Here is a 112576-nt window from a genome sequence, read left to right as displayed (position 1 = left end):
CCCCGGGCCCGACTGCCAGGTCCGCCACAGGGACAAGGCACAGGGACAACACTAGGGGGACGAACGCCGCCCCCTGAATTCAGCGCGGGGGTTTCGCCGGCTGCTCGTAGTGGTCGGCGACCACCCGCGCCATCGCGCCGGCCGGGTCCGCCGCGACGTCCTTCGCCGCGAAGAACACGTGTCCGCGCACTTCCGGGTGTGCGTGGGCGAGGGTGAGGTGCCGGGACAACTCGGCCGGGTCCTGCCAGGCGGCGCCCTGCGTGGGATCGCCCGCCCGGTACAGTGCCTCCCCCACGTACAGCTTGGTCCGGCTCCCCTTCGCCACCTCCGCCCACCAGGGCACCAGTTCTGCGTAGTCGGCGGCGGCGAAACCGATGTTCCAGTACAGCTGCGGTACGAGGTAGTCGATCCAGCCCTCGCGCACCCATTTCCGGGTGTCCGCGTACAGGTCGTCGTACGTCTCGGCGCCCGCCTGCGTGTCCGAGCCGCGCGGGTCGGTCGAGGCGTTGCGCCACACGCCGAAGGGGCTGATTCCGAACTGGGTGGCGGGCCGGATCGCCTTGATGCCGGCGGCCGTCTCCCGGACCAGCGCGTCGATGTTGTCCCGCCGCCACGCGGCCCGGCCGGCGAAGCCACTGCCGTACCGGTCGTAGGCCGCGTCGTCGTCGAAGGACTGGCCCGCGACCGGGTACGGGTAGAAGTAGTCGTCGAAGTGGACGCCGTCCACGGGGTACTTGCGCACCGCGTCGAGCATCGCCTTCTGTACGAAGGCCCGGACCTCGGGCAGGCCCGGGTTGTAGTAGAGCCTGCCGCCGTAGGGCACCACCCAGTCGGGGTGCTTGCGGGCCGGGTGCGAGGCGACGAGCCGGGCCGGGTCGTCGTGGGTGGCGACCCGGTAGGGGTTGAACCAGGCGTGCAGTTCCAGGCCGCGGGCGTGCGCCTCCTTCACGGCCGTACCGAGCGGGTCCCAGCCGGGATCCCTGCCCTGGGTTCCGGTCAGATACTGCGACCACGGTTCGTAGGGCGAGGGCCACAGCGCGTCGGCCGTCGGCCGGACCTGCAGGAACACCGTGTTGAGCCGGCGGTGCACCGCCGCATCGAGGAGGACGGCCAGTTCGCTGCGCTGCCGGGCCGCGCTCAGCCCGGTGCGCGAGGGCCAGTCACGGTTCAGCACGGTCGCCATCCACATGCCGCGCATCTCCGTGACGGTGCGCCGGCGCGGCCCTGCGGTCCCCTTGCCCGGACGTGGTCCGCCGGTGCCCGGGGGTGGCGCGCCGGTGGCGGCGCCCGGCCCCTGACCCACGGCCGCCGCACCGCGCGTCGCCGTCAGCGTCGACAGCGCGGCGACGGTGAACACCCGCCGTGACACTCGGCCCATCCGGCACTCCCCTACGCCATGGATCCGTGTGATCACGGACCGTCTCCGCGCACAGCATGCCCGACCCGGGTGATCGATCATCGTCGGCGCGGGGGTAACGTGCACGATCGGAGCAGGCATCACGACCAAGGGCCGCCTGCCACCGCCGTAGATCAGCGAAAGGGACGATGTGAGCGGCATTTCGGCAGACATTGCGCGCGTCGGAGTGGTGGGGTGCGGCCAGATGGGTGCGGGCATCGCCGAGGTGTGTGCCAGGGCCGGCCTGGACGTCAAGGTCGCCGAGACCACCGGCGAGGCCCTGGAGATCGGCCGCACCCGGCTGTTCAACTCCCTGGCCAAGGCGGCCGAGCGCGGCAAGATCACCGAGGAGGAGCAGGAGGCCACGCAGGCGCGGCTGAGCTTCACCACCGACCTCGGCGAGTTCGCGGACCGCGACCTCGTGATCGAGGCGGTTGTGGAGAACGAGCAGGTCAAGACCGAGATCTTCCAGGTGCTCGACCAGGTGGTGACCCGGCCGGACGCCATTTTGGCCTCCAACACCTCCTCGATCCCGCTGGTGAAGCTCGCGGTCGCCACCGCGCGCCCGGACCACGTCATCGGCATCCACTTCTTCAACCCGGCCCCGGTGCAGAACTTGGTCGAGCTGATCCCCGCGCTGACCACCTCCGAGGGCACCCTCAGCCGGGCGCAGCTCTTCACCGAGAAGGTGCTCGGGAAGCACGCGATCCGCGCCCAGGACCGCTCCGGCTTCGTCGTCAACGCGCTGCTGATCCCGTACCTGCTCTCCGCCATCCGGATGTTCGAGTCGGGCATCGCCAGCCGCGAGGACATCGACAACGGCATGGAGCTCGGCTGCGCCCACCCCATGGGCCCGCTGAAGCTGTCCGACCTGATCGGCCTCGACACGGTCGCCTCGGTGGCGCACTCGATGTACGAGGAGTACAAGGAGCCGCTGTACGCCGCTCCCCCGCTGCTGCAGCGCATGGTGGACGCCGGCCGGCTGGGCCGGAAGAGCGGGTCGGGCTTTTACACCTACCCCTGACCTGCGCGAACGAACACCGCAAGGGAAGAACTCAGCAGAACACCGAAGGCCGCCACACGTGATCCAGGTGGCGGCCTTCGGTGATCGTCAAGAGTCTTCAAACGCCCGATCGCCTGTGGCCTCCGCCGTAGCGGGCGCCGTGCACGTACAGCTCCGCCGACTCCTGCACCCGCTCTGCCGGCAGTGCGGCGAGCAGTGACCCCATGGCTCGAAGATCGTTTGCAGCACATGAACAAAGTAGCTCTCGCTGCCACGGCCGCCCTGTTTGCCGGCGCCTTCCTCATGGGCGCCGCCCCCGTGTACGCGGCAGACGCCGCGCCCACCCCTGGCCCGTCAGCAAGCCCCGTCCCGAATCCGATTCACGCTTGTCCTGCGAACGTGTTGGAGGTCCTCTTCGGCTGCCGAAAGAACTAGGAGAAGTACCGGCCGACGAACCGTGCCGACCTGCGAGCAGGCGTTGCAAGACGCGCGGTCAGTGAGGCCGAACTGAGCAGCCTGCCGCTCCCCCGCTGCTGCAGCGCATGGTGGACGCCGGCCGGCTGGGCCGGAAGAGCGGGCCGGGTTCTGCACCTGCCCCTGATCGCCACCTGTCCCGGATCACCGCCTACGTCTGATTACACAGCGTTTGCCGTTTTGCTCACGCGGGCCCGGCACCGTCGGACGGTGCCGGGCCCGCGTGTTTCACACGCCGTGTGCGTGGCGGACCCGCATATGCCCCTCGCACACTCTCCCCACGCGCCCACCAGGCGAGTTGACTCATCATGCGCATGCAAGGGATGTGAGACGACTACGGAAAGGAGCGGATCTGTGACCGCCGATCCCGAGCATCCCGTCCTCCCTGGGGAACTCGCAGAGTTACGGCGCCGCCTCGATGTGGCCTACGCACGCGTCGAGGGCGGGCTGGCGCTGCTCAGCCATCGCACCGAGGAGACGGCCAAGGAACTGGACGAGCTGCACACCCGCATCATTTCGCTGGAGCACGCACGCTGGCCGCTGCCCGCGGTCGCCGCCCTGACAGCCGTCGGCGCACTCGTCGCGACCGTCTGGCAGGTTCTGGCGCACTAGGCGGCCGAGGGCCGAGGAGCAGGACACCGGTGGGGGAATCGATCAGGGCTGGGTGTCCTGCCCGAGCCTGAGATGATGCAGCAGGAGTAACGCGGCCGCCATGTTCGCGGCCGGGACCTCACCGCGGGCGACCATGTCGGGAACGAGTTTGAGGGGAACCCAGTCCCGGCGGTCGGACTCGAAGTCGTCCACGGGATGTCCGACGTACTCGCCCTCGTCCGACCAGTAGATGTGATGCCGGGCGTCGGTGAGGCCGTTGGACGGCTCCACGCTCATGAGGTGGTGCAGGGGCCCCGGCCGCCAGCCGGTCTCCTCCTCCAGTTCCCGGGCGGCCGCACGGGCGATGTCCTCGCCGTCCTCGACGACCCCCGCCGCCAGTTCCCACCCCCAGCTGTCGGTGATGAAGCGGTGGCGCCACAGGAGGAGTACCTCGTTGGCCTCGTTCACCACCGTGGCCACGGCGACGGGCCGCAGCCGTATGAGGAAGTGGTCGAGGTGCCGGCCGTCGGGCAGCTCGACATCTGCGAGATTGACGCTGAACCAGCGGTTTGCATACACAGTTTGTTCGTTCCGCTTCGTCCACTGCACGGTTCTGCCACCTTCCGTCGAGTAAGTGGCAATATCGCAGCCGGGGCGACCTGACAGGAGGCGCACAGCGAGCCGCTCACGGCACAGCGGTGGGCGCAGTGGTCCGCGCAGGGGTACGCAAAAGCTTGCCCGAGCAGCGGTTTCGGGGTCGGTCAGCCCGCCGTCACAGCGGTACGCGCAGTGCCCCGTCGATCAGTTCGGCCGCCTCGGCCGTGCCCGCGCAGCCGCTGCGCACCAGGTACTCGCGCACCGCGCGGAGTCTGTCCCGCAGCCGCTGGGACTCCATCCCGCGGGCCTGCTCGGCCATCTGGACCGCGGTGGCCACCGCCTTGTCGGCGTTGCCCTGGCGCAGCTCGATGGTGCTGAGCATCGCCAGCCGGTGCACCCGGCCCCGGTCGTGCGCGGGATTGCCCACGGCGGCCGCGGCGTGCTCCTCGGCGGCCGCCAGCTCGCCGAGGCTCAGCAGCGCCTCCGCCACCTGGACGTTGACCAGGCCCGGCTGTACATAGCCGGTCTCGTCGGGTTCGTATCCGCGGCGGATGTGTTCTGCGGCTGTCTCGGCCCGCCGGATGCAGGACAGCGCGCTCGTGCCGTCGCCGAGGTGGGCGTACGCCTTGGCCTGCATCGCGTACAGGTCCGAGGCGAGCGCGGGGGTGATGTGCTTGCCGGCGGCGCGGAGTGCGGCCTCGGCGAAGGCCACCGCCTGGCGGTACTCCCTCATGAACAGCGACTGGTTGACCAGCAGCGCGATGACATACGCCCCGAGTCCTCGGTCGCCACTTGCCTTGGCGAGCCTGAGCGCCTGGTGGAAGTAGCGCTGGGCCAGGCCGTGCGCGTCGGAGTCGTACGCGCAGATGCCCGCGATGGCCACCAACCCGCCGGTGGCACGGTGCAGTTGGCGACCGGTGGCGTCGGTGTAGCCGCCGCGCAGCAGCGGTGCGGCCTCCGCGTTGAGGAAGCCGACGATGCGACTGCGGGTCGCTATGCCGCCCGCCTTGCGGTACATCTGCTCGTAGTGGGTGCGGGCGGCGCGGAGCATCGCGATGTCGGCCGGGGTGACCCGGTGCCGGCCGCCGCGGGAGACGTCCACGTCCTCGGGCGGGTTCTCCCACTCCCACACGGGCATGACGGCGGGGGTGCCGGTGACGGCGGGCGCGCCGAGTATGTGCGGACGCTGCTGCTCGTCGGAGCGCCACAGGGCGGTGGCGCGTTCGACGAAGCCGGACAGCGAGGTGCCGTGCGGGACGGCCGGCTCACCGGGCACGCCGAGGCCGATGTCGTCGAGCGTGACGGGCCGGTGCAGCCGGGTGGCGAGCACCTCGCAGATCAGGTCGGGAACCTGGCCGCGCGGCCGCTGTCCCTTCAACCACCGGGCCACGGCGGTGTGTTCGTAGCGGAGCGCGAGTCCGCGCTTGCGGCCCGCCTGGTTGACGTGGGCGGCGAGACCCGCGTGCGAGATCCCGGCCTCGTCCAGGATCGCGTCGAGCAGTGTGTTGGGCTGCATGTCGGGCCCCCCGGTGGCTCGGTGCCGACAGCGTAGTGCGTTCCGCTTCACACGGGGTGTGAACGGAGTACGCGAATCCGGGCTGTGCGCGCGCTGTCGCGGAGAGTTTCCCGCCGGTTGACTGAAATGCCTCGTAAGAGGCCGGCCGGGCCGCCGGCTCCCCCTCGTACAGTGCGGCGGCCCGCTTCCGCGCCGTCCGCCCAGCTGCCTGCCCGACACTCCGTGGCGGGGCGGGCGGCGCCGCCGGTGACGCCGGCAGCCGACACCCCCTACCGGTGCTTGGTCGGCTGTGGGTGCGTTGTGGCCGGTCGCGCAGTTCCCGGCGCCCCTGGTGAGCGTACGTGGGCCGACAGGCTTCGGTCGTTGCGCAGAACCAGCACCGCTACGTCGTCGGCGGGACGTTCTCCGGTGTGGCGCCGGAGTCGGGTGAAAACGGTGCGGAGCAGTGTCTGCGGGGACGCGGTGCGGTCCCGGACCGCCTCGGCCAGGACGGCCGGCAGCGGAAAGAACCCGCCATGGGTGTCCCGTGCGTCCTCCACGCCGTCGGTGTACAGGACCAGCGCGTCGCCGGACGGCAGGCGGCCCACGCGCGCGGCGGTCAGGTCGGCCGGCAGCGGGAACGGGCCCAGGGGTGGCAGCGGGTCGGCGCGGGCGAGGGGCTCGACGCCGTGGGCGCTCACCAGATACGGCCAGGGGTGCCCGCAGTTGAGGGCGTGCACCTCGCCGTCGGCGTGGATCTCCAGGAGCAGGACGGTGACGAACTCCTCGGCGACCGGGCTGTCGGGTTCCCGGCCGGTCGAGGGATGCTCGGCGCGAGCCCGTTCGCGCAGGTGCCGGGCCAGCGCCCGCTCCAGCCGACGCAGCACGCCGGCGAGTTCGGCCTCGTCGTGCACGGCCTCGCGGAAGCTGCCGAGCACCGCGGCGACGGTGCCGAGGGCGGCCAGTCCGTGCCCGCGGACGTCGCCCATCACGACCCGTACGCCGTGCTCGGTCGCGGTCACCTCGTACAGGTCGCCGCCGACGGCGGCACCGCGGTCCGCCGACAGCTGGGCGGCGGCCAGGCTCAGCCCGTCGACGCGCGGCGGCAGCGGCCGCAGCAGCACGCTCTGCGCGGCACCCGCGACCGCGCGCGCCTGCCGCAGCTCGCGCAGCAGCGCCCGGCGGACATGGAGCACGAGTCCGGTGCCGACGGCGAAGAACACTGCGCTGGTGACGATCCGCGCCTCGAGGCCGGTCTGCTGCGCCAGTGGGCAGGCCAGCTTGAAGGTGACCGCCATCGCGCCCCAGGCCGTGGGCGGCCCAAGACCGAGGGCACGGCGCAGCGGCCGGAGGTCGGGTTGTTTGCCGTGCAGCGAGCGGCCGGGGCCGCGGCCGCCGGGCCGCACCCATGCCGGAAGTCCCCGCCGGGCGGGTACCCGGGAGTCCTTGCGGGACCACGCCCCGTGCGGAGCCCCAGCCCTGATGCGGATCATGCCCATGGCCCCCCAAAGGCCCTGACAGCGCAGACCGGCCCCGAGAGGCCGGTCCGATTCTGCCGACCGCATCCCCGCATCGGGACGGATCAACAGGAGCTGCCACCCGAACGAGTGAGGGATCTTCGGACAGCCCGCATTTATGCAGTTCAGTTCCGGGAAAACGCGCCCCTGAGAGGGGCACGGGGAACTGCGCGACCAGCCACGGACCACCCGCGGCCGAAGGACTCGGCGCAGTCCCCCGCCTTCCCGTACTGGTCAGCCGCGCAGCACCGCCCCTGTTCGCTCGGCGGCCAGCGCCACCGCCGCGTCCCGCGCCGCCGACGCCTCGTCCACCGTCAGCGTCCGGTCGGGCGCGCGGAAGCGCAGCGCGTACGCCAGCGACTTGCGGCCCTCGCCGAGCTGCTCGGCGTTCTCGTAGACGTCGAACAGGCGGATGGACTCCAGCAGTTCACCGGCGCCCTCGCGCAGCGCGGCCTCCACCTCCGCGTGCGGGACCGGCTTGTCGACGACGAGCGCCACGTCCTGCGTGGCGACCGGGTAGGTGGAGATGCGCGGCGCCTGCGGGGCGCCGTTGCCCACCGTCTCCAGGGCGTCCAGGTTCAGCTCCATGGCGCAGGTGCGCTCGGGCAGGCCGAGTGCCTTCAGCACACGCGGGTGCAGTTCGCCCGCGTGGCCCACGACCTGCTCGGTGCCGTCCACGACGATCGCGAGCTCGGCGCAGCGGCCGGGGTGCCACGGGCCGTACTGGCCCTTGCGGACGCTCAGCTCGGCACCGGCCTCGCGGGCGACGGCGCGCCCCGCGTCGACGGCGTCGGCCCAGTCCGACGGGCGGCCCTTGCCCCACCAGCCGGCCTGCTCGCGGGCGCCCGCGAGCACGACCGCGACATGGCGCGGCTGCTCGGGCAGCGCGGAGTTCAGCTCCGCGATCTCCTCGTCGGTGGGACGCCGGTCGACGGGCAGGTGGACGGCGCCCCGCCGCTCCGCGCGGGGGTGGAACACCAGACCGGTCTCGAACAGGGCCAGATCGTGCGAGCCACGGCCGTCATTGCGCCGCAGGGCGCCCAGCAGACCCGGCAGCAGCGTCGTCCGCAGCGCGGGCTCCTCGTCGCTGAGCGGGTTGACCAGCTTCACGACGCGGCGGGCCGGGTCGTCGGCCTCCAGGCCGAGCTGGTCGAAGACCTGCTCGCTGACGAACGGGTAGTTCGGCGCCTCGACGTAGCCCGCGCCGGCCAGCGCCCGGCCGACCCGGCGGTGCAGCCGCTGGCGGTGGGTCAGACCGCGGCCCGAAGGGAGCTTGGGCAGTGTGGAGGGCAGGTTCTCGTAGCCCTCCAGCCGGATGACCTCTTCGGCGAGGTCGTTGGGATCGGCCAGGTCGGGACGCCAGGACGGGACGGTGACGACCAGCTCATCCTGCCCGTAGACGTCGCAGCCGACCTCCTGGAGCCGGCGTACGACCGTCTCGCGGCCGTAGTCGACGCCCGCGACCTTGTCCGGGTGGTTGGCCGGGATGGTGATGGTGTGCGGCGCGGAGGGCGCGACGACCTCGGTGACGCCCGCCTCGGCCGTGCCGCCCGCGAGCAGCACCAGCAGGTCCACCGTGCGCTGGGCGGCGGCGGCCGCGGCCTGCGGGTCGACCCCGCGCTCGAAGCGGCGGGACGCCTCGGACAGCAGCTTGTGGCGGCGGCTGGTACGGGCGACGGACACGGCGTTGAAGTGGGCCGCCTCGATCACCACGTCGGTGGTCGCGTTCGTGCCGTTCTCGGTGTCCGCGTGGTCAGCGATCTCCGTGTTGGCGCCGCCCATCACGCCGGCCAGGCCGATGGGGCCGCGGTCGTCGGTGATGACCAGGTCCTCGGCGTGCAGCTTGCGCTCGACGCCGTCGAGGGTGACGAGCTTCTCGCCCTCCGCGGCCCGGCGCACCCCGATGGTGCCCTGGACCAGCTTGCGGTCGTAGGCGTGCAGCGGCTGGCCGAGCTCCATCATGACGTAGTTGGTGATGTCGACGGCGAGCGAGATCGGGCGCATGCCGACCTTCTGCAGCCGGCGCTGGAGCCAGATCGGGGAGCGGGCCTCGGGGCGCAGGCCGGTGACCGTGCGGGCGGTGAAGCGGTCGCAGCCGAGCGGGTCGGAGACCTGGACCGGGTAGCCGTAGGCGTTCGGCGCCGGTACGTCGATCAGGGCCGGGTCGCGCAGCGGCAGGCCGTAGGCGATGGCGGTCTCGCGCGCGACGCCGCGGATGGACAGGCAGTCGCCGCGGTTGGCGGTGACGGCGATGTCCAGGACCTCGTCGACCAGCTCCAGCAGCTCGATGGCGTCCTTGCCGACCTCGGTCTCCGGCGGCAGCACGATGATGCCGTGGGTGCCGTCGTCGCCCATGCCCAGCTCGTCGCTGGAGCAGATCATGCCGTGGGACGTCTTGCCGTAGGTCTGGCGGGCGGAGATCGAGAAGCCGCCGGGCAGCGTGGCGCCGGGGAGGACCACGACGACCTTGTCGCCGACCGCGAAGTTGCGGGCGCCGCAGACGATCTCCTGGGGCTCGCCGGTGCCGTTGGCCCGGCCGACGTCGACGGTGCAGAAGCGGATCGGCTTCTTGAAGCCCTCCAGCTCCTCGATGGTCAGCACCTGGCCGACGACCAGCGGGCCCTTGAGGTCGGCGCCGAGCTGCTCGACGGTCTCCACCTCCAGGCCGGCCGAAATGAGCTTGGCCTGGACGTCGCGCCCGGACTCAGTCGCCGGCAGGTCGACGTACTCCCGCAGCCAAGAAAGCGGGACCCGCATCAGATCTCCATCCCGAACGGCCGGGTGAACCGGACGTCACCCTCGACCATGTCTCGCATGTCCTCGACGTTGTGGCGGAACATCAGCATCCGCTCGATGCCGAACCCGAAGGCGAAGCCGCTGTACTTCTCCGGGTCGACACCGCAGGCGGTGAGCACCCGCGGGTTGACCATGCCGCAGCCGCCGAGCTCGATCCAGCCCTCGGACGAGCAGGTGCGGCAGGGCCGGTCGGGGTTGCCGACGGACTCGCCCTTGCAGACGTAGCAGAGCATGTCCATCTCGGCGCTCGGCTCGGTGAAGGGGAAGAAGTTGGGCCGCAGCCGGGTCTTCATGCCCTCGCCGAACAGCGACTGGACCATGTGGTCCAGGGTGCCCTTGAGGTCGGCCATGGTCAGGCCCTCGTCGACGGCGAGCAGCTCGACCTGGTGGAAGACCGGGGTGTGGGTGGCGTCCAGCTCGTCGGTGCGGTACACGCGGCCCGGGCAGATGACGTAGACCGGCAGCTCGCGGTCGAGCAGGGAGCGGATCTGCACCGGCGAGGTGTGCGTGCGCAGCACGACGCCGGACTCGGTCCCGCCGCCCTCGCCCTGCACGAAGAAGGTGTCGGCCTCGCCGCGCGCCGGGTGGTCCGGGCCGATGTTGAGGGCGTCGAAGTTGAACCACTCGGCCTCGACCTCGGGGCCCTCGGCGACCTCGTAGCCCATGGCCACGAAGACGTCCTCGATACGCTCCGACAGGGTCGTCAGCGGGTGGCGGGCGCCGGCCGGCACCCGGTCGTACGGCAGCGTGACGTCGACGTCCTCCTCCACCAGCACGCGGGCGTCCCGCTCGGCCTCCAGCTCGGTCTGGCGGGCGGCGAGGGCCTTGTTCACGGCGCCGCGGGCCATGCCGACGCGCTTGCCCGCGTCGGCCTTGGCGTGCGGCGGCAGGGCGCCGATCTCGCGGTTGGCGAGGGCCAGCGGGGAGGCCGGGCCGGTGTGGGCGACCTTGGCCTCGTGGAGCGCGTCGAGGGAGTCCGCGGCGGCGAAGGCGGCGAGCGCCTCGTCCCGCATGCGCTCGATCTCTTCCGGTTTCAACGCCTCGACCTCAACAGGGTCGTACGACTTATTCGGTGCCGACATCTCTTCCCGTGCTTCCGATTGGCTGGCTGACGGTCCCCGTCACCGACTCGTGGACGAATCGTCTGGCGTTTTGGGACGCAAGGGTGCCAAAGGCCGAGTCTAACGGGGCTGGGGAAAGCGAATGCGCCCGTGGGTCCCCGGCCGGTGGCTACAGCAGGTGCGCCGGGGTGCCCACGGGCAGGGTAAATCGGAACTCCGCGCCGCCACCGGGGGCGCGGCCGACCGTGATGGCGCCGCCGTGGGCCTCGACGATGCCCTTGACGATGTAGAGCCCGAGGCCGGTGCCACCGCGCTTGCTGCCCCGCCAGAAGCGGGTGAAGACGCGGTTCATGGACTCCTCCGGGATGCCGGGCCCTTCGTCGCTCACCGTGACCGACGTGGCTGTGTTCTCGTCGTCCTCCCCTTCCCGGGGGGACACCGAGGGCGAGACGTCAATCGTGACGGTTCCCTCGCCGTGGCGCACGGCATTTTCGATGAGGTTGCTCAGTACCTGGTCGATCTTGTCGGGGTCGGCCCACAGCGCGGGCAGGGGCTGCTCGATGCGCACCAGAAAGCGGTCGGCGGGCTGTCCGGCGGCGACGTAGGCCTGGATGTGCCGGCCGACCGCCGCGCCCATGTCGATGGGCTGGCGGCGCACCTCCAGGCGCCCGGAGTCGATGCGGGAGATGTCCAGCAGCTCGGCGATGAGCCGGGTGACCCGGTCCGCGTCGGCGTCGACGGTCTCCAGCATCAGCCGCTTCTGGTCGTCGGTGAACCTCTCCCACTTGGCGAGCAGGGTGGCGGTGAAGCCCTTGACCGAGGTGAGCGGGGAGCGCAGCTCGTGGGCCACGGTGGCGATCAGTTCGGCGTGGCTGCGCTCGGTGCGGCGGCGGGCCTCGGTGTCGCGCAGGGAGACGACGACGCGGCGCACGGGTCCGGTGGGGTGGGTACGGAGGTAGCGCGCGGACACCAGCACCTCCCGTCCGCCGTGCAGCAGGAGGTTCCGCTCGGGCTGGCCGACGCGGATGGCAAGACCTCCGTAGGGGTCGGTCAGCTGCCACCAGCGCCGCCCCTCCAGGTCCTCTAAGGGCAGGGCCTTCTCCAGGCGCTGTCCGAGGGCGGCCTCGGCGGGGACGTCGGTGATGCGGGCGGCCGCGGCGTTGAAGCAGATGACGCGGCCCTGCTCGTCGGCGATCACCAGACCGTCGGGCAGGTCGTCGGGGTCTATGCCGAGCTCGGCCAGATCACCGCGCCGGGGCGCGGGTGAGCGCCGCGCCTCCCGTCTTCCCGGTGCGCTGCTCGTGCCGACGCTCATCCCCGTACCCCACCTCTCCGACGGCATGGGGGCACCTCCCTGATCGCGCGCAGCCGAGTGCTGGGGAGGGCCCCGGGGCCCGTCACCCTACTAGCTCTCGGTGACGGAGCGGCACCCTCCGGAGGCGCGCTGTGCACGGGCGGACGCGTAGAGACATACGGCTGCGGCGGTGGCGAGGTTCAGGCTCTCCGCCTTCCCGTGGATCGGGACGCGCACGACGGCGTCGGCGAGCGCGCGGGTCTGTTCCGGAAGCCCCCAGGCCTCGTTGCCGAACACCCAGGCCGTGGGGCCGCCCATGGTGTCCTTGTCGAGTTCGTCGTCGAGGTCGCACTCGCCCGCCCCGTCGGCGGCGAGGATGCGCACTCCGGCACCCTTGAGGCCCTCGACGGCCCGCTCCACGGGGACGCCGACGGCCACGGGCAGGTGGTACAGCGAGCCGACGGAGGCGCGAACGGCCTTGGGGTTGTACAGGTCGACGGAGGCGTCGGTGAGGACCACGGCGTCGGCACCCGCGGCGTCGGCGCAGCGCAGGACGGTGCCCGCGTTTCCGGGGTCGCGCACATGCGCGAGGACGGCGACGAGGCGGGGCCCGGCGGCGAGGATCTCCTCGAACGGGGTGTCGAGGAACCGGCAGACCCCGACCACGCCCTGCGGGGTGACGGTGGTGGAGATGTCGGCGATGACCTCGTCGGCGGCGAGGTGGACGCGGGCGCCGGCGTCGCGGGCCTCGCCGATGATGTCGGCGTACCGCTCCGCGGCCTCGACCGTGGCGAACAGCTCCACCAGCGTGCCCGTGCCGCCGCTGCGATGCCCGGCGGCCTCTCGCACGGCCTGCGGTCCCTCGGCGAGGAACAGCCGGTCCTTGCCCCGGAAGTTCCGCTTCGCCAGCCGCCGCGCGGCGCTGACGCGGGGCGATCGGGGGGAGATCAGCTCGGGGGTGGCGGGGGGCATGCGGTTCACCTTTGCAGCTACTTTCCGCCGCGACGGCGCTCGGCCGCCACGGCGGATTCCGTCGGTGCCGAACCGACCGGAGGTCTCGGAACACAAGGGAACCCGCAGGCCTGTGGAGCCTGCGGGTCCTCGATCACATCGGCTGAAGCCGGTGCGGCGTCACGCAGCCTTCGGCGCGTTGACGTCCGCCGGCAGCGCCTTCTGGGCGACCTCGACGAGCGCGGCGAACGCGCTCGCGTCGTTGACGGCCAGCTCGGCCAGGATCTTGCGGTCGACCTCGACGTTCGCGGCCTTCAGACCCTGGATGAAGCGGTTGTAGGTGATGCCGTTGGCGCGGGCAGCGGCGTTGATGCGCTGGATCCACAGCTGGCGGAAGTCACCCTTGCGCTTCTTGCGGTCGTTGTAGTTGTAGACCAGCGAGTGGGTGACCTGCTCCTTGGCCTTGCGGTACAGACGCGAACGCTGACCGCGGTAGCCGGAGGCCTGCTCGAGGATCGCCCGGCGCTTCTTGTGGGCGTTGACTGCCCGCTTGACGCGTGCCACTTGTTAACTCCTTGTAGCGGGGCCGTGGGGGTCCTCACACGGCCCGGAAACGATTGGGTCCCGGTCCAGACGTACGGCGCGAGCTGATCGGAGGATCAGGCGCCGCCGCGTCACTTGCCGAGAAGCTTCTTGATCTTCTTGGCGTCGCCCGGGGCCATCTCGGCGTTGCCGGTGAGGCGACGCGTCAGACGGGACGACTTGTGCTCGAGCAGGTGGCGCTTGCCGGCGCGCTCGCGGAGCACCTTGCCGGAGCCGGTGACCTTGAAGCGCTTGCTGGCACCGCTGTGCGACTTGTTCTTCGGCATAGCGCCGTTCTCTCCTCGTCGGTGGCGCTCCGATGCCCGGTCGCGAAAACCGGGCACGGCGGAGCGTCGGACTTGTATCGGTTACATCATGGGGACTCGCGTCCCCCGGGATCACGCCTCGGCAGGCTCCTCGGACGGCGCCTCGACGTCGACCTCGGCCTCGACCTCGGCCGCGTTCTGCGACCGACCGGGGTTGGCCTTCGCGTCCGCCTTGCGGGCTTCCTGCGCCTGCCTGGCCTCGGCCATCGCCTCGGTCTTCTTCTTGTGCGGACCGAGAACCATGATCATGTTTCGGCCGTCCTGCTTCGGGTTCGACTCGACGAAACCGAGGTCCTGGACGTCCTCCGCGAGACGCTGCAGCAGTCGGTAGCCCAGCTCGGGGCGGGACTGCTCGCGGCCACGGAACATGATCGTGATCTTGACCTTGTCGCCCTGCTTGAGGAACCGGACGACGTGACCCTTCTTGGTGTCATAGTCGTGCGGGTCGATCTTCGGCCGGAGCTTCATCTCCTTGATGACCGTGTGCGCCTGGTTCTTGCGCGCCTCACGGGCCTTCATGGCCGACTCGTACTTGAACTTCCCGTAGTCCATGAGCTTGCACACGGGCGGACGGGCGTTCGCCGCGACCTCGACCAGGTCCAGGTCGTACTCCTGCGCAAGCTCCAGTGCCTTGGCCAGGGGGACGATGCCCACCTGCTCGCCACTGGGACCGACAAGTCGCACCTCGGGAACGCGAATCCGGTCGTTGATGCGGGGCTCGGCGCTGATGGATCCTCCTCGGTAGCACCACGCGACGGTCTGGCGGACAGCCGCGTACGTCTGTTTTCGTGAGACCTAACCGCGCCGAAGCAGAAAAAATGCCCCGGCCGATCACAGGCGGGGCTCCTCGAACTACCGGAGCAACCGTCGCGGTGACCGCGGGGCGCACTTTCGGGCGGGTCGCCGCCTCGTTGGGGACGGGAACCGCCTGACCGGTGACCCGCCGCCCTCAAGAGCGGCAAGGTGGGAGTTCGAAAGCCTCCACTTGTGGGCCGGGCCCGTGTGCCTCGGGGGCATGCGCGTCCGGCCGGTCGTCACACAAGGTTAGCACCTCGCCGGGTGGTGCGCTAATCCGGCGTCCTCCGCCTCCTGCCGTCAAGGGGGCACTCACCGGGCCCTATCGTGAGGGGCATGAGTGAGACCTCCCCCTCGGACACCCCCGAGACCCCCGGCAGCCCCGACTTCGACGCCATGGCCCGCGACATCGCGGAGGTCCCCGCGGTCGAGGTGATCGTGACGGTCGCCGTCAACCTGATGAGCGCCGCCGCCGTGAAGCTCGGGCTGAGCGAGGAGGGCGACAAGTACAAGGACCTGGACGAGGCCCGCAAGCTGGTGCACGCCCTCGCCGGTCTGCTGGACGCGAGCGCGACCGAGATCAGCTCCTTCCACGCGGCACCGCTGCGCGACGGCCTGAAGTCGCTGCAGCTGGCGTTCCGCGAGGCATCGGTCGTCCCGGACGAGGCGGGCCAGGGCCCGGGCGAGAAGTACACCGGGCCGGTCTACGGCTGACCTACTCCTTCACGTACAGGGGCTCGCCCGGAGGCGTGGCCTCGGCCGGCAGCACCGCCAGGTCGAGGCCGCTTACCAGGCGGGCCCTCAGCGTCTCGCTGGCGGCCAGCCGCCCGGCGACGGCCCGGGCCGCCCCGGCGGGGTCCGCGGCGGGATCGAGGGCGAGGGCCAGGGTGCCGTCGGCCTGTCCCGGGCCCAGGTGGGCGCGCAGCACGGCCGGCTCGGCGGCCACGGCGCCGCGCACGGCCTCCCGCACGGCCGGGTCGGCCAGCGGATCGGCCGTCGTACGCCCCTCCGCCAGGGCCAGCAGCGCGGGCCCGGTCAGCTCGAACGGCACCGGTCCCGACATGTCCAGCACCACCGTGTCCGCCTTCTCGTGCGCGGCGGCCTCCAGGGCCTGGTGCAGGGGTACGGCGACGGGCCGGGCCGCCGGGTCCCAGCGGGCCAGGGCGTCGGTGGAGGTGAAGGCGGGCAGGGCGGTGCGGTGACCGGCCTTCAGGGTCGGTACGGCCATCTCGCTGGTCTTCTCGCGGCGCAGCCCGTTCTCGTCCTCCTCCACCTCGCCCAGCACGGCCACGACGGGGACGAGCAGCCGGGCACCCTTGAGCGCCTCCAGGACGGGACCCACGGCCCCGTGGTCCTCGGCCCAGGCGGCGAGCGCCGCGCTCAGCCGGGGGTCGGCGGAGCCGTCGTCGTCGGAGAAGAGGGGGTCGGGAATGTTCTTGTTCGCCACGGTCCCCGACCCTATCGGGGGGATGGCGGCGGCGCTGTGCGGGCCCTGAACACCGGGGGGGGACACGGGGTCACCGCGTTCACGGAGTTCCCGAGTTCACTGTTGCTCAGGCCTTCACGGCGTTCATTGGCCTTCACGGCTTTCTCGGAGTCCCAGTCCTTGTCCTTGCTGCACGCCGCCCTCGTCTGCGGCCGGGAGCGTACGTCAAGGCGCGGGCGCACTCCGGTTCCGCCGCCGTATCGTCGTCGGCGACGCCGTCGTCCTCGGCAGCGGCGACGGCGAATGCGGCGAGCGGGGAGGCATCGATGGAGGCGGTGACGGAGCCGACGACGGACCGGACGGCACTGCTGGCCACGGCGATGAGTTCGGTGGCCGTGGCGGAGGAGGCGGCCGTGTCCGTGGCGGCCCTCGACCTGGACTCCGGGGAGAGTGCCGGGTACGGCGACGGCACGTTCGACACGGCGAGCATCGTCAAGGCCGACATCCTCGCGACGCTGCTGCTCCAGGCGCAGGACGCGGGCAGACACCTGACCGCGCAGGAAAGGACCTACGCCGCCGCGATGATCGGGAACAGTGACAACGACTCGGCGTCCGCGCTGTGGCGGATCATCGGCGGGGCGGACGGGCTGAACGCGGCGAACAGGCGCTTCGGGCTGACGGCCACCGTCGGCGGCGACGGCACGCTGTGGGGGCTGACGCAGACCACGGCCGCGGACCAACTGATGCTGCTCAAGCAGGTGTTCGGGGACGACTCGGAGCTCAGCGGGGCTTCGCGGTCGTATCTCCAGGGGCTGATGGGACAGATCGCCGAGGACCAGGACTGGGGTGTGTCGGCCGCGGCCGACGGCTCCGCGTGGGCCCTGAAGAACGGCTGGCTGCCGCGCAGCACGACCGGGTTGTGGGACGTCAACAGCATCGGGCGCGTGACGGCCGGCGGCGACACCTGCCTGGTGGCCGTGCTGTCGAACGGCCACACGACCAAGGAGCAGGGGATCTTGCTGGTCGAGGCGGCGGCACGGGCGGCCGTGTCGGTGCTCACGGACGCCACGACGCCCGCGGCGGAGGCGGAGGCGTCCGCGTCCGACCGGGGGTAGGGCCTGTACGGCGGATCAGGCCGCAGGGAAGTGACGGCATCGCACCAGCCCGCGCGCCTGCGGCATGATCCGCCGGACAGGCCTAGAAGCCGCCGTGGCCTTCGCGGCGGCCTTGCCACCACCCTTCCCGGCGGCCCCGCCACCACCCTTCCCGGCGGCCCCGCCACCACCCTTCCCGGCGGCCCCGCCACAGCGCGACCGCCGCGACCAGCAGGAGGCCTCCGACGCTGCCCGCGAGGAGGCCCGCCCAGCCCGAGGCGCCGTCGTCGGCCCCGGCGGTGTCGGGTCCGGGCCCGAAGTACCGGTCGCCGTACGCCGCAGCGTGCAGGCCCTGCGGTTTGAGACGGTCGGCGGCCTTCAGGGCGGCCACCAGGTCGATGGAGCCGAAGCCGCGCGAGTCGTCACGGCCGCCGACCGGGGCGTCGCGGGCCGTGTCCTCCAGGAGCTTCTTGATCTGGGCCGGGGTCAGCCGCGGGTGAGCCGCCTTGATCAACGCGACGGCGCCCGAGACGAAGGCCGAGGCCGCGCTCGTGCCCCAGCCCTCGTAGTACCGGTGGTCCGGGTCGGCGATCACGATGTCGACGCCGGGCGCGCTGACGGTGGCGTACCAGCGGCGGGTGGAGAAGGAGGCACGGGTGCCGTAGCGGTCGACGGCGGTGGCGGCGATCACTCCAGGGTAGGCGGCCGGGTAGGAGATGTGGTCGCCCTTGTCACCGCCGTTGCCCGCGGAGGCGACGACCACGACGCCCTTCTTCAACGCGTACTGGACGGCCTCGTCCTCGGCCGGTTCGGGGTGCGCGGAGTCCGAGTCGTCGCCGAGCGACAGGTTTATGACGTCGGCGCCGTGGTCGGCGGCCCAGCGGATGCCGTCGGCGAGGGCGTTGCCGCGGGTGGTGCGGGCCCGGGCACGGGCGGAGTCGGCGTCCTCCAGGATCACCCGCACCGGAAGGATCTTCGCCTCGGGGGCGATGCCCATGATCCCGTCGGCGTCGCCGGGGCCGTGTCCGTGGCCGGCGATGATCCCGGCCATGGCGGTGCCGTGACGGGCCCAGGTACGGTCGCCGCGCTGCGCTCCGAAGCCGATCATGTCCTTTGCGGCCAGGACGTTGCCGGCCAGGTCGGGGTGGTCCGCCTCGACACCGGTGTCCAGGACGGCGACGGTGACGCCCTTGCCCTTCGTGACGCGCCAGGCCTGCTGGGTGTGCATGGCGTCGAGCGCCCACTGCTGGGCCCGGATGCCGTCGGCGTGCGCGGCGGTGGACGGCACGAGGGCGAGCGATGCGGCGAGCAGCAGGCTGAACGCCGCGGTCCGGCGGGACCTGCGGCTTCCCGGCGTACTGCGGATCGGGCCGGTCGGGGCGGCTTTCACGACGGCTTCTCCGTGGCCGGGCTGACAGTCTTGCGAAAGCCCCGCTCGATGCGGTCGGCGAGGCCCTGGGCCTCGTGGCCCAGGCCGGCCTGGGCCGGGGCCGTTGCCGCGCCGGTCTGCATCGCCTCCTCGGCGGACTGCGGGGCGTCGACGGTGCGGCCGTCCGCCCAGCCGGAGACCGCGTAGACGACCACGGGCGCGTCGGTGAGGACGGAGACCGTCCAGGAGGCGCGCTGCTGGGGCCCGAAGGCCGCCGCGACGGTGCCCTTGGCGGCGTACGGGCGGGGCATGAGGTCGGTGCGCCGGTCCAGGCCCTGGCCCTTGAAGCGGGCGGCGAGGGCGCTCATGGCGGTGGCGTCGGCCTTGCTGAACAGGAGACCTACGGTGGTGACGTAGCTCTGGGTGGCGTCCGTGTAGGTGGCGCGCAGCAGACGCGCGCAGCCGACCGGGGAGAGGACCTTGGCCAGCAGCGGGTCGAAGGCACCGGCGCAGCCGCTGTCCGGGGCGACGGCGACGCGGGTCCAGGTGCGGTCGGCGCCGCCCGGTCCGGCTCCGCGGCCCTGCAGGGTGGGCGGGAAGAGCTGGTCGACGGGGACGTTGTGCCACAGGTCCGCGGCGGTGGTGAAGGTGCCTGCCGGGCCGCCCTCGCCCGGGTCCCCGGTGAGCCAGCTCCCGGTCACGGCGCCGCCGATGAGTCCGAGGCCGAGCACGACGCACGCGGCCGCGGCGGCGGTCCGTGGCCGTACCCGGATGCCGAGCGCCCGTCCGCGCCCCCGCTCGTCGTACCCCTCGGGCTCCCCGAACGCCACCACGGGCCGCGCCGCACCGAGGCTCGCGCCCGGCGCCATGGGAGCGCTCCACGAGAACGACGGATCGGGCGCCACGGAGGTGGAACCGGCGGGGGTTGCCGGCCCGAGTGGGGTGCCGGGTCGGGTGCTGGGCGGAGTCGGGTGCAGGCCGGAGGGCCGGAGGCGGCGCGGTTCGGCGGGCCCGGCGTTCCAGTGCGCCGCGGCCGGACCCGGTGACCCGCCCGCAGCCCCGGGCCGATCCCCCACGGTCCCGGGGCGGGAGCCCGACCGGGTGCCGGGTGCGGCAGTCACGGGGTGGCCGCCCGGCCGTGTGCCGGGGGTGCTCATCATGGCGCCGCCGCCCGAACGCGTGCCGGGGGCGCCCGTCGTGGCGCCGCCGCCCGGCCGGGGCGCGGGCGCGGCAGCCGTGGCATCGCCACCCGGCGCCGTGCCGAGGCCGCCCGCACCGGCCTCGCCACCCGAACGCATGCCGGGACCGCCCGTCCAGGCGCCGCCACCCGGTCGGGGCGCGGGCGGGGGCGCGACAGCCGAGGTGTCACCACCCGAACGCGTGCCAGAACCACCCGACACAGCGCCGCCACCCGCCCGGGTCCCAGGTGCACCAGCCTCGGCACCGCCACCCGGCCGCATGCCCGGGCCACCCGACACAGCGCCACCACCCGCCCGGGTCCCAGGTGCACCAGCCTCGGCACCGCCACCCGGCCGCATGCCCGGGCCACCCGACACAGTGCCGCCGCCCGGTCGGGGTGCCGGTGCGGCGGGCGCGCCGGTTCCGTTGGCCGGGTCGCCCGTCATGGCGTCGGCGCCCGGACGGACCGGGCGCAGGCGGGTCGTCGTCTCCGACGGACTTTCGGTCGGGGCGTCGGGGCGTCGGGGCGGTACCGTCGGCCGGTGTGCCGGACGGGGTGGTACACCACCGGGCCCGCCGGTGCGCACGCTCTGCCCCGGCGTCTGACGTCCTGCGCTCGGTGGCGTGTCCGGGAAGCGGGCCGAGGCCGGCGGCGGAGGCGGGGCCATGGGGTCGGTGCCGCGCAGTCCAGGGCGGCGGAAGTCCCACGGCCGTCTGCGCACCGGCGTGTCCGCCGCCGCCCGGTACACCTCGCCGACGGCGTCGGAGGCCGTCCCCTCCGCCCGCGGCGGCTGATGTCCGTCCCACTCTGCCCGCGGGGGCTGATGCCCGCTCGGCTCTTTCCGCGGCAGCCGAAGTCCGTTGACCTCCGCCCGCGGAACCTGATGTCCGTCCGGCTCCGCCCGCGGCAGCTGAAGTCCGTTCGACTCCGCCGGCTCGTCGGGACGGGCGTCGGGGGTCGTCGGGCGTGGCGGTCCGGCCGGTCGCGGGGGGATGGAGGCGTGGCGCGCTTCCGTGCTCATGCACCCCCCGTTTCCTCGTGCCCGGGCCGTTTCACCGTGCGTAGGCCGTTCTCGCTGCCGTGGCCCGCGCCGACTCGTCCGTCACCGGGCACGCATACCCGTACGAACGAACGGCCATCCCGACTCAAGTCGGTGGCCGGGATCGTTTCGCCATGCCTGCGCGTCACTCTACGGGCTGCGCCCGCTCGAACGGGAACCAGTCCACGCCGTCGTGGCATCTGCCCGGAACATCCCTCTACCCTGCGGTAATCCTGTCTGGCAGGCTTCGTTCATGATTCCGCGTGCCGCCGACCGGGCCCGGTACGACCGGGCCGCCGCCCATCTCGACGCCCCCGTCGCGATCGTGGACCTGGACGCCTTCGACGCCAACGCGGACGACCTCGTCCGCCGGGCCGCCGGAAAGCCGGTCCGGGTCGCCAGCAAGTCCGTGCGCTGCCGGGCCCTGCTCGAACGCGTCCTCGCGAAGGACGGCTTCGCGGGCATCATGTCGTTCACCCTGGCGGAGTCCCTGTGGCTCGCACGCTCCGGCTTCGACGACGTCCTGCTCGCCTACCCGTCGGCCGACCGTGCCGGTTTCGCCGAACTCGCCGCCGACCCCAAGCTCGCCGCCGCCGTCACCGTGATGATCGACGACCCGGCGCAGCTCGACCTGGTCGACGCCTCGCGCGAGGGCGGAGGGGAAGTCGTACGGGTCTGCCTGGAGTTGGACACCGCGCTGAAACTGCTCGGCGGCCGGGTACGCGTCGGCGCGCGCCGCTCCCCGCTGCACTCCCCCGCCCAGGTCGCCGACATGGCCCGTACGGTGACCCGGCGGCCGGGTTTCCGGCTCGTGGGGATCATGGCGTACGAGGGTCACATCGCCGGTGTGGGCGACGCGGTGGCCGGGCGGCCGCTGCGGTCGCGAGCGGTCCGGCTGATGCAGGCGACCGCCCGCCGGGAACTGGCCGAGCGGCGGGCCGCGGCGGTGCGGGCGGTCCGGGCCGTGGCGCCCGGGCTGGAGTTCGTCAACGGCGGCGGCACGGGCAGCGTGCAGCACACGGCCGCGGAGGACGCGGTCACCGAGATCGCCGCCGGTTCGGGGCTGTACGTCCCGCGGCTGTTCGACAACTACACGTCCTTCCGCGGCCGTCCGGCAGCCCTGTTCGCACTGCCCGTCGTCCGGCGGCCGGGGGTCGGGGTCGTGACCGTTCTGGGCGGGGGCTACCCGGCCTCGGGCGTGGCCGGGCCGGACCGGCTGCCGGTGCCGTACCTGCCCGAGGGGCTGCGCTACGACCCGCAGGAGGGACCGGGTGAGGTGCAGACCCCGCTGCTGGGCTCGGCGGCCGACGATCTGCTGATCGGCGACAAGGTGTGGTTCCGCCATGCCAAGGCCGGTGAACTGTGCGAGCGGTTCGAGGTGTTGCACCTGGTCGAGGGCGACCGGGTGACGACGGCGGTGCCGACCTATCGGGGCGAGGGCCGCACGTTTCTGTGACGGCCCGGCCCCGATCACTGCCGTCCCACGGCCCTCCGTACGTCTCTACAGGGGCGTGACGTACGCCCCCGCGATTCCCCCGTCGACCAGGAAGTCGGTGGCGTTGACGAAGGAGGAGTCGTCGCTGGCGAGGAAGGCGACCGCGGCGGCGATCTCCTCGGCCTCGGCGAACCGGCCCACCGGGATGTGGACCAGGCGGCGGGCGGCACGCTCGGGATCCTTGGCGAACAGCTCCTGCAGCAGCGGGGTGTTGACCGGCCCCGGGCACAGGGCGTTGACCCGGATGCCCTCGCGGGCGAACTGCACCCCCAGCTCCCGGGACATGGCCAGCACACCGCCCTTGGAGGCGGTGTACGAGATCTGCGAGGTCGCCGCGCCCATCCGGGCCACGAAGGACGCGGTGTTGATGATGGAGCCCCTGCCCCGGCGGCGCATGTAGGGGATGGCGGCCTTGCAGCACAGGTAGACGGAGGTGAGGTTGACCTCCTGGACGCGCTTCCAGGCCTCCAGGCCGGTCTCCAGGATGGAGTCGTCGTCGGGCGGGGAGATACCGGCGTTGTTGAAGGCGATGTCGACGCTGCCGTAGGTGTCGAAGGCCGTCTTGAAGAGGGCCTCGACCTGCTCGGGATCGGTGACGTCGACCTTCACGAAGATCCCGCCGACCTCGTCGGCGGCGGCCTTGCCGCGGGTCTCGTCCACGTCGCCGCAGACGACGCGGGCTCCCTCGGAGGCGAGTCGGCGGGCGGTGGCGAGGCCGATGCCGCTGCCGGCTCCGGTGATGACGGCGGTACGGCCGACCAGGCGGCGGCAGATGGTGTCGGGAGTCTCTGCGGTCACTGTGCGGGGCCCTCCGTGCTGATGAAGACGTTCTTGGTTTCGGTGAAGGCGGTCAGGGCGTCCGGGCCCAGTTCGCGGCCGAGCCCGGACTGTTTGAACCCGCCGAACGGGGTCCAGTAGCGGACGCTGGAGTGGGAGTTGACGGACAGGTTGCCCGCGCGGACGGCACGGGAGACGCGCAGCGCGCGGCCCAGGTCCCGGGTCCACAGGGAGCCTGCCAGGCCGTACGGGGTGTCGTTGGCGAGGCGGATCGCGTCCTCCTCGTCGGTGAACGGCAGGAGCACGGCGACCGGGCCGAAGATCTCCTCGCGAGCCGCCTCGGAGTCGGGCCGCTCCCCCGTGAGCACGGTCGGCGCGAACCAGAAGCCGGGCCCGTCGGGCGCGCTGCCCCGCAGCGCCCGGGCCTCGTCGGGCACGAACGACCGTACCCGGTCCAGTTGCTGACGGGAGATCAGCGGCCCCATCTGTGTCTTCTCGTCGGCGGGGTCGCCCACCACCACGGCCGACAGGGCGTCGGCGAGCAGCTCGTGGACCTCGTCGTAGACGGACTTCTGGACGAGGATCCGGGTGCGGGCGCAGCAGTCCTGGCCGGAGTTGTCCAGGAAGGAGAAGGGGTCGACGGCGGACTTCAGGTCGGCGTCGGCGAAGACGATGTTCGGGCTCTTGCCGCCGAGTTCGAGGGTGACCGGCTTGACCTGCCGGGCGCAGCGCTCCATGACCTCGCGGCCGGTGCGGGTGGAGCCGGTGAACACGATCTTGGCCACGTCGGGGTGGTCGACGAGCGCGCGGCCTGCGACCGCGCCGTACCCGGGCATCACCTGGAAGAGGTGCTCGGGCAGGCCCGCCTCCAGGGCGAGTTCGGCCAGGCGGAGCGCGGTGAGCGGGGTGGTCTCGGCGGGCTTGAGGACGACGGCGTTGCCCGCGGCGAGGGCGGGGAAGGAGCCCCAGGCGGCGATGGGCATCGGGAAGTTCCAGGGGGCGATCACGCCCACCACCCCGAGGGGCTCCTGGAAGGTGACGTCCCAGCCGCCCGTCACGGGAATCTGCCGGCCGAGGAGGCGTTCGGCGCCGCCGGCCGCGTAGAGCAGCAGGTCGCGGGCGTTGCCGGCCTCCCAGCGGGCGTTGCCGAGGAGGTGGCCGGCCTCACGGACCTCCAGCTGTGCCAGTTCCTCGACATGGGCGTCGACGACGTCGGCGAAGCGGCGCAGCAGTCGGGCCCGGTCGGCGGGAGCCGCGGCCGCCCACGCCCGCTGGGCGCCCGCCGCACGGGCGACGGCGCGGGCCACGTCGGCCGCGTCGGCGGCGGGAACGGTGGCGACGACCTCCTCGGTGGCGGGGTTGAGGACGCTGAGGACCTGGGGTGCGGACTGGTCGGACAAGACAGGACCTCTCACATGCGTTCGAAGGAGCGGCGCAGCTCCCAGTCGGTGACCGCGGCGTCGAAGGCGTCGAGCTCGACGCGCGCCATGTTCCGGTAGTGCGCGACGACCTCGTCACCGAAGGCGGCCTTGGCGATCGCGCTGTTCTCCCAGAGCTCGGCGGCCTCGCGGAGCGTGGTCGGCACGTGTGCGAAGTCGGCCGTGTAGGCGTTGCCGGGGCAGGGCTCGGGCAGCTCCAGCTGCTGTTCGACGCCGTACAGGCCGGCCGCCACCAGCCCGGCGACCGCGAGGTACGGGTTGACGTCGCCGCCGGGCAGCCGGTTCTCGAAGCGCAGCGAACGGCCGTGCCCGACCACGCGGAGGGCGCAGGTGCGGTTGTCGTGACCCCAGGCGACGGCGGTCGGGGCGAAGGAGCCGGGCTGGAACCGCTTGTAGGAGTTGATGTGGGGCGCGTAGAGGAGGGAGAACTCGCGGAGCGCGGCGAGCTGTCCGGCGAGGAAGTGCCGCATGGTCTGCGACATCCCCTCGGGACCGGCCATGGCGTTGTTGCCGTCGGCGTCGGTGAGCGAGAGGTGGATGTGGCAGGAATTGCCCTCGCGCTCGTTGTACTTGGCCATGAAGGTCAGGGACACGCCCGCCTGGGCGGCGATCTCCTTGGCGCCGGTCTTGTAGATCGCGTGCTGGTCGCAGGTGACCAGGGCCTCGTCGTAGCGGAAGGCGATCTCGTGCTGGCCGGGGTTGCACTCGCCCTTGGCGGACTCGACGGTGAGGCCGGCCCCGGCCATCTCGTTGCGGATGCGGCGCAGCAGGGGTTCGATACGGCCGGTGCCGAGGACGGAGTAGTCGATGTTGTACTGGTTGGCCGGGGTCAGCCCCCGGTAGTTCGCGTCCCAGGCCTGTTCGTAGGTGTCCTTGAAGACGATGAACTCCAGCTCGGTGCCGACCTGGGCGGTGAGGCCGAGTTCGGCGAGGCGCTCCAGCTGGCGGCGCAGGATCTGGCGGGGGGCGGCGGGGACCGGCGAGCCGTCGGTCAGGGCGAGGTCGGCGACGACCATGGCGGTGCCCGGGTGCCAGGGGATGCGGCGCAGCGTGGCCAGGTCCGGGTGCATGGCGAAGTCGCCGTAGCCGCGGTCCCACGAGGACATGGCGTAGCCGTCGACGGTGTTCATCTCGGCGTCGACGGCGAGCAGGTAGTTGCAGCCCTCGGTGCCGTGGTGGAGCACCTCGTCGAGGAAGAAGCGGGCGGCGAACCGCTTGCCCTGGAGACGCCCTTGCATGTCGGGGAAGGCGAGGACGACAGTGTCGATCTCACCGCTTGCGACGAGGGCGTGCAGCTCCTCGACACTGAGCGGGGGTGTGCGGTCTGCCACGGGAGAGCCTCCTTCGGCTACTTCGGTCAGCCGGGAGCCATAAGGTATTGCCGAGAACCATTGCTTGGGAAGGGGGTGCGGCCGAATGTCGCAGACGGATCCCGGCGCGGGCCCGGGGCGGCTGGACGACCGCCTCACGCCGGTGTTGCGGCCGGTGCGGGCCGGCAACGGCTTCGAGGAGGCGCTGGAGCAGATCCTGCAGGTCGTCCGGCTCGGTCTGGTGCCGGGCGGCGAACGGCTGCCGGCCGAGCGGGTGCTCGCGGAACGGCTGGGGATCAGCCGGGTGACGCTGCGCGAGGTGCTGAAGGTGCTGCAGGACCAGGGGCTGGTCGAGTCGCGGCGCGGTCGCTACGGCGGCACGTTCGTGCTGCCCCGCACGGACGCGGGCGGCGAGGACGAGCTGCGGCGCCGGATCGCCTCGGTCGACATCGAGGACGTGCTGCGCTTTCGCGAAGTGCTGGAGGTCGGCGCGGCGGGCCTGTGCGCGGCGTACGGGCTGACCGGCGAACAGGCGGCCCGGCTGCGGGAGGCACTGGACCGCACGCACGACGCCCCGCTGGCCGACTACCGGCGCCTGGACACGATGCTCCACCTGACCCTGGCGGAGCTGTGCGGCTCGCCGACGCTGACCGCGCAGTACGCGGCGGTCCGGGCCACGGTGAACGATCTGCTCGACTGCATCCCGCTGCTCGTACGGAACCTGGAGCACTCGCAGCGCCAGCACATCGCACTGGTGGAGGCGGTCCTCGACGGGGACGCCGACGGCGCCCGGGAGATGATGCGGGAGCACTGCGCGGGAACGGCGGCCCTGCTGAGGGGCTTCCTGGCGTGAGGCGCGGGCGGCCCGCCGGGGCCGGCGCCAGGTGCGAGCGACCGGCCGGGGCCGGCGTGCGGCGCGGGCGGCCACCCGGGGCAGGGGTTGCCGTCCCGGCCGACCGGACGTAAAGGTATGTTCGTACACCATTGCAGGCCGGGGAGGGACGAGTGACCGGACGACCGCTGATCGGCATCAGTACGTATCTGGAGACCGGCGCGCGCTGGGGGGTGTGGGAGCTGGATGCGGCGCTGCTGCCGGCCGGCTATCCGAGGCTGGTGCAGCGGGCGGGCGGACTCGCCGCGATGCTGCCGCCGGACGAGCCGGAGCAGGCCGCGGCGACCGTGGGCCGCCTCGACGGACTGGTGATCGCGGGCGGCCCGGACGTCGAACCGGTCCGCTACGGCGCGCAGCGCGACCCGCGTACGGGCCCGCCCGCCCCGGCCCGGGACGCATGGGAGCTCGCCCTGATCGACGCCGCCCTGGCCGCCGACGTGCCGCTGCTCGGCATCTGCCGGGGCATGCAGCTGCTGAACGTCGCCCTCGGCGGCACCCTCGTCCAGCACCTGCCCGGGCACGCCGAGGTGGTCGGTGTGTTCGGCGGGCACCCGGTGAAGCCGGTTCCGGGCACGCTCTACGCCGGGCTCGTGCCGGACGAGACGACCGTACCGACCTACCACCACCAGGCGGTCGAGCGCCTCGGCGAGGGCCTGGTCGTCTCGGCGCACGCGGCGGACGGCACGGTGGAGGCCGTCGAGGTGCCGACCGCCGCCTGGGTGCTCGGCGTCCAGTGGCATCCGGAGATGGCCGAGGACCTGCGGGTGATGCGGGGGCTGGTCGGGGCGGCCGCCGCCGGCCGCCCCCGTGCCGGTTCCTGACCGCGGCCGCGCCGCGCGCTCCCGGCCACCCGCGGCACCACGGTCAGCCCGCCGGAACAGGTGGGTGAGTGGGCAGGGAACGGGTGAGGGCGAGCAGGTCGCGCGCCGGGCCGACCGGGCGGTGACCGGCCGGCCAGACCGCCCGCAGGTCGCGTTTGAGCACGGCGCCGTCCACCGGGATGCTCACCAGCCGCCGCAGGGCGAGCTCCTCGCCCACCGCCAGTTCGCTCAGCACCGCGGGGCCGGCCCCGCTCACCGCCGACGCCTTGACCGCCGTCGTCGAGGACAGTTCGATCAGCGGCCGGGCCAGACCGCCGAGTGCGGCGTCCAGGACCTGACGCGTCCCGGAGCCCTTCTCCCGCAGGATCAGCGGGGTCGCCGCCAGTTCGTCCGCCGCCAGCGGGCGACGGCGGCGCGCCCAGGGATGGCCCGGCGCGGTGACCACGATCAGGCGGTCGCGGGCGATCACGGCGGAGTCCAGCCCGGACGGCACTGACACCCCCTCGACGAAGCCGAGGTCCGCCTCGTCTCCGAGCAGCCGCTCCGCGACCGCCGCCGAGTTCCCGGCGAGCAGCGAGACCGCCGTGTCCGGCCGTCGCGCGCGCAGCGCGATCAGCCACCCGGGCAGCAGGTACTCCGCGATCGTCATGCTCGCCGCCACCCGCAGCCGCGAGTCCCGCCGGTCCCGCAGCGCCTGCGCTCCGGCGTCGAACGCCTCCGCCGCCTCCACGACCCGACGCGCCCAGTCGGTCACCAGGGCACCGGTGTCCGTCAGCCGCGAGCCGCGCGGCGAGCGGTCCACCAGCGCCACCCCCAGCTGCCGCTCCATCGAGCGGATCCGGCTGCTGGCGGCCGGCTGCGTGATGCCGAGCTCCCGGGCCGCGGCGCCGAGGCTGCCCAGCCGGGCCACCGCCAGCAGCAGCTCCAGGGCGCCCAGATCCGGCACCCGGTGCGCCAGCGAGCGCGTCACATGGCGCTCTTCTCCGCTCTCATCCTGCCGTCTCATAAATCCAGCTTATGCCCTGATAGAGACAAACCCCCTGGTGGCAGCCGACGGACCGGGCGACCGTGAAGCCATGGTCACCGTCGCCCACCCCTCCCGGCCCACCGAATCCGCCCGGCCTCACGCCGATCCCGCCCACCCCGAGGGGGCGCCCCGGGCACATCGCTTCGCGGCCCTGCGTCACCTCGGACCCAACTGGTACGCCTCCGTCATGGGCACGGCCGCCGTCGCCACGGCGGGTGCCGTGCTCCCGGTCCGACTTCCCGGGCTGCGCACGGCCTGCACCGCCGTGTGGTCCCTCTCGCTCACCCTGCTGGGGGTCCTCCTCGTCGCCCGCGCCCTGCACTGGAGGCACCACCGCGACCAGGCCCGCGCCCATCTCCGCGATCCCGCGACGGCCCCGTTCTACGGCTGTCTCGCGATGGCACTGCTCGCGGTCGGCGCGGGGGCCCAGGCCGTCGGGCGGGACTGGATCGGCACCCGGGCGGCGGTCGTCCTCGACGCCGGGCTGTTCACCGCGGGGACGGCCGTCGCCATCGCGGCTGCGGTCGCGGTGCCGTACCTCTTGACCGTACGTGACCGGGTAGCGCCCCTGGAGGCCACACCGGTGTGGCTGCTGCCGGTCGTCGCCCCCATGGTGTCGGCCGCCGTCGGCCCTGCCCTCGTGGCGCACCTGCCGGCCGGGCAGGCGCGGCAGACCCTGCTCCTGACGTGCGTCGCGATGTTCGGGCTCAGCCTGGTGGCGACCCTCGCCCTGCTGCCGCTCGTCCTCGGACGGCTGCTCACCACCGGGACGCTCCCCCTCGCCCTGACTCCGACGCTGTTTCTGGTCCTGGGTCCGCTCGGGCAGTCCACGACCGCCGTCGGCACCTTCGCGGACGTGGCACCCGGCGTCGTACGGGCCCCGTACGGCCACGGCTTCGGCACCCTTGCCGTCCTCTACGGCGTCCCGGTCATGGGTTTCGCGCTGTTCTGGCTCGTTCTGGCCGCGGCCCACGTCCTGCGGGCCCGGCGCCGCGGCATGGGCTTCACGATGACGTGGTGGGCGTTCACGTTCCCGGTCGGCACCTGTGTCACCGGCGCCGTGGCCCTGGCCCGGCACACCGGGCTCCTCGTCTACGACGGGCTCGCCGTCGGCCTCTGCGGTCTTCTCGCGACCGGCTGGCTCGCCGCGGCCACGCACACGGTCCGTGGGCTCGTCAGCGGTGCGCTGCTCGCAGCGCCTCCCGCAGCACCCCCGGCGCCTCGGCCAGCGACGGCCCGTACCACGTCAGGTGCCGCCCGCTGACCAGCGCGCACCTCAGTCCGGCGAAGGCCTCGGGACCGTCGTCGGCGGTGAAGCGGTAGGGCTCGTCGGGCAGGACGACGACGTCCGGGGCCGCCTCCCGCAGTTCCTGAAGGGAGATCCGTGGGTAGCGTTCGGCATGGTGCGCGTAGAGGTGGTCGATGCCGAGGCGGGCCAGTACGTTCCCCGCGAAGGTGTCCCGGCCCAGCACCATCCACGGTCGCCGCCAGATGGGGACGACGGCGGTCGTACGGCGCTCCGGCTGCGGCAGCGACGACCAGGCCTCCTCCGCCTCGTCCAGCCAGCGCGGCCGCCGGGCGGCACCGCACGCCGCCAGCACCCGCGCCAGCTCCCGGAACGCCTGCTCCACGTCCCGCACCTCGGTGACGAGCACCTCCAGCCCCGCGGCGCGCAGGGCCTCGAGGTCGGGCGCCCGGTTCTCCTCCTCGTTGGCGACGACCAGGTCGGGGGCGAGGGCGATGATCCGGTCGACCGCGGGGTTCTTGGTGCCGCCGACGCGCGTGGCCGCCAGTCCGGCCGGACGGGTGCACCAGTCCGTGACTCCGACCAGGGCGGAAGGGGGCAGCGAGGCCGCCACCGCCTCGGTCAGCGAGGGCACCAGGGAGACCACCCGCATCAGCGCGGCCGGTCCTGGACCGCCTCGATGTGCTCGGCCACCGCGACCACGATCACGCGCGTGTCCGGCACGGTGGCCCGCCAGCGGTGGCGCACCCCGCCGGTCAGGTACATGGTGTCGCCCCGCCCCAGCCGGTAGGCACGGCCCTCCGCCTCGATCTCCACCCCGCCGTCGGCGACGTACATCAACTCGTCGTTGCGGTGCTGGAATTCACGGCCCGCGTCATGGTCGCCGGTGAACTCGGAGGCGAGCAGTTGATGGTGACCGCGCACCAGGGAGCGCACCAGGGGTTGGGGCTCCAGCTCGGTGACGTCGGCGCGCACGACGTCGACGCTGCACGCCGGGTCGGCCGCGGCCAGCAGCTCCACGGCGGTGGTGCGCAGGGCGTCGGCCACCTTCTCCAGGGAGCTGCGGCTGGGGCGGGCCCGGTCGTTCTCCACCTGGCTCAGGAAGGGAACGGACAGGCCGCTGCGCTCGGCCACGACGGCGAGGGTGAGCTCCAGCGCGCGGCGGCGGCGCCGCACGGCCGCGCCCACCCGAAGGGGCTGTTCTTTGTGGTCGCCCATCGCTCCGGCTCCCTCCTTCGCTCGTCGGTCCGGTTGTCCGTGTTCGGCTGCCGCCCCGTATCCAGGCGCACCGCGTGCAATGGCTTCTCTGCACCCTACGCATGTTCGGCAAACCGTTTCATGCGGCCGCCACTTCCCCGTCACCTCACGTGAGGTACGACCCCACAGTTCGCGCCAGTCGATCAGCCCTCCTTCGCACCGGGCGCGGACCCCGCCGCCGGGACGAACCGGCTGACCAGCGGGCCCCGGGTACGCGGGCGAGCGGCGTCACCCGCCCCCGGCGCGGGAGGCGCCGTCGTCCGGTTCGCCCCGCTCGGGCTCCTCGTCATGGTCCGCCCGCCCGCCCGCAGTCCCGGGCACGGGGCTTACGCCATGGCGGTGATCTGGGGTGATCCGGGGTGACATGCCGAGTGGTGAACTCCCGTACCGCAGCCTCCGGTTGCCGGCAACCGCACGGTGGACGCACAGCGCGTCGAACCGGTCACCGGCGCTGCCGGTCGACGAGCGGACAAGCTCAGGCAATGGCGTCGCTCTGCGTGGTTGGCCGGATCCTTACCGTAGGCGACGCGCGGCGTCCACCGGAACACCAGAGGCAGGCGAGGGGGCATCCACCGGGAGGGCGGGCGGCGGCGAGGGCACGTCCACCAGAAGAGCCCGCGGTGAGGACACGTATCAGTTGACATGGGCAACCACCCTCGGCCCGACGCGACGCCCACCCAGGGCCCCCGCTTCCATGCCGACGAGTGACTGTCGGTGCCGTGCGGCATGATGCGAGGCGTGACCGGACGACTGATGCTTCTCGACACCGCCTCCCTGTACTTCCGCGCCTACTTCGGCGTACCGGAGTCGATCAGGGCTCCGGACGGCACGCCGGTCAACGCCGTGCGCGGGCTGCTCGACTTCATCGACCGCCTGGTCAAGGACCACCGCCCCGAACGTCTGGTGGCCTGCATGGACGCGGACTGGCGGCCCCGGTGGCGGGTCGACCTCATCCCCTCCTACAAGGCGCACCGAGTCGCCGAGGAGCATGAGAGCGGCCCGGACGAGGAGGAGGTGCCGGACACGCTGTCGCCCCAGGTCCCGGTCATCGAGGCCGTGCTGGACGCCGTGGGCATCGCGCGCGTGGGCGTCGAGGGGTACGAGGCGGACGACGTCATCGGCACGTTCACGGCCCGCGCCGAGGGCCCGGTGGACATCGTCACCGGCGACCGGGACCTGTACCAACTGGTGGACGACGCGCGCCGGGTGCGGGTGCTGTACCCGGTCAAGGGCGTGGGCACGCTGCAGACCACCGACGAGGCGGTGCTGCTGGCGAAGTATGGGGTGGACGGCAGCGGGTACGCGGATCTGGCGCTGCTGCGCGGCGACCCCAGCGACGGGCTGCCGGGCGTGCCCGGCATCGGGGAGAAGACGGCGGCCAGGCTGCTCGCCGATTTCGGCGACCTGCCGGGGATCATGGCGGCGGTCGACGACCCCGGGGCGAAGCTCACCCCGTCTCAGCGCAGGCGGCTCGACGAGGCGCGGCCGTACCTCGCGGTGGCGCCGCAGGTGGTGCGCGTGGCCGCCGACGTCCCGCTGCCGGACGTCGACACGGCACTGCCCCGCGCGCCCCGCGATCCGGTGGCGCTGGGGGAGCTGGCGGAGCGCTGGGGGCTGGGGGGTTCTCTGCAGCGGCTGCTCACCACGCTGGGGACCTGACGGCTCCGCCCCCGCGCGCCCGCGAAGTCCTCGGCGAGAGAGACGGGAGAGGTGTCGATTGAGGGAAGGTGCTAACTTAGGTAAGCCTAAGCGAGGGGAACAGGGAGGCCGTCATGGCAGAACGTCCGGCGCGTAAGCCCCGGAAGGCACATTCCGCGCAGGTCGTCCGCACCGAACGGCTCACTCCACACATGCAGCGCGTGGTGCTCGGTGGCCCGGGCCTCTCGGACTTCGCGGCCGACACGTACACGGACCACTATGTGAAGCTGCTGTTCCCGGCCGACGGCGTCACCTATCCCGAGCCCTTCGACATGGAGCGCATCCGGGAGGAGTTTCCGCGCGAGCAGTGGCCGGTGACCCGGACGTACACGATCCGCGCCTGGGATCCCGAACACCGCGAGCTGACCCTGGACTTCGTCGTGCACGGCGACGAGGGTCTCGCCGGACCGTGGGCGCTGCGTGTCCGGCCGGGCGAGACCGTGCGGTTCATGGGCCCCGGCGGCGCCTACGCCCCGGACGCGAGCGCCGACTGGCATCTCCTCGCCGGGGACGAGAGCGCACTGCCCGCGATCGCCCGGTCCCTGGAAGCGCTGCCCGAGGGCGCCAGGGCCCATGCCTTCATCGAGGTCGCCGGGCCCGGGGAGGAGCAGAAGATCGACTCCGACGTGGCGGTGGTCTGGCTGCACCGCGGCGAGCGGCCCGTGGGCGAGGCACTGGTGGAGGCCGTACGGGCGCTGGAGTTCCCCGAGGGCCGGGTGCACGCGTTCGTGCACGGTGAGGCCGCGTTCGTGAAGGAGTTGCGCCGGCTGCTGCGGGTCGAGCACCGCATTCCGCGCGAGGACCTGTCGATCTCCGGCTACTGGCGCCTGGGCCACAACGAGGACGGCTGGCAGGCCTCCAAGCGGGACTGGAACGCGCGTATCGAGGTCGAGCAGGAGGGTGCGGCGTCGGCCGCATGAGTCCACCTCGGCCGTGTGGAGCGGCGGCATCCTTCGGGATGCCGCCGCTTCGCCGTGCCAGGGGCGTTCGCCGGGCTCACACCGACCGCTGGTAGGACCGGAACGTCCGGATCGACAGCCACACGGCGGCCACGGCCAGGCCCAGCAGCGCACCCGACCGGCTGAGCACGACGCTCCAGTCCGGATGCTCGGCCAGCGCGGAACGGCCTGCGACCATCGCCCAGTTGAGCGGGTTGAAGTCGGCGATGTGGCGCATCCAGGACGGCATCCGGGACGGAGCCATGAAGGCGGACGACAGGAAGGTCAGCGGCAGCAGGAGGAAGGTGTTGATCCCGATGATCGACTCCCGCTCCCGCACCAGCATGCCCAGCGCGTTGGACAGCGCCCCGAAGACCGTGCCCAGCAGCACCGAGGCGAGGACCAGGATCGCGACACCGCCGATGCCGCCGCGGTAGTCGGCGCCGCCCAGCCGCCCGAGCAGCACGATGACCACCGACTGCAGGGCGGTGACCAGCCCGTTGTTGACGACGTTGCCGTTCATGAGGGCGGCGCGGCTGACCGGTGTGGTCAGGAAGCGGTTGAGGGTGCCGCGCTGGATCTCCTCCAGCGTGCCCATGCCCGCCCACATGCTGGAGCTGAGGGCGCTCATCACGACCACGCCCGGCACCAGGTAGTCCAGGTACGAGGTGGTGCCGAAGCCGCCGAGTTCCACGACCTTCTTGAACAGGCTGCCGAACAGGAACAGCCAGATCACCGGCTGGATCAGGGTGATGACCGCGTACGCGGGCTGGCGTGCGAAGACCATCAGCTGGCGCTGGGTCATGTACCAGGTCTGGGAGACGGCGGTGCTCATCGCACACCTCCGGCGAGGGCGAGGGCGTCGGTGGTGCCGGCTTCGGCCGCGACATAGCGTCGGCCGGCGTGGCGGAGGTAGACGTCGTCGAGCGAGGGGCGGGCGACGGTCGCCGAGGCGACGGTCACCCCGGCGCGTTCGAGTGCGGCGAGGAGTGCGGGCATCGCGGCGGCTCCGTCGTCGGCGCGGGCGCTGATCCGGCGTCCCTCGATCAGGATGTCGTGCACTCCCGGCAGCGCGCGAAGCGTGCTCGTCAGCAGCGTACGGCCGGCCTCGCCGACCGCCTCGCGCAGCTCCATGTGGACGGCGTCGCCGCGGAGTTCGCCCTTGAGGGAGTGGGGGGTGCCCTCCACGACGATCCGGCCGCGGTCGACGATCGCGATGCGCTCGGCGAGCCGGTCGGCCTCTTCCAGGTAGTGCGTGGTGAGCAGAATGGTCAGCCCCTCCTCGCCGGCGAGGCGGCCGATCTCGTCCCACATCGCGGCACGGGCCTCGGGGTCGAGGCCGGTGGTGGGCTCGTCGAGGAACAGCACCTCGGGCCGGTGCACCAGGCCCAGGGCCACGTCGAGGCGGCGCCGCATGCCGCCGGAGTAGCCTTTGACCGGCCGTTTCGCCGCGTCGGTGAGCGTGAAGCGCTCCAGGAGCTCGTCGACGCGCCGGTTGAGCCGGGCGCCCCGCAAACCGTGGAGCCTGCCCTGGAGTTGGAGGTTCTCGCGGCCGGTGGCCACCGGGTCGGCACCGGAGCTCTGCGCGACCACGCCGATCGCCCGCCGTACCCGGTCGGGGTGGCGCAGCACGTCGTGGCCGGCCACGGTCGCCGAGCCGGAGTCGGGGCGGGCCAGGGTGGTGAGGATCTTGACGGTGGTGGACTTGCCGGCGCCATTGGGGCCGAGGAGCCCGAAGACGGTGCCGGGTTCGACGGTGATGTCCATGCCCCCCAGGGCGGTGACGTCACCGGGATAGGTCTTGACCAGCTGACGCGCCGCGACAGCGGGCGCACGGGTATCGCTCATGGCGGAGCTCTCCTGGAGGTGTGAGAAGTGATCCACGTGAAGAGCGCCGGGCTATCCTGGGTGTGCCGCACCTCGATCACCCGGATGTGCCTCACGGTGGATTCGGCTCGGGGTTCGAGACCCTGGCGGGACTGCTGCAACAGTCCTGCCGGGGTCTTTTCTCAGCTGCTTCGCCGGGTCAGGTCTCGGTCCCGGGCGCCTCCAGGTCCTGGAAGTCGAGCGGAATCTCGCCCGTCTCGTGGAACCGCCGCCAGGCCTCGATGCCGGGCAGGGAGCCGTTCCTCAGCTCGTCGAGGAATCCGCGCACCCACTGCGCCTGCGCCTCGACCATGTGCACCTGGTACTCGGTCTCCACCAGGAAGAGCCGTGGCAGTGTCTCGTACAGCTTCTCCAGGGCCCCTCGCCCACTGGCCGCCTGCACCTCCAGGGCGCCCAACCGCTCCTCGAGGAGCCGCACGACGTCGTCCGGGTGCAGGACGCCCATGAGGGACAGGGCCGTTTCGAAGATCGGGAACTCCTTGACCGGGACGGCCATCAGGTCGGACATCCACTCGGTCATCTCCTGGCGCCCGGCGTCGGTGAGCCCGTAGATCGTGCGCTCGGGGCGGTTGCCCTGCCGCTCGACATCGGTGACCTCGACGAAGCCGTGCTTCTCGAGGCTCTGCACGACGGTGTAGAGGGAGCCGTAGTTGATCTTCGTGCTGGTGTCCTTGCCCTGGCGGCGCAGGGTCTGGGCGATCTCGTACGGATGCATCGGCTTCTGCGAGAGGGTCGCCAGCACGGCGAGCGCCAGTGGGTTGCCGAGCTTGCGGCGCTTCATCGCCACGATGATCACCTCGCTTCCGAATATCCGCGGCCGAACATATCGCGATCTCACCGCGTCGGTCAATACACACGACATATCGCGACCAGAGACGCCGGGAACCGGCACCGCAGGCCTGAGCTGCCGGTTTGTGCGACCGTTGTAAGGGGAGCAGATCGCTACCGGAGGGAGGAGCGACGATGGCCGGCTCCGAAACGCTGGACCGCGGCACCTGGGAGACAGTTCTCAACCAGATGACCGAGGAACACGACGGGGAATCCGTCAGCATCGAAGTACTGGACCCCGAGGTCGGGCATCAGTACGAGGCCGAGCGGCTGCCCTTCGGCACCCTCACCTACGACCCGAAGGACGACATCGTGGCCGTCTCCGTCGGCGGACGGTCGGCACGCTACCCGGTCGTCCTGCGGCACCTGGTGTCGCATCCCAGGGAGGTCGACGTCACCACCCAGGACATACCCGAGCCGGCGGTCCGGATCGTCGACCAGGACGGCACCGCCACCCTGATCACCTTCTTCCCGCAGGAGTCCGGCACCGGCTCCTGACCCCGGGCCGGCCCCGCCTCACGGCCGCGGCCGTCACGGCACCTCGTACGCTGGGCCGTGATGCGACGCAAGACCCGGATCCCGTCCCCGCCCCTGCCGCAGCGCCACGGGGTGGACCCGGTGCGGGTGCGGCTGCCCGCCTGCGGCCCCTGGGCCACCGTGCGCGAACACCTGGTGGAGCGGCTGTCGGGGGCGGCCCCCGGGGTGGTCGAGGGGATGTTCGGCGCGGGGCTGATCGTCGGCGCCGACGGGCGGGCGGTGGCGCCGGACGCCCCGTTCGCGCCGGGGATGTTCGTGTGGTTCCACCGGGAACTGCCCGCCGAGGTGCAGGTGCCGTTCCCGGTGCGGGTCGTCCACCGCGACGAGCACATCGTCGTCGTGGACAAGCCGCACTTCCTCGCCACCACGCCCCGGGGCAGCCACGTCACTCAGACCGCGCTCGCCCGGCTGCGCGAGGAGCTGGGCATTCCCACACTCAGCGCCGCGCACCGCCTGGACCGGCTCACGGCCGGGCTGGTGCTGTTCACGGTGCGCCCCGCCGAACGCGGCGCCTACCAGACGCTGTTCGGTGACCGGCGGGTCCGCAAGGAGTACGAGGCCGTGGCGCCGTACCAGCCCGCTCTCGCCCTGCCACTCACCGTGCGCAGCCGCATCGTGAAGGAGCGCGGGGTGCTCACCGCCCGGGAGGTGGCGGGAGAGCCGAACGCGGTCACCCACGTGGAGCTGATCGAGCACCGTGCGGACGGGCTCGCCCGCTACCGGCTGCTGCCCGGCACCGGGCAGACGCACCAACTACGGGTGCACATGAGCGGGTTGGGCGTGCCCATCCTCGGTGATCCGCTCTACCCGGTGGTGACCGGTCCCGTGCCGGCCGGTGACTTCCGGCGTCCGCTGCAACTACTGGCGCGGGCGCTGGAGTTCACCGATCCGGTCACGGGGGTGGAGCACCGGCTGCGCAGCGGCCGGACCCTCGCGGCCTGGTCCGACCACGGCGAGTGGGCCGGTCAGTAACCGCGCCACCAGCGCAGGAAGCGCTGCCAGGCACCCTTCGGGCGGGCCGGTCCGGCCGGCGGCCGGGCATCCGGCGCGGCAGGCGCCGCGGGCTCCGGCTGCGGCACCGCCGCCACCGGCACCGGTTCGGCAGCGGGTGCGGGCTTCGGCCGGCCGATTCCGATCTCCCAGGTGGCGCGCTGCTGCGGCACCGCTGCCGTGCCGGGACTCGGCTTCGCCATCACGTCCTGCGGCGCCCGCGGCGTGAACCGCACCGGCAGCTCCACCAGGTGCTGCGAGGCGATCGACTCCGTGTAGTGCAGCTCCTCCTCGTCGCAGTCGAGCTGCACGTCCGGCAGCCGCATCAGCAGCGCGTCGACACCGACGTCGGCGATGGCACGGCCGATGTCCTGGCCCGGGCACTCGTGCGGACCGCCGCCGAAGGCGAGGTGGGAGCGGTTGCCCTGCATGTTGGCCGTCGGGTCGGGGCGGACACGCGGGTCGACGTTGCCGGGGGCGATGCCGAACAGCAGCCCGTCGCCCTTGCGGATGCGCTTGCCGCCCAGCTCCGTCTCCTGCTTGGCGAAGTAGCCGAACACGGTGCTGAACGGCGGCTCGTCCCACAGGGACTGCTCGACCGCCTCCGGCACGGTCATCTGCCCGCCGCTGAGCTGGGCGCGGAATCCCGGCTCGGTGAGCACCCGGCGCAGCACGTTGGCCAGGAGGTTGGCGGTGGCCTCGTAGGCGGCGATGAGCACCACCCTCAGGTGCTGGCCGATCTCGTCGTCGGTCAGCCGGGCCGGGTGGTTGATGAGGTGACTGGTGAAGTCGTCCTGGGCATCGGCACGGCGGCGGGCGGTGAGCCGCGACAGGCAGCCCATGATGTACTCGTTGCTGGCGATCGCGGTCTCGGTGCCCTTGAGCATGTCGCGGGCGGCCTGCACGATCCTCTCGTTGTACTCGTCCGGCATGCCGAGGACCTCGCACATCACGGCCATCGGCAGGTGCTCGGCGAACTGGGGGACGAGGTCGGCCCGGCCCTCCTCGCAGAACTCGTTGACGAGGCGCTGGGTGTAGCGGCCGATCTGGCGGCGCAGGCCCCGGTGGTCGATGGTCGACATGGCACCGGTGACCGCACCGCGCAGCCGCTTGTGCTCGTCGCCCTCGGCATGGGAGCAGATGGGCTGCCAGGCGATGTGCGGCATGAGCGGGTGGTCGGGTTTGACCATGCCGTCCTTGAGCGGGGTCCAGATGCGGCTGTCCCGCGTGTACTGCGAGGGCGTACGCACCAGGTGCAGGTTCTCGGCGTGGCCGAGGACGACCCACATCGGCACGTCGTCGTGGAGCAGCACGGGCGCCACCGGGCCGTGCTGTTCCCGGAGCTCCGCGTACAGCGCTCGGAGGTCCTCCGCCTCGTGGAGCCGGTGCAGTCCCCCGGGCCCGAGGCCGTGCGCGGGACAGCCGGGAGGCGGACCGAGCGTGAGGTCGTCCGGACCGGTCAGGGAGTGGGGTTCAGGCGTCACAGTGGTCGCTTTCGGGACTGAAGTGGATGCGGTGTGTGTGGGGGCAGCCCGGTCAGGTGAGCGAGCCGGTCATGGCGAGGGAGTGCAGGAAGCGCATGAGGGTCATCAGGACGTCCCGGCTCGAGGCACGGCGGCGGACGTCGCACTCGACCATCGGGATCTCCTCGGAGAGGTCGAGTGCCGTGCGCAGCTCCGCGATGGGGTAACGAGGCGCGTCCGGAAAGGAGTTGATGGCGACGACGAAGGGCACACCACGTTCCTCCAGACGCCCTATGACGTCGAAGCTGACCTCCAGGCGGCGGGTGTCGACGAGGACGACGGCGCCGAGCGCGCCTTCGAACAGTCCGTTCCACAGGAACCAGAAGCGCTGCTGGCCGGGGGTGCCGAAGAGGTAGAGCACCAGCTGGTCGGTGATGCTGATGCGGCCGAAGTCCATCGCGACGGTGGTGGCCGTCTTGGACTCGGATCCGTAGTTGTCGTCGACGCCGATGCCGGCCTGGGTCATGGTCTCCTCGGTGGTCAGCGGCCTGATCTCGCTGACCGAGCCGACCATGGTGGTCTTGCCGACCCCGAAACCACCGACGATCACGATCTTCACCGCGGCCTGGGCCGTGTGCGGCAGATGGTCCTCGGTCCGTGGTCCGGGGATGGTGTCAGAGCCTTTGAAGTCCATGCATCACCGCTTCGAGGAGGGAACGGTCGGGAACCGCCTGGCGGACGATCGGGGCGCGCGCCTGTACCAGTTCGGCCGTGAGCAGCTCGGTGAGCAGGACGGTCATCGCGCTGAACGGCAGATTGAGGTAGGCCGACACTTCGGCCACGGACAAGGGGGCCGTGCAGAGCCTCAGCACCGCCGCCTGCTCGGGGGTGGCGGAGGGCGGTGGGTCCGCGTGCGCCACGATCAACGTGACCAGGTCGAGGGCGGCGCGGGCGCCTTCTTCGTCCGCGCCGGCGACCACGTAGAGCCGCTCGGGACTCTTTTCCTCGCCCTCCTTGGCGGACTTGGGGGCGGGCGTCGGTTCGTGCGTGGGGTAGCGCCTCTGGCGTCGCGAAGGAGTCATACGGTCTGCCCGTTCCGCCGGGGCGGACTGGTCAGATGGGCCCCGATGCGGACCACGAGGTCGCGCATGCGGCTGCTCATGAGACCGGGCTCGGTACGGATGTCGGCGAGCACCGCGAGGTAGGCGTTGGCCCCGGCGGACATGAGGTAGAAGTAGCCGCCGTGGATCTCGATGATGACCAGTTTCATCCGGCCGTCGCTGTCCGGGATCTCGACGGCGACGGCGCTCGCGAGGCTCTGCAGCCCCGCGCAGGCGGCGGCGACCCGGTCGGCGGCGTCCGGGTCGCCGCCGTAGCGGGCGATCCGCAGGCCGTCGGCCGAAAGCACCACGATCATCTCGATGCCCGGTACGCCGTCGTGGAGCTCCTTGAGCATCCAGTCGAAGTTCGCTCGCTGCTGGATCACTTGAGGTCCCCCTCGTCGTCGGCCTCGGCACGGGCCGGCTTGTTGATCAGGTGGGTGAAAGCGGTCGGGTCCTGAGTGAACGCGGTCGGGTCCGGGCCCGGGTTGTCCTTCTTCAGTCCGTCCCAGAAGGCCTCGACCCACAGGCCCGGCTCGGGTTCGTTCTGCTCGGGCACCGCGGGCGCGGGCTGGGGCGTGCCCCACACCGAGGTGCCCTCCCGCTCCGCGCGCTCGGCGGCCACCTGCTCGGCGATGCGCTGACTGAGCGGGATCTTCACCCGGCTGCGGCGCTGCGGCAGACCGTTCGGCGTCCACTCGGTGACCTCGGGGACGTCGTCCTCCATGGACACCGAGGCGGGGATGCGCGGGCTGGTCGGGCGGCGCCGCTTGGGGGTGCGCTTGGGGCCCTCGAGGGCGCCCGGTCCTGGCTTGGGGATGGCGGTGGCACCGATGCCGTGGGCGAGTCCGGGGGCGGGCTCGGTGGTCATCATGTCGCTCGGTACGACGAGGACGGCGCGGACACCGCCGTACGCGGAGGCCCGCAGGGAGACCTGCATGTTGTACGTCGAGCACAGCCGGCCCACGACGGCCAGGCCCAGGCGCGGGCTCTCGCCGAGTTCCTCGAGGTCGAGGCCCGCCTTGGCGCGCTCCAGCATGTTCTCGACCCGGGCGCGGGCCTCCTCGCTGAGGCTGACGCCGCCGTCCTCGATCTCGATGGCGACGCCGGTCTGCACCTCGACGGCGGTGACGTGGACCTTGGTCTGCGGCGGTGAGTAGCGGGTGGCGTTGTCGAGGAGTTCGGCCGCGGCGTGGATGACCGGCTCCACATGGGTGCCCTTGATGTTGACCTTGGCGATGGAGTGCAGTTCGATGCGGCGGTAGTCGAGGATCCGGGACATGGCGCCGCGCAGCACGCTGTAGAGGGTGACCGGGTTGGGCCACTGACGGCCGGGGCGGCCACCGCCGAGGACGGAGATGGAGTCGGCCAGGCGGCCGATCAGCGCGGTGCCGTGGTCGATGCGCAGCAGGTCGTCGAAGACCTCGGGGCTGCGACCGTGGTCCTCCTCCATCTCCCTGAGTTCCTTGGCCTGTTGGTGCACGATCGCCTGGACGCGCCGGGCGATGCTGACGAAGGAGCGCGCCGTGGAGTCGCGCAGTGCGTCTTCCTGGTCGACGATCTTCAACAGGGTGCGGACGACCTGGCGCTGCGACTCGGGAATCCGGCACCATTCGGGGTCGCCGTCGATGATGTCCCGCATCACCTCCCGGGGGGTGTTGCCGGAGCGCAGGTAGTGGAGTGCGGCGGGGACGATCTCCGAGGCTAGGCGGACCATCTCCTCGTCCTGGGCGGCCAGGCGCCGCTCCAGATACGCGGTGTGACGGGCCTGCTCGGCGCGCTGGACACGGACGGCGCGTGCACGGCGGGACGCTTCGGCGGCCGTGAGAAGCACCATCAGGGTGGCGACGGCGCCGCAGCAGCCGACGGCGAGACGGGCCGGGTCCGTCACCGAGGCGACGGCGGCTCCGGTCGCCGCCGCCATCGCTATGGCGGGAAGCAACAGCACACGCGCGTAGGGAAGTTCACGGCCACCGGGGGGCGATTGAACACTCACCATGTAAGCCCTCTGAGACGAATCGGCTGGGGTTCGGGGGAGTTTTCAGGGGGTACGACATAGGACTGTCTGCGTCTTCGACATATTTGGGAACAAGCGCACGAATACACCTCAACTCGGTGCGCCGCGGGCGAGCTTAGTCCGACCGGGTCAACGCTGAGTCATATTCGGCAAGCACCTGAAAGAGGCCGCATGACAGGAGTACCCTCAGCCTCATTTACACGCTCAGACCCCACTCGCACACACTGAGTCACGACGAATGGGCGTACGGAAGTCACTCACCGTGACGGGTGAAGAAGGGATTCCGTCCCGGTGGTCGCCGTAACCCGTATCCCACTGCCGCCTGGGGCACAGGGCTCTTGGGCGGGGCCGTGCCCCCATGCGGCTACCGCCGCGCGGGCCCGACCAGCCATACAGCACCCGCGCCCGCCGATGCGCCCGGTGAACCGGGTCCCCGGGCGCATGGCCGAACCGCCGGGGCCTATCCCACGGACGAGTAGGCCACAACTCCCCGCAGCAACTGGTCGACCGCCTTGCGCGCATTCCTGGCCACGGTCGACCCCTCCATGGGGGCGGCGGCCGCGATCTGCCCGAGCACGTCGATGACCTGCTTGGTCCAGCGGACGAAGTCACCGGCCGGCATCTCCGCCTCGCGCAGCACCTCGTCGAGCCCCTTCCCCGACGCCCACATGTACGCGGCCCAGGCGAAGCCGAGGTCGGGCTCACGCTGGCCGACGCCCTCGGTCTGGTTGATCCGGAAGTCCTCCTCCAGGGCGTCCAGCCGGCCCCAGATCCGCACCATCTCGCCGAGCGCCGCCTTCGCCCTGCCCGAGGGCAGCTTGGGCGCCATCGCGTCGTCGCCGACCCGGGCCTCGTACACCAGCGCCGAGACGCAGGCGGCGAGTTCGGCGGGGGCGAGGCCCTCCCAGACCCGTTCGCGCAGGCACTCGCTGGCGAGCAGGTCGAGTTCGCCGTAGAGCCGGGCGAGCCGCTTGCCGTGCTCGGTCACCTCGTTGCCGCGCAGGTAGTCGAGCTCCGTGAGCAGGGCGACGATGCGGTCGAAGGTGCGGGCGATGGTGTTCGTGCGGCCCTCGATGCGGTGCTCCAGCTGTCTGGTGTCGCGCAGCAGCCGGTGGTAGCGCTCGGCCCAACGGGCGTGGTCCTCACGGTCGTTGCAGCCGTGGCAGGGGTGGGCGCGAAGCGCGGTGCGCAGCCGGGCGATCTCGCGGTCGTCGGCCGCCTGGGAGCGCCGCTTGCTGTGCCGCTCCGGCGGGATGTGCCCGGCCTTGGTGCGCAGCGCGGACGCGAGGTCCCGGCGGGACTGCGGCGAACGCGGGTTGAAGGACTTGGGGATCCGCATGCGCTCCAGCGGCTCGACCGGCACCGGGAAGTCGATGGCCGCCAGCCGCTTGACCTGCCGCTCGGCCGTCAGCACGAGCGGGCGCGGGCCGTCGTGGTATTCCAGGCCGCGGTGGCCGTTGGACCGGCCGGCGGGCAGGCCGGGGTCCAGCACCAGTGCCAGGCCCGCGTACTTGCCGGTCGGGACGTGGATGACGTCTCCCGGCTTGAGCCTCTCCAGGGCGACGGCGGCCTCGGCGCGCCGCTGGGCCGCACCCTGCCGGGCCAGCTCGGTCTCGCGGTCCTTCAGCTCGCGGCGCAGCCGCGCGTACTCCTCGAAGTCGCCGAGATGGCAGGTCATGGACTCCTTGTAGCCTTCCAGACCCTCCTCGTTGCGCTGCACCTGCCGGGAGATGCCGACCACCGACTTGTCCGCCTGGAACTGGGCGAAGGACGTCTCCAGCAGCTCGCGCGAGCGGTGCCGGCCGAACTGCTCGACCAGGTTGACCGCCATGTTGTACGACGGCTTGAAGCTGGAGCGCAGCGGATAGGTGCGGGTGCCGGCCAGGCCCGCGACCTGCTCGGGGTTCATGGCGCGCTGCCACAGCACCACCGCGTGGCCCTCGACGTCTATGCCGCGCCGCCCGGCCCGTCCGGTCAGCTGCGTGTACTCGCCGGGGGTGATGTCGGCGTGCTGCTCGCCGTTCCACTTGACGAGCTTCTCCAGCACCACCGAGCGGGCGGGCATGTTGATGCCGAGGGCGAGGGTCTCGGTGGCGAAGACCGCCTTGACCAGGCCGCGGACGAAGAGCTCCTCGACGACCTCCTTGAAGGTCGGGAGCATGCCCGCGTGGTGGGCGGCGATGCCGCGCTCCAGGCCTTCCAGCCACTCGTAGTAGCCGAGGACATGCAGGTCCTCGCGGGGGATCGCGGCGGTGCGCTCCTCGACGAGGGCGCGGACCTGCTCGCGCTCCTCCTCGTCGTTGAGCCGCAGGCCCGCATAGAGGCACTGCTGGACGGCGGCCTCGCAGGCGGCGCGGCTGAAGATGAAGGTGATCGCGGGCAACAGGCCCTCGGAGTCCAGCCGCTCGATGACCTCGGGGCGGCTCGGCGTCCAGATCCGGGACCGCTGTCTGCGCTCCCGCTCCCGGTCGGCGTCCCGCACGGCACGGCCGCGCCGGCGGTCCGTGTACGAGGGACGGCTGGCCTCCATGCGGGCCATGCGCATGAGGTCGGGATTGACGGCCCTCTTGTGCCCCTCCCCCTCCTCGAACAGGTCGTACATCCGCCGCCCGGCGAGCACGTGTTGGAAGAGCGGCACGGGCCGGTGCTCGGAGACGATCACCTCGGTGTCACCGCGGACCGTGTCGAGCCAGTCGCCGAACTCCTCGGCGTTGGACACGGTCGCCGACAGTGAGACCAGGGTCACCGACTCGGGAAGATGGATGATCACTTCCTCCCAGACGGCACCACGGAAGCGGTCGGAGAGGTAGTGCACCTCGTCCATGACCACATGGCCGAGGCCCAGGAGGGTCTGGGAACCGGCGTACAGCATGTTCCGCAGCACCTCGGTGGTCATCACGACCACCGGGGCGTCGGAGTTGACACTGTTGTCGCCGGTGAGCAGACCGACCTTGCCGCTTCCATAGCGACGGCACAGGTCGGCGTACTTCTGGTTCGACAGCGCCTTGATGGGTGTCGTGTAGAAGCACTTCTTGCCCTGCTGCAGGGCGAGGTGGACGGCGAACTCGCCCACGATCGTCTTGCCGGAGCCGGTGGGCGCGGCCACCAGTACACCCTTGCCCGCTTCTAGCGCCTGGCAGGCCTCGATCTGGAAGGGGTCGAGGCCGAAGTCGTACATCTCGCGGAAGGAGGCGAGCGCGGTGGCCTGCTCGGCAGCGCGCCTGCGGGCCGCCGCATACCGCTCGGCCGGTGAGAGGTCCTCTGTCATCGTGCTTTCGAGCCTACCGGGCCGCACTGACAACAGGACGATCATTATCCCGAAGGGGCCGGGGACCGGAAAGCCGGCCGTTCCCACTGCGGGAGCGGCCGGCCGGGTCCCGTCGTGTCAGGGCGTCGTGTCACGTCGTCGTACCCCGTCACCGGTCTCAGGTCACGTCGTCGTACCCGTTGACCCGGTCCGTGTCCGCCTGCTCGGGCAGCGCGCGGTTGGCGGTGACCGGCTCGACCTCGCCGATCTCCTCCGGGGTGAGGTCCAGCTCGGAGGCCTCGTCGTCCGCGGGCCCCTGCTCCTCGCGGCGGGCCCGGCGGCGGTCGTTGAGCAGCGAGAAGGCCACGGCGATGAAGAACAGCGCCCAGATCGGCGCCGCCAGCGCCAGCATCGACATCGGGTCCGCGCCGGGCGTGGCCACGGCCGCGAAGGCGGCGATGCCGACGATCATGCCGCGCCACCAGCCGAGCATGCGCCGGCCGGACAGTATGCCGGTGAGGTTGAGCATGACGAGCAGCAGCGGCATCTCGAAGGAGAGGCCGAAGACCACCACCATGCGCGTGACCAGGTCGAGCAGCTTGTCCAGCGGCAGCAGGTTTTCCGCGCCCGCGGGCGTGAGGCCGATCATCACCTTCGCCGTGGCGGGCAGCACGTTGTAGGCGAGGTAGCCGCCGCCGAGGAAGAGCGGGAAGCCGAACCCGACGAACGCGTAGGCGTACTTCTTCTCGTGGCGGTGCAGGCCGGGCGCGACGAACGCCCACAGCTGGTAGAGCCAGATCGGTGCCGCCACCACGACGCCGGCGGTCAGGGAGGCCTTCAGCGCCAGCGTGAAGGGCGTCAGAAGGCCACTGACCGTGATGTGCGCACAGTGGACGTCTTCCTTCGTCTTCGCCATCTGCCCGAAGGACTGCGGGCAGCCGACCGAGTCCAGCAGCGGCTTGGTGATGAAGTTGATGATGTGCTGGTAGAAGAAGGCGGCCACGATCGTGACGACGACGATCGCCAGCACGCCCTTCGCGAGCCGATTGCGCAGCTCACGCAGGTGATCTGCGAGCGGCATGCGCCCCTCGGGATCCCTCTCCACCTTGCGGGCAGGCTTGAGCAACCCACATCCTCATCTCGTGCAGTGGACCGGAGAACCCCGGTCCTCGCGTCAGCGCTGGGTCGTCGTGTCCGTCGGCTCGTTGACCGGCCGGGAGCTGCTCACGTCGCCGGGGGCGGCCTGGATCGTGCGCTGCGCCGGGGACTGCTCTTCCGGCTGCTGAGCCGGGGCGGAGGGCTTGGCCTCGTCCTTCATCGCCTTGGCCTCGCTCTTGAGGATGCGCGCGGACTTGCCGAGCGACCGCGCCATGTCCGGAAGCTTCTTCGAGCCGAACACGAGGACGATCACCAGAACCAGGAGCACCAAGTGCCACGGCTCAAGTGCGTTGCGGAACATAAGTCTTCACCTTCTCACTGAGGCGGGGCGGCGGGCATGTCCGACGGATCGGACGCGTGTCTGACCATCGTGCTGGCAGCGATCGTATCGCCCGGGGATGAACGCCGAACCATCCCCGGGCGTACTCCTGCTCTGCGGGCCGCGCCTCGTTCTCCGGGCCGCGACCAGCAGGGTACCTGCCCGCAAGCACGGGGTGACAGGGCGAATGCCCCGCAAGGTAGACGTTCGGGAGCTCACGGGAGTTCCCGGTGCGGCTCACAGGGAGTCGACCGCCCGGGCCGCGCTCACGCTCGCCCGCTCGAGGTCCTCGGCCGCTCTGCTGATACGTCGCGCCGAGTCCGAGACCTGCCTGCCGAGGCGCTGCGCCTCCAGGAAGACCCGGACCGCCAGCACACCGAGGACGGAAAGTCCCAGGAACCCCACAGCTACCGCGAACATCGGCCAGAACATGAGGTCGAGCCTAGACGGTCCTGGGCGGTTTCGTTTCGATCAGCGGCCGGACCAGCGGGAATCCCACGCCGCGGAGTCCGGGAACGCGGCCGCGGGTCCGGCAACGCGGCCGCGGGTCCGGGAACGCGGCATGTCGGGTCCGGCTGGAGGACCAGACCATGGAGTGCGGAGGACTAAACCGTGGAGTGCAGCCGAAGGGTGCTGACGCCGCCGCCGGTCAGCAGCTCGACGATGCGCTCCCCGGCCGGCTTGCGGACCGAGGCGCCGCAGTCGGGGCAGGTGAAGGAGTAGAAGGTGGTGCGGCTGGAGGCGCCGATGGCCAGGCGCAGCGCGCTCGCGGCGAGCTCGAAACGGCCCCGGCAGTCGGGGCAGCCCGCTCTGAACACCACCGGGGCCACGCTCCTCATCCCGGCGAACGCAGCCGCCACCGACATCCCCCGCGCACCAGACGTCACCGACTCGCTCAAAGCCCTTGCTCCTGCCTGTCGTACCGCCCGTCGTCAACCGGCTGCGCACCCCCGGTGGCCCGCGGTGTCCCCTCCTGGGCGGCTTCGATGCCGTCGTACGCCGCCAGGGCCTCGCGCGCCGCCTGCCGGGCGCTGTCGGCCAGCTCGCGCGGCGCGACGATCCGGCCGTCCCGCCCGAGCCGCAGCGCCAGACGTCTCAGCGACGCCGGATCGGGGGTGCGCAGAGTAATACGCAGCCCGCCGTCGGGAAGCTCATCGGCGCTGTCGTGCGGGTAGTACTCGGCGACCCAGCGACCGCCCGGACCGACCTCGACGACGACCTCCGGGTCCTCGGCGGCCGGCTGGACCAGCGCCTCGGACAGATCACGCAGCTCCACCTCGGGCGGCGCGGACGGCTCGTCGAGGACCCTGATCTCGGCGACCCGGTCGAGGCGGAAGGTCCGGCGCGCCTCGGAGCGGCGGCACCACGCCTCCACATAGGTGTGCCCGACACTGACCAGGCGGATGGGGTCGATCTCGCGCTCGGTGAGCTCGTCCCGGGCGGGCGAGTAGTACCGGATCCACAGGCGGCGGCGCTCCGAGATGGCCCGGTCGACGTCGGCGAAGACACCGCCCTCCGACTCGAAGGTCACCGACAGCCGTGAGCTCGCACCGGCGGCCTCGCCGGCCGCCGCCTCCACCTTGGCGGTCGCTCGCAGCAGCGCCTGGCGGTCGCTCTCCCGCAGCCCGGGCAGGGTCGCCACCGCGCGGGCGGCCACCAGCAGCGCGGTCGCCTCGTCGGCCGCCAGCCGCAACGGCTCGGCCGCCTCGGCCCCGAGGGCGGCCGGGTTGTGCCACCAGATCCGCTCGCCGTCGGTGTCGATGTCCAGCAGGTCGCCGCCGCGGAAGCTGGTGCCGCACATGGGCAGCACGTCGAGGTCGGAGACCAGCTCGTCCTCGGTGATGCCGAAGGCGCGTGCCACGTCCTCGATCCGGGCGCCGGGGCGCTCCCTGAGGTACGTCACCAGGGAGAGCATCCGCCGGGTCTGGTCGATGGCGTTCACGGGCCTGACCGGTTTGCCTGCCACAGTGTTGTCCGCTCCCCCTCAGCCCTTGGCCACGGCACGCAGCCGGTCCACCACGTCCGCCCGCAGTTCGGCGGGCTCCAGGACCACCACGTCGGGGCCGAACTCCACCAGCCAGGCGTCCAGCCCGTGCCCGTACGGGATCTCCAACTCGTCCCAGCCGTCGCCAAGTTCCTGCACGGAGGTGGACTTCGCTCGAAGGGGGTACCCCGCGCCCGAGCGCAGCCGGATCCGCGCGGAGCGGTCCGCGGTCTCGCCCGCCCAGCTCGCGACGGTCTCGCGGACGGTGACGACGTCGGGGACCGGGGCGGTGAAGCCGGCGCCGCGGGTGCGCACCTTGCCGGTGATCCGGGACAGCCGGAAGACGCGCTCGGCGCCGCGGTCGCGGTCCCAGCCGGCCAGGTACCAGTGCCCGCGCCAGCACTCCAGGGCCCAGGGTTCGACGTGCCGGGTCTCCGGGTGGACGGCGGTGGCCTTGCGGTAGTCGAAGACGACGGGGCGCCGGTCGCGGCAGGCGAGCATCAGCGGCTCGAAGGCGGCCTCGTGCACGGGGATGCGCGGCTCCAGCGCCCCGTGCGCCTCGTACGGGTCGACGCCCTCGGGCAGGCCGGCCGCGCGCAGCTTCTGCAGCGCGCCGCTCGCCGCGCCGGCCAGGCGGGCCTGCTGCCAGACCTTGGCGGCAAGGCCCAGGGCGGCGGCCTCCTCGGCGTCCAGGGTGATGGGCGGGAGGCGGTTGCTGTCGCGGCGGGCCATGTATCCCACCTCGCCGTCGAGGTTCTCGACGGTCTCGATCACCAGCCCGAGCTCGCGCAGGTCGTCCTTGTCGCGCTCGAACATGCGGTTGAAGGAGTCGTCACTGCCGGACGCAAGCTTCTCGGCACCGGCACCCGCACCCCTGCCCGGCCCAGGGGCCGCACCCCTGCCCGGCCCAGAGGCCGCACCTCTCCCCGGCCCAAAGGCCGCACCCCTCCCCGGCCCAAAGGCCGCACCTCTCCCCGGCCCAAAGGCCGCACCTCTCCCCGGCCCAAAGGCCTCGACGTAGGCCTCAATGGATTCCCGCAGCTCGCGCTTGCTGAGCGGCCGCCGCGTTCCGAGCAGACACAGCGCCAGGTTCATCAGCCGCTCGGCCTTGGCAATGGCCATCGACGCCCTTCACCTTCCCTATGGTCCTTACGACCGTCGACCGTACCGCTCCGCAGTGCGGTGGCAAAAGCCGAGGGCCCATGCCCGAACAGGCATGGGCCCCAGGTGATCGGATCCGGTCGGCCCCAAGGACTCGGGCCGGACGAACGCCGTACGGCGATCAGACCCCGACCAGGTCGCAGACGAAGATCAGCGTCTCACCGGGCTTGATCCGGCCACCGGCACCGCGGTCGCCGTAGGCGAGGTGCGGAGGGATGATCAGCTGGCGGCGGCCACCGACCTTCATGCCCTGCACACCCTGGTCCCAGCCGGGAATGACCTGGCCGACACCCAGCTGGAAGCGGAGCGGCGTACCCCGGTTCCAGGACGCGTCGAACTCCTCACCGGTGGAGAACGCCACGCCCACGTAGTGGACGGAGACGGTGTCGCCCGCCTTGGCCGCCGGACCGTCGCCCTCCCAGATGTCCTTGATCTCCAGGTCCGCCGGGGGCTCGCCGCCCGGGAAGTCGATCTCGGGCTTGTCGATGCTCACGTCTCTAGCTCCTGCTCGTGTACAACAAGGCAACGATCACAGTCTTACATCCCGGTCGGACTCGCGCCTGCGGCGGGACACCGGGCGGCGGCGTCACATCTTCGCCAGGATGTCCACCGAGAACACCAGCACGGAGTCCTTGCTGATGCCGCTGTTCGGGGGCGGGTTGTCGCCGTAGCCCAGGGCCGGCGGGACGACGATCAGAACGCGGCTGCCGACCTTCTTGCCGGTCAGCCCCTGGGACCAGCCCTTGACGACCTGCTGGAGGGAGAACGAGGTCAGCGCGTGCCGGCTGTACGTCGAATCGAACTCCTTGCCGGTGTCCCACAGCACGCCCTTGTACTGGACGAGCACGGTGTTGTCCGCCGTCACCGGCTCTCCGTCGCCCTCGATGACGTAGTTCGCCACGAGATCCTTCGGGGCCGGCTTCTTGGGGACGTCGATGGACGGGGCGTTGCCGTCGGTGTTGGTGCCCACCTTCGGCAGGTCGGCGTTGTTCTGGGGGACGACCTTGCCCTGGGCCGAGCTCTTGGAGTTGAACGTGGCCAGCAGGTCGACGACGAACACCAGCGTGTCGGTGCCCTTGATGCCCGCCTGCGTGTTGCCCTGCGGGCCGTACCCCAAGGTGGGCGGCACGGCGAACTCGACCCGGCTGCCTGCCTTCTTGCCGGCGAGCGCATAGCGCCAGCCGTCGACGATCGAACCCTGGGCGAGCTGGATGAGCAGGGGCGTCCTGCGGTCGTAGGAGTTGTCGAAGACCTTGCCCGTGGCCCAGACCTGGCCCAGGTAGTTCGCCTGGATGTAGTCGTTCTCCGCCACCGTCGGGCCGCCTCCCGCGATGACCGTCTTGACCGCGAGGTCCTTGGACGGCTCGCCGCTGCCCTTGGCGACGGTCGGCTTCTCACCGAACTTCGTGCCCGCGGTGATCGGTGGCAGTGGCCCGGACACGATCTTCGGTGCGGGCGCGGCGGACGGAGCCGAGGGCGACGCACTGGCGCTGGCCTTGCCCGACCCGGACTTGTCGTTGCCGCATGCGGCGAGCGTGACCAGTCCCGCGGGGACGGAAAGAAGAAGTGAACGTCGGCGCACGGTGGGGGCCTCGTAATCGATCGATCCTGTGGGTGGCGTGCGCGCTACCTTACTGACGTTTGCGTGCCGATCGAGGTTCCGGCTTGCTTCGGTTTCGGCCGGGAGTCCGGGTGTTGTCCCCCGGGACGGCGCTGTCGGCGTGAGCAGGGCGCCGTACGCACAACGTACGGCGCCCTGATTGCGTTCCGGCGTGTTGTCCGCCGACGCGCTGCTCACATTCCGGCGATGAGCTTTTCCACCCGGTCGTCCACGGAACGGAAGGGGTCCTTGCACAACACCGTCCGCTGTGCCTGGTCGTTGAGCTTGAGGTGGACCCAGTCGACCGTGAAGTCCCGCCGCTGCTCCTGGGCCCGCCGGATGAAGTCGCCGCGCAGCCGCGCCCGAGTGGTCTGCGGCGGCACCGACTTGCCCTCGAAGATCTTCAAGTCGTTGCAGATCCGGGCGGCTTGACCTTTCTTCTCCAGCAGGTAGTACAGGCCACGACGACGGTGGATGTCGTGGTAGGCGAGGTCTATCTGAGCGACCCGCGGGTGCGACATGGTCATGTTGTGCTTGGCCCGGTACCGCTCGATGAGCTTGTACTTCATCACCCAGTCGATCTCGGTGCCGATCCGGTCGAGGTCCTCGGTCTCGATCGCGTCCAGTGTGCGGCCCCACAGCTCCAGGACCTGCTCGACGGTGCCGGTGCGGATGCCGCGGCGCTCGCAGAAGTCCACGGCCTTCTCGTAGTACTCCCGCTGCACCTCGAGGGCGGAGGCCTCCCGGCCGCTGGCCAGGCGCACCTTGCGCCGGCCGGTGATGTCGTGACTGACCTCGCGGATCGCCCGGATGGGGTTCTCCAGGGTCAGATCGCGCATCACCGTGCCCGCCTCGATCATGCGCAGCACCAGGTCGGTGGCACCGACCTTCAGCATCATCGTCGTCTCGGACATGTTCGAGTCGCCGACGATGACATGCAGCCTGCGGTAGCGCTCGGCGTCCGCGTGCGGCTCGTCGCGCGTGTTGATGATGGGCCGCGAACGGGTCGTCGCCGAGGAGACGCCCTCCCAGATGTGCTCGGCCCGCTGGCTGACGCAGTACACGGCCCCGCGCGGAGTCTGCAGCACCTTGCCGGCCCCGCAGAGCAGCTGCCTCGTGACCAGGAACGGGATGAGGATGTCCGCGAGCCGGGAGAACTCCCCGTGCCGCGCCACCAGGTAGTTCTCGTGGCAGCCGTAGGAGTTGCCCGCCGAGTCGGTGTTGTTCTTGAAGAGGTAGACGTCGCCCGCGATTCCCTCCTCGTGCAGGCGTCGTTCCGCGTCTACCAGGAGTCCTTCCAGAATGCGCTCGCCGGCCTTGTCGTGGGTGACCAGTTCGATCACGTTGTCACATTCGGGTGTCGCGTATTCCGGATGTGACCCCACGTCGAGATAGAGCCGGGCGCCGTTTCGCAGAAAGACATTGCTGCTGCGGCCCCATGACACGACACGGCGGAAGAGGTACCGCGCCACCTCGTCAGGCGACAGGCGGCGCTGTCCCCTGAACGTGCACGTGACGCCGTACTCGTTCTCCAGCCCGAAAATGCGGCGGTCCATGACTGAACATTACGCCCGATCCCCTGAGCTGAAACGGGGTTCGACGGCACGATTTGGATCATTTTCCGATGAAGCCGCAACGACCGCCCGCCCCGCGGGAGCTGCGAGGACCCGCCCGGTGGCCAGCAGGACCAGTAGCGACACGGCCCCCGCGGCGCCCGGCACGACGAACCCCCACAGGGCACCACCCGCCTGGACCACAGGCCCCGCGACACCCGTTCCGACGGACGCCCCCACGGTGAACGTGGTCACAAGCCAGGAGAACGCCTCGGTGACCGTACCGCTGGGAGCATGCCGGTCGACGATGATGAACGCACAGGCGATGCAGGGCGCCAGGAAGACCCCGGACAGCATGGTCAGCAGCACCATGGCGACGGAGCCCGGCATCAGCATCAGCGGCAGGTAACAGACCGCCAGAAGGGCGACCAGCCCGCGCAGTCGCCGCTCCGGCACACCGGCCCACTGCCGTGCCCCGTAGACAGTGCCCCCGACCAGCGCGCCCAGACCCAGCGCCGCCATCAGCCAGCCGTACACCGCGTCACCGCCGTGGTCGTCCGCGTACGGGACGGCGGCCACCGTGATGGAGCCCAGCGCGATGCCGACGAACAGGAACGCGCCGAGCAGCGCGAGCAGTCCGGGCGAGCGCAGCGCGCCCAGCCAGTGCGCCTCACGGGGCGCCGAGCGCCATGCGCGCGAGGGCGGGGAGACGACCACGGACAGTGCGCCCAGCACCCCCAGGACCTGCAGCACGACCAGGGCGGCGCGCGCCGACCACAGGGACACGCACAGGGTCACCAGCAACGGTCCCACGGTGAACATGACTTCCTGGGCCACGGCGTCCATGGCGTACGCGGTGTGCACCTGGTCCTCCCCGCGCAGCACCGTGGGCCACAGGGCCCGCAGACCGCCCTCCAGGGGCGGCGTGAACAGCCCGGCGGCCGCCACGGCCGGGTAGGCGAGCGCGGGCGGCGCGGTGCCGGTCACGGCGAAGACGGTCATCGCCGCGGCCGCCGCCACCGCGGCCGGGAACTGGACGCGCGGCTGTCCGTGCAGGTCCACCAGACGGCCGAGGAGCGGCTGTCCCACGGCGTTGGCGACGCCGTACACGGCCGCCAGCGCCCCGGCCAGGCTGTACGTGCCGCCCTCCGCGCGGACGAACAGCACGATGGCGATCGCGGCGGTGGCGTTGGGCAGACGCCCCACCAGCGTGCCCACCAGCAGCCGGCCGGCGTGCCTTGCCCGGAGGATCTCCAGGTAACCCGTGGCCATACGCCCTGCCTTCCGTCGGCTCGCCCCAGGCACTCACAGCCCCAAGGTGTTACGTATAACGTCCTCTGTCATACGTACCATGTGCGCTGTTCGGACGTCCAGACGAAGGAGCAGGGCCGCGGTGGTACGAGGTAGCACACGCCCGACGAGCCGTGATGTCGCCCAGGCCGCCGGGGTCTCCCAGGCCGCCGTCTCACTCGTCCTCGGCGACAAATGGCGCGGCCGGGTCTCGCAGGCGACCGCCGAACGGGTACGCCGGGCGGCCGAGGAACTCGGCTACCGGCCCAACCTGGCCGCACGCAACCTCCGCCTCGGCCGCACCCGCACCGTCCTGCTCGTGGTCCCCGCCCTGACCACCGAGTTCTTCGCCGGGGTCTACACCGGCGCCGCCCGGGTCGCCGCCGAACACGGCTTCGGCGTGGTGCTCTACCCCTCCCCCGAGGGCATCGGCCCCGCCCGGAACCCCTTCGCATCCGCCCAGGCCGCCCTCGACGGCGTGATCGCCTCCTCCATGGCCGCCGACGCCCTCACCGCGATCCGCGGGGACCAGCTGCCCCTGGTCATGCTCGACAGCGACCCGGCAGGCAGCCTGGGCGCCGCAACGGTCAACCTCGACATCGCCGACGGCGTACGCCAGGTCGCCGACCACCTGCTCGGCCTCGGCCACCGCCGCTTCCTGCACCTGGCCGCCGACGTGGCGTCCTGGACCTTCGAAGTGCGCGCGCGGGAACTGGCGGCCCGCACCCGCGCCGTGCCGGGCACCTCCGTCCGAACCGCCCACGCCCCCATCTCCATCGACGGCGCCCAGGCCGCCACCGAGGCCGCGCTGAGCGCCCCCGGCCCCCGTCCCACCGCCCTGGTCTGCGACGACGACAAACTGGCGGCAGGGGCCTACAAGGCACTGCGCCGCCTCGGCCTCGCGGTCCCGGACGACATCTCCGTCACCGGCCTCGACGACCTCGCCCTCGCCACCGCCATCGACCCCGAGCTCACCACCGTCCGCCTGGACGCCGAGCTTTTCGGGGAACGAGGCATGCGGGCCCTGCTGGCGGTCCTGGAGGGCCGTACGCCCGAAGGCGGCGACATCCCGGTGGAACTGGTCGTACGGGGGTCCACGGCGCGCCCCGGCACCGTTTGACACGCCCGGGTGCCCCGGCCGAGTCGTCGGCCGGGGCACCCGGGCAGTACGCGAGGGCGGAACTACTCCTCCTCCGAACCCTCCTCATCGGCGGTCTCCGCCTCCGTCGCGGCGCCGTCCGCCGCGAGCAGCCGGGCCAGCTGACGCCCCACGATCCGCTTGAACTTGCGCTTCTGCGGCCGCGTACGGTCCAGCACCGCCACCTCCAGGCGCTCGGCGGGGATCTCCCGCTCGCTGCCGTTGGTGTCACGGGAGAGGGCCTGCACGGCGAGCTTGAGCGCCTCCGCGAGCGTCATGCCGTCACGGTGACGCTGGTCCAGGTAGCTGCTGATCTGCTCAGCGTTGCCACCGACCGCGACCGAACCGTGCTCGTCCACGATCGATCCGTCGTGCGGCAGCCGGTAGATCTGGTCGCCCTCCGGGGTCTCCCCCACCTCGGCGACCACCAGTTCCACCTCGTACGGCTTCTCGGCCGCGCTGGAGAAGATCGTGCCCAGCGTCTGGGCGTAGACGTTGGCGAGACCACGAGCGGTCACGTCGTCCCGGTCGTAGGTGTAACCCCGCAGGTCGGCGTAGCGGACCCCGCCGATGCGCAGATTCTCGTACTCGTTGTACTTGCCGGCGGCCGCGAACCCGATCCGGTCGTAGATCTCGCTGAACTTGTGCAGCGCGCGGGACGGATTCTCACCGACGAACACGATGCCGTCGGCATACTGCAGCACAACCAGGCTGCGGCCACGGGCGATGCCCTTGCGGGCGTACTCCGCCCGGTCGGCCATCGCCTGCTGGGGTGAGACATAGAACGGCGTCGACACCGGTTATCCGTCCCTTTCTGTCGAAGTCACTGGATCACCTTGATGGAAACCCGGGCCGGCCGTCAGAGCAGGGCCGCCTTGGGCCCGTCCGGATCCTCCAGCCGCCGCTGGAGAACCGCACGGGAGGTCTCCCCGGCCTCGTCCTCGGTCAGCCGGCGGAACCCGTCCTCGGTGATCACGGTGATGACCGGATAGATCCGGCGGGCGACATCGGGACCCCCGGTCGCCGAGTCGTCGTCTGCCGCGTCGTACAGGGCCTGCACCACCAGGGTCGTGGCCTGGTCCTCGCTCAGATCGTCACGGAAGAGCTTCTTCATCGCACCCCGCGCGAACAGCGAGCCGGAGCCCGTGGCCGCGTAGCCGTGCTCCTCGGAGCGCCCGCCCGTCACGTCGTAGGAGAAGATCCGGCCCTTGTCGCGGTCCACGTCGTAACCGGCGAAGAGCGGGACCACGGCCAGGCCCTGCATGGCCATGGCCAGGTTGGAACGGATCATGGTCGACAGACGGTTCGCCTTGCCCTCCAGGGAGAGCTGCGCCCCCTCGACCTTCTCGAAGTGCTCCAGCTCCAGCTGGAACAGCTTGACCATCTCGACGGCGAGACCGGCGGTGCCGGCGATACCGACCGCGGAGTACTCGTCGGCCGGGAAGACCTTCTCGATGTCGCGCTGCGCGATGATGTTGCCCATGGTGGCCCGGCGGTCACCGGCCAGCACGACGCCCCCCGGGAACGTCACGGCCACAATGGTCGTGCCGTGCGGCGCCTCGATCACACCCTGCACCGGCGGCAGCTGCCGCTTGCCGGGCAGCAGCTCCGGCTGGTGCTCCGACAGGAAGTCCATGAAGGAGGAGGACCCAGGCGTCAGGAAGGCAGCTGGTAGACGCCCGGTGCCAGGAGTATTGGCTTCCACGAGTTTCCTTCCAAGTAGGCGGCAGCCCGACCTACGGCGTCGGGATCGCCTCCCAACTTTCCGATGGCCGAATTGCAGTTGAAGCACAGTACGCCACGGACCCTACCCGTCTTGCGGCAGTGATCCACATGCCCGTCCGGAGCCTTCGGGCAGATCACACGGAGACCCGTCCGCGAGGCGACCATCTCGTCACGCTCGGCTTCGGTGATGTGCGTCCGCTCACTGTGCGGTTTGATCTCACCGCACGTCCGGCAGTGCTCCCGGCAGTAGGCCTGCAACCCATCACGCATTGCCTTGTTTCGCGAACACGCTGCGTTTCGCGGAAACGCTGCCCGCGGCCTGTGCTGCCTGCACCGCGAGCAGCGCTTCACGCCTTCTCCGCCTGCCAACTCCGAAGCCCCCGCCACCTTCGATTTGAAGGGAAAACCTACTCCCCACCCTTTTGAACGAAGGACCGAACGAAGTCCTCTGCGTTCTCCTCGAGCACGTCATCGATTTCGTCCAGCACCGAGTCCACGTCATCGCTCAGCTTCTCGTGCCGCTCCTTGAGGTCGCCCTGGGCCTGCGCGTCCTGCGCCTGCTCCTCGACCTCGTCCGTGGAGCGCGTGGCCTTCTGCTGGCCGCCGCCGGTGTCCTTCGTTGCCATATCCCTCACCCCGCTCAGTTCGCCCGACATGGTCGGCACTACGGCCGATCGGTGATGATCAGACCCTACAAGCCGGGTCCGACATCGGCCCTGCAGTTTCTCCAACGTACGAGGGCCACCTCGATGATTCCCGAAGCCCGGGATTTCCACCCTGGGTGGCCTGCCCCGGCCGGGTACCCACTCAGCCGCCGGACAGGACCCTGACCAGGTCCTCCGCGGTGCGGCAGCGGTCGAGGAGCTCCTTGACGTGATTTCGCGTTCCGCGAAGCGGTTCGAGGGTTGGGACGCGCTGGAGCGAGTCCCGGCCCGGCAGGTCGAAGATCACCGAGTCCCAGGAGGCCGCCGCCACGTCGTCGGCGTACTGCTCCAGGCAGCGTCCGCGGAAGTAGGCGCGGGTGTCCTCCGGCGGCTTCGTACGGGCCCGCTCGACCTCGGACTCGGACAGGAGCCGCTTCATGCGGCCGCGGGCCACCAGGCGGTTGTACAGGCCCTTCTCGGGGCGCACGTCGGCGTACTGGAGGTCGACCAGGTGGAGCCGGGCGGCGTCCCAGTCGAGGCCGTCACGGCGCCGGTAGCCCTCCATGAGCTCCCGTTTGGCGACCCAGTCCAGCTCGCCGGAGAGGCTCATCGGGTCGCGTTCGAGGCGGTTGAGGGTGTCCTCCCAGCGGGAGAGGACGTCCTTGGTCTGGTCGTCGGCGTCCGCGCCGAAGCGCTCCTCCACGTACTTGCGCGAGAGCTCGAAGTACTCCATCTGGAGCTGGACCGCGGTGAGTGTCCGGCCGCTGCGGAGGGTGACGAGCCGCTTCAGCGACGGGTCGTGGGAGACCTGGTGGAGGGTGCGTACGGGCTGGTCGACGGCCAGATCGACGGCGATGAAGCCGTCCTCGATCATGGACAGGACCAGTGCGGTGGTGCCCAGCTTGAGGTACGTCGAGATCTCGGAGAGGTTGGCGTCACCGATGATCACGTGCAGCCGCCGGTACTTCTCCGCGTCCGCGTGCGGCTCGTCGCGGGTGTTGATGATCGGGCGCTTCAGCGTCGTCTCCAGGCCCACCTCGACCTCGAAGTAGTCGGCGCGCTGGCTGAGCTGGAAGCCGTGTTCGTGGCCGTCCTGACCGATGCCGACGCGACCGGCGCCGGCGAAGACCGGGCGGGAGACGAAGAAGGGCGTGAGGTGGCGCACGATGTCCGAGAAAGGGGTTTCCCGCTTCATCAGGTAGTTCTCGTGCGTGCCGTAGGAGGCGCCCTTGTTGTCGGTGTTGTTCTTGTAGAGGTGGATGGGCTGGGCGCCGGGCAGCTGGGCGGCCCGTTCCGCGGCCTCGGCCATGATCCGCTCGCCGGCCTTGTCCCACAGGACGGCGTCGCGGGGGTTGGTGACCTCGGGGGCGCTGTATTCGGGGTGGGCGTGGTCGACGTAGAGTCGCGCGCCGTTGGTGAGGATCACGTTGGCGAGGCCGATGTCCTCGTCGGTGAGCTGGCTGGCGTCGGCGGCCTCGCGGGCGAGGTCGAAGCCTCGCGCGTCCCGCAGCGGGTTCTCCTCCTCGAAGTCCCAGCGGGCCCGGCGGGCCCGGTGCATCGCCGCCGCGTAGGCGTTGACGATCTGGGACGAGGTGAGCATGGCATTGGCGTTGGGGTGACCGGGGACGGAGATGCCGTACTCCGTCTCGATGCCCATTACTCGCCGTACGGTCATGCGGCCCTCCTTGCCCGGCGGCACCCTCGGTCGTGGGCGCCGCTCAAGTACCGCTGGTGCTCAGGTGCCTGTGCGGTGCCCGTCCCCGCACTGCGCGACCCGGCGGTACGAAAGAGCCTAGAACGCCTTTGCGCTGGTGGGGAGATCATTTGCGTCATTGCCTTGCTCCGGCCCTGGCCTGAAAAGCAGTCGGCTGCGGATACCCGTGGAGGGCACCCGCAGCCGCCCTGCTTTTACAGGTACTGACCGGTGTTCGCCACCGTGTCGATGGAGCGCCCGGTGTCCGCGCCCTGCTTTCCGGTGATGAGGGTGCGGATGTAGACGATCCGCTCGCCCTTCTTTCCGGAGATCCGGGCCCAGTCGTCCGGGTTCGTGGTGTTGGGCAGGTCTTCGTTCTCCTTGAACTCGTCCACACATGCCTGCAGCAGGTGGGAGACCCTGAGGCCCTTCTGATTCTTTTCGAGGAAGTCCTTGATCGCCATTTTCTTGGCGCGGCCGACGATGTTCTCGATCATGGCGCCGGAGTTGAAGTCCTTGAAGTAGAGGACTTCCTTGTCGCCGTTGGCGTAGGTGACCTCCAGGAAGCGGTTCTCCTCGGATTCGGCGTACATGTGCTCGACCGCGGTCTGGATCATGCCCTGGACCGTGGTGTCCTTGTCGCCGCCGTGTTCCGCGAGGTCGTCCGCGTGGAGCGGGAGACGCTCGGTGAGGTACTTCCCGAAGATGTCCTTGGCCGCTTCGGCGTCCGGACGCTCGATCTTGATCTTCACGTCGAGGCGGCCGGGCCGCAGGATGGCGGGGTCGATCATGTCCTCGCGGTTGGAGGCGCCGATCACGACGACGTTCTGCAGGCCCTCCACGCCGTCGATCTCGGCGAGCAGCTGCGGGACGATGGTGTTCTCCACGTCCGAGCTGACGCCGGAGCCGCGGGTGCGGAACAGGGACTCCATCTCGTCGAAGAAGACGATCACGGGGGTGCCCTCGCTGGCCTTCTCCCGTGCCCGCTGGAAGACGAGGCGGATCTGCCGCTCGGTCTCGCCGACGTACTTGTTCAGGAGCTCGGGGCCCTTGATGTTGAGGAAGAAGCTCTTGCCGGCGGCCAGGCCGGTCACCTCGGCGACCTTCTTGGCGAGCGAGTTCGCCACCGCCTTGGCGATGAGCGTCTTGCCGCATCCGGGAGGCCCGTAGAGCAGGACGCCCTTCGGCGGGCGCAGCTCGTGCTCCTTGAACAGGTCCGGGTAGAGGTACGGGAGCTCGACGGCGTCGCGGATGGCCTCGATCTGGTTGCCGAGGCCGCCGATCTGCTCGTAGCCGATGTCGGGCACCTCTTCGAGGACGAGTTCCTCGACCTCGCTCTTGGGCACGACCTCGTAGACGTAGCCTGACCTCGGCTCGAGCAGGAGGGCGTCACCGGGGCGGATGGTCACGTCCAGCAGCGGCTCGGCGAGCCGCACCACCCGTTCCTCGTCGGTGTGTCCCAGGACCAGGGCGCGCTCGCCGTCCTCCAGGATCTCCTTGAGGGTGACGATGTCCCCGACCCGCTCGAACTCCATGGCCTCGACCACGTTGAGCGCTTCATTGAGCATCACTTCCTGGCCGCGCCGGAGCTCCTCGAGCTCGACGCTGGGGCTGACGTTCACCCGGAGCTTGCGGCCTCCGGTGAAGATGTCGGCGGTGCCGTCCTCGTTGGCCTGCAGGAAGACACCGAAGCCGGCCGGCGGCTGGGCGAGCCGGTCGACCTCTTCCTTGAGGGCCACGATCTGGTCGCGGGCCTCGCGGAGCGTGTTCGCCAGCCTTTCGTTCTGCGCGGACACGCCGGCCAGGTTGGTCTGCAGCTCGACGATCCGCTCTTCGAGAATCCTCGTGTGGCGCGGAGAGTCGGCGAGCTTGCGGCGCAGGACGGCGATCTCCTGCTCAAGGTAGGCGATCTGCCCGGCCGGGTCGTCGGACCCGCGTCCCGGGCGGATGCCGCGGTTAATGTCGTCGTCGTGGGCTGCCACGGTCCTCACCTCCTCCAAGGGGAGCTGGACGCTTCCAGACCCTACCTGGGTGGGTGTCGATTGAAACCCCTAGATCACAAAGACGGTCGGGGTGTGTCCGATCTTCACCCTTGCGCTCTCCCTCACGCCAGGGGAATACCCACCCAACATGATTGGAAAGCGGGCGGAGGTAGGGTCAAGACGTTCAACACCCGTCAGAGCTGGCCGGATTCCCGTAGGGCTCGACGTAAAACGGCAGGAGAGATGACCGTGCAGCAGCAGACCTCGGACGGTGGCGAGGCACTGGAGGTCTGGATCGACCAGGATCTGTGCACCGGCGACGGCATCTGCGCGCAGTACGCGCCAGAGGTGTTCGAGCTGGACATCGACGGCCTGGCCTACGTGAAGGGCCCGGACGACGAGCTTCTGCAGGCCGAGGGGGCCGCAACGCCCGTACCCCCGGGGCTTCTCGCGGATGTTGTCGACTCGGCGAAGGAGTGTCCGGGCGAGTGCATCCATGTACGGCGAGTTCTGGACAAGGTTGAGGTGCACGGCCCTGACGCCGGGTGATCGCACAGGAGCGTTGCGTCACTCCTGTCTGATTTCTCACACCCGTTTCTCACGCGCGCGCCCGGCGCACGGTCATATGCCGCGTGCCTGGGAGGGCGTGGAGCGGACGAACGCACCGTTCTCCCACTGCCACTTCACGCTGTCCTTGATGTCGGGGCAGCAATTGGGCACGTCGGGCGAGGAGTAGCCGAGCAGGGTCGCGGTGACGGCGCCGGCACGCACCGCGAAGTCGGTCACCGTGTGCCGGTCCCTGGGGTCGAGGAGGGTGGCCACCACGCGGGGCCTGTCCGCGCCCTGGGCCCGGGTGAGGACGTACACGGCGTCGGGCGGGGTGCCCATGGAGCCGTCGCAGTGCACTACGGCCACGGTCTCGGGCCGGCCGTCACGGTCGAGGTCGCCGTAGGCCTTCTTGGCCACCACGGGCTTCAGCGGACCGCACTCGATGGGGAACGTCACGCCCGTGGTGGAGGGGGGCGGGGCTGCGGCGGAGGCGGACTTCGGCTGGGCGCCGGTCGGCTGGGCGGCCGTCGCGGAGCCCGGCTGGAGGACCGAGGAGAGGGCCACCACACCGGCGACAGCGGTGGCGGTGGCGACCCAGTGGATGGGGCGGGTGTGCGTGTGGGCCAGTTCCGGAACGGCGGATTGCTGCACTAGGAGTTTCTCCTGTGAGGGCTGTGCCGGTGGGGGTGGCCAGCATCGTGCCACACGTCACAGTGCAGGGGAACGGCGGGGTGGGTACTCGTCCGTGCTCTGCGCCGCCGGGTCGCGGCGCGGGGCCTGCGCCGCTCCAACGGGGAAGCGCCGTGGCCGAGTTCCGGATCGTCTCCGGGAACTCGGCCACGGCGCCCGAGCGTTGGTTGCCGGGAGGTCGCCTCAGCGGGCGGTGCCTCCGTCGGCGTTGGGGCCCTCGTAGTCCTCGCCGTAGGCGCCCTTCGCGGGCCGGCGGCGGCGCATGGGCGGTTCGACGCCGTCCGCGAGGCGGCGGGCGGTGAGCAGGAAGCCGGTGTGTCCGATCATCCGGTGGTCGGGGCGGACGGCCAGGCCCTCGATGTGCCAGTTGCGGATCATCGTCTCCCAGGCGGTCGGCTCGTTGAAGCAGCCGATCTCCCGGATGGACTCGACGGTCCGGGCGAGCTGGGTGGTCGTCGCCACGTAGCAGCACAGGATGCCGCCGGGCACCAGGGCCTTGGAGACGGCCTCCAGGCATTCCCAGGGGGCGAGCATGTCGAGGATGACACGGTCGACGTCGGTGTCGGAGAGGTTGTCCTGGAGGTCGCCGACGGTGAGCTGCCAGGCCGGGTGCGGCCCGCCGAAGTAGCGCTCCACGTTCTGCTGGGCGATCTCGGCGAAGTCCGCGCGGCGCTCGTAGCTGTGCAGCATGCCCTGGTCGCCGATGGCGCGCAGCAGGAAGCTGCTGAGCGAGCCGGAGCCGACGCCGGCCTCCACGACGCGGGCGCCGGGGAAGATGTCGGCGAAGGCGAGGATCTGCCCCGCGTCCTTGGGGTACACGACGGCTGCCCCGCGGGGCATGGACAGGACGTAGTCGGGGAGCAGGGGGCGCAGCGCGAGGTAGGCGACGTTGCCGGTGGTGCGGACAACGCTGCCCTCGGGTGCACCGATCAGTTCGTCGTGCGGGAAGGACCCCTTGTGGGTGTGGAAGTTCTTCCCCGCCTCGAGCGTGAACGTGTAGTGGCGGCCCTTGGGGTCGGTCAGCTGTACCTGGTCCCCGACCTTGAAGGGCCCGCGACGGCGGGCGGCACCGGTCGGTTCGGACATGTGACCAGCCTACCGGTCCCGGGGAGGCCCGCCGACCACTGCGTCAGGAGGACGCCGACGGCCGGGCCATGGCATTGACGAAGGCGCGCTCGACGTCGGCGGCGGAGAGCACACCGTAGATCTCGCCGGTCTCCTCGACCACGAGGTACTCGGTGGCCGGGGTGGCGCGCAGGACGTCCAGGAGGTCCTCTCCGGCGAGTTCGGCCGAGACGCGCATGCCGTCGGTGAGGTCCTGGGCGAGTTCGCTGGCGTAGACCCAGGGGCGGCGGTGCTCGGGCACGCCGACGATGGCGGACTCGCGGACCAGGGAGAGGGGCTCGCCGTGCCCGTCGACGACCACCAGGGCCCGGGCGCCCGCGGCGTTGGCCCGGCGCAGGGCCTCGGAGAGCGAGGTGCTGGTCTCGACCGGGACGGCGCGGCGGGTGAGGGTACGGGCGCGCAGTTCGGGGAGGTGCTCGCGCAGGCGGGCCATGCGCAGGCTGTTGCCGGCGCCGGTCCAGATGATCGCGGCGAGGATGGCGGCGAGCAGGGCGTCGGTGACGGTGTCCATGCCGACGCTGTCCTCGGCGGTGGAGCCGAGGGCGCCGGACTGGGTGAGCAGGGGCAGGCCGATCAGCACGGAGACCGCGAGGGCGCGGCCGACCCAGGCGGCGGCGATCGTGCCGCTCATGGGCCTGCCGGTGATCTTCCAGACGACGGCACGGAGCATGCGGCCGCCGTCGAGGGGCAGGCCGGGCAGCAGATTGAAGGCGGCCACGATGAGGTTGGAGATCATCAGGCCCGCCAGCAGGACGCCGGGGACCGTGCCGCGTTCCACCGGCTGCAGGGCGAGATAGAAGACACCGGCCAGGATCAGTGACAGCAGGGGCCCGACGAAGGCGAGGACGAACTCGCGTCCCGGTGTCTCGGCCTCCTTCTCGATCTCGGAGACACCGCCGAAGAACTGCAGCTGGATGCGGCGGACCGGGAGCTTGAAGCGGAGGGCGGCGACCGTGTGGGCGAGTTCGTGGACGAGGACGGAGGCGTAGAAGGCGACCGCGAAGAAGAGGGAGACGAGGTAGCGGGCGGCGCCCAGCCCGGGCAGTACGCGGTCGAGCTGTCCGCCGAACACCCAGGTGATCAGGGCCGCCACCAGGAACCAGCTGGGCGCCACGTACACGGGCACGCCGAAGGGCCGTCCCATGAGCAGGCCGCCCCCGGGCTCCCGGGGCCGCCGCGGCGGCGGGGTCGGCCCCGTCCCCGCGTGGGCGTGGGCGCGGTCGGGGTGGGTGTCGTGGGCGGGACCGGTGCCGCCGCTGTCGGTCGGCGCGGTGCCGGTGCCGGTGCCGGTGCCGCGAGAGGTGCCACCCGCACCGCTGTCGGTCGGCGCGGTGCCGGGTGTGGTGTGCGGCTCGCTGTCGCCCGGTGCGCACCGGGTGTCGTCGCCCGCGCTCTCCGGGGCACCGGAGCGGGGCCCCTCGGCCCTTGCCTCCCGGCCCGCGCTGTCGGGGGCGCTGGCCGCCTCGGGCTCCTGGCGCGGGGAATCGGTGGCCGGGGTCGTAGGGCCCCCGTGGCGGTCGGCCGACTCTTCGTTGCCGGACCGCGGCTGCCCGCTCCCGCCGCTCACGTCCACGGTGTCCCCTCGTTCGAAGCGCGTCTCCCGCGCCTGACGGCCGGAAGGTCTCGGGTCGATGGTATGCGTCCGTGGCGAACGGTTCCGCCTCGGCACCCCCTGTGTTTTTCCCGCCTTCGCACCCGTCCGCACCGCGGCTGGGTCACTGTCAGTGGCGGGCCGTATGGTCTGTGGCATGGAGACGAGCGCGGAGAGCGGGGCAGCGGCACGCGGCAGCGCCGCCGAGCCGGCCGGGGCGTCGGCCGGGGCACCGGAGGCGACAGCCGCGGAACCGGTGGCTCCGGACGGGGTCACAGGGGACGGGGTGGCTCCGGACGGGGTCACAGAGGACGGGGTGGCTCCGGACGGGGTGACTGCGGGGTCGGTGCCTTTGGAGGCGGGGATCCCGGGGGTGGTGACCGTGGACGCGGGGGTCTCCGGCGTGGACCTGGCGGATACGGACTCCGGCGTCTCCAGTGCGGACCTGGCGAGTGCGGGCGCGGAAGTGCCGGCTGCCGCTGTCCTGCCGCCCGCTTCCCTGTCCCCCTCCCGGGCCGGCGACTTCATGCAGTGCCCGCTGCTGTACCGATTCCGGGTGATCGACCGGCTGCCGGAGAAGCCGAGCGAGGCGGCGACCAGGGGCACCCTGGTGCACGCGGTCCTGGAGCGGCTCTTCGACGCCCCGGCCGCCGAGCGGACCGCGCCCCGGGCCAAGTCGCTGATCCCCGGTCAGTGGGACAGGCTGCGGGAGAGCAGGCCCGAGCTGGTGGAGCTGTTCGCCGGCGATCCCGGCGGTGAGCGGCTGGCCCGCTGGCTGGCGCAGGCTGAGGAGCTGGTCGAGCGCTGGTTCACGCTGGAGGACCCGACGCGGCTGGAGCCGGCCGAGCGCGAGCTGTTCGTCGAGGCGGAGCTGGATTCCGGGCTGAGGTTGCGCGGGATCATCGACCGGGTGGACGTGGCGCCCACGGGTGAGGTGCGGATCGTCGACTACAAGACGGGCAAGGCGCCCCGGCCGGAGTACGCCGACGGGGCGCTGTTCCAGATGAAGTTCTACGCCCTGGTGGTCTGGCGGCTGAAGAGGGTCGTCCCGCGGCGGCTGCAACTCGTGTATCTCGGCAGTGGTGACGTGCTGACCTACGACCCGGTCCCGGCCGACCTGGAGCGGGTCGAGCGCAAGCTGCTGGCGCTGTGGGACGCGATCCGGCTGGCCACCGAGACCGGTGACTGGCGGCCCCGGCCCACCAAGCTGTGCGGCTGGTGCGACCACCAGGCGCACTGCCCGGAGTTCGGCGGCACTCCCCCGCCGTATCCATTGCCGGTGAGGGCGGCCGAGTCCGGTGTCTTGGCGCAGGGCAGAATGGGGCCGGACTAGCGAAGGAGACTTACGTGGCCATCCGCGTCCTACTGGTCGACGACCAGCCGCTGCTGCGTACCGGATTCCGGATGATCCTGGAGGCGGAGCAGGACCTCGCGGTCGTGGGCGAGGCCGGAGACGGCCTGCAGGCCCTCGACCAGGTGCGTGCCCTGCAGCCCGATGTGGTGCTGATGGACATCCGCATGCCGCGGATGGACGGGGTGGAGGCGACCCGGCAGATCACCGGCCCGGGTCGGGACGGCCCGGCGAAGGTGCTGGTGCTGACCACCTTCGACCTCGACGAGTACGTGGTGGAGGCGCTGCGGGCCGGGGCCAGCGGCTTCCTGCTGAAGGACGCGCCCGCCAACGAACTCGTGCAGGCGATCCGGGTGGTGGCGGCCGGCGAGGCCATGCTGGCGCCGAGCATCACGCGTCGGCTGCTGGACAAGTACGCCACGCACCTGCCCTCCGGTGAGGAGCCGGTCCCGGACACGCTGCACACCCTCACCGAGCGCGAGGTGGAGGTGCTGAAGCTGGTGGCGCGCGGGCTGTCGAACGCCGAGATCGCCGCCGACCTGTTCGTGAGTGAGACCACCGTCAAGACACACGTGGGTCACGTGCTCACCAAGCTGGGGCTGCGCGACCGGGTGCAGGCCGCGGTGTACGCGTACGAGAGCGGTCTGGTGCGCCCCGGCGCGCAGTAGGACACGGCGTACGACGAGGGCGCCCCTTGCCGCGAGTTGAGCGGGAAGGGGCGCCCTTCGGGTGCGTGGCGGGGCTCAGCTCTTGCTGAGTTCCCAGAACCGGAAAACGGTCGAGGCGTCGAGGCAGTACTCCAGCCCGTAGACGCCGTCGCGGACGACGGCGTACTGCTTGGCCTGCCACACGGGCAGGACGGGCAGTTGCTCGGCCACGATGTTCTGCAGCTGTCCGAACTCCTTGTCGGTGGCGGCGCGGTCGCTCTCGGCGGCGGTGTGCGGGATGAGCGTGCTGGTGATCGTGCCGTTCGTGTAGTTGTTGTTCAGCACGTTGCCCTTGCCGAAGAAGGGCGCGGTGAAGTTGTCGGCGTCCGGGTAGTCGGGTACCCAGCCCTTGACGTAGACGCCGTACTTGCCCTGGGCGATGTCCTTCTCGTACTGGTCGAAGGGCACGGACTTGACGTCGGCCGCGAACAGGCCGCTGGCGTTGAGCTGGGCGGCGATCGCCTTCAGCTCCTGGTCGGTGGCCGGGCCGTAGCGGGACGGAGTCGACCAGAGCGTGAGCTTCACCTTGCCGGTGATGCCCTCGGCGCGGAGTGCGGCGGCGGCCTTGGACTTGGAGGGGCGGGCGCCGTAGGTGTCGAAGAAGGCCGTGTTGTGGCCGGCGATGCCGGCCGGGATGATCGAGTACAGCGGGGTCGCGGTGTCCTGGTAGACCTGCTTGATGAGGGCGTCGCGGTCGAGCAGGTAGGCGAGGGCCTTGCGCACGCCGAGCTTTCCGGCGACCGGGTCGTTCATGTTGAAGACCAGGTGCTGGACCTCGGCGCTGGTGCCCTCGATGACCTCCATGCCCTTGCTGTCGCTCTGCCGGTCGATGCCGGCTATGTCGCCCGCGTTCAGACCGCGGTAGGCGATGTCGACCTTGCCGTCGAGCAGGTTCTGCTTCAGGGCGGCCTGGTCGCCGTGGAAGAACTTCACCGTGACGCCGCCGTTCTTCACCTCGGCGGTGCCCTTGTAGTTCGTGTTGACCGAGAAGACGGCCTGGTCCTTGTCGAAGGAGTCCAGCCGGTACGGGCCGGAGCCGACCGCGTGGCCGTCCTTGCGCAGCCCGTTGGCGTCGTACTGCTTGTGGTCGACGATGGAGCCGGCGCCGGAGGCGATCTTGCTGGGGAAGGTGGCGTCGGGGACCTTCAGCTTGAAGACGACGGTCTTGTCGTTCGGTGTCTGGACCGCGTCGAGCATGGGGAACATGATCGCGGGACCGGCCGCGTCGTTGATCTTCAGCATGCGGTCGAAGGAGAACTTGACGTCCTGCGCGGTGAGCGGGTCACCGTTGCTGAACTTCAGGCCGTCCTTCAGGGTGCACTGGTAGACCCTGGTCTCCGTGTCGGTGAAGGAACACGTCCTGGCGGCCTCCGGCTGCGGCTCGGTGCTGCCCTTGGGGAAGCTGAGCAGCGACTGGAAGACGTTGTTGAACAACAGCCACGAGCCGGGGTCATAGCCCGAGGCCGGGTCCGTGGCGAGGACGTCGTCGGACATTCCCACCACCACGTGGGAGCCGTCACCACCGGATTCGCCGGTGTCTGATCCGCATCCGGTCAACAGGCCGGAGGCCAGTCCCGCCACTATGGGCAGGACCGGCCACTGGTTGCGCATGTTCACTGCATGTGCCTTGTCTTCGGTTCTCGGAACCCGGAGCCGCCGTCCCGCCCCGGGCCGGGCCCTGTGCCGACAGGGCCCTCAAGAACCGTTAGCTTTTCACACCACGGCCGAGCTCCCACAGCTGCAGGGTCGAGGTGGAGTTGATGGCGTACGCCGTGCCCGTGATGTCGCCCTGCGCGGCGATGTACTGCTTGCCCTGCCACAGCGGGATCATCGGCACGTCGTTGGCGACGATGTCCTGGATGGTCGTCAGGCTGGCGCCGGCGGCGAGCCGGTCGGCCTGGCGGCGGGACTCCGGGATCAGGTTGTTGCGGATCTGGGTGTTGGCGTACGGAGTGTTGAGGGTGTTGTCCTTGTCGAGGAACGGCGCGAGGTAGTTGTCGGCGTCCGGGAAGTCGGGGAACCAACCCATGCCGTAGACCTCGTAGGAGCCCTTCTGCTCGGCCGGGCGGAAGGCCGACCACGGCGCGCCCTGGATGCTGACGTCGAACAGACCGCTGTCGTTGAGCTGCTGCTGAAGGATCTCGAACTCCTTCTTGGTGGCCGGACCGTAGTGGTCGGTCGTGTAGTGCAGCGTCAGCTTCACCGGCGTGGTGATGCCGGCCCTGGCCAGCAGCGACTTGGCCTTCGTCACGCTGGGGTCGCCGTACTTGTTGAAGAACGAGTTGGAGTGGCCGGTGACGGTGGCCGGGACCAGCGAGTAGAGCGCCTCGGCCTGGGAGCCGTAGACCTTGGAGATGAGGTCGCTGCGGTTGATGACCTGGGCCATCGCCTGGCGCACGGCCTTGGACTTCACGGACGGCGCGTCGGTGTTGAAGGCCAGGTAGCGGATTTCCAGGCCGGGCATCTCGACCAGGTCGACGTTGCTGCCCGCGGCGTTGGAGAGCTTCTGGACCTGCTCCGGCGACATGCTGCGGGTCATGACGTCGATGTCACCCTTGTTGAGCGCGTCGCCCATGGCGTTGGCGTCCGGGAAGACGCGCATCTCCACCTTGTCGTTGCTGAGCTGCAACGACCCCTTGTAGTTGGGGTTCTTGGTGAAGACGGCGTCGGCCATGTCGCCGTTCTTGACGTCTGCCGTCATGGTGTAGGGGCCGGAGCCGTCCACCGCGAAGCCGTCGCGCAGCTTGTTCTTCTCGTAGTCCTTGGGGTTGACGATGCCCGCGACGGGCGTCGACAGCTTGTACGGGAAGGTGGCGTCGGCGGTGTTGAGGTGGAAGATGACCTCGCGGTCGCCCTGGGTCTCGACGGTGTCGACGGTGGACAGCAGGCCGGCCACGCCGCTGTCGGCCTTGATGGCGCGGGCACGGTCGATGGAGTACTTCACGTCGGCCGCGGTGATGGGGTCGCCGCTGGCGAACTTCAGTCCGTCGCGCAGGGTGCAGGCGTAGCGCTCGTTGCCACTGTCGGTGAAGCCGCACTTCTCGGCGGCCTCGGGCACCGGGTTGCCGTCGCCCTTGGGCTGGATCATCAGCGTCTGCACGGTCTGGTGCAGGATGTTCCAGCTGCCGATGTCGTAGGCGTACGCCGGGTCGAGGGGCGCGGGGGCGTCCTTCGAGGCGGTGAACCGGTCCGTGGTGCCGACGACGATGGCACCGCCGCTGTTGCTGCCGCTGCCGGAACCGCCGCAGGCGGCGAGTACCGGCGCGAGCAGACCGACGACGGTCGGCAGCACCAAAGTCTTGCGGTTCATGCTCGAGTTTCTCCAGGCGTCAAGTCCGTGTATCCCACATGCAGGGGTGTCGCGGCGGATCACGGGGTACGGCGATGTTCTCGCGACGAGATTAATCCGCGCCCGCACGACGGGTCACAGACACTGGAGTTGAATGCCCATCACGCTGTGGAACCGGGCGCGAACGGACCGGAAGATCGACGCCGGAAGGATTAGTGCAGCGTTTCACCAATCGGGACACATGGGCACACCCGAGCCGCCCGAAGGAGGCGTAAAAGCACACGCCACCCCCCTTGTCGACCCCATCGGAAGTGGTGAAGCTCACATCCGAAAAGAGGTAAAGAAAGGCCTGGATTCGGCGGTCGCTACGTATTAATTTTTTCTTTCGAGGGGTCCGCAAGAATAGATCTATTCAGCATGACGCTGCGTGGACAGTCAGCGCTTTTCCGTCATCAGGCCACGCAGAAAAGCCAGGTCCACTTCTTCCAGCGAGGTCACGACCGTGCGCCGAGGTGCCGGGGAAATGGGGGCGACCGAGGGCACGGCGACGACATGGCAGCCCGCGGCCTCGGCCGCGGCGACCCCGGTCGCGGTGTCCTCCACGACCGCGCATCGGGCCGGCTCCGCGCCCAGCCCGGCGGCGGCCAGCAGATACGGGTCGGGGTGCGGCTTGGTGCGCGCCACCTCGTCACCGGCCACCGTCAGGGCGAAGTTCTGCGGGCCCAGCGCGGTCAGCACACGGTCGATGATGCGCCGGTGCGAGGCCGAGACCAGGGCGGTGGGAATCTCGTGGGCGGACAGTTCGGCGAGCAGCCGGGCAGCACCCGGCATCAGCGGCAGTGCGCCGTCGATACGGTCCTCGAACCCCCTGTTGAGCAGCACCGTCAGCTCCGCGAGAGTGATGTCGGCGCCGGTGGCCTCGATGAGGAATCCGGCGCTGCGGGCCATGGGTCCGCCGACCACCACATGTCTCCAGGAGTCGTCGAGTGCGTGTCCCAGGGCGGCGAAGACCTCCACCTCGACGTCCCACCAGAAGCCCTCGGTGTCCACCAGGGTTCCGTCCATGTCGAGGAGCACGGCCTGCAGGGCTGAACCTTCGGCCGTACGGGTTCCGAGCGCGGGGACCGTGCTGGTCATCCGGGCGTACCTCCTTGAGGGACGATCAGGCCGGTTCCCGTGCGGGGAACCGGCCTGCAGTGGACCGACCAGTGTACGACTCGGCGAAGGCAAACGCCTCGTTTTAACCGCGCGCACCGGGGCATGTCGCCCTTGCCGTCCCTGACGGCGCCCTTGCCGTCCCGGACGGCCGGGGCGCGCTCCGGAGTGCCCGTGACCGGGCCCGGCGCGACACCTCGGCGTGCGTCGAAGCTCAGCGTGCGTTGAAGTACTTCGCCTCCGGGTGGTGGATCACGATGGCGTCGGTGGACTGCTCCGGGTGCAGCTGGAACTCCTCCGACAGCCGGACCCCGATGCGCTCGGGCTGGAGCAGATCGGCGATCTTGGCGCGGTCCTCCAGGTCGGGGCAGGCGCCGTAGCCGAGGGAGAACCGCGCGCCCCGGTACTTCAGGGCGAACATGTCCTCCATGTCGTTCGGGTCCTCGCCGGCGAAGCCGAGTTCGGCGCGCACCCGGGCGTGCCAGTACTCGGCGAGTGCCTCGGCCAGTTGCACCGACAGGCCGTGCAGTTCCAGGTACTCGCGGTAGGAGTCGGCCGCGAACAGCCGCGCGGTCTCCTCGCCGATCCGGGAGCCGACGGTGACGACCTGGAGACCGACCACGTCCGTCTCCCCGGACTCCTCCGGGCGGAAGAAGTCGGACAGGCACAGCCGACGGCCGCGGCGCTGGCGCGGGAAGGTGAAGCGGGTGCGCTCGTTGCCCTGCTCGTCCAGGATGATCAGGTCGTCGTCCTTGGAGACGCACGGGAAGTAGCCGTGGACCACGGCGGCCTCCAGCAGGTTCTCCGTCTGCAGCCGGTCCAGCAGGCCGCGCAGCCGCGGCCGGCCCTCGGTCTCGACGAGTTCCTCGTACGTCGGCCCGGCACCGGTGCGGGCCTGCTTCAGGCCCCACTGGCCCTTGAACAGCGCGCCCTCGTCGAGCCAGGACGCGTACTCCTTGAGCTGGATGCCCTTGACCACGCGGGTGCCCCAGAACGGCGGGGCCGGCACGGGGTTGTCGGTGGCGACGTCGGAGCGCACATGGCCCTCCTGCGGGCGCTCCTCGATCTCGACGGCCGCCGCCGCCCGCACCCGGCGCTGCTTGAGCTCGGGCAGCTTCGCCCCGGGCACGCCGCGCTTGACGCCGATCAGCGCGTCCATCAGGCGCAGCCCCTCGAACGCGTCCCGGGCGTAGCGGACTTCGCCCTCGTACAGCTCGTGCAGGTCCTGCTCGACGTAGGCACGGGTGAGGGCCGCGCCGCCGAGGATGACCGGGTAGCCGGTGGCAAGGCCGCGGGCGTTGAGCTCCTCCAGGTTCTCCTTCATGATCACGGTGGACTTGACCAGGAGGCCGGACATGCCGATGACGTCGGCCCGGTGTTCCTCGGCCGCCTCGAGGATCGCCGAGACCGGCTGCTTGATGCCGAGGTTGACGACGTTGTAGCCGTTGTTGGACAGGATGATGTCGACGAGGTTCTTGCCGATGTCGTGCACGTCGCCGCGCACGGTGGCCAGCACGATGGTGCCCTTGCCCGCCTCGTCGGTCTTGTCCATGTGCGGCTCCAGATGGGCCACCGCGGCCTTCATCACCTCGGCGGACTGGAGCACGAACGGCAGCTGCATCTGGCCCGAGCCGAACAGCTCCCCGACCACCTTCATGCCGTCCAGCAGGGTGTCGTTGACGATGTCGAGGGCCCTGCGGGTGTGCAGGGCCTCGTCGAGGTCGGCCTCCAGACCGTTGCGCTCGCCGTCGATGATCCGCCGCTTCAGGCGCTCCTCCAGCGGCAGGGCGGCCAGTTCCTCGGCCTTGCCGGCCTTCAGGGACTTGGCGGTGGCGCCCTCGAACAGGGCCATCAGCTTCTGCAGCGGGTCGTAGCCCTCGCTGCGCCGGTCGTAGATCAGGTCCAGGGCGGTGGTGAGCTGCTCCTCGTCGAAGCGCGCGATCGGCAGGATCTTGCTGGCGTGCACGATCGCCGAGTCCAGCCCCGCCTTGACGCACTCGTCCAGGAAGACGGAGTTCAGCAGGATGCGGGCGGCGGGGTTCAGGCCGAAGGAGATGTTCGACAGTCCGAGCGTGGTCTGCACGTCCGGGTGACGCTTCTTCAGCTCGCGGATCGCCTCGATGGTGGCGATGCCGTCCTTGCGGGACTCCTCCTGCCCGGTGCAGATGGTGAAGGTCAGGCAGTCGACGAGGATGTCCTCCTCGCGGATGCCCCAGTTGCCGGTCAGATCCGCGATCAGCCGCTCGGCGATCTCGACCTTCTTCTGCGGCGTGCGGGCCTGGCCCTGCTCGTCGATGGTCAGCGCGATCAGCGCGGCACCGTGCTCGCGGGCCAGCGCCGTCACCTTCGCGAACCGTGACTCGGGGCCGTCGCCGTCCTCGTAGTTCACCGAGTTGATCACCGCGCGGCCGCCGAGCTTCTCCAGGCCCGCCTCGATGACGTCGACCTCGGTGGAGTCCAGCACGATCGGCAGCGTGGAGGCGGTGGCGAAACGGCCGGCCAGCTCGGCCATGTCGGCGACGCCGTCCCGGCCGACGTAGTCCACGCACAGGTCGAGCATGTGCGCGCCCTCGCGGATCTGCTCGCGGGCCATCTCCACGCAGTCGTCCCAGCGGCCGTCCAGCATGGCCTCGCGGAACTTCTTCGAGCCGTTGGCGTTGGTCCGCTCGCCGATCGCCAGATAGGAGGTGTCCTGACGGAACGGGACGGTCTGGTAGAGGGAGGCGGCACCGGGCTCGGGGCGGGGGGCGCGCTCGGGCGGGGTCAGGCCGCGCACCCGCTCCACCACCTGCCGCAGGTGCTCGGGCGTGGTGCCGCAGCAGCCGCCGATCAGGGACAGGCCGTAGTCGCGGACGAAGTTCTCCTGGGCGTCCGCCAGGCCCTGCGGGCCGAGCGGGAAGTGGGCGCCGTCCTTGGTGAGGATCGGCAGACCCGCGTTCGGCATGCACAGCAGCGGGATGCGGGAGTGCCGGGTCAGATAGCGCAGGTGCTCGCTCATCTCGGCGGGACCGGTGGAGCAGTTGAGGCCGATCATGTCGATGCCGAGCGGCTCCAGCGCGGTGAGCGCGGCGCCGATCTCGGAGCCGAGGAGCATGGTGCCCGTCGTCTCGAACGCCATCGAGCACAGCAGCGGAACCTCGACGCCGGTCGCCTCCATGGCGCGGCGGGCGCCCAGGATCGAGGCCTTGGTCTGGAGCAGGTCCTGCGTGGTCTCCACGATCAGCGCGTCCGCGCCGCCGGCCAGCAGGCCCTCGGCGTTGGCCTGGTAGCCGTCGCGGATGGTGCTGTAGCCGATGTGGCCGAGGGTGGGGAGCTTGGTGCCCGGGCCGATCGAGCCCAGCACCCAGCGCGTGCGGCCGTCCCCGGCGTTGTACTCGTCGGCGACCTCGCGGGCGATCCGGGCCCCCGCCTCGGACAGCTGGTGCACCCGCTCCGCGATCTCGTACTCCGCCATCGCGGTGTGGTTGGCCCCGAAGGTGTTCGTCTCCACGCAGTCCACGCCCGAGGCGAAGTAGGCGTCATGGACCGAACGGACGATGTCGGGCCGGGTGAGGTTCAGGATCTCGTTGCAGCCTTCGAGGTTCTCGAAGTCCTCGAGCGTCGGTTCCTGGGCCTGAAGCATGGTGCCCATCGCTCCGTCGGCGACCACCACTCGGGTGGCGAGCGCCTCGCGGAGGCGGGACACGCGGGTCCGGCTGTCGGCGGAAGGGGTCAGCGGCAACGAGGCCATGTAGGGGCTCCCTGTGAGTGCGACGGCTGTCGGCTTTGCGTCTCCCCCGGAATTTCCTCGCGGAGCTTCCCAAGGAGGGCGCACGCCGCCAGGGTAGCCGGGACCCGGGAGGGATGGTCGGGCGCGTCCACGAGGCGGACGGGGATGACCGCCGGGACAGCCCCGTCTGAAGTGTTCGCGACGGGTGACGTAACAGGTGTCGACCGACCATTAGCGGAGAGTCGACATGGACCGGTAGTGTTCGACATTGCCGAACGGCGGCAGCGACGTCGCGCGCCGACGGTCAAGGGGACGGAGGCAGGACGGCGATGGCACGGAACATCCAGTCGCTCGAACGGGCGGCCGCGATGCTGCGGTTGCTGGCGGGGGGCGAGCGGCGACTGGGCCTCTCGGACATCGCCTCGTCACTGGGCCTCGCCAAGGGCACCGCCCACGGCATACTGCGCACCCTCCAGCAGGAGGGCTTCGTCGAACAGGACGACGCCTCCGGGCGCTATCAGCTGGGCGCGGAGCTGCTGCGCCTGGGTACGACCTATCTCGACGTGCACGAACTGCGGGCGCGGGCCCTGGTGTGGACGGACGACCTGGCCCGCTCCAGCGGGGAGAGCGTCCATCTGGGTGTGCTGCACCAGCAGGGCGTACTGATCGTGCACCACGTCTTCCGCCCGGACGACAGCCGGCAGGTGCTGGAGATCGGGGCCATGCAGCCGCTGCACTCCACGGCCCTCGGCAAGGTGCTGTCGGCGTACGACCCGGTCGCGCACAGCGAGGCGCTGGAAGCCGACCGCAAGGCGTTCACGGACCGGACGGTGTGCGACATGGAGGCCTTCGAGCGCCTCCTGGACTTCACGCGGGCGCGGGGCTACGCGGCCGACGTCGAGGAGACATGGGAGGGCGTGGCGTCGATCGCAGCGCCCATCCACGACCGGCGGCGCATGCCGGTCGGCGCGGTCGGCGTCACCGGCGCCGTGGAACGGCTGCGCCGGGACGGCGAGCTGCGTCCGGAGCTGATCGCGGCGGTACGGGACTGCGCCCGCGCGGTGTCGCGGGACCTGGGCGCCGGGCGGTTCTGAGCGGGGCTCGCCCGCACCCCTACGGGCCGGGACGCCGGACGGCGTCCCGGCCCTCGGCGTGCGCCGAGGCGGCCCCCGGGCGCCCGGGAAGCCCGGTCCGGACGCGCCAGGGAAACGGCAGCGAACAGGACGGAACAGGTCCGCACAGCCGCACGTCACAGCCGTACACCGGGCATCGAGATCAACGGTTCCCAACGATCAGTAACGATCAGGCTTCCGCGAACAGAACTCTTGACGCCCACGTAACGCCACGGCAAGACTCCCGTCCATCGGTCGGCATTGTCGAACACCTAACGGCAATACGCGTTAGGGTGTGACAACGCCAAGGGCCAGCACATCGCTCTCACCCCCGAGGGCGCCAGACCCCCGGCGGGAACCGGGGTTCGGCTACCCCTGGACGAAGGACAAAGGAGTCGCGGGTGTCCAGCTCCGACATCTTCATCGGCGAGACCATCGGTACCGCCATACTCATCCTGCTCGGCGGAGGCGTCTGCGCCGCCGTGACACTGAAGGCCTCCAAGGCCCGTAACGCCGGTTGGCTCGCCATCACCTTCGGGTGGGGTTTCGCCGTACTGACGGCGGTCTACACCTCGGCGCCGCTCTCCGGCGCCCACCTCAACCCGGCGGTGACCGTCGCACTCGCGATCAAGGACCACGACTGGAGCAACGTTCCGACCTACCTGGCCGGACAGTTCCTCGGCGCCATGATCGGCGCGACCCTGGTCTGGGTCGCCTACTACGGCCAGTTCCACGCCCACCTCACCGACAAGGAGATCGTCGGCGGTCCGGGCGCACAGGCCACGGCGGCCAAGGCCGTCGAGGCCCAGGAACAGGGTGCAGGCCCGGTCCTCGGCGTGTTCTCCACCGGTCCGGAGATCCGGCACGTGGTGCAGAACCTGGCCACGGAGATCATCGGCACCATCGTGCTGGTGCTCGCCGTCCTGACCCAGGGCCTCAACGACAAGGGCAACGGCCTGGGCACCCTGGGCGCGCTGATCACCGCGTTCGTGGTCGTCGGCATCGGTCTGTCCCTCGGCGGCCCGACGGGCTACGCGATCAACCCGGCCCGTGACCTCGGTCCGCGTATCGTGCACGCCCTCCTGCCCCTGCCCAACAAGGGCGGCTCCGACTGGGGCTACGCCTGGATCCCGGTGGTCGGTCCGCTGATCGGCGCCGCCATCGCCGCAGGCATCTACAACGTCGCATTCGCTTAAAGAGCAACGAGCTTGAAGCTTTACAGCACCAAGCACAGAGCCTCACAGCACGCGCCGTACGTAAGCCCCTTTGACCACGGAACTCCCAGGAGCACACAGTGACCGACGCGCACACCGCCGGCCCCTTCATCGCCGCCATCGACCAAGGCACCACCTCCAGCCGCTGCATCGTCTTCGACCGCGACGGCCGCATCGTCTCCGTCGACCAGAAGGAGCACGAGCAGATCTTCCCGAAGCCGGGCTGGGTCGAGCACAACGCCACCGAGATCTGGACCAACGTCCAGGAGGTCGTCGCCGGAGCGGTCGAGAAGGCCGGCATCACCCGCGACGACATCAAGGCCATCGGCATCACCAACCAGCGCGAGACCACCGTGCTGTGGGACAAGAACACCGGTGAGCCCGTCCACAACGCCATCGTGTGGCAGGACACCCGCACCGACGCCCTGTGCAAGGAGCTCGGCCGCAACGTCGGCCAGGACCGCTTCCGCCGCGAGACCGGTCTTCCCCTCGCGTCCTACTTCGCCGGTCCCAAGGCCCGCTGGCTGCTCGACAACGTCGACGGCCTGCGGGAGCGCGCCGAGGCGGGCGACATCCTCTTCGGCACCATGGACACCTGGGTCATCTGGAACCTGACCGGTGGTGTCGACGGCGGCAAGCACTACACCGACGTCACCAACGCCTCCCGCACCATGCTGATGAACCTGCACACGCTGGAGTGGGACGACAAGATCGCCGAGTCCATCGGCGTCCCGCCGGCGATGCTGCCCGAGATCCGCTCCTCGGCCGAGGTGTACGGCGAGATCACCGGCGGCAAGCTGGGCGAGTTGCTCGGCGGCATCCCGGTCGCCTCCGCGCTCGGCGACCAGCAGGCGGCCCTGTTCGGCCAGACCTGCTTCTCCGAGGGCGAGGCGAAGTCCACGTACGGCACCGGCACGTTCATGCTCATGAACACCGGCGAGAAGATCATCAACTCGTACAGCGGGCTGCTGACCACCGTCGGCTACCGCATCGGCGACGAGGCGCCGGTCTACGCCCTGGAGGGCTCGATCGCCGTCACCGGTTCGCTGGTGCAGTGGATGCGCGACCAGATGGGCCTGATCTCCACCGCCGCCGAGATCGAGACGCTCGCGCTCTCGGTCGAGGACAACGGCGGGGCCTACTTCGTGCCGGCCTTCTCCGGTCTGTTCGCCCCGTACTGGCGCTCCGACGCCCGCGGTGTGATCGCCGGCCTGACCCGGTACGTCACCAAGGCGCACCTCGCCCGCGCCGTCCTGGAGGCCACCGCCTGGCAGACCCGTGAGATCACCGACGCCATGACGAAGGACTCCGGCGTCGAGCTCACGGCCCTGAAGGTCGACGGCGGCATGACCTCCAACAACCTGCTGATGCAGACGCTCTCGGACTTCCTGGACGCCCCCGTGGTGCGCCCGATGGTGGCCGAGACCACCTGCCTCGGCGCCGCTTACGCCGCCGGCCTCGCCGTCGGCTTCTGGACCAACACCGACGACCTGCGCCAGAACTGGCGCCGGGCCGCCGAGTGGACCCCCCGCATGGACGCGGACACCCGCGACAGTGAGTACAAGAACTGGCTCAAGGCCGTCGAGCGGACCATGGGCTGGCTCGAGGACGAGGAGTAAGAAACCGCAATGACCAGTCAGTCCACCCTGCAGTCCGTGCCTGCCCTGGGGACGCACCCGGCCTCGGGCTCCAACCCGAGCCGCGCCGAGACCCGGGAGCAGCTCTCGAAGGCGACGTACGACCTCCTCGTGATCGGCGGCGGCATCCTGGGCATCTCCACCGCCTGGCACGCCGCGCAGTCCGGCCTCAGGGTGGCTCTGGTCGACGCCGGCGACTTCGCCGGCGCCACCTCCTCCGCCTCCTCCAAGCTCCTCCACGGCGGCCTGCGCTACCTGCAGACCGGCGCGGTGAAGCTGGTGGCGGAGAACCACTTCGAGCGCCGTGCGGTCTCCCGCCAGGTGGCCCCCCACCTGGCGAACCCGCTCACCTTCTACCTCCCCGTGTACAAGGGCGGGCCGCACGGCGCCGCGAAGCTCGGGGCAGGCGTCTTCGCCTACTCCGCGCTCTCCGCCTTCGGTGACGGCGTGGGTCACCTGCTGAGCCCCTCGAAGGCCGCGCAGGACGTGCCCGAGCTGCGCACCGAGAACCTCAAGGCTGTCGCCGTCTACGGCGACGACCAGATGAACGACGCGCGCATGGCACTGATGACGGTCCGCGCGGCCGTCGAGGCCGGCGGCGTCGTCCTCAACCACGCCGAGGTCACCGGCCTGCGGTTCACCCGGGGCCGGGTCACCGGTGCCGAGCTCAGGGACCGGCTGTCCGGCGACGAGTTCGGTGTCGACGCCCGCCTGGTGCTGAACGCGACCGGTCCCTGGGTCGACCACCTGCGCCGCATGGAGGACCCCAAGGCCGCGCCGTCGATCCGTCTGTCCAAGGGCGCGCATCTGGTGCTGAAGCGGACCTCCCCCTGGAAGGCCGCGCTCGCCACCCCGATCGACAAGTACCGCATCACCTTCGCCCTCCCCTGGGAGGACATGCTGCTGCTCGGCACCACCGACGAGGAGTTCGAGGGCGACCCGGCCGACGTGGCGGTGAACGACAAGGACATCGCCCAGATACTCGACGAGGCCGCGTTCTCCATCCGCGACCAGCAGCTGAACCGCGACCTGATCACCTACGCCTTCGCGGGTCTGCGCGTGCTGCCGGGCGGCCCCGGCGACACCGCCAAGGCCAAGCGCGAGACCGTGGTGACCGAGGGCAAGGGCGGGATGCTGTCCGTCGCGGGCGGCAAGTGGACCACCTTCCGGCACATCGGCCGTACGGTGATGCAGAAGCTGGAGTCGCTGCCGGGCGCCCCGCTGGGCGACGACTACGAGCCGATCGCGTCGCTGCCGAAGAAGCTGCCGCTGCCGGGCATCGCCAACCCGCGTGCGGTGGCCCACCGCCTGCTCGTCGACCGCCCGGCGCCCGGCCCGCGCATGGCCGCGGACACCGCCAGGCACCTGGCCACCCACTACGGGTCGCTGGCCTTCGACATCGCCCGCCTGGCCAACGAGAACCCGGAGCTCGGCGAGCGCGTCCACCCGGACGCCCCGGAGATCTGGGCGCAGGTCGTCTGGGCCCGGGACAACGAGTGGGCCGAGACCCCGGACGACGTGCTGCGCCGTCGCACCACGCTGACGATCCGGGGCCTGGCCACGGACGAGGTGCGGGCGAAGGTGCAGGACCTGCTCGACAAGAAGTGATCGGGCAGCGCTGAGGGACGGCTCCCACCGCACTGGGGGCCGTACCGAGCGGAAGGGGCGACTCCATGCCGGGCGGTTTCTAGGGGTCGCCCCTTTCGCGTTCCCGGCGGGCCGGACCTCGGCCGTGAGGACCTCCCTGAACTGGCCGTTTGCCTCCCGGTTCAGCCCGCTGAACCCGCATAATGTCCTGAGACATCCGATGTCTGTGCGACTGGGAGGCCGGCCATGGCAGTCACCGACGAGGCGATCGAGAAGATCAAGGCAATGATCGTCTCCGGCGCGCTGCGCCCCGGCGACCGGCTGCCCAAGGAGAGCGAGCTCGCCGCCGAACTGGGGCTGTCGCGCAACTCGCTGCGCGAGGCGGTGCGCGCCCTGTCGCTGATCCGCATCCTGGACGTGCGCCAGGGCGACGGCACGTACGTCACCAGCCTGGACCCGCAACTGCTCCTGGAGGCCCTGAGTTTCGTCGTCGACTTCCACCGCGACGACACGCTGCTGGAGTTCCTGGCGGTGCGCCGCATCCTGGAGCCGGCCGCGACGGCGATGGCGGCCGTGCGCATCAGCGAGCAGCAACTGGACGCGCTCGACTCGCAGTTGGCGGCACTCGGCGCGGATCCGTCGGTGGAGGAACTGGTCGCCTGTGACCTGGAGTTCCACCGGGGCATCGTGCAGAGCTCGGGCAACTCCGTGCTCTGCTCGCTGCTCGACGGACTGTCCGGCCCCACCACCCGGGCCCGGATCTGGCGCGGTCCGACCCAGGAGGACGCGGTACGCCACACCCTGCACGAGCACCGCGCGATCCTGGGCGCCCTGCGCGACCGGGACGCGGAGGCGGCTCGGTCGTGGGCGACGGTGCACATCGCGAGCGTGGAACAGTGGCTGCGCTCGACCCTGTGATCCATCGGAGGTGTGGACCACCTGCGCAGAAGGGTGTCCCACTGCGGCGATCATGGGTGTTCGAGGGCCTCGGACGGGGCAGTGATGCGTTCACTCCCCCGTGCAAGGGGGCTGCGGGCGCCCCCGCCGCACGCCGTAAGGTTGGTGAGTCAGGCGAGGGCACGTCGGAAGGAGGCGCTGGGTGATCGAGCTGGAGGGAGTTCCCGAGCTGATCGACCCAGTCATGGTGGCCGCGTTCGAAGGCTGGAACGATGCCGGCGACGCCGCCTCCACCGCGGTCGCGCATCTGGAACGGGAGTGGAAGGGCGAGGTGTTCGCGGCTCTGGACGCCGAGGACTACTACGACTTCCAGGTGAACCGCCCCACCGTGTTCATGGACGGCGGGGTCCGCAGGATCACCTGGCCGACGACAAGGCTGTCGGTGGTCCGGGTCGGCGGGGACAAGCCGCGCGATCTGGTGCTGGTCCGCGGCATCGAACCGTCCATGCGCTGGCGCTCGTTCTGCAACGAGCTGCTCGGCTTCGCGCACGAGCTGGGCGTGGAGCTGGTGGTCATCCTGGGCGCCCTGCTCGGCGACACCCCGCACACCCGTCCGGTGCCGATCAGCGGAACCACGTCCGACGCCGACCTGGCCCGCCGTATGGACCTGGAGGAGACCAAGTACGAGGGCCCCACGGGCATCGTCGGCGTCCTCCAGGAGGCCTGCACGCACGCCGGTGTCCCGGCGGTCTCACTGTGGGCGGCGGTGCCGCACTACGTGTCGCAGCCGCCCAACCCGAAGGCCACGCTGGCCCTCCTGAACCGCCTGGAGGACCTGCTCGACCTGCGGATCCCGCTGGGCGAACTGCCGGAGGACGCGCGCGCGTGGCAGGTGGGCGTGGACCAGCTGGCCGCGGAGGACAGCGAGGTCGCCGAGTACGTCCAGACGCTGGAGGAGGCCCGCGACACCGCCGAGCTGCCGGAGGCCTCGGGGGAGGCGATCGCCCGCGAGTTCGAGCGCTATCTGCGGCGCCGGGACGGTGGCCTCCCGCCGGGCGGGCACGCCACGGCGGACAGCGGCGAGGGCGGCTCGTACCTGAGGGACAACCCCAGCGGCCGTACGCGGCCGCCGAAGCCTCCGAAGCCGGAGACGGAGCCGGAGCGGCATCCCGACACGGACCCGGGCCGAGGGCCGAAGTCGCAGTCGGAGGCGGAACCGGACGGCGAGGACTCCTCGGAGGAGTAGCACGGATCAGGGGCGGTGCGCGTGATGCGCACCGCCCCTGACGTCGTCACACCTGAGGCGCCGTCATACCTGAGGCGCCCGTCACCCGTGAGGCGCCGTCGCCAGGCAGCAGGATCGGACGCCTGGACGGTGTGTCAGAGAGTGTCAGAGAGCCACTCCCAGAAGGGCGTCCACGGCGCGTGAGACCACGCCCGGGGCGCCGATGTCGGTGCCGCCCTCTTCCTGCTGGAGCGCCGCCCAGCGGTCGACCGCGGCGAGCGCCGCCGGGGCGTTCAGGTCGTCGGCGAGGGCGTCGCGGATCTCCTCGACCAGCGCGTCGGCGGACGGGCCGTCGGGCCGCGAGACGGCCGAGCGCCAGCGGCCGAGGCGTGCGACGGCGTCCTGCAGCACCTGGTCGGTCCACTCCCAGTCGGCGCGGTAGTGGTGGGCGAGGAGCGCGAGCCGGATGGCGGCGGGGTCGACGCCCTCGCGCCGCAGCCGCGACACGAAGACAAGGTTGCCCTTGGACTTGGACATCTTCTCGCCGTCCAGGGCGACCATGCCGGCGTGCACGTAGGCCTTGGCCATGGGGAACTCGCCAGTCAGCACCTGGGCGTGCGAGGCGCCCATCTCGTGGTGCGGGAAGGCGAGGTCGGAGCCGCCGCCCTGCACGTCGAAGCCCATGCCGAGGTGGTCGAGCGCGATCGCCACGCACTCGATGTGCCAGCCGGGCCGCCCGCGGCCGAGCGAGCCGCCGTCCCAGCTGGGCTCGCCCTCGCGGGCGGCCAGCCACAGGATCGGGTCGACGGGGTTCTTCTTGCCGGGCCGGTCGGGGTCGCCGCCGCGCTCGGCGGACAGCAGCCGCATGGCGGCGGCGTCCAGGTTGGACACCTTGCCGAAGTTGGGGTCGGACTCGACGGAGAAGTAGACGTCACCTTCGAGTTCGTACGCCGCCCCCAGGTCCCGCAGCCGCTCGACCAGCGGGACGATGCCGGGTATCGCCTCGACGGCGCCTATGTAGTGCCGCGGGGGAAGCATCCGCAGGGCGGTCATGTCCTCGCGGAACAGGGCCGTCTCCTGCTCGGCCAGCGCCACCCAGTCGACGCCGTCGCGCTGCGCCCGCTCCAGCAGCGGATCGTCGACGTCGGTGACGTTCTGGACGTAGTGCACCTGCCGCTTGGTGTCGAGCCACACGCGCTGTACGAGGTCGAACGCGTTGTAGGTCGCCGCGTGACCGATGTGGGTCGCGTCGTACGGGGTGATCCCGCAGACGTAGATTCGGGCGACGGGACCGGGGGCGAGCGTGACGAGACCGCCGGTCGCGGAGTCGTGGATCCTCAGGTCGCGACCCTGACCAGGCAGGGCGGGGACCTCGGAAGCGGGCCAGGCATGCATGCCATGAGCGTAACCGGACCGGAGTTCGGTCTACGAACCGGACCAGGCCGGACGGCCGGTAAGGCACTCTTGCGCGACGCCCCTGGATGTGCAGGCGGACCCGGGCACCGCCGAACCGGCGGCGTTCGAGCCCGCGCGGTCCGGCACCGGCGGCTCGTGCGCCCGCGCCACCCGGGGCCGACGGCACAACCGGCCGGCGCGCCGCACGTGCGACCCCGCACGCGCGACCCCGCCCGGGCGCCCGCGCCGCGGCTGCCCGCCCTACACCGGCGGCCAGGGGATCGCCGGCCACTGACCGCTGGGTTCCGGGTGCTTCCCGGACGTCAGCAGGGCGTCGACACGCGCGTGCGTGGCGTCGACCTCGGCCTGGGTGATCAGTTCGGCCAGCCGTACCCCGAGGGCCCCACCCTCGCCGAGTGCGTCCTTCAGTCCCTTGAGCACGTCAACGGTCTCCGGGGGCAGCGCCTCACCGGCCCAGCCCCACAGCAGCGTCCGCAGTTTGTTCTCGACGTTGAAGGTGACCCCGTGGTCGATGCCGTACAGCCGCCCGTCCGCGGTCGGCAGCAGATGGCCGCCCTTGCGGTCGGCGTTGTTGATCACCGCGTCCAGCACGGCCAGCCGGCGCAGCCGCTCGTCGTCGGCGTGCACGAGCAGCGCCGTGCGTCCCTCCCCGACCTCGGCGAACCCGACGGCCTTCCAGCCGTGGCCGGGTTCCTCGCCGTCCACCAGTGCGAGCAGTTCGGTCTCCGGGTTGGCCTCGACCCACACCTGGCACATGCCCTCGCCGTACGGGCCGTCGCGCAGCACGGTCGGGGGCACCAGACCCCAGCCGGTCGCCTCGGAGACCTCGTACGCGGCCACCTCGCGCCCGGCGAGGGTGCCGTCGGGGAAGTCCCACAGCGGTCGCTCCCCGGCGACCGGCTTGTACACGCAGGTGGCCTCCTGCCCATCGAGCGCGACCCTGCAGAACAGCGCCGCGTTGGATGCGTCACGGATGCGTCCGCGTACGGTCAGCTCGCCCTCGGCGAGCAGCTCGGCGGACGTCACGCTCCGCGGCGGTATCCGTTCTGGCGCGGACATACGTGTCCTTCCGGGTCCAGTGGGAGGCTGCACAGCGGGCACGGCGGCCGCCCGGCGTTGACGACGTCGAGGGCGCGCTTGGCGAACGCCCGGGCCTGCGCGCCGGTGAGCCGGACCCGCAGCATCGGGGGGCCGTTCTCCTCGTCCTGCAGCAGCCGCTCCTCGGCCTCGGCGAGGTCCTCCTCGGAGTCGGCGTCGAGCTCCACGAGGGCCTGCGCCTCGACGATCATGCGCTGCTCCTCGCCGTCCCAGGCGAGCGCCATGGTGCCGACCCGGAACTCCTCCTCGATGGGGGTGTCCAGGGGCGCGGTGTCGGCGATCTCGGCCGGGGCCATCGCCGGGACGGCGGCGTTGCCGCCACTACGGCGTACGACCTCGTCCAGCAGTTCGTCCATGCGCTCGGCGAGTGCGGCGACCTGGGTCTTCTCCAGGGCCACGCTGGTCACCCGGGAGCCGGCGGTGGCCTGGAGGAAGAACGTACGGCGCCCGGGCAGGCCGACCGTACCGGCCACGAAACGGTCCGGGGGGTCGTAGAGGAACACCTGACGGGACACGTCCTGTCTCCATTGGAATCGTCACGAATCATGAAATCGGCAGGGACTTCGTCACCGACTGACCGCATCGGGGCCACCCCGCTGCCGACCAGTGCGGCACCAGTGCGACCGCTTCACCCTACTGCGGCCGACGATCACGGTGCGCCCGCGCCGCCCCCGACAGGTGCGTCGTCGCCCGGAGGTTCCTCGCGGGGCGCCAGCGACGCGAGGTCACCGGTGTCCCCGAGGCGCACGAGAAAGGGCCGCAGCCGGGTGTAACGGATCGCGGTGATGGAACACGGTTCAACAGAGATCCGCTGGAAGAGGTCGAGATGAAGTCCGAGTGCGTCGGCGACGAGGGACTTGATGATGTCCCCGTGCGAGCACATGAGGTACAAGGCGTCGGCTCCGTGGTCGCGCTCGACGCGGGCGTTCCATTCGCGCACCGCTTCGGCGGCACGCGTCTGCATAGCCCGCATCGACTCGCCCCCGGGGAACGCCGCCGACGAAGGGTGCGCCTGCACCACCTCCATCAGCGGCTCGTCCTTGAGCTCGGCGAGCTTGCGCCCGGACCAGTCGCCGTAGTGGCACTCCCCGATCCGCTCGTCGGTGTGCGCGGTCAGTCCTGGGCGGGCCTTCAGGAGGGGCCGCAGGGTCTCCCGGCAGCGCTGCAGCGGGCTGGTGACGACCTCGGCGATCGGCAGCTCGGCCAGCCGCCCGGGCAGCGCGGCGGCCTGGGCGGCCCCGCGGTCGTCCAGGGCGACGCCGGGCGTCCAGCCGGCGAGCAGTCCCGCGGTGTTGGCGGTGGAACGTCCGTGCCTGACGAGGATCAGCGTGGGCATGCGGTCCAGCGTAGGCGCAGGCGGAGCACCGGCGGCGGCCGGGCGAAGGGAGAATACGTTCTGTGATCGTCGACTGTGCCATCTACCGTGAGGGGCACCGCGCGGAGGGCCCCCGGGACTTCTCGGACGCCCTGGACGAGGCGCGGGCCGCCGGCGGCTATGTGTGGCTGGGGCTGCACGAGCCGACCGAGGACGAGTTCGACCTGGTCGCCAAGGAGTTCGCGCTGCATCCGCTGGCGGTCGAGGACGCCCTGCACGCCCATCAGCGGCCCAAGCTGGAGGTCTACGACGACTCCCTGTTCGTGGTGCTCAAGCCCGTGCTGTACGAGCCGAGGAGCGACTCCGTCTCCACCGGCGAGGTCATGATCTTCCTGGGTGACTCCTTCGTGGTGACGGTCCGGCACGGCGAGGGCGTGGGGCTCACCGCCGTACGGCAGCGGCTGGAGAGGGAGCCGGAACTGCTCGGCAAGGGCCCCACCGCCGTGCTGTACGCGATCGCCGACGCGACCGTCGACCACTATCTGGACGTGGCCACCGAGCTGCAGACGGATCTGGAGGAGCTGGAGGCGGAGGTCTTCTCGCCGGACCGGGCCGGCTCGCGGCACACCGCGTCCAGGATCTACAACTTCAAACGGCAGATCACGGAGTTCCGCCGGGCGTCGGGGCCGCTGGCACCGCCGATGGCCCGGCTGTCGGGGTCGAGCCAGGGGGTCCTGGGGGCGAGCGTGCCGTTCGTGGACGACAAGGCCCGGCCGTTCTTCCGGGACGTCAGCGACCACCTGACCCGGGTGAACGAGTCGGTGGAGGGGCTGGACCGGCTGGTCTCGGACGTCCTCTCGGCGCACCTCGCACAGATCAGCGTCCAGCAGAACGACGACATGCGGAAGATCTCCGCCTGGGCGGCCATGGCCGCGGTCCCGACGATGATCGCGGGTGTCTACGGCATGAACTTCGACCACATGCCCGAGCTGCACTGGATCTGGTCGTACCCCGTGGTGATCGCCCTGATGGCCGTCCTGGAGGTCCTGCTGTACCGGCTCTTCAAGCGACGGGGCTGGCTGTGACGGTCGGCCGGCCGCGCGGGGAACGACGGGCCGGGTGCCCGGGGCGGGATCAGGCGATCTCGGGGGCCGGGGTGGCGGGGCCGCCCAGTGCGTCGCGGTGCTCCGGCATCGACAGGGTCACCATGCGGCGCCAGCCGGCGACGCGCTCGTAGGCGTACGCGGTGTGGATGCCGGCCGCGAGGAACGCCGACTTCACCGTCGGCCAGCCGAGGATGCCTCCCATGCGGGCCGTCACCGCGAGGCTGACGTCGCGATGGACGCGGACCTCGGCGAGCGCGCACTCGCGCAGTGCACGCTGGATGGTGCGGCCGTGCCCGGCGGCCGCGAGGCGCAGCAGTTCCTCGTGGCAGTAGGCGAGGTGGTTGTCCTCGTCGTGGGAGATCATCCGCACGGCGCGTCCGAGGTCGGGGTGGTCGCCGAAGTACCTGACCAGCATCCGCATCTGTTCGGCGGCGCGCTGCTCGGTGACCCGGCTGTGCGCGAGGTAGACGATGACGTCCTGCTCGGTGAGTTGCTCGTCGGCCTTGAGCCTGTCGTGTGCCAGGCCGATGCCCTGCCGCTCCAGGAGCATGGTGTAGTCGGTCTGCTCAGGCACCGGAACGGGTTCCAGGCCGCGCTTGCGCAGCAGGGTCCGGAAGATCCGTCCGTGCTTGTCCTCGTCGGCGCCGTGGCGCGCGATCTTGGGGGCGAGCGTGCGCTGGCCCGGCGGCACGAGCGCGGCGATGCGGCCGTTCTCCCAGCCGCCCTGCGACTCCCCACTGGCCGCGATCGAGCAGAACAGCCGGAACGCCTCGTCGTGGTCGACGATCTCCTGGAACAGGCTCTTCGCCGAGAGCATCGTGGGCACCTCTCTGCCGGACTCCGCAAAGAACGAGTCAAATGCGGCCGCAGGAGTGCTGCAACAGCTGTGCGGGCCGGCTGCGCCGAACGGACGAGTTCCCGGGTGCGGCAAGGGCGTAACCACACGGGGCCCGACACGTTGTTCTCCGTGACGGCCGTGGCGGGGAGGACCCCCGAGCCCCCACCACGGCCGCAGAAGTACCGGCAGAGGTACCACCGGGGCGAGGCTGCCTACGCCAGCCCGGCCCGCTCCAGGGCCTCGGTACCGGCGCGCAGCGAGGCGATCCGCTCGTCGAGCGTGAAGCCGGCGGGGGCCAGGCTGAGGGTGGTGACCCCAGCGGCCGCGTAGGCCTTCATCCGGTCCGCGATCCGCTCCACGGAACCGAGCAGCGTGGTCTGGTCGATGAGCTCCTGCGGTACGGCGGCCGCGGCCCCCTGCTTGTCCCCGGAGAGGTACTTCTCCTGGATCTCGGCGGCCTGCTTCGCGTACCCCATGCGCTGGGCGAGCTGGTTGTAGAAGTTCTGCTTGGGACTGCCCATGCCGCCGACGTAGAGCGCGGTGTAAGGGCGGAAGGTGTCGGCCAGCCTGGCCACGTCCTTGTCGTCGCCCACGGCGAGCGGCAAGGTCGGGCAGACGTCGAACCCTTCGAGGGTCTTCCCGGCCTTCTCCCGCCCGGCGCGCAGGTACTTGATCGTGGTCTCCTCCAGGTGGTCGGCGGAGGGGAAGATGAGCAGGGCGCCGTCGGCGATCTCGCCGGTCTGCTCCAGGTTCTTCGGACCGATGGCGGCGATGTACAGCGGGATGTGCTCGCGCTGCGGGTGCACGGTCAGCTTGATCGGCTTGCCCGGCCCACCGGGCAGGGGCAGTTTCCAGTGCTCGCCGTCGTACGACAGCCGCTCCCGGGTCATCGCCCTGCGCACGATCTCGACGTACTCACGGGTGCGGGCCAGCGGCTTGTCGAACTTGACGCCGTACCAGCCCTCGGAGACCTGGGGTCCGGAGACGCCGAGGCCGAGGCGGAACCGGCCCCCGGAGAGCGAGTCCAGCGTCGCCGCGGTCATCGCGGTCATCGCGGGCTGCCGGGCGGGGATCTGGAAGATGGCCGAGCCGACGTCGATACGTTCGGTCTGCGCCGCGACCCAGGCGAGCACGGTGGCCGCGTCCGACCCGTAGGCCTCGGCCGCCCAGCACACCGCGTAGCCCAGCCGGTCCGCCTCCTGCGCGACGGCCAGATTGTCCGCGTCCATCCCGGCACCCCAGTAGCCGAGGTTGATCCCGAGCTGCATGCCGATTCCCCTTACCGATCAGTAACGTCCCTTGTGCGGGAGACACTAGCGCGGGGCTCCGGAACGCGGCAGGTCGCGGCCCGGGTTCGCGCCGGGACCGCCCTGGTCCGCTCCCGGAAATCGGTTGTCCACAGGCAACCCACGGCCCACCCCTGGCCAGTAATCTCGGCGTTCATGGAGCAGAGGCATCTCGGCCGTACCGGCCTGCGCGTGTCCCGCATCGGGCTCGGCACCCTGACCTGGGGCCGGGACACCGACGAGCATGACGCCGCGGACATGCTGAAGGCGTTCTGGGAGGCGGGCGGCACCCTCGTCGACACCGCGGACGTGTACGGCGACGGAGAGTCCGAGTACCTGCTCGGCCGCCTGACGGAAGGCCTCGTCTCCCGCCGTGACCTGGTCATCTCGACGAAGGCGGGCAGTGTCCCGGACCCGGACCGACGGTTCGACGGCTCGCGCGGCCACCTGCTGGCGGCGCTCGACGCCTCACTGGCCCGCCTCGGCACCGACTACGTCGACCTGTGGCAGGTCCACGCCTTCGACCCGCACACCCCGCTGGACGAGACGCTGCAGGCCCTGGACCTGGCCGTCAGCAGCGGTCGCGCGCGCTATGCGGGCGTGTCCAACTTCTGCGGCTGGCAACTCGCCAAGGCGGCCACCTGGCAGCTCGCCGCGCCGGGGACGCGGACCCGGCTGGCCAGTACGCAGATGGAGTACTCGCTGCTGCAGCGCGGCATCGAGCGCGAGGTGCTGCCGGCCGCGCTCGACCTGGGCATCGGCCTGCTGCCCTCCTCGCCGCTGGGCCGCGGGGTGCTGACCGGCAAGTACCGCACCTCGACGCCTGCCGACTCGCGCGGCGCCTCCGAGCATCTCGCGCCCTTTGTCGCGCCGTACCTCGACGACACCGCGAGCCGCATCGTGGACGCCGTGACGACCGCGGCGGACGGGCTGGCCGTGACGCCGCTGCAGGTGGCCCTCGCCTGGGTCCGCGACCGGCCCGGTGTGGCCGCCCCGATCGTGGGCGCGCGCAACGCACAGCAGCTCACGGCGGCGTTGTCAGTGGAGGCGCTTAGTCTTCCTGACGAGATCTGCCGGGCGCTCGACGACGTGTCGGCGCCCGTGCACCGCTATCCCGATCACGACTGGAGCACGCTGTGAGCACGGAGCCGGAGACCACGGGGGAAGCCGAGCCGGGGACCCCTCAGGCCGCGGCAAAGGGCGGCGCCCCGGACACCGGCCCGGCGACGCGGGCGAGCGCGGGTGAGCCGAGCAGCGCGGACTCGGAACCGGCCGGCGCGGCACCCGACTCGGCCGATACCGCACCGGAGCCGACCGGCCCCGATGCGGCGGTGGGGGCGGACGCGGCGGACGGTGCCGGTACCGGTGAGGGCGCGGACCGGCTGTCCGAGGCCGAGGCCGAGCTCGCGGCCCAGCGGGTCGAGCGCGACCGGATCGAGCGGCGGAAGGCCGAGAAGAGCGGACCGATCGAGAGCGGGGGCAAGCTCAGCGGCCGGGCTGCCGACCTGCTCGCGGCCGTACGGGCCGTGGAGAGCGGTGAGCAGCCCACGGCCACCGTCTTCGCGGAACCGGAGCCCGCACCGCGCCGCACCACCAGCCCCGAGCCGGTGCCGCGGGAAAGGCCGGTGCCGTCCGAGGCGGCCACCGCACCCCCGGCCCCGGCGCCGGAAGCCGTCCAGGCAGTGCGCCTGGTGCTGAGCGAGGGCGGCGCTCCGGACGCGCTCGCACCGCAGGTCGCACAAGCCCTCGGCGAGGGCGCCGACGACCGGCTGCGGGCCGATCCGTGGCAGCTGCTGCGCGTCACGGGGGTGCGGCCGGAGCAGGCCGACGGGTTCGCGCGGGCCCTGCTGGGCGCGGAGTGCCGCCCGGACGACGAGCGGCGCGGCCGTGCCGTCACCGGCTGGCTGCTGGAGCAGGCGGCCCTCGCCGGGCACACGGCCCTGGAGGCGCCTGCGCTCACCGCCGCGCTGGCCCAGCGCGGAGTGCCCGACCCGGACGCGGCGCTGCAGAGCGCACTCGCGGAGGGCGAGGCGCTGGTGTTCCAGGACGCCCTGGAGGCGCCGGGGGCGGCCCGGCAGCCGCAGGAGACCCAGGACGAACAACACGAGGCGTACAACGGGGACGAGGGGGACGAGGGGGACGAGGCGCGCCCGGTGCGGATCCTCGTGGGCCTGGAGCGGTATGCGCTGGCCGAGGAGAGTCTCGCCGACGGACTGGCCCGGCTGGTGAACTCCGTGCCGAAGGAGGACGGTCCGGCCGAGGACTGGGAGCGGGCCGCCGCCTCGGCCCGGGGGTCGGCCGCGGAGCTGATCCGTGCGGTGGCCGGACACGGCCTGGTACTGCACACGGGCGGAGAGGCATCCCGGGCCGAACCGGCGCGGCTGCTGGCCGAGGCCCACCGCCTCGGGCTGCGCGCCCGGGCCGCCGCCCACAGCCCGCTCGGCCGGGACGCCTTCGCGGCGCTGCTTGCGTCCTCCGACCTGTCGGAGGGCCCCACGCAAGAGAGCGGGGCCGCCGTCGCCACGGTGGCCGGGCTGCTGTCCGGCGCCGAGGGGCCGGGCCGGGACGCGGACGGGGCGCTCGACCTCGACCTCCTCGTCGTGCTGGACGCCTCCCAGCTGGACGTCGAGACGGCGGCCCTGCTCGTGGAGTCGCTGCCGGACGGGGCCCGGCTGGTGCTGGCCGGAGATCCGGCGGTGCTGTGGTCCGTGGGGCCCGGCCGGGTCTTCGCCGATCTGCTGGCGGCGCGCGTCTGCCCGCAGATCACCTCACGGGTGCCGGATCCGGGTCCGCTGGGCGAGCTGGTCTCCGGCATCGGCATCGGCGAGCTCAACCAGGTCGAGGCGCCCGGGAAGGAAGTCGTGATCGTTCCGGTACGGGACGCGGGCGAGGCGGTGCACCGGACGGTGCAGCTCGTCGTGGACTCGGTGCCGCGGGCGATCGGAGTCCCGGCCGAACAGACGGTGGTGATCACCCCCGGCCACAGCGGCGCGGCGGGCACCCGCGCGCTGAACGCGGCGCTCAAGGAGCGGCTCAACCCGGGCCCCGGCCGCTTCGGCGGATTCGACCCGGGCGACCGGATCGCCTACTCCCCCGCCCCCGGCCGCACACTGCCCGGTCAGGTGGTGAAGGCCGACGCCGAGGGACTGCACCTGTCGTGTTCGGGCGCCGCCGTGGTGGTGCCGAGGGAGCGGGTGGAACAGTGCGTGCGGCACGGGTGGGCGCTGACCGCGCACCAGGCCGTGGGCGGGCGGTGGCCCGCGGCGGTCGTGGTGCTGCCCGGCGACGCGGCGCAGGCGCTCAGCCGTCCCTGGGTCTACACCGCGTTCAGCCGGGCGAGCCGCCACCTGTCCGTGGTGCACGGGGTCGAGCAGGCACTGGCGCGGGCCGTGACCGAAGTCGGCGCCAAGCCCCGCACGACCCGGCTGCCCGTCCTGCTCGCGCCCCAGGTGCCGGCCGAGGGCTGAGCTCACGAGCGAGGGCGGCGGTCACGGGGATGCCCCCCGCGGCCGCCGCCCTCGTCGTGCATGGCGTACTCGGCCCGCTCGTCGTGCTCGGCCCGTTCGTCGTACGCGGCCTGGTTGGCGTACTCCGGCCTCGCCGGCCTGCTTCCTGGTTCCTTCGGTTCCGTCCCGGCCCGTGGCGGGGCGGTGGGCGCCCGCCGTCAGCGGTCGGCGTCCAACGGCTCCAGGTCCCCGTCCTCGTCGAGGTCGGTGTCGAGGTCGTCCTCGAGTTCGTCGGCCTCGCCGACGTCATCGACCTCGTCGGCGTCGTCGTCGAGTTCCTCGTCGAAGACGGCGCTGACGTCGAAGCGGCACACCACCTGCTGCGGATCTACGTGTTCGAAGGGGGACTCCAGCCAGTCGCCGGGGTCTGCGGGCTCGTCCGAGGCCGTGACCCACAGGGTGGAGTCGCCCTCCTCCAGGCCGAACTCCTTGTGCCGGGAGGCGATCTCGTCCGGCTCGAACTCGCCGAACAGGATGCCGAGCGCGCCGGGCACCGTGCCGGATGCGTCCTCGCCGGTGCCCGTGCCGGCCCCGGGGTCCGCCGCCTCCACCCGCTGGGCCTGGGCCAGCAGCCGCTGCGGCTCCGCCAGGGTGTAGTCGCGACGGATCAGCACGCTGATCGCGTTCGGTTCCTCGGGACCCGTGTACGGCGGCAGCGCGTCCTCCGCACCGGGGATCTCGAAGGGCGTGACCTCGTCGTAGCGGTCGTAGAGCAGTTCGTCGTACGCCTCTGCGGCCGCGGCCAGCTGGTTGAACGCCTCGTAGACGGCCGGGTCGTCCTCCCCCGTCCTGCGTTCGACCGCGGCCAGGTGGCGGTCGAGCGCGGTCTTGACCGCCTCGGCGGCGGCGCGTACCTCGGCAGCGGTGGGCTGCGCAGCATCAGACATAGTGCAGACGCTATCCGTACCGGGCCCCAGCCCGCACAATAGATGCGATGCCGGAATACGAATTTGTCGACGTGTACGTGCCGCGCGGGGTCTCCCGCAAGGAAACCACGCGTCTGCTGACTGACCACGCCGAGTACGGACAATGGGAGTTGTACCGTCTGAGCCTGCTGCGTGACGGCAGCCGCAGGGTGCGGCTGCGCCGGCGGATCATCCGCCAGGTGCGCGCCACGTGGTGAGCTGAGACGGCCCGAGTCACAGCGGGCCCCGCCGATGCGGGGCCCGTTGCGTGATCCGGAAGAAGGGCCCTGATCTAGGCCGAGGTCCGCGCCCTGCGGTACAGCACGGCACCGGCGAGCAGCGCCCCGGCGCCCGCCGGCAGTACGGCGCCCATGGGCAGGTCGCTGCCGGTGTGGGCGAGCTGTCCCGTGCTCCGGGACGCGCCGCCGGTTCGCGCACCGGGCTGGTGGGCCTGCGCCGAGCCGCCGGGCGTCCCGCCGCCCGCGTTGGGCGGCGTACCAGGCTGGCCGGGTGTGCCCGGGTGACCTGGAGTGCCCGGCTGGCCCGGCGTACCGGGGTGGCCCGGCTGACCGGGAGTGCCGGGGTGGCCCGGCGTGCCCGGCTGACCCGGCGTACCGGGATTCCCCGGCTGACCCGGCGTGCCCGGGTTGCCGGGGTGGCCCGGCGTCCCGGGCGGGGTCCCGTGGCCGCCTCCCGGCGGCGTCGTGTGGCCCCCGCCACCGGAACCGCCGCCGTTGGCGCAGTGGTTGCCCGTGGTGGCATTGCCCACGCCGATGACGCCGACGCTGTTGCCGCAGACGTTCACGGGCACGTCGATCGGTGCCTGGACGTGGTTGCCGGAGCCGACGCCCGGCGAGCCGCCGGTGTGCCCGGTGGCATGCGAGCCGCCGCCCGAGCCGCCGTGGCCGTACCCCCCGGAGGAGCCGCCGCCCTGGTTGGCGCACGTATTGCCCATCGCGGGGTTGAGCACCCCGACGACGTTGACCGTGTTGCCGCAGACGTTCACCGGCACGTGCACCGGCGCCTGCACCGTGTTGCCGGACAGTACGCCCGGCGAGTCGGACGCGGAGCCGCTCGCCCACGCGTCGGCGTGGGCGTAACCGCCCGCGGCGGCGAGCACGCCGGTGGCGGCCGCCACGGTCATCAGGCCCTTGCGGGTGACCTGTCGCATGTACTGAATACCTGCCTTCGACCTTTTCTCGAACCTTCCGGAACGCGCAAGCCCGTGAAGACACGTGTCGTTGCGCGAGAAAACCGGTCGGCCCCGGAGCGCATGGCGTGCGCTCCGGGGCCGACGGGTCCAGACCCCCCACGGAGTCGATGGAGTCAGACCCTCACGGGGCGGGGCACAACGTCACTTGTTGATGCAGGTGTTGCCGAAGGCGGGGTTCAGAAGCCCGATCACGTTGATCGTGTTGCCGCACACGTTCACCGGCACGTGAACGGGCGCCTGGATGACGTTGCCGGAGACGACGCCAGGGGACTGCACGGCAGCACCCTGGGCACCGGAGTCGGCGACGGCCAAGCCCGCGCCCGCGAGAACCAGCCCACCGGTGGCAGCCGCAGCGGCGACGACCTTCTTGATCATTATTCCTCCTTGTTGGCAAAAGCGATCCCGTGTCGCTGATCGCATCACCTGTAACGAGGAGGAACTAATGGAGCTACGAGCTTATGGTCGCATTCACCCGTCTCAGTCATTCCCGTACGCGCAGCCGAATACCGAGGTCAAGCGGCCGATGACGGCCCTACCGAAGTCCGCGGCCCCACCGAAGTCCGCGGTCAGGACGCGTCGATGAACCGGTCGAGCACGCGCACGCCGAACTTCAGGCCGTCGACCGGCACCCGTTCGTCGACACCGTGGAACATGCCCGCGAAGTCCAGCTCCGGCGGCAGCTTCAGCGGCACGAACCCGAAGCCCCGGATGCCCAGGTCGTCGAAGGACTTGGCGTCGGTACCGGCGGAGAGCATGTAGGGGACGGCCCTCGCGGCCGGGTCCTCGGCCAGCAGCGCCGACTGCATCGCCTCCACGAGCGCCCCGTCGAAGGTGGTCTCGACGGCCTTGTCGCGGTGCACGTCCTCGCGCTTCACCCTGGGCCCGAGGACCCGGTCCAGGTCGGCGAGGAACTCCTTCTCGTGGCCGGGCAGGAAACGCCCGTCGACGTGGGCGGTGGCCTCGCCGGGGATGACGTTGACCTTGTAGCCGGCGCCGAGCTGCGTGGGGTTGGCGGTGTTGCTCAGGCTGGCGCCGATGAGCTTGGCGATACCGCCGAGCCTGGCCAGCGTCCCCTCCATGTTCTCGGGGTCGAGCTCGGTCCCGAGCGCGTCACCGAGTTCGTCGAGGAACGCGCGGGTGGTCTTGGTCACCCGGATGGGGAACTTGTGCCGCCCCAGCCGCGCGACCGCCTCCGACAGCTCGGTGATCGCGTTGTCCCGGTGGATCATCGAACCGTGTCCGGCCCTGCCGGCCACGGTCAGCTTCATCCAGTGCAGCCCCTTCTCGGCCGTCTGGATCAGATAGAGCCGCCGCTGCTCGCTCACGGTGAACGAGAACCCGCCGACTTCGCTGATCGCCTCGGTGACGCCGTCGAAGAGGTCGGGGTGGTGGTCGACCAGGTACCGGGAGCCGTACGTGCCACCGGCCTCCTCGTCGGCGAGGAAGGCGAGCACGATGTCGCGCGGGGGCCTGCGTCCGCTGCGCAGCCGGTCGCGCACGACGGCGAGGGTCATGGCGTCCATGTCCTTCATGTCGACGGCGCCGCGTCCCCACACGCAGCCGTCGGCGACCTCGCCGGAGAAGGGGTGGTGGGTCCAGTCGTCGGCGTTGGCCGGTACGACGTCGGTGTGGCCGTGGATGAGCAGCGCGGGGCGGGACGGGTCCTCGCCCTCGATCCGGGCCACGGTGGAGGCACGGCCCGGGTGCGACTCGAAGATCTTCGGTTCCAGGCCCACCTCGGCGAGCTTCTCGGCGACGTACTCGGCCGCCTTGCGCTCGCCGGGACCCGAGTGGTCGCCGTAGTTGCTGGTGTCGATGCGGATCAGCTCGCGGCAGAGGTCCACGACCTCGTCCTCGCCGGTGACGCCCCTGGCCGTGCCCGTCTCGCTCACGCTGCTTCCTCCCGCTGTCTCCTGGTGGGCCACCTCGCGCGCCGGTGGTCTCCCCATCCTCCCTCTCCCCCGGCCGCGCCCCAAGACAGCCCCCGGCCCGTCACATGCCGTTCACACCGGGACGGGGTGTGATCGGGCCTGGCCGAAAGCCTGGTAATGTTTCCTCCGTCGCCGCGGGGGAAGCCCGCACGACAGACACCCTGTCCGGGTGGCGGAATGGCAGACGCGCTAGCTTGAGGTGCTAGTGCCCTTTATCGGGCGTGGGGGTTCAAGTCCCCCCTCGGACACACGGAATGAACGGTGTCGGCCTCATCGGCCGGCACCGTTTTCCTTTGGCCCTCTCCTCGGCCCTCCTTTCGGCCCTCCTTTCGGCCCTTTCTCTTGGCCGCCGGATCGGGCAGCGGTTCCTAGACTTGAGGTGTGGCCCGGCCCAACGAGGAGGTCGAGGCGCTCCTGCAGGAGTACGCGGACCTCATCGCGATCACGGGAGGCGACGCATCCAAGGCGCGCGCCTACGAGAAGGCCGCGCGCGCCATCGGCGGCCATCCCGCCGACATCTCCCGGATGGACGCGGAGGGACTGCGGGGCATCCCGAACGTGGGCCGGTCGATCGCCGAGAAGGTGCTCGAGTACCTGGGCACCGGCAGCGTCTCCGTGGTCGAGGAGCGCCGGGCGAGGATCCCCGCCGGGGTGCGGGAGCTGATCACGATCCCGACGCTGGGACCGAAGAAGGCGATGCGGCTCTACCAGGACCTGCACATCTCGTCGGTGAGCGAACTCGCCGCCGCCATCGAGGCGGACGCGCTGCACGACCTGCGGGGCTTCGGCGAGAAGACGCAGGAGAACATCCTGCACGGGATCCGGCTGATGCAGCAGGCGGGTGCCCGCATCCCGCTGCACCTGGCCATGGACACCGCCGAGGAGATCGTCGCCGAGCTGTCCCGGGTGACCGGCTGCAAACGGTGCACCTTCGCCGGTTCGCTGCGCCGCATGAAAGAGACCATCGGCGACATAGACGTCCTGGTCGCCGCACAGCGGTCCGGCCCCTTCATGGACGCGCTGGCCACGCTGCCCGCGACCGCCGAGGTGATCGCCCACGGCTCGAAGAAGACGTCGATCCGCACCACCAGGGGTGTGCAGGTCGACCTGCGGGTGCTGCCGCTGGACTCGTGGGGCGCGGGCCTGCAGTACTTCACCGGCTCCAAGGCGCACAACATCCGTACCCGCACCATCGCCGTCCGCCAGGGCCTCAAGCTCTCCGAGTACGGCCTGTTCGACGTGGACAGCGGGGAGGCGGTCGCCTCCCGCTCCGAGGAGGAGGTGTACGCCCGGCTCGGTCTGCCCTGGATCCCGCCCACGCTGCGGGAGGACCGGGGGGAGATCGAGGCGGCCCTGCGCGGCGAGTTGCCCGAGGTGGTGACCGAGCGGAGCATCCGCGGCGACCTGCACACCCACACGGACCTCACCGACGGTCTGGCGCCGCTGGAGGCGATGGTGGAGGCGGCGGCGGAACGCGGGTACGCGTACTACGCGGTCACCGACCACGCGCCCAACCTGTACATGCAGCGGATGACGGACGAGAAGACGCTCGCCCAGCGCGAGCGGCTGCGGGCGCTGGACCGCGTCCACCACGGGATGCGACTGCTGCACGGCACCGAGCTCAACATCGGACCGGAAGGGGACGTGGACTGGCCCGGCGAGTTCCTCGCGGACTTCGATCTCTGCATCGCCTCCCTGCACTCCCACTTCGACCTGGACCGGGCGGCGACGACCAGGCGGCTGGTGCGGGCCTGCGAGAACCCGTACGTACACGTCATCGGGCATCCCACGACCAGGCTGATCGGGAAGCGGCCGGGCGTCGACGCCGACTGGGACGAGGTGTTCGCCGCCTGCGCGCGTACCGGCACCGCGCTGGAGATCAACGCGCAGCCCGACCGGCTCGACCTGGGCGACGAGGACATCCTGTGCGCCCGGCGGCACGGCGTGAAGTTCGCCGTGAACACCGACGCCCACTCCGTCCTCCACCTCGCCCACCTCCGCTACGGCGTCGCCACCGCGCAACGCGGCTGGCTCACCCCGGACGACGTCATCAACACCTGGCCCCTGCGCCGGCTCGTCCGGTTCCTCCGCAAGGACCGCCCGGCCTGACGGCCGGCCACGATTCCGGCCTGATCCGCCGGGGACGTACTCGGGTGAGGCGACAACGCGGCGAGGTGCCGTGCCAGGCGTCGCGGACCCGCGGTGATCCGAACGACACCCTCTAGCCGTGGGAACGGCCCGCCGCGCGGGCCAGGCATGCGGTGACGTCCGCGTCGTCGAGCTGGGTGAAGTCGGCGTAGAACTGGCCGACCGCGAAGAAGCCCCGGGGGGTGTCCAGGCAGATCAGTTCGTCGGCCTCGCCGCCCAGCCACTCCGTCCATCCCGGCGGTGCTACGGGCACGGCCAGCACGATGCGCGCCGCTCCGCGCGCGCGTGCGATCCGGCAGGCCGCACGTGCGGTCGATCCGGTGGCCACCCCGTCGTCGACCACCACGACCGTCCGCCCGGCGAGGGCGACCGGCTCGCGCGTGCCCCGGTACTGCGCGGCCCGCCGCTCCAGCACTTCGCGCTCGTGCTCCTCGACCCGCGCCAGCGCCTCCTGGCCGACGCGTGCCTCGCGCAGCACCGCGTCGTTGATCACACGTACTCCGTCCTCGCCGATCGCTCCCATCCCGAGCTCCGGCTGGAAGGGCACCCCCAGTTTGCGGACCAGGCAGACGTCCAGCGGTGCGCCGAGCGCCTCGGCGACCTCCGCGGCAACCGGCACTCCGCCCCTGGGCAGGCCCAGCACCACGGCGTCCTCGGCCCGCAGATGCGCCAGGCGTGCGCCCAGCCGGCGTCCCGCCGTGCGGCGATCGGCGAAGAGCACGACCGGCCTCCTCACTCCCTGGTCGACCACAGGGGCTCGGGCGGCAGCTCCTCGGTCGCCCCCGCCGCCTCGATCTCACCGGCGGCGGCCCGGAGCAGGTGCCTGCCCAGGGAGATCAGGGCCCGGCCCGCGGCGAGTTCGTCACCGATCTCGGGCACGGCCGCGTCGTACGGGTTGCGATGAGCCTCGGCACAGCACTCCAGAAGGTTCTCGCCGGTGTCCAGGACCACCCGGGCCGTGGTGGCGGGGTCGTTTTCGGAAAGATAGAGGCACAGCTCCCACTCCTTGGCGGACCGGGGCCGGTGGCCGGCGGCTGACGTCATCGTCCGTCCCTCCTGAGGCCGGTGCATGGCTACGGGAGACAGAGGTCTCGGCCTTTCCACTGTGACGCGGATGCCCGCCTGGCGCACGCGCCCGCCGGTCCTCCCGTCCGACCGGGCACAATGGCCGTCATGACGCTGCGTTCCTGCCCGTGCGGGCTGTCCGGGCCGTACGAGAAGTGCTGCGGCCGGTACCTTCCCGTCGGGGCCGCCGCCGCGCCGACCGCCGAGGCGCTGATGCGGTCGCGCTACACCGCCTTCGTGCGCCAGGACGCGGGCCATCTGCTGCGGACCTGGCATCCGCGGACGCGTCCCGCGCGGGTCGACTTCGATCCCGGGATGCGGTGGACCGGCCTGGAAGTCCTCGGTACGACGGGCGGTTCCGCCTTTCACACCACGGGGACGGTGACCTTCCGGGCCACCTACCGGGGCGGCGTGCTGCACGAGCGCAGCCGGTTCGAGCGGGTGGAAGGGGCGTGGGTGTACGTCGACGGGGACTTCCTGGAGTAGCTCCGGGCTCCCGGGTCCCGGCTCCGGGACCCGGCTGTGGGAAACCCGCTCCCGGCCGCGGGCCATGCCGCCGCGCCTACGGCGCCAGGATGTCCAGTTCCTTCAGCGCGCCCTCGGTGATCTCGCGGGTCAGTTGCTCGGCGCGGGCCGCGTCGCCCGCGCGCACCGCCTCGGCGACCTGGACGTGGAGGGTGACGGCGGCCGGGTCGGGATCCTCGAACATGACCTCGTGATGGGTGCGGCCGGCCAGGACCTCCGCGACCACGTCGCCGAGCCGGGCGAACATCTCGTTGCCCGAGGCGCTCAGGATCACGCGGTGGAAGGCGACGTCGTGGACGAGGTACTCCTCCAGCTTGTGGCCGCGTGAGTTGGCCACCATGCCGAGCGCACACTCGGTGAGTTCGGCGCACTGCCCGGCCGTTGCGTGCTTGGCGGCCAGTCCCGCCGCGACCGGTTCGACCGCCGAGCGCAGCACGGTGAGGGAGCGCAGCTGCTGCGGGCGGTCCGCGCCCGCCAGTCGCCAGCGGATGACCTGCGGATCGTAGACGTTCCACTCGCACTTGGGGAGCACGGTCACGCCCACGCGGCGGCGGGAGGCGACCAGGTGCATGGACTCCAGGACCCGCACGGCCTCGCGCATCACCGAACGTGACACATCGAAGCGCTGCGCCAGCTCGTCCGTGCGCAGAACACTGCCCGGCGGGTACTCGCCCGCGGTGATGGCGGGCCCGAGGGTGTCCAGTACGTGGCCGTGCAGCCCTCGGCCCGGTGTGCTCATGCACTTAGCGTACGCGGTGGATCACGGACCCAAAAAGTCAGACTTATTCAGCACAGACACTTGAATTAGTCGTACTAATGGGTTTCAGTGTGGCGGACGTCGGACGTCGACGTCCCATGTCGAGGAAGACAGCGAGGCAGTGATGCGTACCCCCCACGTCGTCGTGGTGATGGGCGTCGCCGGCACGGGCAAGACCACCATCGGTCCCCTGCTCGCCGCCCGGCTCGGCGTTCCGTATGCCGAGGGCGACGACTTCCACCCGCAGGCCAACATCGACAAGATGTCGGCCGGCGTCCCGCTCGACGACGAGGACCGGTGGCCGTGGCTGGACGCCATCGGCGCCTGGGCGCACGGGCGGGACGGGCTCGGTGGGGTGGTGAGCAGCTCGGCGCTGAAGCGGTCGTACCGCGACCGGCTCAGGGCCTCGGCTCCCGGGATCGAGTTCGTCCATCTGACGGGCGACCGGAAGCTCATCGAGGACCGGATGGGGCACCGTCAGGGTCACTTCATGCCGACGGCACTGCTGGACTCCCAGTTCGCCACGCTGCAACCCCTCCAGGAGGACGAACGGGGCGTCGCGATCGACGTCTTGGGCAGCCCGGAGGAGATCACGGCACGCGCCGTCGCCGCGCTGGACGACCTCGACACCACCACGCAGTCCTCGCAGGCGCTGCCGCCCCGGCGGTAACGCCTCTCCCCCACGTTCAGCGACTGCGGCACACCTCTGCCCACCATCCCCTCTTCACCTGCAAGGGAACACCCGTGACCAGACTCAGCGTCGAGATGCTGGCAGCGGACACCACACCGCCGATCACCTCGGCCGGCCACGTCCAGCTCGGCATCGCCGTGCTGGCGGGCATCGCCGTCATCGTCCTGCTCATCACCAAGTACAAGCTGCACGCGTTCCTGGCGCTGACCATCGGGTCGCTGGCGCTCGGCGCGTTCGCCGGGGCGCCGCTCGACAAGGCCATCACCAGCTTCACCACCGGGCTCGGCACCACGGTTGCCGGCGTCGGCGTCCTGATCGCGCTCGGGGCGATCCTGGGCAAGCTGCTGGCCGACTCCGGCGGCGCCGACCAGATCGTCGACACGATCCTCGCCAAGGCGGGGGGCCGCTCGATGCCCTGGGCGATGGTGCTGATCGCCTCGGTGATCGGGCTGCCGCTGTTCTTCGAGGTCGGCATCGTGCTGCTGGTCCCGGTCGTGCTGATGGTCGCCAAGCGCGGCAACTACTCGCTGATGCGCATCGGCATACCCGCGCTGGCCGGTCTGTCCGTGATGCACGGACTGATCCCGCCGCACCCCGGCCCGCTGGTCGCGATCGACGCGGTCAAGGCCAACCTGGGTGTGACGCTCGCGCTGGGCATTCTCGTCGCCGTCCCGACCGTGATCGTCGCCGGTCCGGTGTTCTCCCGGTTCGCGGCCCGCTGGGTGGACGTGCCGGCTCCGGACCGGATGCTTCCGCAGCGCCCCTCCGGGGAGTTGGAGCGGCGCCCCGGCTTCGGCGCGACGCTGGCCACCGTGCTGCTGCCGGTCGTGCTGATGCTCGCCAAGGCCCTGGTCGACATCGTCGTGGACGACCCGGCGGACATGACGCAGCGCGTCTTCGACGTCATCGGCTCCCCGCTGATCGCGCTGCTCGCCGCCGTCATCGTCGCCATGTTCACGCTGGGCCGGCCCGCCGGGTTCAGCAGGCAGCGGCTGTCGCAGACGGTGGAGAAGGGCCTGGTCCCCATCGCGGGCATCCTGCTCATCGTGGGCGCGGGCGGCGGCTTCAAGCAGACGCTGATCGACTGCGGCGTGGGCCGGATGATCCTGGACATCTCCGAGAGCTGGTCGATGCCGACCCTGTTGCTGGCCTGGCTGATCGCGGTGGCGATCCGGCTCGCGACCGGTTCGGCGACGGTGGCGACCGTCTCGGCGGCCGGACTGGTCGCGCCGCTGGCGGCCGGCATGTCGACCACCCACACCGCTCTGCTGGTCCTGGCCATCGGCGCCGGCTCGCTCTTCTTCAGCCATGTCAACGACGCCGGTTTCTGGCTGGTCAAGGAGTACTTCGGACTGAGCGTCGGGCAGACGGTGAAGACCTGGTCGGTCATGGAGACGATCATCTCGGTGGTCGCCGGCGGCCTGGTGCTGCTGCTCTCCCTGGTGATCTAGGCAGAGGAACAACAGAAGTGCGACGATGCGGGATCACCCGCTCTCGAGCCCGCGCGCCGGACGACGGAGCGCGGGCGCGGGCGCGGCAAGATCGTCAATATCTGCTCGGTGCAGAGCGAGGTGGTCCGCCCCGGTATCGCGCCGTACGCGGCGACCAAGGGCACGCTGTGATCCGCCGTCAGGGCGACCTGCGCCTGGAGAAGTTGCCCGAGCGCCAGCCCGAGCCCGGTCCCGGGCAGGCGCCGGTCCCGTCCGCCACGGCGTGTCCGCCGGGAATGTTCGCGCCGGCTGCGGACCGCGGCCGGTCCTGCGAGGTGCTGCCGGACCTCGGGGCCCGACCGGGCGCCACGGCGGGCGCTACGGCCGCCACAGCGGATGTTCGTTGTCCGCCCACTCCCGGCTCACGGACCCGGTGCGCAGCCCGCGCCGCGCCTCCGGGTCGGCCAGCGCCATCCCGACGTGGCCCGCCAGGACGACACCGATGGTCAGGGCCAGCCAGTCGTGGACGAAGGTCGCGCTGGTGCGCCACATCAGCGGGGTGAGGTGGGTGAACCACATCATCAGGCCCGTGCCGAGCATGACCAGGGTGGCCCCGGCGATCCAGGCCGCGTAGATCTTCTGACCGGCGTTGAACTTGCCCGCCGGGCGGGACGAGGGCCGCCGGTCGCGGCGCAGGGCGGCGCGCAGCCACACGCGGTCGTGCGGGCCGAAGCGGTTGAGGAAACGCAGGTCGGCGCGGAAGGCACGGGAGACCAGGCCGGCCAGGACGGGCACGGGCAGGGCGATCCCGGCGCACTCGTGGACACGGACCACCAGCTCGCGGCGGCCGACGAGCTCGGCGAGTTGGGGGATGTACAGGCAGGCGGCGGTGACCACGCACACGCCCATCAGCGCCGCCGTGGTCCGGTGCACCCACCGTTGGGCCCGGGTGAAGCGGCGGACCTCGGCGCTCGGCGGGGCCGGGGTCTCAGCTCGTAGGCTCATCGTCCCGTCCGTTCGAGTGGCCGACCCAGGCGTCGACGTCGTAGCCGAGTTGCTCCCAGTAGCCGGGCTGCACCTCGTCGGTGACGGTGATGCCGGAGAGCCACTTGGCGGACTTGTAGAAGTACATGGGGGCGACGTACAGGCGGACCGGGCCGCCGTGGTCGTGGCCCAGGTCCTTGTCCTGCATGCGCAGCGCGACCAGCACGTCGGAACGGCGGGCCTGGTCGAGGGTGAGGCTCTCGGTGTAGGTGCCGTCGAAGCAGGTGAAACGCACCGCCTTCGCGGAGGAGCGCACGCCCGCCGCGTCCAGCAGGCCGGACAGCCGCACGCCCTCGAAGGGCGTACCGGGCACCCGCCAGCCGGTGACGCACTGGACGTCGTGGACCACGCGGGTCTGCGGCAGGGCTCTGAGGTCCGCCAGCGTGTAGCTCGCCGGGTGGTCGACCAGACCGTCGACGGTCAGGCGGTAGTTCCCGGCGTCCTTGTGCGGGACGGACGCGGCCACCGAGTAGTAGCGGAAGCCGCCGCCGTTCGGGAGCAGTCCGGTCAGACCGGTGGGATCGTTGCCGGACGCGGCGCCGAGGAACGTCTCCAGGCCGCGTTGCAGGGTGGGCGCGGTGAGCACGCCGAGGGCGCCCAGGCCAAGGGTGCCGAGGAGGACCCGGCGGCCGACGGGCCGGCCCGCCTCCTCGGGTTGTTCGGAGTTCACCCTCACATTCGAGCACCCGCGGCCCCCGTGGGACCAGGGATCGCGGGTGCTCGTCAGACTTCCGTCATCTCTTCTTACGGGTTTCCCGGCGAGAACAACGTCAGGACGCCGCGTCCGCCGCCTTCTGGAGTTGGAACGCCTCGTTGCCACAGCCGATACGGGCGTGTGCCTCGGGTCGGCGGCGGCGCAGGACGGCGCCCTGGACCAGGCCGACGGCGAGGGCGAGGCCGATGATCCCCGGCAGCACCCGGCTCAGGGCCGAGCCGTGCCCGGTGCCGACCAGGACGTCGAAGTCCTTGACCGTGTAGCCGGCGATGACGAGCAGGGCCAGGAACGCCAGCGCGGAGGTGGCCAGGCGCCAGCCCTGTGCGGCCGCCGCGCCGCGCCGTACGAAGAAGACGATCACCGACAGGCTGGCCGCCGCCATCAGCACGATCACGCCGAGGGCACCGATATTGCCGAACCAGGTGAACAGGTGCAGCACGGGCGCGGTCGGGTCGCCGGCCGGCCCGTCGTCGGCGACCGCGAAGGCGATCACGATCACCAGCGAGACGACGGTCTGGGAGAGCGAACCCGTCGCGGGTGCTCCGCTGGTGCCGGTCGTGCGCCCGAACGCCGCGGGCAGCAGGCCCTCGCGGCCCATGGCGAAGGCGTACCGGGCGACGACGTTGTGGAAGCTGAGCATGGCGGCGAACATGCCGGTCACGAACAGCACGTGCAGCACGTCCGTGAAGGTGCCGCCGAGCCGCGACTCGGTGAGCGAGAACAGCAGTCCGGCGCTCTCCTTGCGCGCCGCGCCGACGATGCCGGACGGACCGGCGGCGACGGTGAGCGCCCAGCAGCTGAGGGCGAAGAAGACGGCGACGCCGCCCACCGCGAGGAACATCACACGCGGTACCAGGATGTGCGGGCGGCTGGTCTCCTCGGCGTACACCGGGGCCTGTTCGAAGCCCAGGAAGGCCGCGATGCAGAAGCACAGCGCGGTGCCGATGCCGGCGCCGCCGAGGGTGTCCGGGTTGAAGGCGTGCAGGGACAGCCCCTCCCCGGCGGGGTCGGCGACCGCGGCGAGGTCGAAGACGACGACCAGCGCCACCTCGATGACCAGCAGCACGCCGAGCACGCGTGCGTTGACGTCGATCTTCAGCCAGCCGAGCACGCCGACCACGGCGACGGCCGCGATGGCCGGTATCCACCAGGCGACCGTGACGTCGGCGTAGGTGGCGAACAGGTTGGAGACCTCGAAGCCGAAGATCCCGTAGATGCCGGCCTGCAGGGCGTTGTAGGCGACGAGGGCGACGAGCGCCGCGCCCGCGCCCGCCGTGCCGCCGAGGCCGCGGGAGATGTACGCGTAGAACGCGCCCGCGTTGTGGACGTGGCGGCTCATCTCGGCGTACCCGACGCTGAACAGGATCAGGACCACGCCCAGGAGGACGAACAGCAGCGGCTGGCCGACGATGCCCATCACCGCGAATGTGGTGGGCATGACACCGGCGACCACCATGAGCGGGGCGGTCGCGGCGAGGACGGAGAGCAGCAGGCCCCCCGTGCCGAGGCGGTCGGCGCGCAGGGCGCGTTCCTGTCCCTTGAAGGTGCTGATCCCGCCGCCTTCGGCGGTGGGTCGGCTGGTGCTCGAACTGCCCGTCGTCATCGGGGGGTCGTCCTCTCGGGTCGGGGAGCTTGCGGTGGTACGGGTCTCGGGCGTGCGGGCTCTCGGTCTGCGGTCGTGCGTAACGTCGGGCATGCGGGTCGTCGGTGGGCTGTGGCTCCTGCGGGTCGCGGGCGCTACGTCGTGCCGAGCGCCCTGGCGCGGGCGGCCTTGAAGGCGGAGTAGGCGGAGGAGGGATCGCGGTCGGGATACGACCAGGGGGCCGGGGTGGCATGGGCGCCGATGCGGTGCAGCAGGGCGGCCGACTCGGCCGCCCTGCCCTCGCACAATTTGGCGTGTGCGAGGAAGTTCAGGTCGACCAGGCGCCGCGGATGCCCCTCCTGCTCCCACTCCAGCCACCAGTCGAACGCGGCCTTCATCACCTGGCGGGCCCGGCGGCCCACCCAGTGCTCCGAGTCGACCGGGTCGACCGGCTCGTGGCCGGCGGCGGCCAGCACGCGGTAGCGCTCGGCGTGCGCGACCACCGGGAGGACGGCCAGCGGCGAGTCGGCAGGGGCCTGGGCCGCGGCCGCGTTCGCGAAGTCGTAGACCTCGTGCAGCGGGTCCGGGCCGGTGTCGGCGCGGCGCTCGGCGAGCCGGGCCACCATCAGGTGGTGGGCGTGGTGGTGGTCGGGGTGGCGGTGGCGGATCTCGTCGAACAGGCGGACCACCTCATCCTCGCCGCCCAGGGTGCGTTCCAGCAGGAGCAGTCCGAGCCAAGGGGTGGGGTCGGCGGGCGCCAGCGCGGCCGCGGCCCGGCAGGCCTCGCGGGCGCGGTCGGGCTCGTCCCGGTCCCGTAATGCACGCTGGACCAGGGCCGCGCCGAGCAGCGTGGCCGCGTCGGCGGACTCGGGTTCGGCGAGCAGCCAGTCGCGCGCCCAGGCCGCGGTGTGGGATTCCTGGGCGAGGACGGTGACGCGGTGGCCACGGCGGTCCCAGTCGTCACCGGTGTGGACGAGCAGCGAGCGCACGGCCTGCCAGCGCCCCTGTGCCAACGCGGTGCGGGCGGTGACGAGTTCGGAGTCGTCGAGAGCGGCGTCGAAGGCCTGCGCCGCGCGCTTGCGGCTGCGGCCGAGGGGAGGCGGGGGTGGGGGCACCGCGGGACTTCCTCGTGCGCTGTTTGTTGTGGCCCGGCTCACCTCAGGGGCGTACACCCCCGGGCTCACCCGCCGTGGCGTGCTCGTCGGTCATCGGCCCGCCATCAACTGATCACGCACAGCCAACCCTCAGCCAATGCTTCACGTCAAGGGCCATCCGGCCCTTACATGCGTCAACTCGCCATGCACACAGGGCACTTGCGACGCTCCCGTCCACCCCGGCGGCCCGGCCGATGCCGTGCTGCCGTCTCCCTCGTGTGGCGTACGCCATGGCGCGCCCGTGCCGAGCGTTTCACCATGGCCGCACGGCCGTGCCAACGCCCTGATCCGCAGGGCGTCGTCACCGAGTCGACCGCCCGCATCCGGGCACTCCTCGGGGCACACCGCGCTCCGGGACGCTACAGTCGGCCATTACGCACCCCGTGGCCCGGCCGGATGAACGAGGTACGCAGCGTGTCGGTTCTGGTTCTGACTCTCGCCGTGAGCGCTGCCTGTTGTGTGGGTTTCGGCTTCGTGCTCCAGCAGAACGCGGCCCAGCAGGCACCGCTGAGCGACTTCCTCTCCCCCCGGCTGTTGCTGGACCTGATGCGGGTGCCGCGCTGGCTCGGCGGTATGGCGCTGATGGTCGCCGGCATGGTCCTGGGCGCGGTCGCCCTGGGCCGGGGCGAGGTCTCCCTGGTCGAGCCCCTGCTGGCGACGAACCTCCTGTTCGCGCTGGCCCTGTCCCGCAGACAGACTCGGCAGCCGCTCGGCCGCCAGGGCTGGGTGGGCCTGGCCCTGCTGGCGGGCGGCGTGACGGCGTTCATCGTGGCGGGTCAGCCGCGGGCCGGCAGTGCGGTGACGAACCCGCTGCGCCACTGGCTGATCATCGGCGCCATGGTGGGTCTGGCCCTGCTGCTCACGACCTACGCCAAGCGCTCGCGGCTGAGCTGGGGCCCGGTGCTGCTCGCGCTGGCCGCCGGGACGCTGTACGGCGTGCAGGACGCGCTCACCCGGGTGAGCGGGCAACGGTTCTCGGCGGGCGGCTGGACGGAGGTGCTCACCGGCTGGCAGCCCTACGGCGTGCTGGTGCTCGGTGTGACCGGGCTGATCCTGGTGCAGAGCGCGTTCGAGACGGCGCCGCTGCGCATGTCGCTGCCCGCGCTGACCGCGGCGCAGCCGCTGGCCGGGATCGCCTGCGGGGTGGGCTTCCTCGGCGACCGGCTGCGCACCGACACCGGAGCGCTGGCCTGGGAGGCGGCCGGCCTCGCGGCGGTCGTCGCCGGGATCGTCCTGCTCGGCCTGCACCCGGCCATGCCGTGCGGCGCGGCGGTGGCCGAGCCGGCCCGGGACCTGCAACCGCACTGACCCGGGGCGATGCGCCGAGCAGGCCGGAGCACCAAGCGGGCCGGAGCACCAAGCAGGCCGGTGCGCCCGGCCGCGCCGGTCCCCGGCAGCCCGGGGCGTCACCCCGCGGCGCGGCGCCTGCTTGGATGGGCGCCATGAGCGCTGCTGACGAGATCCTCGACATCGTCGACGAGAACGACCACGTCGTCGGGCAGTCCCCGCGCGGCGAGGCCTACGCGCGCGGCCTGCGCCACCGCTGCGTCTTCATCCAGGCCCGTGACCCCGAAGGCCGCGTCTTCGTCCACCGCCGCACACCGACGAAGCTCGTCTTCCCCTCCCTGTACGACATGTTCGTCGGCGGGGTCGTCGGGGCGGGCGAGTCCTACGACGACGCGGCCCTGCGGGAGGCCGAGGAGGAGCTGGGGGTGACCGGGCTCCCCCGGCCCGAGTACCTCTTCAAGTTCCTGTACGACGACGGCGCCGGGCGGACGTGGTGGTCGGCGGTGTACCGGGTTCGCTGCGACCTGCCGGTGCGACCGCAGGCCGAGGAGGTCGCCTGGCACGACTTCCTGGCCCAGGACGAGGTGGAGCGCCGACTGCGGGAGTGGGAGTGGGTGCCGGACGGGCTCGCGGCGTACGAGCGGCTGAGGACCCACCTGGCGAGGGGGTAGGTGGCCGAGGGACCACCGGCCACCGCCCGTGGGTAAGGTCCCTTGCGTGATCGACTTCGCACGGAACGTCCGCCTGTGGTTCGCCCCCGAGGAGGTCAGGAAGGAGGGCCGCACCCCCGACTACCGCTTCTCGCTGGCGAACGAGCGCACCTTTCTCGCCTGGCTGCGCACCGCCCTGGCGCTGATCGGCGGCGGCTTCGCGGTGGACCAGTTCCTGCCGGACCTGCCCTGGGGCTGGCGGATCGGTCTCGCGCTCGCCCTGCTCGCCGCGGGTGTGCTCTGCTCTCTGCGCGCGGTCAACCACTGGATGCGCTGCGAGCTGGCGATGCGGCGCGGCGAGGACCTGCCGCCGTCGCGCTTCCCGGCCCTGCTGGGCCTGGTCGTGGCGGTGGTCGCCGTGGCCATGGTCGTCGTCGTGCTCGTGGGGTTGGAACGATGAGCGCGGGCCCGGCGAGCCACCCCCGGGACCCGGGGCTGCAGCCCGAACGTACCCGGCTGGCCTGGCGGCGTACGACGCTGTCGAGCACGGTCGCCGCCGTACTCGCCGTGCGGACCGCCCTGCACGGGGGCGTCACGCCCGCCGGCCTCGCCGTGTGTGCCCTGTGCTGCGCCCTCTGGCTGGGCTTTCTGCTCGTCGCCCAGCTCCGCATCCGCGTGCTCGCGCGGTCGGCCGCGCCACCGGCCCTCACGCCACGTCACGCCACGGCGGCGGCCCTGTGCACGGTGGCCCTGGCCGTCTGCGCGGCGGCCCTGGTCGTCTAGAAGACTCATGAAGATCTTGGGGTTCTGGCCCCGCCGCGTGAGCGGCGGGGCCAGACTCTTTGTTGTGGTGATGGGGGAATGGGCCGGGGAG

The 112576-nt window shown here is 71.4% G+C and carries 104 protein-coding genes, 1 tRNA gene and 2 pseudogenes (1 of these 107 cut by a window edge); 38 read left to right on the top strand and 69 right to left on the bottom strand.

All coding sequences use genetic code 11. From position 1 onward, the window contains the following. Positions 1-55: the 3' portion of a DUF1918 domain-containing protein gene (locus AB0A61_RS10830; protein ID WP_361289446.1), read on the top strand. Its footprint begins 149 nt before the window's first position; only the last 55 of its 204 coding nucleotides appear in the window; its start codon lies off the left edge, out of view; it ends in the stop codon at positions 53-55. Between the two features lie 24 nt (positions 56-79). Here AB0A61_RS10830 and AB0A61_RS10825 read toward each other — a convergent pair whose 3' ends face one another. Next, positions 80-1378: a family 10 glycosylhydrolase gene (locus AB0A61_RS10825; RefSeq protein ID WP_361289443.1), complete on the bottom strand. Its 1299-nt coding sequence runs from the start codon at positions 1376-1378 to the stop codon at positions 80-82. 169 nt (positions 1379-1547) lie between these two features. Here AB0A61_RS10825 and AB0A61_RS10820 point away from each other — a divergent pair, with 169 nt between their 5' ends. Both AB0A61_RS10820 and AB0A61_RS10815 read left to right on the top strand, forming a co-directional pair. Further along, positions 1548-2420 carry a 3-hydroxybutyryl-CoA dehydrogenase gene (locus AB0A61_RS10820; protein WP_361289440.1) on the top strand — a complete coding sequence of 291 codons (873 nt, stop codon included), beginning with the start codon at positions 1548-1550 and terminating at the stop codon, positions 2418-2420. A gap of 807 nt (positions 2421-3227) precedes the next feature. After that, positions 3228-3485 carry a hypothetical protein gene (locus AB0A61_RS10815; protein ID WP_361289437.1) on the top strand — a complete coding sequence of 86 codons (258 nt, stop codon included), beginning with the start codon at positions 3228-3230 and terminating at the stop codon, positions 3483-3485. Between the two features lie 42 nt (positions 3486-3527). On the opposite strand, the gene AB0A61_RS10810 is transcribed toward AB0A61_RS10815, so the two are convergent. The 10 genes from AB0A61_RS10810 to infC all read right to left on the bottom strand — a co-directional run bounded on the left by AB0A61_RS10810 (position 3528) and on the right by infC (position 14812). Beyond that, a complete protein-coding gene (locus AB0A61_RS10810; RefSeq protein ID WP_361289435.1) occupies positions 3528-4073 on the bottom strand; it encodes an NUDIX hydrolase in 546 nt (181 codons plus the stop codon). A gap of 163 nt (positions 4074-4236) precedes the next feature. Then, a complete protein-coding gene (locus AB0A61_RS10805; RefSeq protein WP_361289433.1) occupies positions 4237-5577 on the bottom strand; it encodes a transcriptional regulator in 1341 nt (446 codons plus the stop codon). 269 nt (positions 5578-5846) lie between these two features. Beyond that, positions 5847-6854 carry a PP2C family protein-serine/threonine phosphatase gene (locus AB0A61_RS10800; RefSeq protein WP_361290018.1) on the bottom strand — a complete coding sequence of 336 codons (1008 nt, stop codon included), beginning with the start codon at positions 6852-6854 and terminating at the stop codon, positions 5847-5849. A gap of 453 nt (positions 6855-7307) precedes the next feature. Further along, the gene (gene pheT / locus AB0A61_RS10795; protein WP_361289430.1) at positions 7308-9830 is read right to left on the bottom strand and encodes a phenylalanine--tRNA ligase subunit beta; all 2523 of its coding nucleotides are present in this window, start codon (positions 9828-9830) and stop codon (positions 7308-7310) included. Beyond that, positions 9830-10951, bottom strand: a complete 1122-nt coding sequence (gene pheS, locus AB0A61_RS10790) for a phenylalanine--tRNA ligase subunit alpha (RefSeq protein ID WP_361289427.1) — start codon at positions 10949-10951, stop codon at positions 9830-9832. The genes pheT and pheS overlap by 1 nt, the downstream gene beginning before the upstream one ends. A gap of 148 nt (positions 10952-11099) precedes the next feature. Next, positions 11100-12245, bottom strand: a complete 1146-nt coding sequence (locus AB0A61_RS10785; RefSeq protein WP_361289424.1) for an ATP-binding protein — start codon at positions 12243-12245, stop codon at positions 11100-11102. A gap of 90 nt (positions 12246-12335) precedes the next feature. Further along, positions 12336-13196, bottom strand: a complete 861-nt coding sequence (locus AB0A61_RS10780) for an RNA methyltransferase (RefSeq protein ID WP_361289421.1) — start codon at positions 13194-13196, stop codon at positions 12336-12338. Positions 13197-13355: 159 nt separating this feature from the next. Then, complete coding sequence (gene rplT / locus AB0A61_RS10775; protein ID WP_067134332.1) at positions 13356-13739, bottom strand: 50S ribosomal protein L20; 384 nt, start codon at positions 13737-13739, stop codon at positions 13356-13358. Positions 13740-13849: 110 nt separating this feature from the next. Beyond that, a complete protein-coding gene (gene rpmI, locus AB0A61_RS10770) occupies positions 13850-14044 on the bottom strand; it encodes a 50S ribosomal protein L35 (RefSeq protein WP_007829094.1) in 195 nt (64 codons plus the stop codon). 111 nt (positions 14045-14155) lie between these two features. After that, positions 14156-14812, bottom strand: a complete 657-nt coding sequence (gene infC / locus AB0A61_RS10765; RefSeq protein ID WP_361290015.1) for a translation initiation factor IF-3 — start codon at positions 14810-14812, stop codon at positions 14156-14158. A gap of 402 nt (positions 14813-15214) precedes the next feature. On the opposite strand from infC, the gene AB0A61_RS10760 reads away from it, so the two are divergent. Beyond that, positions 15215-15592 (top strand): DUF1844 domain-containing protein, encoded by a 378-nt coding sequence (locus AB0A61_RS10760; RefSeq protein WP_361289417.1) that lies wholly within the window; start codon positions 15215-15217, stop codon positions 15590-15592. Position 15593: 1 nt separating this feature from the next. Here the strand turns inward: AB0A61_RS10760 and AB0A61_RS10755 are convergent, their stop codons facing one another. Beyond that, positions 15594-16325 (bottom strand): SseB family protein, encoded by a 732-nt coding sequence (locus AB0A61_RS10755; RefSeq protein WP_361289414.1) that lies wholly within the window; start codon positions 16323-16325, stop codon positions 15594-15596. A 305-nt stretch (positions 16326-16630) separates the two neighbouring features. Between AB0A61_RS10755 and AB0A61_RS10750 the strand changes: the two genes are divergently transcribed. Continuing rightward, on the top strand, positions 16631-17419 hold the full coding sequence (locus tag AB0A61_RS10750; protein WP_361289411.1) for a serine hydrolase: 789 nt from the start codon (positions 16631-16633) through the stop codon (positions 17417-17419). A gap of 82 nt (positions 17420-17501) precedes the next feature. On the opposite strand, the gene mycP is transcribed toward AB0A61_RS10750, so the two are convergent. Beyond that, positions 17502-18764, bottom strand: coding sequence for a type VII secretion-associated serine protease mycosin (mycP, locus tag AB0A61_RS10745; RefSeq protein ID WP_361290011.1), 1263 nt, complete (start codon positions 18762-18764; stop codon positions 17502-17504). A 20-nt stretch (positions 18765-18784) separates the two neighbouring features. Beyond that, positions 18785-19636, bottom strand: coding sequence for a hypothetical protein (locus tag AB0A61_RS10740; RefSeq protein WP_361289408.1), 852 nt, complete (start codon positions 19634-19636; stop codon positions 18785-18787). Between the two features lie 934 nt (positions 19637-20570). On the opposite strand from AB0A61_RS10740, the gene AB0A61_RS10735 reads away from it, so the two are divergent. Together AB0A61_RS10735 and AB0A61_RS10730 are read left to right on the top strand one after the other, a co-directional pair. After that, positions 20571-20741: a hypothetical protein gene (locus AB0A61_RS10735; protein ID WP_361289406.1), complete on the top strand. Its 171-nt coding sequence runs from the start codon at positions 20571-20573 to the stop codon at positions 20739-20741. A 498-nt stretch (positions 20742-21239) separates the two neighbouring features. Beyond that, positions 21240-22442 carry an amino acid deaminase/aldolase gene (locus AB0A61_RS10730; RefSeq protein ID WP_361289403.1) on the top strand — a complete coding sequence of 401 codons (1203 nt, stop codon included), beginning with the start codon at positions 21240-21242 and terminating at the stop codon, positions 22440-22442. A 45-nt stretch (positions 22443-22487) separates the two neighbouring features. Here the strand turns inward: AB0A61_RS10730 and AB0A61_RS10725 are convergent, their stop codons facing one another. The 3 genes from AB0A61_RS10725 to AB0A61_RS10715 are packed head-to-tail and all read right to left on the bottom strand — an operon-like array spanning position 22488 to position 26028. Next, positions 22488-23279: a 3-oxoacyl-ACP reductase gene (locus tag AB0A61_RS10725; protein ID WP_361289400.1), complete on the bottom strand. Its 792-nt coding sequence runs from the start codon at positions 23277-23279 to the stop codon at positions 22488-22490. Next, on the bottom strand, positions 23276-24658 hold the full coding sequence (locus AB0A61_RS10720) for an aldehyde dehydrogenase family protein (RefSeq protein ID WP_361289397.1): 1383 nt from the start codon (positions 24656-24658) through the stop codon (positions 23276-23278). Before AB0A61_RS10720 ends, AB0A61_RS10725 begins: the two co-directional genes overlap by 4 nt. Before the next feature lie 11 nt (positions 24659-24669). Continuing rightward, the gene (locus AB0A61_RS10715; protein WP_361289394.1) at positions 24670-26028 is read right to left on the bottom strand and encodes a glutamine synthetase family protein; all 1359 of its coding nucleotides are present in this window, start codon (positions 26026-26028) and stop codon (positions 24670-24672) included. Positions 26029-26113: 85 nt separating this feature from the next. Here AB0A61_RS10715 and AB0A61_RS10710 point away from each other — a divergent pair, with 85 nt between their 5' ends. Together AB0A61_RS10710 and AB0A61_RS10705 are read left to right on the top strand one after the other, a co-directional pair. Further along, entirely contained in the window at positions 26114-26860 is a 747-nt protein-coding gene (locus tag AB0A61_RS10710) for an FCD domain-containing protein (protein ID WP_361289391.1), read from the top strand. Positions 26861-27012: 152 nt separating this feature from the next. Continuing rightward, positions 27013-27720, top strand: coding sequence for a gamma-glutamyl-gamma-aminobutyrate hydrolase family protein (locus AB0A61_RS10705; protein ID WP_361289388.1), 708 nt, complete (start codon positions 27013-27015; stop codon positions 27718-27720). Between the two features lie 43 nt (positions 27721-27763). Here AB0A61_RS10705 and AB0A61_RS10700 read toward each other — a convergent pair whose 3' ends face one another. Further along, a complete protein-coding gene (locus AB0A61_RS10700; protein ID WP_361289385.1) occupies positions 27764-28726 on the bottom strand; it encodes a LysR family transcriptional regulator in 963 nt (320 codons plus the stop codon). A gap of 70 nt (positions 28727-28796) precedes the next feature. Here AB0A61_RS10700 and AB0A61_RS10695 point away from each other — a divergent pair, with 70 nt between their 5' ends. Next, complete coding sequence (locus AB0A61_RS10695) at positions 28797-30011, top strand: TDT family transporter (protein ID WP_361290008.1); 1215 nt, start codon at positions 28797-28799, stop codon at positions 30009-30011. Here the strand turns inward: AB0A61_RS10695 and AB0A61_RS10690 are convergent. After that, entirely contained in the window at positions 29923-30645 is a 723-nt protein-coding gene (locus tag AB0A61_RS10690; protein WP_361289382.1) for a helical backbone metal receptor, read from the bottom strand. The two genes, AB0A61_RS10695 and AB0A61_RS10690, sit on opposite strands and share 89 nt — an antisense overlap. Beyond that, positions 30645-31211 (bottom strand): XRE family transcriptional regulator, encoded by a 567-nt coding sequence (locus tag AB0A61_RS10685; RefSeq protein WP_361289379.1) that lies wholly within the window; start codon positions 31209-31211, stop codon positions 30645-30647. The genes AB0A61_RS10690 and AB0A61_RS10685 overlap by 1 nt, the downstream gene beginning before the upstream one ends. A 765-nt stretch (positions 31212-31976) precedes the next feature. On the opposite strand from AB0A61_RS10685, the gene AB0A61_RS10680 reads away from it, so the two are divergent. Both AB0A61_RS10680 and AB0A61_RS10675 read left to right on the top strand, forming a co-directional pair. Continuing rightward, positions 31977-32909: a 5'-3' exonuclease gene (locus AB0A61_RS10680; protein WP_361289376.1), complete on the top strand. Its 933-nt coding sequence runs from the start codon at positions 31977-31979 to the stop codon at positions 32907-32909. 113 nt (positions 32910-33022) lie between these two features. Continuing rightward, positions 33023-33868, top strand: a complete 846-nt coding sequence (locus AB0A61_RS10675) for a siderophore-interacting protein (RefSeq protein WP_361289373.1) — start codon at positions 33023-33025, stop codon at positions 33866-33868. Between the two features lie 76 nt (positions 33869-33944). On the opposite strand, the gene AB0A61_RS10670 is transcribed toward AB0A61_RS10675, so the two are convergent. From AB0A61_RS10670 to AB0A61_RS10660, 3 genes are all read right to left on the bottom strand, one after another. Further along, the gene (locus tag AB0A61_RS10670; protein WP_361289370.1) at positions 33945-34721 is read right to left on the bottom strand and encodes an ABC transporter permease; all 777 of its coding nucleotides are present in this window, start codon (positions 34719-34721) and stop codon (positions 33945-33947) included. Further along, positions 34718-35734, bottom strand: coding sequence for an ATP-binding cassette domain-containing protein (locus AB0A61_RS10665; RefSeq protein ID WP_361289367.1), 1017 nt, complete (start codon positions 35732-35734; stop codon positions 34718-34720). Before AB0A61_RS10665 ends, AB0A61_RS10670 begins: the two co-directional genes overlap by 4 nt. Positions 35735-35912: 178 nt before the next feature. Next, on the bottom strand, positions 35913-36554 hold the full coding sequence (locus AB0A61_RS10660; protein ID WP_361290005.1) for a PadR family transcriptional regulator: 642 nt from the start codon (positions 36552-36554) through the stop codon (positions 35913-35915). 182 nt (positions 36555-36736) lie between these two features. Between AB0A61_RS10660 and AB0A61_RS10655 the strand changes: the two genes are divergently transcribed. Both AB0A61_RS10655 and AB0A61_RS10650 read left to right on the top strand, forming a co-directional pair. Then, complete coding sequence (locus AB0A61_RS10655) at positions 36737-37099, top strand: DUF5335 family protein (RefSeq protein WP_361289364.1); 363 nt, start codon at positions 36737-36739, stop codon at positions 37097-37099. Positions 37100-37159: 60 nt separating this feature from the next. After that, positions 37160-38110, top strand: coding sequence for an RluA family pseudouridine synthase (locus AB0A61_RS10650; protein ID WP_361289361.1), 951 nt, complete (start codon positions 37160-37162; stop codon positions 38108-38110). On the opposite strand, the gene AB0A61_RS10645 is transcribed toward AB0A61_RS10650, so the two are convergent. From AB0A61_RS10645 to AB0A61_RS10570, 16 genes are all read right to left on the bottom strand, one after another. Beyond that, positions 38104-39612 carry a cytochrome P450 gene (locus AB0A61_RS10645; protein WP_361289358.1) on the bottom strand — a complete coding sequence of 503 codons (1509 nt, stop codon included), beginning with the start codon at positions 39610-39612 and terminating at the stop codon, positions 38104-38106. The genes AB0A61_RS10650 and AB0A61_RS10645 overlap by 7 nt on opposite strands. A gap of 52 nt (positions 39613-39664) precedes the next feature. Next, on the bottom strand, positions 39665-40285 hold the full coding sequence (locus tag AB0A61_RS10640; protein ID WP_361289355.1) for an ATP/GTP-binding protein: 621 nt from the start codon (positions 40283-40285) through the stop codon (positions 39665-39667). Then, positions 40266-40673, bottom strand: a complete 408-nt coding sequence (locus tag AB0A61_RS10635; protein ID WP_361289352.1) for a DUF742 domain-containing protein — start codon at positions 40671-40673, stop codon at positions 40266-40268. Before AB0A61_RS10635 ends, AB0A61_RS10640 begins: the two co-directional genes overlap by 20 nt. After that, positions 40670-41077: a roadblock/LC7 domain-containing protein gene (locus AB0A61_RS10630; protein ID WP_361289349.1), complete on the bottom strand. Its 408-nt coding sequence runs from the start codon at positions 41075-41077 to the stop codon at positions 40670-40672. The genes AB0A61_RS10635 and AB0A61_RS10630 overlap by 4 nt, the downstream gene beginning before the upstream one ends. Further along, positions 41074-42690 carry an ATP-binding protein gene (locus tag AB0A61_RS10625; RefSeq protein ID WP_361289346.1) on the bottom strand — a complete coding sequence of 539 codons (1617 nt, stop codon included), beginning with the start codon at positions 42688-42690 and terminating at the stop codon, positions 41074-41076. Before AB0A61_RS10625 ends, AB0A61_RS10630 begins: the two co-directional genes overlap by 4 nt. A gap of 478 nt (positions 42691-43168) precedes the next feature. Further along, positions 43169-46021, bottom strand: coding sequence for a DEAD/DEAH box helicase (locus AB0A61_RS10620; protein ID WP_361289343.1), 2853 nt, complete (start codon positions 46019-46021; stop codon positions 43169-43171). A 112-nt stretch (positions 46022-46133) separates the two neighbouring features. Beyond that, the gene (tatC, locus tag AB0A61_RS10615) at positions 46134-47081 is read right to left on the bottom strand and encodes a twin-arginine translocase subunit TatC (protein ID WP_361289340.1); all 948 of its coding nucleotides are present in this window, start codon (positions 47079-47081) and stop codon (positions 46134-46136) included. Positions 47082-47129: 48 nt separating this feature from the next. Continuing rightward, positions 47130-47414 (bottom strand): Sec-independent protein translocase subunit TatA, encoded by a 285-nt coding sequence (tatA, locus tag AB0A61_RS10610; RefSeq protein ID WP_361289337.1) that lies wholly within the window; start codon positions 47412-47414, stop codon positions 47130-47132. A gap of 255 nt (positions 47415-47669) precedes the next feature. After that, the gene (locus tag AB0A61_RS10605) at positions 47670-47864 is read right to left on the bottom strand and encodes a hypothetical protein (RefSeq protein ID WP_361289335.1); all 195 of its coding nucleotides are present in this window, start codon (positions 47862-47864) and stop codon (positions 47670-47672) included. A gap of 173 nt (positions 47865-48037) precedes the next feature. Further along, a complete protein-coding gene (locus AB0A61_RS10600; protein WP_361289332.1) occupies positions 48038-48331 on the bottom strand; it encodes a hypothetical protein in 294 nt (97 codons plus the stop codon). Beyond that, positions 48328-49398, bottom strand: a complete 1071-nt coding sequence (locus AB0A61_RS10595) for a WYL domain-containing protein (protein WP_361289329.1) — start codon at positions 49396-49398, stop codon at positions 48328-48330. The genes AB0A61_RS10600 and AB0A61_RS10595 overlap by 4 nt, the downstream gene beginning before the upstream one ends. 18 nt (positions 49399-49416) lie before the next feature. Further along, the gene (locus AB0A61_RS10590; protein WP_361289326.1) at positions 49417-50538 is read right to left on the bottom strand and encodes a WYL domain-containing protein; all 1122 of its coding nucleotides are present in this window, start codon (positions 50536-50538) and stop codon (positions 49417-49419) included. 160 nt (positions 50539-50698) lie between these two features. Further along, positions 50699-51070, bottom strand: a complete 372-nt coding sequence (locus AB0A61_RS10585) for an FKBP-type peptidyl-prolyl cis-trans isomerase (protein ID WP_361289324.1) — start codon at positions 51068-51070, stop codon at positions 50699-50701. 93 nt (positions 51071-51163) lie between these two features. Next, positions 51164-52159, bottom strand: a complete 996-nt coding sequence (locus AB0A61_RS10580) for an FKBP-type peptidyl-prolyl cis-trans isomerase (protein ID WP_361289321.1) — start codon at positions 52157-52159, stop codon at positions 51164-51166. Positions 52160-52371: 212 nt separating this feature from the next. Further along, positions 52372-53733, bottom strand: a complete 1362-nt coding sequence (gene pafA / locus AB0A61_RS10575; RefSeq protein WP_361289318.1) for a Pup--protein ligase — start codon at positions 53731-53733, stop codon at positions 52372-52374. A gap of 9 nt (positions 53734-53742) precedes the next feature. Continuing rightward, the gene (locus tag AB0A61_RS10570; protein ID WP_361289315.1) at positions 53743-55002 is read right to left on the bottom strand and encodes an MFS transporter; all 1260 of its coding nucleotides are present in this window, start codon (positions 55000-55002) and stop codon (positions 53743-53745) included. 121 nt (positions 55003-55123) lie between these two features. Between AB0A61_RS10570 and AB0A61_RS10565 the strand changes: the two genes are divergently transcribed. Next, positions 55124-56140, top strand: coding sequence for a LacI family DNA-binding transcriptional regulator (locus AB0A61_RS10565; protein WP_361289312.1), 1017 nt, complete (start codon positions 55124-55126; stop codon positions 56138-56140). Positions 56141-56202: 62 nt separating this feature from the next. Here AB0A61_RS10565 and prcA read toward each other — a convergent pair whose 3' ends face one another. The 6 genes from prcA to arc all read right to left on the bottom strand — a co-directional run bounded on the left by prcA (position 56203) and on the right by arc (position 62202). Beyond that, the gene (prcA, locus tag AB0A61_RS10560) at positions 56203-56955 is read right to left on the bottom strand and encodes a proteasome subunit alpha (protein WP_361289309.1); all 753 of its coding nucleotides are present in this window, start codon (positions 56953-56955) and stop codon (positions 56203-56205) included. Between the two features lie 62 nt (positions 56956-57017). After that, positions 57018-57863 (bottom strand): proteasome subunit beta, encoded by an 846-nt coding sequence (gene prcB, locus AB0A61_RS10555; RefSeq protein WP_361289306.1) that lies wholly within the window; start codon positions 57861-57863, stop codon positions 57018-57020. Further along, positions 57815-58252 (bottom strand): endonuclease domain-containing protein, encoded by a 438-nt coding sequence (locus AB0A61_RS10550; RefSeq protein WP_361290002.1) that lies wholly within the window; start codon positions 58250-58252, stop codon positions 57815-57817. Before AB0A61_RS10550 ends, prcB begins: the two co-directional genes overlap by 49 nt. Positions 58253-58290: 38 nt before the next feature. After that, positions 58291-58509: a ubiquitin-like protein Pup gene (locus AB0A61_RS10545; protein WP_361289303.1), complete on the bottom strand. Its 219-nt coding sequence runs from the start codon at positions 58507-58509 to the stop codon at positions 58291-58293. Positions 58510-58690: 181 nt separating this feature from the next. Continuing rightward, the gene (gene dop / locus AB0A61_RS10540) at positions 58691-60202 is read right to left on the bottom strand and encodes a depupylase/deamidase Dop (RefSeq protein WP_361289300.1); all 1512 of its coding nucleotides are present in this window, start codon (positions 60200-60202) and stop codon (positions 58691-58693) included. Positions 60203-60435: 233 nt separating this feature from the next. Further along, positions 60436-62202 (bottom strand): proteasome ATPase, encoded by a 1767-nt coding sequence (gene arc / locus AB0A61_RS10535; protein WP_361289297.1) that lies wholly within the window; start codon positions 62200-62202, stop codon positions 60436-60438. Between the two features lie 243 nt (positions 62203-62445). Between arc and AB0A61_RS10530 the strand changes: the two genes are divergently transcribed. Continuing rightward, positions 62446-62751, top strand: coding sequence for a ferredoxin (locus AB0A61_RS10530; protein ID WP_361289294.1), 306 nt, complete (start codon positions 62446-62448; stop codon positions 62749-62751). Between the two features lie 72 nt (positions 62752-62823). Here AB0A61_RS10530 and AB0A61_RS10525 read toward each other — a convergent pair whose 3' ends face one another. The 3 genes from AB0A61_RS10525 to AB0A61_RS10515 all read right to left on the bottom strand — a co-directional run bounded on the left by AB0A61_RS10525 (position 62824) and on the right by AB0A61_RS10515 (position 66139). Continuing rightward, positions 62824-63402, bottom strand: coding sequence for a hypothetical protein (locus tag AB0A61_RS10525; RefSeq protein ID WP_361289291.1), 579 nt, complete (start codon positions 63400-63402; stop codon positions 62824-62826). Positions 63403-63624: 222 nt separating this feature from the next. Further along, positions 63625-64527 carry a tRNA (adenine-N1)-methyltransferase gene (locus AB0A61_RS10520; protein WP_361289288.1) on the bottom strand — a complete coding sequence of 301 codons (903 nt, stop codon included), beginning with the start codon at positions 64525-64527 and terminating at the stop codon, positions 63625-63627. 43 nt (positions 64528-64570) lie between these two features. Further along, positions 64571-66139, bottom strand: coding sequence for a site-2 protease family protein (locus AB0A61_RS10515; RefSeq protein WP_361289286.1), 1569 nt, complete (start codon positions 66137-66139; stop codon positions 64571-64573). A gap of 175 nt (positions 66140-66314) precedes the next feature. Here AB0A61_RS10515 and AB0A61_RS10510 point away from each other — a divergent pair, with 175 nt between their 5' ends. After that, the gene (locus AB0A61_RS10510) at positions 66315-67490 is read left to right on the top strand and encodes a RecB family exonuclease (RefSeq protein ID WP_361289283.1); all 1176 of its coding nucleotides are present in this window, start codon (positions 66315-66317) and stop codon (positions 67488-67490) included. A 14-nt stretch (positions 67491-67504) separates the two neighbouring features. Continuing rightward, complete coding sequence (locus tag AB0A61_RS10505; RefSeq protein WP_124443643.1) at positions 67505-68176, top strand: response regulator transcription factor; 672 nt, start codon at positions 67505-67507, stop codon at positions 68174-68176. Between the two features lie 75 nt (positions 68177-68251). On the opposite strand, the gene AB0A61_RS10500 is transcribed toward AB0A61_RS10505, so the two are convergent. The 4 genes from AB0A61_RS10500 to metH form a co-directional block, all read right to left on the bottom strand. Then, positions 68252-69832 (bottom strand): ABC transporter substrate-binding protein, encoded by a 1581-nt coding sequence (locus tag AB0A61_RS10500; RefSeq protein WP_361289279.1) that lies wholly within the window; start codon positions 69830-69832, stop codon positions 68252-68254. Between the two features lie 88 nt (positions 69833-69920). Next, positions 69921-71525, bottom strand: a complete 1605-nt coding sequence (locus AB0A61_RS10495; RefSeq protein WP_361289276.1) for an ABC transporter substrate-binding protein — start codon at positions 71523-71525, stop codon at positions 69921-69923. A gap of 414 nt (positions 71526-71939) precedes the next feature. After that, complete coding sequence (locus AB0A61_RS10490) at positions 71940-72641, bottom strand: HAD family phosphatase (protein WP_361289273.1); 702 nt, start codon at positions 72639-72641, stop codon at positions 71940-71942. 232 nt (positions 72642-72873) lie between these two features. Next, a complete protein-coding gene (metH, locus tag AB0A61_RS10485) occupies positions 72874-76389 on the bottom strand; it encodes a methionine synthase (protein ID WP_361289270.1) in 3516 nt (1171 codons plus the stop codon). Positions 76390-76697: 308 nt separating this feature from the next. Between metH and AB0A61_RS10480 the strand changes: the two genes are divergently transcribed. The 6 genes from AB0A61_RS10480 to AB0A61_RS10455 all read left to right on the top strand — a co-directional run bounded on the left by AB0A61_RS10480 (position 76698) and on the right by AB0A61_RS10455 (position 84061). Beyond that, positions 76698-77462, top strand: coding sequence for an IclR family transcriptional regulator (locus AB0A61_RS10480; RefSeq protein WP_361289267.1), 765 nt, complete (start codon positions 76698-76700; stop codon positions 77460-77462). A gap of 419 nt (positions 77463-77881) precedes the next feature. After that, positions 77882-78676, top strand: a complete 795-nt coding sequence (locus AB0A61_RS10475) for an MIP/aquaporin family protein (protein WP_361289264.1) — start codon at positions 77882-77884, stop codon at positions 78674-78676. Between the two features lie 98 nt (positions 78677-78774). Further along, positions 78775-80313: a glycerol kinase GlpK gene (glpK, locus tag AB0A61_RS10470; protein WP_361289261.1), complete on the top strand. Its 1539-nt coding sequence runs from the start codon at positions 78775-78777 to the stop codon at positions 80311-80313. 9 nt (positions 80314-80322) lie between these two features. Beyond that, positions 80323-81939 carry a glycerol-3-phosphate dehydrogenase/oxidase gene (locus tag AB0A61_RS10465; protein WP_361289258.1) on the top strand — a complete coding sequence of 539 codons (1617 nt, stop codon included), beginning with the start codon at positions 80323-80325 and terminating at the stop codon, positions 81937-81939. 225 nt (positions 81940-82164) lie between these two features. Continuing rightward, positions 82165-82836, top strand: coding sequence for a FadR/GntR family transcriptional regulator (locus tag AB0A61_RS10460; protein ID WP_361289255.1), 672 nt, complete (start codon positions 82165-82167; stop codon positions 82834-82836). A 181-nt stretch (positions 82837-83017) separates the two neighbouring features. Continuing rightward, a complete protein-coding gene (locus AB0A61_RS10455; RefSeq protein WP_361289252.1) occupies positions 83018-84061 on the top strand; it encodes a PAC2 family protein in 1044 nt (347 codons plus the stop codon). Between the two features lie 144 nt (positions 84062-84205). Here the strand turns inward: AB0A61_RS10455 and mshC are convergent, their stop codons facing one another. The 4 genes from mshC to AB0A61_RS10435 all read right to left on the bottom strand — a co-directional run bounded on the left by mshC (position 84206) and on the right by AB0A61_RS10435 (position 87890). Beyond that, positions 84206-85435 (bottom strand): cysteine--1-D-myo-inosityl 2-amino-2-deoxy-alpha-D-glucopyranoside ligase, encoded by a 1230-nt coding sequence (gene mshC, locus AB0A61_RS10450; protein WP_361289249.1) that lies wholly within the window; start codon positions 85433-85435, stop codon positions 84206-84208. Between the two features lie 261 nt (positions 85436-85696). Continuing rightward, a complete protein-coding gene (locus AB0A61_RS10445) occupies positions 85697-86515 on the bottom strand; it encodes an SCO1664 family protein (RefSeq protein ID WP_361289246.1) in 819 nt (272 codons plus the stop codon). Further along, complete coding sequence (locus AB0A61_RS10440; RefSeq protein ID WP_361289243.1) at positions 86479-87069, bottom strand: DUF3090 domain-containing protein; 591 nt, start codon at positions 87067-87069, stop codon at positions 86479-86481. The genes AB0A61_RS10445 and AB0A61_RS10440 overlap by 37 nt, the downstream gene beginning before the upstream one ends. 134 nt (positions 87070-87203) lie before the next feature. Then, positions 87204-87890 carry a histidine phosphatase family protein gene (locus tag AB0A61_RS10435; protein ID WP_361289240.1) on the bottom strand — a complete coding sequence of 229 codons (687 nt, stop codon included), beginning with the start codon at positions 87888-87890 and terminating at the stop codon, positions 87204-87206. 62 nt (positions 87891-87952) lie between these two features. Between AB0A61_RS10435 and corA the strand changes: the two genes are divergently transcribed. Continuing rightward, positions 87953-88954 (top strand): magnesium/cobalt transporter CorA, encoded by a 1002-nt coding sequence (corA, locus tag AB0A61_RS10430; RefSeq protein ID WP_361289237.1) that lies wholly within the window; start codon positions 87953-87955, stop codon positions 88952-88954. A 49-nt stretch (positions 88955-89003) separates the two neighbouring features. Here corA and AB0A61_RS10425 read toward each other — a convergent pair whose 3' ends face one another. Then, positions 89004-89792: a ferritin-like domain-containing protein gene (locus AB0A61_RS10425; protein WP_361289234.1), complete on the bottom strand. Its 789-nt coding sequence runs from the start codon at positions 89790-89792 to the stop codon at positions 89004-89006. A 233-nt stretch (positions 89793-90025) separates the two neighbouring features. Continuing rightward, positions 90026-91081: an LLM class F420-dependent oxidoreductase gene (locus AB0A61_RS10420; protein WP_361289231.1), complete on the bottom strand. Its 1056-nt coding sequence runs from the start codon at positions 91079-91081 to the stop codon at positions 90026-90028. A 174-nt stretch (positions 91082-91255) separates the two neighbouring features. Between AB0A61_RS10420 and AB0A61_RS10415 the strand changes: the two genes are divergently transcribed. Both AB0A61_RS10415 and AB0A61_RS10410 read left to right on the top strand, forming a co-directional pair. Further along, entirely contained in the window at positions 91256-92239 is a 984-nt protein-coding gene (locus AB0A61_RS10415) for an aldo/keto reductase (protein ID WP_361289228.1), read from the top strand. Further along, the gene (locus AB0A61_RS10410; RefSeq protein WP_361289226.1) at positions 92236-94566 is read left to right on the top strand and encodes a helix-hairpin-helix domain-containing protein; all 2331 of its coding nucleotides are present in this window, start codon (positions 92236-92238) and stop codon (positions 94564-94566) included. Before AB0A61_RS10415 ends, AB0A61_RS10410 begins: the two co-directional genes overlap by 4 nt. A 197-nt stretch (positions 94567-94763) precedes the next feature. Here the strand turns inward: AB0A61_RS10410 and AB0A61_RS10405 are convergent, their stop codons facing one another. Then, entirely contained in the window at positions 94764-95492 is a 729-nt protein-coding gene (locus tag AB0A61_RS10405; protein ID WP_361289223.1) for a hypothetical protein, read from the bottom strand. A gap of 47 nt (positions 95493-95539) precedes the next feature. Between AB0A61_RS10405 and AB0A61_RS10400 the strand changes: the two genes are divergently transcribed. Next, positions 95540-95728: a DUF5703 family protein gene (locus AB0A61_RS10400; RefSeq protein WP_361289220.1), complete on the top strand. Its 189-nt coding sequence runs from the start codon at positions 95540-95542 to the stop codon at positions 95726-95728. Positions 95729-95802: 74 nt separating this feature from the next. Here AB0A61_RS10400 and AB0A61_RS10395 read toward each other — a convergent pair whose 3' ends face one another. The 3 genes from AB0A61_RS10395 to AB0A61_RS10385 form a co-directional block, all read right to left on the bottom strand. Then, positions 95803-96681 carry a chaplin family protein gene (locus tag AB0A61_RS10395; protein ID WP_361289217.1) on the bottom strand — a complete coding sequence of 293 codons (879 nt, stop codon included), beginning with the start codon at positions 96679-96681 and terminating at the stop codon, positions 95803-95805. Positions 96682-96864: 183 nt separating this feature from the next. Continuing rightward, positions 96865-97098 (bottom strand): chaplin ChpH, encoded by a 234-nt coding sequence (gene chpH, locus AB0A61_RS10390; RefSeq protein WP_361289214.1) that lies wholly within the window; start codon positions 97096-97098, stop codon positions 96865-96867. Between the two features lie 191 nt (positions 97099-97289). Further along, a complete protein-coding gene (locus AB0A61_RS10385; protein WP_361289211.1) occupies positions 97290-98615 on the bottom strand; it encodes a M20/M25/M40 family metallo-hydrolase in 1326 nt (441 codons plus the stop codon). Positions 98616-98817: 202 nt separating this feature from the next. On the opposite strand from AB0A61_RS10385, the gene AB0A61_RS10380 reads away from it, so the two are divergent. Beyond that, positions 98818-98902, top strand: a tRNA-Leu gene (locus AB0A61_RS10380). 133 nt (positions 98903-99035) lie between these two features. Then, positions 99036-100763: a DNA polymerase/3'-5' exonuclease PolX gene (gene polX / locus AB0A61_RS10375; protein WP_361289209.1), complete on the top strand. Its 1728-nt coding sequence runs from the start codon at positions 99036-99038 to the stop codon at positions 100761-100763. Between the two features lie 133 nt (positions 100764-100896). Here polX and AB0A61_RS10370 read toward each other — a convergent pair. Together AB0A61_RS10370 and AB0A61_RS10365 are read right to left on the bottom strand one after the other, a co-directional pair. After that, a pseudogene (locus AB0A61_RS10370) lies at positions 100897-101523 on the bottom strand (phosphoribosyltransferase family protein); the annotation flags it as partial. An 11-nt stretch (positions 101524-101534) separates the two neighbouring features. Next, positions 101535-101846: a dsRBD fold-containing protein gene (locus AB0A61_RS10365; protein WP_361289206.1), complete on the bottom strand. Its 312-nt coding sequence runs from the start codon at positions 101844-101846 to the stop codon at positions 101535-101537. Between the two features lie 120 nt (positions 101847-101966). On the opposite strand from AB0A61_RS10365, the gene AB0A61_RS10360 reads away from it, so the two are divergent. Further along, entirely contained in the window at positions 101967-102353 is a 387-nt protein-coding gene (locus AB0A61_RS10360; RefSeq protein WP_361289203.1) for a YchJ family metal-binding protein, read from the top strand. A gap of 76 nt (positions 102354-102429) precedes the next feature. On the opposite strand, the gene AB0A61_RS10355 is transcribed toward AB0A61_RS10360, so the two are convergent. Next, positions 102430-103131, bottom strand: coding sequence for a FadR/GntR family transcriptional regulator (locus tag AB0A61_RS10355; protein ID WP_361289200.1), 702 nt, complete (start codon positions 103129-103131; stop codon positions 102430-102432). Between the two features lie 142 nt (positions 103132-103273). Here AB0A61_RS10355 and AB0A61_RS10350 point away from each other — a divergent pair, with 142 nt between their 5' ends. The 3 genes and pseudogenes from AB0A61_RS10350 to AB0A61_RS10340 all read left to right on the top strand — a co-directional run. Further along, the gene (locus AB0A61_RS10350; RefSeq protein ID WP_361289197.1) at positions 103274-103819 is read left to right on the top strand and encodes a gluconokinase; all 546 of its coding nucleotides are present in this window, start codon (positions 103274-103276) and stop codon (positions 103817-103819) included. A 74-nt stretch (positions 103820-103893) separates the two neighbouring features. After that, a complete protein-coding gene (locus AB0A61_RS10345; protein ID WP_361289195.1) occupies positions 103894-105291 on the top strand; it encodes a gluconate:H+ symporter in 1398 nt (465 codons plus the stop codon). Positions 105292-105336: 45 nt separating this feature from the next. Further along, positions 105337-105459: pseudogene (locus AB0A61_RS10340) on the top strand (gluconate 5-dehydrogenase); the annotation flags it as partial. 189 nt (positions 105460-105648) lie between these two features. On the opposite strand, the gene AB0A61_RS10335 reads toward AB0A61_RS10340, so the two are convergent. The 4 genes from AB0A61_RS10335 to AB0A61_RS10320 form a co-directional block, all read right to left on the bottom strand. Further along, positions 105649-106275, bottom strand: a complete 627-nt coding sequence (locus tag AB0A61_RS10335) for a cytochrome b/b6 domain-containing protein (RefSeq protein ID WP_361289192.1) — start codon at positions 106273-106275, stop codon at positions 105649-105651. Then, on the bottom strand, positions 106259-106984 hold the full coding sequence (locus AB0A61_RS10330) for a molybdopterin-dependent oxidoreductase (protein ID WP_361289189.1): 726 nt from the start codon (positions 106982-106984) through the stop codon (positions 106259-106261). Before AB0A61_RS10330 ends, AB0A61_RS10335 begins: the two co-directional genes overlap by 17 nt. Positions 106985-107084: 100 nt before the next feature. Beyond that, on the bottom strand, positions 107085-108632 hold the full coding sequence (locus AB0A61_RS10325) for an APC family permease (RefSeq protein WP_361289186.1): 1548 nt from the start codon (positions 108630-108632) through the stop codon (positions 107085-107087). Between the two features lie 134 nt (positions 108633-108766). Beyond that, the gene (locus AB0A61_RS10320; protein ID WP_361289183.1) at positions 108767-109726 is read right to left on the bottom strand and encodes a hypothetical protein; all 960 of its coding nucleotides are present in this window, start codon (positions 109724-109726) and stop codon (positions 108767-108769) included. 453 nt (positions 109727-110179) lie between these two features. On the opposite strand from AB0A61_RS10320, the gene AB0A61_RS10315 reads away from it, so the two are divergent. The 4 genes from AB0A61_RS10315 to AB0A61_RS10300 all read left to right on the top strand — a co-directional run bounded on the left by AB0A61_RS10315 (position 110180) and on the right by AB0A61_RS10300 (position 112485). Beyond that, a complete protein-coding gene (locus AB0A61_RS10315; protein WP_361289180.1) occupies positions 110180-111073 on the top strand; it encodes a DMT family transporter in 894 nt (297 codons plus the stop codon). 134 nt (positions 111074-111207) lie between these two features. Beyond that, the gene (locus tag AB0A61_RS10310; protein ID WP_361289177.1) at positions 111208-111723 is read left to right on the top strand and encodes an NUDIX domain-containing protein; all 516 of its coding nucleotides are present in this window, start codon (positions 111208-111210) and stop codon (positions 111721-111723) included. A gap of 46 nt (positions 111724-111769) precedes the next feature. Then, a complete protein-coding gene (locus AB0A61_RS10305; RefSeq protein ID WP_361289174.1) occupies positions 111770-112162 on the top strand; it encodes a DUF202 domain-containing protein in 393 nt (130 codons plus the stop codon). After that, complete coding sequence (locus tag AB0A61_RS10300) at positions 112159-112485, top strand: DUF202 domain-containing protein (RefSeq protein WP_361289171.1); 327 nt, start codon at positions 112159-112161, stop codon at positions 112483-112485. The genes AB0A61_RS10305 and AB0A61_RS10300 overlap by 4 nt, the downstream gene beginning before the upstream one ends. Positions 112486-112576 lie beyond the last annotated feature (91 nt).

The organism is Streptomyces sp. NPDC046197 (assembly GCF_040646295.1).
Classification (GTDB): domain Bacteria; phylum Actinomycetota; class Actinomycetes; order Streptomycetales; family Streptomycetaceae; genus Streptomyces.
The sequence above is the reverse complement of the archived record's forward strand: the minus strand, read 5'-3'. Positions and strand labels throughout refer to the sequence as shown.

What these genes read in the sequence shown, in the direction of transcription:
- AB0A61_RS10680 (WP_361289376.1), top strand. Translation starts at nt 31,977, where the DNA reads ATGATGCGAGGCGTGACCGGACGACTGATGCTTCTCGACACCGCCTCC.
- AB0A61_RS10335 (WP_361289192.1), bottom strand. Translation starts at nt 106,275, where the DNA reads ATGAGCCTACGAGCTGAGACCCCGGCCCCGCCGAGCGCCGAGGTCCGC.
- AB0A61_RS10780 (WP_361289421.1), bottom strand. Translation starts at nt 13,196, where the DNA reads ATGCCCCCCGCCACCCCCGAGCTGATCTCCCCCCGATCGCCCCGCGTC.
- dop (WP_361289300.1), bottom strand. Translation starts at nt 60,202, where the DNA reads ATGACCGTACGGCGAGTAATGGGCATCGAGACGGAGTACGGCATCTCC.
- AB0A61_RS10460 (WP_361289255.1), top strand. Translation starts at nt 82,165, where the DNA reads ATGGCAGTCACCGACGAGGCGATCGAGAAGATCAAGGCAATGATCGTC.
- AB0A61_RS10445 (WP_361289246.1), bottom strand. Translation starts at nt 86,515, where the DNA reads ATGTCCGCGCCAGAACGGATACCGCCGCGGAGCGTGACGTCCGCCGAG.
- AB0A61_RS10490 (WP_361289273.1), bottom strand. Translation starts at nt 72,641, where the DNA reads ATGACCAGCACGGTCCCCGCGCTCGGAACCCGTACGGCCGAAGGTTCA.
- AB0A61_RS10395 (WP_361289217.1), bottom strand. Translation starts at nt 96,681, where the DNA reads ATGCGACAGGTCACCCGCAAGGGCCTGATGACCGTGGCGGCCGCCACC.
- AB0A61_RS10805 (WP_361289433.1), bottom strand. Translation starts at nt 5,577, where the DNA reads ATGCAGCCCAACACACTGCTCGACGCGATCCTGGACGAGGCCGGGATC.
- AB0A61_RS10675 (WP_361289373.1), top strand. Translation starts at nt 33,023, where the DNA reads ATGGCAGAACGTCCGGCGCGTAAGCCCCGGAAGGCACATTCCGCGCAG.
- pheT (WP_361289430.1), bottom strand. Translation starts at nt 9,830, where the DNA reads ATGCGGGTCCCGCTTTCTTGGCTGCGGGAGTACGTCGACCTGCCGGCG.
- pheS (WP_361289427.1), bottom strand. Translation starts at nt 10,951, where the DNA reads ATGTCGGCACCGAATAAGTCGTACGACCCTGTTGAGGTCGAGGCGTTG.
- AB0A61_RS10530 (WP_361289294.1), top strand. Translation starts at nt 62,446, where the DNA reads ATGACCGTGCAGCAGCAGACCTCGGACGGTGGCGAGGCACTGGAGGTC.
- AB0A61_RS10685 (WP_361289379.1), bottom strand. Translation starts at nt 31,211, where the DNA reads ATGGGCGACCACAAAGAACAGCCCCTTCGGGTGGGCGCGGCCGTGCGG.
- AB0A61_RS10420 (WP_361289231.1), bottom strand. Translation starts at nt 91,081, where the DNA reads ATGCAGCTCGGGATCAACCTCGGCTACTGGGGTGCCGGGATGGACGCG.
- AB0A61_RS10655 (WP_361289364.1), top strand. Translation starts at nt 36,737, where the DNA reads ATGGCCGGCTCCGAAACGCTGGACCGCGGCACCTGGGAGACAGTTCTC.
- AB0A61_RS10625 (WP_361289346.1), bottom strand. Translation starts at nt 42,690, where the DNA reads ATGGTGAGTGTTCAATCGCCCCCCGGTGGCCGTGAACTTCCCTACGCG.
- AB0A61_RS10495 (WP_361289276.1), bottom strand. Translation starts at nt 71,525, where the DNA reads ATGAACCGCAAGACTTTGGTGCTGCCGACCGTCGTCGGTCTGCTCGCG.
- AB0A61_RS10710 (WP_361289391.1), top strand. Translation starts at nt 26,114, where the DNA reads ATGTCGCAGACGGATCCCGGCGCGGGCCCGGGGCGGCTGGACGACCGC.
- AB0A61_RS10640 (WP_361289355.1), bottom strand. Translation starts at nt 40,285, where the DNA reads ATGGACTTCAAAGGCTCTGACACCATCCCCGGACCACGGACCGAGGAC.
- AB0A61_RS10635 (WP_361289352.1), bottom strand. Translation starts at nt 40,673, where the DNA reads ATGACTCCTTCGCGACGCCAGAGGCGCTACCCCACGCACGAACCGACG.
- AB0A61_RS10665 (WP_361289367.1), bottom strand. Translation starts at nt 35,734, where the DNA reads ATGAGCGATACCCGTGCGCCCGCTGTCGCGGCGCGTCAGCTGGTCAAG.
- tatA (WP_361289337.1), bottom strand. Translation starts at nt 47,414, where the DNA reads ATGTTCCGCAACGCACTTGAGCCGTGGCACTTGGTGCTCCTGGTTCTG.
- AB0A61_RS10365 (WP_361289206.1), bottom strand. Translation starts at nt 101,846, where the DNA reads ATGACGTCAGCCGCCGGCCACCGGCCCCGGTCCGCCAAGGAGTGGGAG.
- AB0A61_RS10325 (WP_361289186.1), bottom strand. Translation starts at nt 108,632, where the DNA reads ATGACGACGGGCAGTTCGAGCACCAGCCGACCCACCGCCGAAGGCGGC.
- AB0A61_RS10520 (WP_361289288.1), bottom strand. Translation starts at nt 64,527, where the DNA reads ATGTCCGAACCGACCGGTGCCGCCCGCCGTCGCGGGCCCTTCAAGGTC.
- AB0A61_RS10415 (WP_361289228.1), top strand. Translation starts at nt 91,256, where the DNA reads ATGGAGCAGAGGCATCTCGGCCGTACCGGCCTGCGCGTGTCCCGCATC.
- AB0A61_RS10590 (WP_361289326.1), bottom strand. Translation starts at nt 50,538, where the DNA reads ATGGCCATTGCCAAGGCCGAGCGGCTGATGAACCTGGCGCTGTGTCTG.
- AB0A61_RS10425 (WP_361289234.1), bottom strand. Translation starts at nt 89,792, where the DNA reads ATGCTCTCGGCGAAGAGCCTGTTCCAGGAGATCGTCGACCACGACGAG.
- AB0A61_RS10785 (WP_361289424.1), bottom strand. Translation starts at nt 12,245, where the DNA reads ATGAGCGTCGGCACGAGCAGCGCACCGGGAAGACGGGAGGCGCGGCGC.
- AB0A61_RS10605 (WP_361289335.1), bottom strand. Translation starts at nt 47,864, where the DNA reads ATGTTCTGGCCGATGTTCGCGGTAGCTGTGGGGTTCCTGGGACTTTCC.
- AB0A61_RS10360 (WP_361289203.1), top strand. Translation starts at nt 101,967, where the DNA reads ATGGCCGTCATGACGCTGCGTTCCTGCCCGTGCGGGCTGTCCGGGCCG.
- AB0A61_RS10355 (WP_361289200.1), bottom strand. Translation starts at nt 103,131, where the DNA reads ATGAGCACACCGGGCCGAGGGCTGCACGGCCACGTACTGGACACCCTC.
- AB0A61_RS10760 (WP_361289417.1), top strand. Translation starts at nt 15,215, where the DNA reads ATGAGTGAGACCTCCCCCTCGGACACCCCCGAGACCCCCGGCAGCCCC.
- AB0A61_RS10695 (WP_361290008.1), top strand. Translation starts at nt 28,797, where the DNA reads ATGGTCACCGTCGCCCACCCCTCCCGGCCCACCGAATCCGCCCGGCCT.
- AB0A61_RS10670 (WP_361289370.1), bottom strand. Translation starts at nt 34,721, where the DNA reads ATGAGCACCGCCGTCTCCCAGACCTGGTACATGACCCAGCGCCAGCTG.
- AB0A61_RS10690 (WP_361289382.1), bottom strand. Translation starts at nt 30,645, where the DNA reads ATGCGGGTGGTCTCCCTGGTGCCCTCGCTGACCGAGGCGGTGGCGGCC.
- AB0A61_RS10700 (WP_361289385.1), bottom strand. Translation starts at nt 28,726, where the DNA reads ATGAGACGGCAGGATGAGAGCGGAGAAGAGCGCCATGTGACGCGCTCG.
- AB0A61_RS10350 (WP_361289197.1), top strand. Translation starts at nt 103,274, where the DNA reads ATGCGTACCCCCCACGTCGTCGTGGTGATGGGCGTCGCCGGCACGGGC.
- AB0A61_RS10405 (WP_361289223.1), bottom strand. Translation starts at nt 95,492, where the DNA reads ATGTCTGATGCTGCGCAGCCCACCGCTGCCGAGGTACGCGCCGCCGCC.
- metH (WP_361289270.1), bottom strand. Translation starts at nt 76,389, where the DNA reads ATGGCCTCGTTGCCGCTGACCCCTTCCGCCGACAGCCGGACCCGCGTG.
- AB0A61_RS10750 (WP_361289411.1), top strand. Translation starts at nt 16,631, where the DNA reads ATGGAGGCGGTGACGGAGCCGACGACGGACCGGACGGCACTGCTGGCC.
- AB0A61_RS10510 (WP_361289283.1), top strand. Translation starts at nt 66,315, where the DNA reads ATGGAGACGAGCGCGGAGAGCGGGGCAGCGGCACGCGGCAGCGCCGCC.
- AB0A61_RS10660 (WP_361290005.1), bottom strand. Translation starts at nt 36,554, where the DNA reads ATGAAGCGCCGCAAGCTCGGCAACCCACTGGCGCTCGCCGTGCTGGCG.
- AB0A61_RS10800 (WP_361290018.1), bottom strand. Translation starts at nt 6,854, where the DNA reads ATGGCGGTCACCTTCAAGCTGGCCTGCCCACTGGCGCAGCAGACCGGC.
- AB0A61_RS10620 (WP_361289343.1), bottom strand. Translation starts at nt 46,021, where the DNA reads ATGATCGTCCTGTTGTCAGTGCGGCCCGGTAGGCTCGAAAGCACGATG.
- AB0A61_RS10740 (WP_361289408.1), bottom strand. Translation starts at nt 19,636, where the DNA reads ATGGCGCCGGGCGCGAGCCTCGGTGCGGCGCGGCCCGTGGTGGCGTTC.
- AB0A61_RS10545 (WP_361289303.1), bottom strand. Translation starts at nt 58,509, where the DNA reads ATGGCAACGAAGGACACCGGCGGCGGCCAGCAGAAGGCCACGCGCTCC.
- AB0A61_RS10480 (WP_361289267.1), top strand. Translation starts at nt 76,698, where the DNA reads ATGGCACGGAACATCCAGTCGCTCGAACGGGCGGCCGCGATGCTGCGG.
- rpmI (WP_007829094.1), bottom strand. Translation starts at nt 14,044, where the DNA reads ATGCCGAAGAACAAGTCGCACAGCGGTGCCAGCAAGCGCTTCAAGGTC.
- chpH (WP_361289214.1), bottom strand. Translation starts at nt 97,098, where the DNA reads ATGATCAAGAAGGTCGTCGCCGCTGCGGCTGCCACCGGTGGGCTGGTT.
- AB0A61_RS10650 (WP_361289361.1), top strand. Translation starts at nt 37,160, where the DNA reads ATGCGACGCAAGACCCGGATCCCGTCCCCGCCCCTGCCGCAGCGCCAC.
- AB0A61_RS10465 (WP_361289258.1), top strand. Translation starts at nt 80,323, where the DNA reads ATGACCAGTCAGTCCACCCTGCAGTCCGTGCCTGCCCTGGGGACGCAC.
- AB0A61_RS10730 (WP_361289403.1), top strand. Translation starts at nt 21,240, where the DNA reads ATGATTCCGCGTGCCGCCGACCGGGCCCGGTACGACCGGGCCGCCGCC.
- mshC (WP_361289249.1), bottom strand. Translation starts at nt 85,435, where the DNA reads ATGCATGCCTGGCCCGCTTCCGAGGTCCCCGCCCTGCCTGGTCAGGGT.
- AB0A61_RS10435 (WP_361289240.1), bottom strand. Translation starts at nt 87,890, where the DNA reads ATGCCCACGCTGATCCTCGTCAGGCACGGACGTTCCACCGCCAACACC.
- AB0A61_RS10400 (WP_361289220.1), top strand. Translation starts at nt 95,540, where the DNA reads ATGCCGGAATACGAATTTGTCGACGTGTACGTGCCGCGCGGGGTCTCC.
- AB0A61_RS10825 (WP_361289443.1), bottom strand. Translation starts at nt 1,378, where the DNA reads ATGGGCCGAGTGTCACGGCGGGTGTTCACCGTCGCCGCGCTGTCGACG.
- AB0A61_RS10300 (WP_361289171.1), top strand. Translation starts at nt 112,159, where the DNA reads ATGAGCGCGGGCCCGGCGAGCCACCCCCGGGACCCGGGGCTGCAGCCC.
- AB0A61_RS10570 (WP_361289315.1), bottom strand. Translation starts at nt 55,002, where the DNA reads ATGGCCACGGGTTACCTGGAGATCCTCCGGGCAAGGCACGCCGGCCGG.
- AB0A61_RS10310 (WP_361289177.1), top strand. Translation starts at nt 111,208, where the DNA reads ATGAGCGCTGCTGACGAGATCCTCGACATCGTCGACGAGAACGACCAC.
- pafA (WP_361289318.1), bottom strand. Translation starts at nt 53,733, where the DNA reads ATGGACCGCCGCATTTTCGGGCTGGAGAACGAGTACGGCGTCACGTGC.